Origin of the sequence: Microbacterium esteraromaticum (assembly GCF_900163815.1) — a bacterium.
Taxonomy (GTDB): domain Bacteria; phylum Actinomycetota; class Actinomycetes; order Actinomycetales; family Microbacteriaceae; genus Microbacterium; species Microbacterium esteraromaticum_B.
Genome location: NZ_FUKO01000020.1, coordinates 1 through 114772 on the forward strand (window position 1 = coordinate 1; position 114772 = coordinate 114772).

Consider the following 114772-nt stretch of genomic DNA (forward strand, 5'->3'; position numbering starts at 1 on the left):
ATGACGACCTCCATTCACCTGGTAGGTACGTCGGTCAAACCCGACACGTCGACAAGACGACGACGATGTCTGCGTTGCGGCGGGCGTGGGAGAAACGCCACGGCAGCGGTTCTGTGATCGGTCTGGCACCGTCTGCGGCTGCCGCTGATGTCCTGGCCGGGGATTTGGGGATCTCGACGGAGAACACGGCGAAGTGGCTCCACGAACACCGCCGCGGCAACTGGAACCTCACACCCGGGCAACTCGTCATCATCGATGAAGCCTCCCTCGCAGGAACCCTCGCGCTCGACACCATCGCCACCCACGCCGCCGAGGCCGGCGCGAAGGTACTTCTTGTCGGCGACTGGGCGCAGCTCGCGGCCGTGGATGCGGGTGGGGCGTTCGGAATGGTCGTCCGCGACCGGGACGATGCCCCGGAGCTGACGGATGTGCGCCGCTTCCGCAATGAGTGGGAGAAACACGCCTCCCTCGGCCTGCGCATCGGCGATACCGATGTCATCGACACCTACCTCGACCACGACCGCATCACCCCAGGCGGCTACGAGGACATCCTCGAGCAGGCATACCAGGCATGGCGTGCCGACCTGGCTGCGGGGAAGGCATCGGTGTTGATAGCCGAGACCCTAGACACTGTTTCCGAGCTCAACACCCGCGCCCGCACCGACCGGATCCTCGCAGGCGACGTCGCCCTCGACGGCGTCCGGCTCCATGACGGGAACGAGGCCTCCCGCGGCGACCTCATCATCACAAGACAGAACGACCGCCGACTCGCGCTGGGACGGGGGTGGTTGAAGAACGGCGACCGGTGGACCGTCACCCGCGCCAACGATGACGGATCCCTCACCGTCCGCCGCGCACACTCCAAATGGCGCACCACAATCACTCTCCCTGCCGCGTACGTCACCGAGCACGTCGAGCTGGGGTAGCCGAGGTGCCCCAAACACACTCACCTGTGATCCTGCGCGTGTGCGCAGTTTTAGTCTACTGGCGACTCACGGACATGCCGCCTAAGCGCCGGTGATGCGTTGACCGCACGGAGGTCGCTGGCCTCTCTCCCGGGCGGTCAGCGCACAATGGGAGACTGGGAGAAGACACGTAACCGGAGATTGGAGCATGGCTTGGCGGTTCCGCAGTCCAAGGCTGAGTTGCTGTACGCCGTCGAGGACGGATACGGCAAGCTTGCCCGCGATCTTGTCCGGGTGCCCGAGACGCGGGCGCGTGAGATGTCATTGCCAGGGCACAAAGCCGAAACGATGATGAGCCCGGCTGATCTGGTGGCGTATCTGATCGGCTGGAACGAAACGGTGCTGTCCTGGCACGAGCTGCGGAGCCGTGGGATTGAACCCGAGTTTCCAGCTCCGGGGCTCACGTGGAATCAGCTCGGTGACCTTGCTCAACGCTTCTACCGCGACTACGCCGACCTGTCGTGGCCCGAGTTGCTTGAGCGTTTCGAGCAAGCGAAGTCCGGCATTGTCTCCCTCATTACCGGACTCAGTGACGAGGAACTGTATGGAGAGCCCTGGTACGGCAAGTACACGGCAGGCAGGATGATCCAGTTCAACACTTCTTCGCCATACGCCAACGCGCGCCGCCGTATCAGGGCCTGGCTTCGAGAGCAGTCCACGACCGCGTAGCGCATCAGAGTCCGCGCCCCGGTCCTTCCCGTCGCGAATTGCTGGGGTGAGAGTCTCGCTCGAACGGCTCTTGGAGTTGTCGCGCCCGCCTTGCTGCCTGCTGCCGCTTCTGCTCCTGTTCGGCGCGGTTAGCCTCGATGCGCCGGGCGGCGGCGTTGACGGGAAGGCTGCGGAGTTCGTCGGCCTCGGCGCGGTTCAGGGCGGCTCTCGTGCGGGCGTTCTGGGCGTTACGGTGCGGGTTGGTGGTGCGCATTCCGAACTGGTCGCGGCGGGCTTCGTCGGCTCCGAGTTCGATGAACAGCAATGCCATACGCTCCTGGCGGTGTCGCTGCTGAGTCATCCTGCGTTCGGCGTGCGCTGCTTCGACAGCACGGACGGCATCGCTCACGCGGGGGTCATCCTCGGCTTTCCGTGCCGCTGCCTGCGCCGCCCATGTGTGGAGCCCCAGGCGAGTACGGGGCGGTTCATCGCCCCAGCCGTCGCGTACCCACTCCCACTGAGCCTGCGCCTGCTCCTTGGCGGCCTGGTGCTCGGCGCGGACTTTGCGCTTGCCGAATCTGCCGACAGTCGAGGCTCGAGCACTGGTGGTGGCTTCGTTCTCCACGGCATCGAGGTAGGCCGTGCCGTCCTGCTTTGCTTGTTGAACGAGCGGTCCCGTGAGCTCGGCGCGCACCTGCTCGGCCGCGACCTCGGCCACGTGGATCGCGGCGGCGTCTTGCTCATCTTCGGCGCGATGCGCGTCGCGTTGGGCATCAAGGCGTGCGGTGATCCGCTCCCACCTTTCCGCCTGACTCTGGGCGCGCACGGCCTCCCGGTCGAGGCGAGCCAGTTCTTCGGTAACGAGCTTGACTGGGCCATCGGTGATGAGGCTTCGCACCGCTTCGACGGCTTGGGCGGTGGCGTGATCGAGACCCCGGTCAGCGGGGTCGCGTTCCATCGCCTCAATGAACCGCGCCCGGGCGTCTGAGATGTTATCAGCGACGACGTGCAGCCGGTTGGTTTCGCGGCCTCTGGTCATGCCGACGTAGACGCCTGCCGCGCTCGTGGCCTCCGACAAGAAGGTGTGGGAGGTGGTGACGGTTGCGCCCTGGACACCGTACGCGGTCGCCGCGTAGGACAGGTGCGCATGCTCTGCCACATACTCGGATGGGAGGGTGACAGTGCGGGGGTTCTTGCGGCCACTGCCGACCTCGCGGGCGTAAACGGTGCCGTCATCGGTGACCTGCTGCACGACCCATTGCTGCCGGTTCGCGACTCCAAGCGCGGTGTCGTTCCTCCGGGTCTGGATCGCATCGCCTCGACCGATGGGGAGGCCATCACTGCCGGTCACCGTCACCGCGTCATCAACCTCGCCACCCTCGATGCGCCCAGCGCGGATGCGCTCGTTCAACTCGGCGGCTTCATCGTTGGTGGCGACGGTGATGGCTTCGCCGTCGTGGGCATGCTCGGCGATGTGCTCGCGGGCATGCTCGTCATCAGCGTGCAACATCACCAGCCCCATCGCGGCGAGCTGGTCGAACACCTTGCCGGGGATGTCGCGGTCACGCATCGACAACGTCAACGCCGCGTACTCGGCATCGGTGAAGCGGTGCAGCTCGGTCATGTCATAGGTGCGGCCCCCGATCTGCGCGGCCATGTCGAGCACCCCACCACGGCCCACAGCAGGCAACTGTGCGCGGTCGCCGACGAGCGCGACCGTCGCCCCCACCTCAGCCGTCACAGTCAGGAGGGCGCGGGCGGTGTCTTGGTCGAGCATCCCGGCCTCGTCGACGAGCACTCGCTCCCCCCGCGACAGTCGCGCGTGCCTCGGCGGGCCGGTGTAGTTCCGTCCGCTGTCAGGGTCGCTGTCGCCGGGGTTGAGGCGTGTCCATACGCCGTCAGCGTTCCATCGCCATCCGTGCGCGTACACGAGCGCCGCAACCGACGTTGCAGGAACTCCAAGTTCTTCCTCAGCCACCTGCGCGGCCTTCTTCGTCGGCGCAACCACCCGCGACACTCGGCCGTGCTGAGCGGCCACTTCGATGGCGGTGCGCAGCATCGTCGTCTTCCCGCTACCCGCCGCTCCTTCCACGATCACCAGCGGATCGGCCGAAGCAACCGCCGCTGCTGCGACCGCCTGCCCTTCATCCAGCCCAGCCGCTTGCGCGGCCTCGGTTATATCCGGGGGTTCCGGCTCCCGTTGCGGTGTCGCGGCGGTGAGTTGGTCGCGTAGTGCGGTCTCGGCAGCGACCACGCTGAGGCTGGTCAGGTGCGCGACATGCTCCGGCGCCGCCGCGTCTGGCGGGAGGACGGAGAAGCAATCCGAGACGGCAAGCCCGGTCGCCATAGTGATGAACTCCCGCAACTCAGCGGACGTCGCCTGCACGCCGTGCTCGGTGATGATCCGAGTGACGTGCTCCTGGATAACGTGCCGTGTCCACGTCGAGGATGCGGCGGCGGTACGGTCCAGTGCCCGCGATGCAACCTCCCGCACGGTCAGGTCATCCACCGACACCACCGGTAGCACCGTACGGCGTTCAAGGCCTGCGGGGTCGTATCCGGCGTCGCGGAGTTCCTGCATCCACCATCGCTCGTTCTTCAGGTCAGCGGGCCTCTTGCCGGGCCGCTGGTGCGTCCACGCGATGCCCTGCAACCGCGCCGTCATCACCGGGCCAAGCGCCTCGCCCGGATGCTGGGCTTCCCATTCGGCTTCGAGCCGGTCGAGATTCCGTCTGATCTGCGCCGACCGCTTCGACATCACCGCGTTGAACGGCTCCAACTCGGTCACCTCACCGCTGGCCGGATTCAGAGTCAGGCCGTGCTCGGCGAGCGTGCGCGCGAGCTGTGGGTGCGCGGCAATCACCGCCGCACCCAACGCGCGGATCGCGCCCTGCTGCTTGAACAACGCGGCAGTATCCAGCGCCCGCCACTTTCCAGCCGCCCACACCCGCGTGCCGATCTGCATGTGGATATGCCGGTGCGGATCACCCGCACGCGAGGTCTTGTGCCGGATGCCGACGACCTGCATGCTCTCGATGGGCACGACCTCTCGCGCCTGACGAGAGCCGACCCTGGTCACGGAGTGCTGGCCGAGCCACCGCCGTATCTCTGAGAGAGCGTCCTGCTGGGCGGCGTCCAGCGCTGCCGACACGTCGGGGTGGAGGGCGGCGGCTACCGACAAGCTCTTGGGGGCGTTGATCGTCATCTCCGCGAACAACGGCGACCCCTTCGCGCCCTCGGTGGCCGTGCGTGGGGTGCCCATCAACTCCTCGGTGACGGGGTTGGTCCAGTCCACCCATCCCTCGTACTCGTCCGCCGCGAGCGATCGGGTGGCGGTGACCTCGCCTCTGCCGTCGAGCACCGCATACTCAGCCACCGCGTTGTCAGCGCCGAGGTAGTACTCGTCAGCGCGGGAGCGGTCGGCCTCGACATAGCGGCGCGCGGCAGCACCGCTGCCGCGGAACAGGATCACCCCGCCCTTCACCCTGGCCTCCCTCATGAGTCGTCTCATGAGGAAGGTGCGCACCACGGCCCCGCCGTGGCATACGTGCATTCATTCATTCGGGAGAGAAGGGTGTCGCTGCAAAGTGGTTGGGGGCTCGCCTGTTCGGGTGATGCTCAGGCGAGGATCTGGGCGAGTTGCCTGATTCCTTGGGTGATTTGGGCGGGGGTGGCTGCGCCGTAGGAGAAGCGGAGGAATGGAGCCGGGGGTTCGTTGACGAAGAAGTGTCGCCCGTCTCCGACGAGTACTCCTGCGGTGTAGGCATCCGCGCTGATCTGTCGAGTGTTGGCACCGTGCGGCAGCCGGGCCCAGAGGTGAATGCCTCCGCTTGGCACGCCCTGGATGCGAACACTTGGCAGGGTCTGGCGGATCGTAGCGGTGAGGACATCACGGCGTTCGGCGAGCTCGGCGCTCAGGTGTTTCAAATGCCGTGGCCAGATGTTCGAGGTCAACAGGCTCAAAGCGATTTCCTGCACCATCGGTGCGACGCAGAGATCGTCGGCAGTGCGGGAGGCGCGGAGTCGGTCACCGGCGGGGCCGCGCGCGATCACAGCACCGAGCCGGAGTCCCGGCGAGGCGGGCTTCGAGAGCGTGGTGACGGTGACAACGTGGCCGTTGGGGTCTTCGGCGATGAGCGGCGGCGGGGTGCGTCCGTCGATGCCGAGGTTCCTGGCCCAGTCGTCTTCGATGATGAATGCCCCGTGCTGTGCTGCGAGGTCGAGTACCTGTGTGCGGCGCTCCGGACTGAGCACCGCGCCGGTCGGGTTCGCGTAACTAGGCTGGAGGTAGATCACGCGGGCTCGGGTACGTTCGAGTTCGTCGGCGAGGCGCTCGACTATGACCCCGTCGTTATCGGCGGGCACGGATGCGATGGTGAGGCCCGCGCTTTGCGCGGCAAGGATCGCGCCGGGATAGCTCGGGCTCTCAGTGATCACGGTCGAGCCCGGTTCTGCGAGGGTACGCATCGTGAACACAAGGCCCTGCTGTCCGCCGGAGACGATGAGCACATCGCCTGGGTCGGCCCGATACTCGGCGGCGAGTACGCGCCGCAGTTCAGGCGACCCCGCAGGCGGGGTCATCATCCAGGCCCGATTGTTCTTGGCGGCGCGAGAGCCGATGCGGTGGAACTCCTCGGTTGGCAGGAGTTCGGGCGCGAGGTAGCCCCAGGAGAGCGGGATGTGGTCAGGGGTCCCGTATCCGCCGAGGCGTGAGGCGCGGTCGGCGTCAACACGGGCGGGGCCGAGGGCCTGTGACTGCCAGGCAAAGTCTGGCTCGGCAAGCTGCCTGCGCTCGGCGACGAACGTGCCTCTGCCGGGCTCGGGTCGCACTATCCCCAGCGCGCTGAGTTCCGAGAGGGCGGCGGAGACCGTGGCGGCGCTCGCCTGGAACTCTTTCGAAAGCTCCCGCACTCCGGGCAGCTTCTCTCCAGCGGGTGACGCCGCGACCCGTTGGTGCAGTCGAGTCGCAATCTCGGACGCTCTGTTATCATTGAACATGAAGCTAGTAGATAACGTTACTCGCTATTTGGCAAGTCCGTTACGCCCTTGCTCGGTTCTAGTTGCCGAGGCATCGCGGGTATGAGCCGGGTAGCTGTTGTTCTGCGAGACGTATCCGTCTCTGCCGTGGTTGCCGGGTTCCTCTCCGCGCTCATCAACTTTGCCGGGCCTTTCCTGATCGTGCTCGAAGCGACCCGAGCGGCGGGCCTCGACGAAGCACAGACTGCTTCCTGGGTGTGGGCGCTGTCGATCGGCAACGGCCTATGCAGCATCGTGCTCAGCCTCTTCACCCGCATCCCGGTCATCGTGGCGTGGTCGACCCCGGGAGCCGCGCTGCTCATTGCCTCCTTGGGCGGCTTCTCGTTCGCCGAGGCGGTGGGGGCATTTCTCGTGGCGTCGGTCGCAGCGGCGATTGTGGGGTTCACGGGCTGGTTCGGATGGTTGCTCTCCAAGGTGCCCGGCCCGGTGTTACAGGCGCTGCTTGCTGGCATCCTGCTTCCCTTTGTCGTGGCCGCAGCGGGAGCGTTCGCAAGTGCTCCGCTGATCGCGGGCAGCATCGTGGTCACCTTCTTTCTCGGTAAGCGCTTCTTCGACCGTTTCGCGGTGCTGGCCGCTCTCATTGCGGGCTTGGCAATGACCTGGGCCACCGGATCGTTCCACGAGGTGCCCCCTTCGCTCACGCTGGGTGGCCCGGTGTTCACGATGCCCACCTTCACGCCTGCTGCGCTGGTGAGTGTCGCGCTGCCGCTGTTCATCGTCACGATGGCGTCGCAGAACGCGCCCGGCCTCGCGCTGCTGCACTCCCAGGGCTACAAGCCAAATGACCGCCTGCTCGTGGGCACGATTTCCGCAGTGTCGGCAGCCTTGGCACCGTTCGGTGCACACGGCATCAACCTCGGCGCGATCACCGCGGCAATCGCGCTCGGGCCGGAATCTCACCCCGACCGGGCCAAACGCTACATCGCCGGCCTCTCGGGTGGCCTCACCTATCTAGTGATCGGCTCTTTCGGAGGCGTCCTAGTCGCAGGCTTCCAGGCGATCCCTAGCGAAACCGTTGCTGTCGTTGCCGCCGTTGCGCTGTTGGGTTCCGCACTCACAGCGCTCACCGGCGCGATGAGCGGGGACGCCCGCACGGGCCTCGCCGCGATCACGACCCTCGCAGTCACCATGTCGGGAGTCGTCATCCTCAGCGTGGGCGCGGCCTTCTGGGGCCTGCTGGCAGGCAGCGCCGTCTACCTCGTGCTCACCCCACGTCGGGAGCGCGCCCGACAGCCCAACGAGGGAGAGGAGGCCGCTGTGACCCGATAAGCGAGCATCCACCATTCCACTTCGAGGAGTAGGCGCACACCACAGAATTCCCCCGCAGGACGCGGAAGCGCCGGCTCTCCATCTCAAGCATTCAAGGACACATCAATGACTACCAAGATCGCACCGACCATTCGCTTTCTCACACCCACTGATGAGAATCAGTGGCGCGTCCTCTTCCGCGCCTACCGGGAGTTCTACAAGCTCGAAGAATCCGAAGAGGTCGTCTCCCGCGCGTGGGGATGGTTCATGGATCCGACCCACGAGTGCAAGGCACTCGTAGCCGAAGCCGACGGAGAAATCCTGGGCTTCGCGCACCATCACCGTTTCTCGTCACCCTACACCGGCACGAGTCACATCTTCCTCGATGACCTCTTCACCGTGCCCGTAGCTCGTGGTCGCGGTGTCGGGCGGGCGCTCATCGGACGTCTCACAGACATGGCCGCTGCTGAGGGGCGCGCTGGGGTGCAGTGGATGACGGCAGAAGATAACCACCAGGCGCAGGCTCTTTACAACACCCTGGCCGCACGAACCGCCTGGGTGACCTACGAGGCCGAGCCGACATCCGAATGATGACCCTGTGCTCAGCAGGCGCGCCAGTCACCCGAGGCGTTGCAGATAACGACTCCATCAACGCCCGGTTCCCTTGCAGATGAAACCGCGGCAGAACGATGGCAGCGAGCGCAATCCACGCAGTCACAAGCAGCCGTAACGCCGGGAGGCTCCTACGACTGCGTGAGATTATTGCTCGTCCGCAACGGCTCACTGACCCTCGATGCCAGCCGCGCCAGCACCAGCTTCGCTAAGCCCAGCGACGCGGTGCTGGTCGCGGCTGGCGCACCCGCTTATTCTTCATATGCCAGGCGCGATACCCGCTTTCCGTCGTACGAACATGCCGCACGCGTCGCGTATCCCACGGTGAAGACCGTTCTCTTCCATTCGCGACGGTGCTCGACGACAAGGCCCTGACGAAAGTTCGATGCACCTGTAGCTGGAGTATCGCAGCGCGCCGCTGAATGCCAGATACGGGGTTGATATCAGCGGAACACTCTCCCCACACAAGCAGGGTCGTCGCATTATGCCGCCCACATAGTCCGACAACCGCATCGGACGGGTCTCTGGCTCCACATCGCGAATACGACGAAGTGACGACGTACCGCAAGTGGCGTTACGGCAGTGAGTCCGTGTACTGCGCCAAGGCAGACGGTTCGCTCACAGGTGGGGCAGCGGTTGTAAGGGCGCACTGGCGTGTTCCGGTTTGGGTGCTGGTGGCGCACCTCCCTTTTGGGAGGCGCTACCGTGACCGAACACACCCCGCCCGCCGCGAACGACGATGTTGCGGCCTCAACGGGTTCGGCGTGCCACGGACTCGAGTACCCCGAACGACTACGCGCCCTACTCATTCGGTTACACGAGGCCGGACCCGGTGCCTGGCGGGGTGATCGTGAAGCGGCGGAGCTCATGCGCTACACCGCGTCCAGATACCGGCCACTCGCTCGCAAGCATGGGCTGGACGCCTGGGAGATAGCGTCTGCGGCGTTCGAGGTGATGCTTGCGCCCTCGACGCGCAACGCAGGGAACCCGTGGGCAGTGGTCACCAGTGCGGTGCAGATCACCTGTCACGCTGAGGCTCGTGCCGCTGGGATGCTGACTTCTGTCAGCAAGGTGCGCCATACGGCTCGGATCGCCGGGTTCCACGATGCTGTGCGGTTCGCCGAGCGAGAGCGCCTGGCCGACTACCATCCCGCGCTCATACACCACGACGACGACCCGGACGAGAGTGAGCGTGAGACACGAGTGGCCGCGCTGCTGTCTGCCACGGTCGCGCTATTCGAGTCTGCGGGCTGGGATACTGCGCTCGTCGCCGAGTGCGTGGAGCATGTGGCCTACCGGCTCGCCGATCTCTCCTCCCGGCAGCGAGGAGTTGAGGTGCTGCGCCGTGACCGCACGATCCCGTTGCTGCTCGGGCTGCCGCCCCGGTCGTGGTCTGCGCTGTTGCGGATTGTGCTCGGGCATCCCGACCCGAAGCACGCGGGCACGCCGATAGGTGATGGTGTGCTGCTGCGATTACTGAGCGGCGAAACGCCGGACGCTCTGCGCGACGACGAGACGCTGATGGACGCGATTCGCGCCGCCAACCCCGACAAGCACGCCGCGCCTTGATTTGGGGGTAGGGCTCCGCACCTAACGGTATGAGCACCCGCACCGACATCCCCGCTACCGCCTCCACTGCCCCTGCCCCGTCGCCTGTCGCCACGCTCGGCGCGCGGCTCGCTGCCGCATCCCGCCGGGCGCAGGGCTTCACCACTGTGGTGGACGATCCTGCTGTGCTGGCCGAGCTGCGCGGACTCTGCACCGCCCCTCGGCCCACGAGCCTGTCGTTCGCCGAGAAACGCGACGGCCCCGCACCCTGATCTGCCTTGGCAGCCAGGGCGCGGGGCCGATCACATCATCTGAGTTATGCGCGCCAGACGAACTCGACCCGATGCGCAAGGACTTCGGCGCGGTACGCGGCACGGCGCTCATGGAACGCTTCGACGGTCTCGTTGCGGCGACGGGCCGGAGTCGCCCCGTTCATACCCTCCGGGAGAGCGTGAACGAGTACGGCTTGCAAGATCAAGCTGGCAGCTTGGTACTTCCACATCGGAGTGCGGCCCTTCCACTCGGCCGCGACGGTGGTCGCGTCGATGCTCAGCCCGGCATGCTCGGGCAGGGTGGCGGTGTATTCGCGGCGGGTGGCCTCGATCCGCTCCGCGATCCGGGCACGCTGCCGAACCCACATCGCTTTGTCGATCAGACCGTCGTAGTAGTCATCATCAAGCCGCGCCAGTCGCTCCCGGTCCGCGTCGAGCGTCGCCGTGAGTCCGACCCGCGCAAGGTCACCGTCAGACTTGCTGCGTTTCGTGGGGCTGATAGTGATCTGCTCGAACGTCGCCAGCACCGCCTCTTCCACGAGCCTCTCGATTTCAGCCGAGCGGATCGAGCGGTGGCACCCGCCCCGCGTGGGCTGGATGCACTGGTACACGCCGCCACGGTGAATCATCGCCGTCCCGCACTTCGAGCAGCGGATGAGCCCTGAGAACGGGTACAGGCGCTTCGCCGCGCCCGTACCGGGTTGGTGGAAGTTCCGAGCCTTCTTCCTCGCGTCGAGCACGGCGGAGACCTGCTGCCATGTGTCCTCGTCTACCAGTGCAGGCCACGCCGCCTGCACCTGCATCTTCGAGGTCTTTGCGCGGCTCCCGTCCGGCATGATGGGCCGATACTCGCGTACACCCTTATTGGAGGGATTTCGGAGCATCAGTTTCAGCGTCCGATCCGACCACGCGCACCCGTGAGTGGTGACGACGCCGCGCTCGTTCCAGTCCTTCCGAATGCGATACAGCGAGTCACCGGCCAGCACCCGCTGATACGCCTCGACCGCGAGCGGCCCCGTCACCGGATCGACAATGAGCACACCGTTCTCGGCGCGGTAGCCGAACGGCACCCTGCCCCCATGCCAAGCCCCCTCGACGGCCTGCTGCTTCGCCGCCCGCACCACACGGCGGGCGGTGTCAGCGGAGGACTTGTTCGCCATCGCCACCAGCACCCGCGTCATCGCCACGTCAGAGTCCGTGTCCAACCTGAGCGAGCCGGTCACGGAGCGGACGGCGAACCCGCCGAGCACCTTCGCATCGATGAGGTCTTCCAAATCTCGCGGGTCGCGCACCGCCCGATCCAGGTCGTACGCGATCATCACCTGCGCCTGGCCGTCGGTGAGGTGTTTCAGCATGGCGCGGAACTGCGGGCGGACCACCCGCCGCACCCGCTCACCCGACGGCAGTGTGATCGTGCGCTGCTTGAACGCCGACGTGTCATTCTCACGGAACACCGCTGCGACTTCCCAGCTGTGGGCTGTGGCGTAGGCGCGGCAATCGGCCTCCTGCCGATCCACCCCGCGCTCGGTGCCCTCGGGGTCGTCGCTGATCCTGACGTACATCACCGCCCGCAACGGTGCTTGTGTGTTCTGTTGCTGCTGGTCGTGGCCCATGCTCCGGCCCCACCTTCCTACTCGTGTGAGAGGTAGGTGCGTTTACAGAACCTCGGCTACGCGATCACGGCTCACCGGGCGCAGGGCTCCACTGTCGATACTGCGCATGCGATCGTGCACTCACCCGAGATGACCCGGGAATCCCTTTACGTCGCGATGACCCGCGGCCGGGAATCCAACCGCGCCTACATCGCGACCGATGAACATCACCTTGAAGATCACCAGCACCGGGACGACCTGCAGATGACCGCCCGGTCCGTGCTCTACGGCATCTTGCAGCATGTCGGTGCGGAGCATTCCGCCCACGAGACCATCACGACTGAGCAGGACATGTGGGGGTCGCTGGCCCAGCTTGCTGCCGAGTACGACACCATCGCCCAAGAAGCGCAGCAGGACCGGTGGGTCACCCTCCTCGAACACGGCGGCCTCACCCCACAGGCGATCGATGAGCTGGTGGAGACGGACTCGTTCGGGATCCTCACCACCGAACTGCGCCGACTCGAAGCCGACGGGCACGACATCAACGACCTCCTCCCACGCATCACCCGCGCCGGAGGCCTCGATGGGGTGGAGGATCTCGGGTCGTTGCTGCGCTACCGGGTCCAGAAAGTCGCCGCCACCTACCAGCCGTCAGCGCGCCGGGTGTCGCTGATCGCCGGCCTCGTCCCGCGTGCGACTGGCATCACCGACCCAGCCATGCGGCAGGCGCTCCAGGAGCGGGAGCAGCTCATGCAGCAACGCCTCGACGCCCTCACCACCACGGCCATCGAACGGCCCGAGCCGTGGATGAGCATCGTCGACGGCCTGGACCCCGACGCACGGGCGACGGCGGTGCGGGTGGTGGCCGCGTATCGGGACCGGTGGGGCATCACCTCCACCAGCCCCCTCGGACCCGTCCCCGACGATGACGCAAAGAGGATCGACTACGAACGCGCCCGAGGGCTCCTCGCCAGCCATCAGCCAGACCAGCAGGACGCATCGCCCGGGGCTCAGCAACGGCGCAGCCGCACCCTGTGAGCACCAACGACCGCCCGGCAAGGGATTGCTCTTCCTTTGCTGCAGGGCCGCCGGTATCCTGATGGTGGCAGGAGCAACCACACGCCGAGCCCCCGGACATTGTTCAGGGGTGACGCAGACCGTTCGAGCAGCATCTCGGGCACTCAACCACTCAGGACCAGCCACACCGCAATAGTCCTGCGTGCGAAAGTGAGGCCCACACCATGCTCCTGAACCGGCTCTGGAACGCCAGCATCCACACCCGCATCTTCCTGCGCCGATGGATGCCCACCAACATCCTCCTCGACCGACTCCGCACCCGTCGCTGCCTGCGGTGGGGTGTTCCAGCGATGCTCCTCGGCGTCGTCTACATCCTGATCGCCGCCACCTGCACCGAGCTCATCGACCAGGGCTGGAGCGAATGGCTCTACCTGGCCTTCTTCTGGGCACTATGGAACGGCCTGAAGTTCCTCCTCTTCGGGCCGTGGAGCCTCATCCTCCTGGCGCAGGTGCGAACGCGGGAAGCGATCGCACGTCGGCGGCAGCATCGACATGCTGCACGCTCCGAACACGCTCCGGTGTGACACGCGCCCATGGCGCGTGGTCGGTCATCGTTCCTGCTCGGCATCGCGCCAGGCCTTGAGACATTGTTAGTCGGCGGACGGCACGTCCTCTTGGGGATCTCGTTCAGATGGCCGGTGTTGATAACGTACTCGTGCATGTCGCGGGTCTCATGAAAGGTCACCAATACCGCTTCCCGATGCGGGAGTGTCTCGTAGATCTCGTGTTGGGCCCGCCAGGGGTGTACCTCGGACGCGCGAATCCGCGCCCGTCGAAAGCTCAGTCACGCCTATCTAGATTGGATGGTTCCTCAAGATCGGTCATAGCGCGGCGTTGGGTGAACGCGACCGCATCGTCACGCATCCTCTGCAGCACGTCCCAGTTGTGGAGCATGTCATCTGCGTCGTGATCGAAGCTCGGCACGAGTTCGCGCATACGGGTGAGGACATCGGTATCGGGCAGCGATTCCAGCCAGGCCCGCACGTCCGCGAATGTTGGAGCGTCGGGCATGTCGGCGATGGTGCCCGTCATGTCCGCTCGTACCGTCGCCGCACTCAGCCGGTCGCGGTTGCGGTCATACGCAGGGACCCGACTCCCTTCGGAGAGCGCCACCCGCAGATCCGGGTGGCCCTGCGATATCTCATGCCACGCCGGGATCTCGGGCTGGGGAGGATCCGTTCCGGTGATGAGCCTCGGGATGGCCTGCGTCCGCACCCAGGCAGCGATCTCGCCCAGCTCGTTCATCAACACCGGCCAGCGAGCGGTTTCCGGCAGGTTGATCCCGACGGTGGGGAACAGCGTCACCGGCACCACCTGGCCCGTGGGAGCCGAGAAGATGACCTCGCCCGGCACGAGCGGTTCCTCAGGCCGCTTCGGTATGTCGCGCGGATGCCGCGGTGTCACGTCTTCGCGAGACACAACAGGGATTCGAACGGCCGTGACCGCCGGGGTGCGGTGCTTCGCGTGATTCGTGTAAGCCACCAGCCGTGCTAACGGATGCGCCTCGGGATCGGTGTACCGGTGAAGTGGCTGGAGATCGTAGATGCGCCGGTTCAGATCCGCACCGCTGCGAAGCGCCGACGGCCCGTTCTTCGCCCGTTTCTGGGTCCACTCCACGAACTTGTCGTAGCTCGACGCAGCAGGCATCTCCACGAGCTTCGCCGCTCTCTCGCTGAGTTCGGCTCCCGCGTCGGCCTCGGCCTCGATGTAGATCGTGTGCTCGATCGCCGCCCGAAGCGCGTTGAGAGCATCAGCGGCCAGCAACGGGATCTTCTGCGGGATCGGCGCCACACTGTCAACCACTAGATGCCGAAGCTGCCCGTCGAGCACTTCTCGGAGGCGAACGACGTCCGAGGACTGGGCCTGGTAGTCAAAGAGCATCTCGCCGACTCTTCCGATCAGCTCGTCGACATGAGCAAGCGTCGCAGCAACCCCGAGGTGCCTATCGGGAAGCCAATGAGCAACCATCACCGCACACCTCCCGACTCTCTCGCTTTTGCTCAATCCTCCCAGAACGCCCTGACATCCCCGATCAAGCCGCTCGGTTCCGCAACCCGCGCCGGAGATGCTCCAAGAACCGTAGGGATGGCGTTCACTGCTTCGAGAGCTTGCGTCCGACGCGACGAGTATTGGGCCTGGACTCGACTTCCGCCCGCTTCAACGCCCGCCACACCATCGAGTGCCCTATACCGAGCTCCCGTGCGATCTCACGCGTCGTCAGCCCCGACTCATAGCCGCGAACCGCGTGCGCAACTTGCTCATCGTCCAACCCCTGACGACGGATCCTGACACCAGCATCCACGAGCAGATCCCGCACCGTTTCCTTACCCAAACGATGCTCACGTGCGATCGAGATCAGCGACGCCCTGGACTCGTACGCCGCGACCATCGCCTGCAACGTCTCGGGGGCGACCGGGGTTCCAGCCGTCTCAATCGGCGTCACCACCGGCCCACGAACATCACTTCGAGGCACAGCTAGACTGGAAACCGACACGCCCTGACCTTCGGAAGATCCGCGTGAAATCAACGATTTCAAGGTGACGAACGAGGATACAGTTTTCTCCCGGTTGGGGCACCAGATGAACGATTCCGTCTCGACAGCCTGATCAGATCGGCTGCGGGATGCTGCCTCGCCGCGCTCTATTCGGAATCGCGCGGTTGCCGGCGGCACGCGCTCACGCTCGCCCGCCCCTGGCACCTCCTGACGCATGACTCCTAGCTGAGTTCGGCGCGCCAGAAATGGCAGATCTGAGTTGCGGAATGCGCGACAACGGTTGCTAGAGTATTGAACTACGCCTCACCAAACAATGGTGTTCAAGTAGTCATAAAGGATTTTCATGCGCATCCGCTCCCAGGCTTTCGCCGCGCTCGCCCTCACCGCCACGGCCGCCCTCGCTCTCACCGGGTGCGTCGCCTCCGCGCAGTCTGCCGACGGAGAATCCGGCGGCAGCAGCTCGTCGGACAAACCCGTCGTCCTGACGACGTTCACGGTGCTCGCAGACATCGCGCAGAATGTGGCCGGAGAGCACCTGACGGTCGAGTCGATCACCAAGATCGGCGCTGAGATCCACGGATACGAGCCGACGCCGCGCGATATCGCCAAGGCGTCAGACGCAGACCTGATCCTCGACAACGGCCTTCACCTCGAGCTGTGGTTCGAGAAGTTCGTCGAGTCGGTGGAGGTGCCGCACGCCGTGCTCTCCGACGGCATCGATGTGCTCGACATCACCGAAGACGCCTACGCCGGAAAGCCGAACCCGCACGCCTGGATGAGCCCGGTGAACGTGCAGATCTACGTCGACAACATCGTCACCGCATTCGCCGACCTCGACCCCACCCATGCCGACGACTTCCGCGCGAACGGCGACGCCTACAAGATCGAGCTCCAAGAAGTGCAGGATGAGCTCGTCGACGAGCTCTCAACGCTCCCGTCGAGCCAGCGCGCACTGGTGTCGTGCGAAGGCGCATTCTCGTACCTCGCCCGAGACGCAGGTCTGACCGAGCGGTACATCTGGGCCGTGAACGCCGAATCGCAGGCCACGCCGAAGCAGATCGCCGGCACGATCGAGTTCGTGAAGAGCAACCAGGTGCCCGCCGTCTTCTGCGAATCCACCGTTTCGGACAAGCCGATGCAACAGGTCGTCGGTGCCACCGAGGCCGTGTTCGGCGGCACGCTCTACGTCGACTCTCTCTCCGAGGCCGACGGCCCTGTGCCCACCTATCTGGATCTGATCCGCTACGACGCGGCGACGATCATCGACGCGCTGAAGGGATCGGGCAAATGACCGCCGTCATCGATGTGCAGGACGTCGTCGTGCGCTACGGCGAGGTGCTCGCCCTGGATGGCGTGAGCCTGCAGGTCGACCGCGGCAAGGTCATCGGGCTGATCGGGATGAACGGGTCGGGCAAGTCGACCCTGTTCAAATCGATCATGGGCATGGTTCGGCCCGACCGCGGCCGCGTGCTGATCGATGGCTCCGACCCGACCGAGGCGCGCAAGCGCGGACTGATCGGATACGTGCCGCAGAGCGAAGATGTCGACTGGGCGTTCCCGGTATCGGTGCGCGACGTGGTGATGATGGGCCGCTACGGACACCAGGGGCTCACCCGCAGGCCACGGCCGGCCGATCACGCCGCGGTCGCCGAGGCGCTGGATCGGGTCGAGCTCACCGAATACGCCGACCGCCAGATCGGTCAGCTGTCCGGCGGGCAGAAGAAGCGTGCATTCGTCGCCCGCGGCATCGCCCAGGGCAGCAGCCTCATGCTGCTCGACGAGCCTTTCGCCGGCGTCGACAAGCGCTCCGAGGCGACGATCGTGCGTCTGCTGCGTGAGCTCGCCGACGACGGCCGCATGATCCTCGTCTCGACCCACGACCTGCACGCGCTTCCGCAACTCGCCGACGAGGCCATCCTGCTGCTGCGCAAGGTGCTCTTCCACGGCCCCGTGGCCGAAGCCCTCAGGCCGGAGAGCCTCGCACTGACATTCGGCGTCGATCTGCTCGGCACGGTGAGCGCAGCATGAGCCTCATCGACCTCATCCTCGAACCGCTGCAGTACGACTTCATGATCCGCGCGCTCGTCACCACGGTGATGGCCGCGATCATCTGCGCGCTGCTCTCGTGCTGGCTGGTGCTGGTCGGGTGGTCGCTCATGGGCGATGCCGTCTCGCACGCGGTCCTCCCCGGGGTCGTCATCGCCTACATCGTCGGAGCGCCTTTCGCTATCGGCGCCCTCATCTTCGGATTCCTCGCCGTCGCCCTGATCGGCGCCATCCGGGAGACGAGTCGGGTGAAAGAGGATGCTGCGATCGGCATCGTCTTCACCACGCTGTTCGCCATCGGGCTCGTGCTGATCTCGGTCACGCCGAGCCACACCGACCTCAACCACATCATCTTCGGCAACATCCTGGGCGTCTCGACCGCAGATCTCGTGCAGATCGGCATCCTCGCCGCGCTCGCCTTCGTGATCCTGATCATCAAGCGCCGGGACCTGACGCTGTACGCCTTCGACCCCACCCACGCGCATGCGATCGGGCTCAACCCGCGATTCCTCAGTGCGCTGCTCCTCGGGCTTCTCGCCCTCACTGCTGTCGTCGCGCTTCAGGTCGTCGGCGTGATCCTGGTGGTGGCCATGCTGATCATCCCGGGAGCGACCGCGTATCTGCTCACGGATCGCTTCAGCCGGATGCTGATCATCGCCCCGGTGATGTCAGTGGCGTCATCGGTGTTCGGCATCTACCTGAGCTACTGGATCGACGCCTCTTCGGGCGGACTCGTCGTCGTCGTGCAGGGTGCCGTCTTCGCGCTCGTCTACCTGTTCAGCCCGAGCCATGGGCTCCTGGGCAAGCGCCGCACCGCCCGCAGAGCGGCGCGGACCCCGGTCGCCGCCTGAAGTCGCCGCCTGACGTCGCCGCCCGAGTGCGGCGGCCTCAGTCGAGCGCACGCACCCAGACAGCATCCGTCGCGGCGCGGCCGAGCGGAAGCGTCGCGTCGAGCCCGTCGACGGCAACCTCGATCGTCTCGGAGTAGGGAGCCGCGGCGCGGGCTTCCAGCACTGTGCCGAATCGGATGCGGTGATCGGCGAAGAACTGCAGCAGCTCGGAATCGTCATCCGAGATGCGCTCTACGCTGGCACGGCTGCCGGCCGCGAGCGCGGTGAGAAGGATCGCGTCGGGCCTGCTGACCACACCGTCACGAGTCGGGATCGGATCGCCGTGCGGATCGCGCTCAGGGTGATCCAGGTGCTGGTCGATGCGATCGATCATGAAGTCGGAAACGGCGTGCTCCAGCGTCTCGGCCTCGTCGTGCACCTGATCCCAGCGATAGCCGAGCACCTCGACAAGGAAGGTCTCGATCAGGCGGTGCCGACGAACCATCGCCACCGCGTGTCGGCGCCCTTCTTCGGTCAGAGCGATCGATCCGTAGGGAGCGTGGTCGACCAGGCCCTGGTCAGCGAGCTTGCGCACCGCGTCCGATGCCGTCGATAGCTTCACACCGGCGCGCTCGGCGACGGTCGAGGCGGTCACTGGCACATCGGACCACTCTCCCAGGCTCCAGATCGCCTTGAGATAGTTCTGGGTGCTAGTGGAGAGATTCGAGACGGTCACTCGATAATTTTACCAAACATCCAACTTCGGGCCACCAAAGAGTGGTTCTCCGGCACTTACTGCATGCGGCGGCACGCCAGAGGTGAGACCACCCTGGGAAGTCACCCTATTGATAGCTGACCGAGGGCCGCGCAGATAGAATCAGAGCGATACGCGCGCTGACCTTGAGGGACTGTCGCGCTCCGCGTACTGCATCCATCGAACGACGGGAACTCCCCCTTGCTTCAGTCCCTGATTCAGGCTCCTACCTCGCTGATCCCGTGGCTCGACCCCGCGAACATCATCGAGGGCGCTGGCGCCTGGGCTCTGCTGGTCGTCTGCTTCATCGTCTTCGCCGAGACCGGTCTGCTGATCGGTTTTCTGCTCCCCGGTGACACGCTGCTGGTGATCTCCGGTCTGCTGACCCACACCAACGACATCTTCGGCTTGAATATCTGGTTCGTCGCGCTGCTGATCGGCCTGTGCGCATTCATCGGCGGCGAAGTCGGCTACTTCATCGGCCACAAGGGCGGCCCAGCCATCTTCGAGCGCAAGGAATCCGGGCTGTTCAGCCGAAAGAACGTCGAGCGCACGAATGCGTTCTTCGAGCGCTTCGGCGGCATCACCATCATCCTCGCCCGCTTCGTCCCGGTCGTGCGCACCTTTGCGCCGGTCGCCGCCGGTGTCGGCCACATGCCGTGGAAGCGCTACTCGCTGTACAACCTCATCGGCGCCGTGCTGTGGGGCTTCGGGCTGACGATGTTCGGCTACGGGATCGCGTACATTCCGTGGATCCGCGATCTGGTCGTCGACTACATCGACATCATCCTGCTGCTCGCCGTCGGCGGTAGCGCGCTCCTCACGCTCGTGCACTATCTGCTCGAGCGGCACAAGGCGAAGAAGGCGGCCGCGCTCGGCGAAGACGTGGTGACGGATGCTGCCGAGGCGCAGTCGCTCACGCTTGACGCCGAGGTCTTCAACCGCGCTCCCGACCTGGACGGCGACGGCGCCCGATAGGGATGCCGATCAGCCGGCATCCTTCTTCTTGCGGTCCTTCTTCGTCCGCTCGACACTCGCGCGCAGCGCCTCCATGAGGTCGATGACCTCACCACCCTTTGTCTCACCCTCCTCGGTGAACGTCGCCGATACGTCGAAGCCCTCACCGGCCTCGATCTTCGCGTCGATGAGCGTGCGCAGCTCTTTCTGATACTCGTCGACGAACGATTCCGGTTCGAAGTCGCCGGAGTAGCTCTTCACGAGCGCGGCCGACAGCTCCATCTCCTTGGCACTGATCTTCACGTCTTCGTCGAGCGACGGGAAGGCGGCCTCGCGCACCTCATCCGCCCACAGCAGCGTCTGCAGCACCAGCACGTCACCCCGCACCCGCAACGCCGCCAGGCGCGTCTTCTGCCGCAGCGTGAACCGCACGATCGCGGTGCGATCGGTCTTCTCAAGCGTCTTGCGCAGCAGCACGTACGCCTTGGGCGACTTCGAGTCAGGCTCCAGGTAGTACGCCTTGTCGAGGGTGAGCAGATCGACCTGGTCGCTCGGCACGAACTCGACCACGTCGATCTCGCGGTTCTTCTCTGCCGGCAGAGATGCGAGATCTTCCTTGGTGAGCACGATCGTCTGCCCGTCGTCGGTATATGCGCGGTCGATGTCGGCGTACGCGATCGTCTTTCCACAGACTTCACAGGTGCGCTGGTAACGGATGCGTCCGCCGTCCTCATCATGAACCTGGTGCAGCGGCACGTCATGGTCCTCCGTCGCCGAATACACCTTCACGGGCACGTTGACGAGCCCGAAGGTCAGCGCGCCCTTCCAGATGCTTCTCATTCCCCCAGTATCGCCAGTCACCACGCGTGCGGCTACCCCGGCGACAACATGCAGCAGGCGGCCCGCGGCGGCCATTACTCTGGCGGCATGGCTTCCGCTGCGGGAAAGACCGAGCAGATCGTGCAGATCGATGGGCGACGCCTGCGCCTGACCAACCTCGACAAGGTCGTCTATCCCGAGACCGGCACGACCAAGGGCGAGATCATCGCCTACTGGTCGCAGGTGGCGCACGTCGCACTGCCGCACCTGCGCGGCCGCCCGGTGACCCGCAAGAGGTGGGTGGACGGCGTCGGCCCGGCCGATGCTCCGCGCGACGGGTTCTTCGCCAAGCAGCTCGAACAGGGGGCACCCGGGTGGGTGCGGCGGATGCCGATCGAGCACTCGGCGGAGTCAAAGGACTATCCTCTCGCCGACGATGTGGCCACTCTGGTCTGGTTCGCGCAGCTCGCGGCGCTCGAGCTCCACGTGCCGCAGTGGAGATTCACCCACGCCGGCGGTCGCGCACGCCCCGATCGTCTGGTCCTCGATCTCGATCCCGGTCCCGGCGCCGACCTCGCGCAGTGCGCCGAGGTGGCGCGCATCGCCCGCGGCATCCTCACCGGCATGGGTCTGGAGCCGATGCCGGTGACCAGCGGCAGCAAGGGCATCCACCTGTACGCGCGGCTTCCGACAGCCGACGACGGCACGGGGCTGCAGAGCAGCGACGATGTATCCGCCGTGGCGAAAGAACTGGCCCGGCTCATCGAGGCCGACCATCCTGATCTCGCCACGCACGTCATGGCGAAGTCGGTCCGCGACGGCCGCGTCTTCATCGACTGGAGTCAGAACAACGGGTCGAAGACGACGATCGCCCCGTACTCGCTGCGCGGTCGCGCGCGCCCCTGGGTGGCGGCTCCCCGCACCTGGGACGAACTCGAAGATCCGCAGTTGCGGCAGCTGGATTTCGGTGAGGTGCTCGAGCGGGTGGATGCCGGGATCGACCCGCTGGCGACACTCGCTCCTCCGGCCCCCGCCCTTGCCTCGTACCTCGCCAAGCGGGACGCGACGAAGACCCCGGAGCCGATGCCGCGCGCCGCGATCGCTGCGGCATCGGATCACGTGCGCTTCGTGATCCAGGAGCACCATGCGAGTCGGCTGCACTACGACCTGCGCATCGAGCGCGACGGTGTGCTCATCAGCTGGGCGGTGCCGAAGGGCGTCCCGGAGTCCGCAGATCGCAACCACCTCGCGGTGATGACCGAACCGCATCCGCTGGAGTATCTGAGCTTCGAGGGCGAGATCCCGCGCGGCGAATACGGCGCCGGTTCGATGACGATCTGGGATACGGGCACGGTGGAGCTGGAGAAATGGCGCGACGACGAGGTGATCGGGGTCTTCACCGGCCAGCCCGGTGGCCGCCTCGGCTCGGCGAGGCTCGCACTCATCCGCACGGCCGGTGACGGCGAGAAGTCGCAGTGGCTGCTGCACCGCATGCAGGCGGGAGCGCCGCACAGTTCGGGGGCTGAATGCACAGCTGTCGGACGCTCCCCCGCTTCTGGTCCGACTAGTGGCGTGTCGGCCCCCAGAGTGTCGGCAGCAGCCGAACCGACCCCATCGGCATCGAACGTGTCGCAGCAGATCAAGCCGATGCTCGCCGAGAACGGGACGGCGGGGCTCGCACGCGCGCTGAGCGACCCGGCCTGGGCGGAGATCAAGTGGGATGGCATCCGCGCGGTCGGCACCTGGCGCGACGGCCGGCTGACGCTGCATGCGCGCAGCGGCACCGACATCACCGCTCGCTACCCCGAGCTCACCGCCGCCGGCGTGCTCGACCTGCCGAGCTCCGATGCCGTCGTCGATGGTGAGATCGTCACGTTTGATGCCGAAGGGCGCCCGAGCTTCGCGCGCCTGCAGAATCGGATGCATCTGACCCGGGCGCGCGAGATCGAGCGGGAGGTCGTGCGCACGCCGATCGTCTACATGCTCTTCGACGTCATGCGCCTCGATGGTCACGACCTGACCGGCGTTCCACTGCGGCAGCGGCGTGAACTGCTCGAGCAGCTCGCCGATGATCTCGACGCGCCCGTGCAGGTGCCGCCGGTGTTCGAAGACCTTGATGCGGCACTCGAGGTCAGCGGCCAGTTCGGGCTCGAAGGCGTGGTCGCGAAAGATCCGGATTCCGGCTATCGTCCCGGCATCCGCTCATCATCATGGCTGAAGCTGAAGCACCTGCACGCGCAGGAGGTGGTGATCGTCGGCATCCGCCCCGGCCACGGCAATCGGCAGGATTCCATCGGGTCGCTGCTGCTCGCCGTGCCGGATGCCGACGGACAGCTTTGGTACGTCGGCCGGGTCGGCACCGGCTTCACGGATCGGATGCTGCGCGATCTCACCGCGCGGCTCGAACCACTGCGCACAGACGAACCGCCCCTGGAGGGCGTCCCGAAGGCCGACGCACGCGACGCGCTCTGGGTGCGCCCCGAAATCGTCGGCGAAGTCGAGTTCGCGAACTGGTCTCCGGGCGGCATCCTGCGCCATTCTCGCTGGCGCGGACTCCGCCCCGACAAGACACCCGCAGACGTGCACCGCGAGGATTGACGGCGCGCTGCGAGCGTCACGCGTGGGTGGCCTCGCACTCGTCATGGCCGGCGGGCTCGAGTTGGAAAGTCGAATGCTCGACATCGAAGTGCTCTGCCAGACACGCCTGCAGATCCTGCAGCAGCGCGGCGGAACGGCCTTCGGCGAACACCGACGGGTCGACCGAGACGTGTGCGGTGAATACAGGAGCGCCGCGGGTGAGCTGCCAGACGTGCACATCGTGCACCCCGACGACTCCGGTGTAGCCCTCGAGATGTGCGCGGATCTCGCTGACGGCGGTGCCTTCCGGTGCCGACTCGGCGAGCACGGAGAACACTTCGCGCAGCAGCGAAACCGCGCGCGGCAGGATCATCACCGCGATCAGCAGTGACGCGATGGCATCTGCGGGCATCCATCCGGTCGTCACGATCACCACGGCCGCGATGATCACCAGGGCGGAGCCGATGAGATCGCCCATCACCTCGAGATAGGCGCCGCGGACATTGATGCTCGTCTTCTGCGCCGAGCTGAGCAGCCACAGTGAGATGGCATTCGCGATCATTCCGACGACGGCGACGATGAGCATGAGCGGGCCGGCGACTTCGACCTCGCCTGGTTCGAACAGACGCTGCAGGCCCTGGACTCCGACGACCACCATCAGCACGCTCAGGATGATCGCGTTGATGAGTGCGCCGAAGACCTCGGCTCGCTGATACCCGAACGTGCGCCGGTCATCGGCGGGCCTCGCCGCGACCGCGCTCGCGATGATGGCGATGACCAGCGCCGACGAGTCGGTGAACATGTGCGCAGCATCGGCGAGCAGTGCCAGCGAGCCGGAGAGGACTGCGCCGATGATCTGCACCACCATGACGGTGGCGGTCAGCGCGAGCGAGATGGTGAGCAGCCGGCGGCTACCGGAACCACGGATTCCGGTCGGGGCATGGGCATGTTCGTGCATGTCTCCAGGCTAGGCCGGAATTCAGTCGGTCCCGCTGGATTCGGCGCAGTCGGGAACGGTAACTGTTCTCAGTAGCGCGGCCGCACTATGGTTTCGCCGATCTCAGAGCGTCGCCAGCAGCGGCACGAGTGCGGCGAAGGCGCGCGCCCGGTGCGACTGGGTCTGCTTCTCGCCGTCATCGAACTGACCGACCGTGCGCTCGGATGCGGCATTCTGGCCGTCCGGAATGAAGATCGGGTCGTACCCGAAGCCGCCATCTCCCAAGGCCTCGTGCGCTACGCGCCCCGGCCAGATGCCCTGCACGATATGTTCGGTCCCGGCGGCGGTGACCAGCGCGATCGTGGAGCGGAACTGGGCTGCGCGATGCGGGTCGGCGATGTCCTGCAGCTGGTCGAGGAGCAGCTCGAGGTTGGCTGCGGCATCTTTCTTCTGTCCCGCCCAGTACGCGGAGAACACGCCGGGAGATCCGCCGAGCACATCGACGCAGATGCCGGAATCATCGGCCACCGCGGCGAGCCCCGTGTGCGCGGCTGCGGCGCGTGCCTTGATGAGTGCGTTGTCGGCGAAGGTCACGCCGTCTTCGACGGGCTCGGGACCGTCATAGGCGACGACTTCCAGGTCAGGGCGGGTAGCCGCCACGATCTGCTGGAACTCTGCGACCTTGTGTGGATTGTGGGTCGCGAGCACGACTCTCACGAAGAGGTCTCCAGCGCCGCCAGCTGCAGGCCCTTAAGCGTGTCGCAGCCGTTCACGCCGAGTTCCAGCAGCGCGTCCAGCTCACGCTTGTCGAACGGTGCTCCTTCGGCCGTGCCCTGCACTTCGACGAACAGGCCGCGACCGGTGACGACGACGTTCATGTCGGTCTCGGCGCGCACGTCCTCGACATATGCCAGATCGAGCATGGGCTCGCCGTCGATGATGCCGACCGACACGGCGGCGACGGTGTCGATAAGCGGTGTGGAGTTCTTTCCGATGAACTTCCTGTCGCGCCCCCACTCGATGGCGTCGGCGAGAGCGACGTAGGCGCCGGTGATCGCGGCGGTGCGCGTGCCGCCATCCGCCTGCAGCACATCGCAGTCGATGACGATGGTGTTCTCGCCCAGAGCCTTCGTATCGACGACAGCACGCAGTGCGCGCCCGATCAGGCGGGAGATCTCGTGCGTGCGACCGCCGATGCGCCCCTTCACGCTCTCCCTGTCGTTGCGCGAATTCGTGGCGCGCGGCAGCATCGCGTACTCGGCCGTCACCCACCCCTTGCCCTTGCCGGTCAGCCAGCGCGGCACCCCGTTGGTGAACGATGCGGTGCACAGCACCTTCGTGCCGCCGAAGCTGATCAATGCCGATCCTTCCGCGTGCGCGCTCCACCCGCGTTCGATCGTGATCTCACGCAGCTGGTCGATGGAGCGGCCGTCGGCACGGACGATATCTGACATGGGGTCCTCTCAGGTGGTTTCAGGCCTGTTCGGCCTGCGTGAAGTCGTCGTCAAGAAGGTACGGCAGGTCGATGACACCGGTCTGCACGAGCTGCACATCGCGCACCTCGTGTCCCATCAGACGGTTCGCCAGCGCGGTGAAGTCATCGGCAGAGCGGCCGGTCGCTTCGTAGACGTAGGTGGCGACAGCGTCTCCTGAGGCGAGCAGATCGTCGCGGACGAGGTGCCGGTAGACATCGGCTGCGGTCTCGTCATCGCTGGAGACCAGTGAGACGCCGTCGCCCATGACATAGCTGATGGCACCTCGCAGGAACGGGTAGTGCGTGCAGCCGAGAACGAGGGTGTCGACCCCGGCGTCGCGCAGCGGAGCGAGGTATTCCTCAGCGGTTGCGAGCACCTCGGGGGTGCCGGTGATGCCGGCCTCGACGAACTCCACGAAGCGGGGGCAGGCCGCGGTGAAGACCTGCAGGTGCTCGTTGACTTCCAGCATGTCCTGGTAGGCGCGCGAGCCGATCGTGCCGACGGTGCCGATCACGCCGATCCGGCCGTTCCGGCTGGTCGACACGGCTCGCCGCACCGCGGGGCCGATGACTTCGACGACGGGGACGTCGTAGCGCTCGCGAGCGTCGCGGAGCATCGCGGCGGATGCCGTGTTGCAGGCAATCACGAGCATCTTCACGCCCTGATCGACGAGCGTGTCGAGCACCTCGAGACTGTACCGCCGCACGTCGGCGATCGGCTTCGGACCGTATGGCGAATGCGCGGTGTCGCCGATGTAGACGAGCGATTCCTGCGGCAGCTGCGCACGGATCGCTCTGGCTACCGTGAGGCCGCCGACTCCGGAGTCGAAGATGCCAATGGGCGCGTCTTTCATGATGTCCCCAGCCTACTGGGCGCTCTGCGTGCCCCCGGCAGCGGCGAGGGCCTGGCGCAAGTTGCCGTCTGCGGCTTCCAGCGCGTGCCGCGCCGTCTCAGCATCCGCTCCCGTCTCCACGATGGCGATCGCGAGTTTCACGGAGCCTGCGGCGTCGGCGAGTGCCCGCGCGGCGGCGTCTGGCGCGCATCCTGTCGCATGCATCACCGTGCGCTCCGCTCGGGCCCGCAGCTTCTCGTTGGTGGACTGCACATCGACCATCAGATTGCCGTAGACCTTGCCCGATTGCACCATGGCCAGGGTGGAGATGGTGTTGAGCACGAGTTTCTGCGCCGTTCCGGCCTTCAGCCTCGTCGATCCGGCGACCGCTTCTGGGCCCACGACAACCTCGATCGCCACATCGACGCCAACCGAGATCTCGGCATTCCGATTGCAGGCGAGGCTCACGGTGAAGGCACCGCGAGCGCGGGCCGCGCGCAGCGCTCCGACGACATAGGGCGTGCGACCGGATGCCGAGATGCCCACGATCGCGTCGTCCGGGCCCAGCGCACCTCCGACCTGCTCCCCCGCCTCGACGTCGTCTTCGGCATTCTCGACAGCGTTGCGCAGTGCGATCTCGCCGCCGGCGATGTGCCCGACGACCAGTGACGGGTCGGTGCCGAAGGTGGGCGGGATCTCGCTCGCGTCGAGCACGCCCATTCGTCCGGCTGTGCCGGCCCCGACGTATACGAGACGGCCGCCTCGCCGCATTCGCTCGACGATCCCGTCGACCGCACCCGAGATGCTCTCGGCCTCGGCTTCGACCGCCTGTGCGGCGACGAGGCCCTGCGCTGCCATCAGCGCCACCTGATCACTGGTCGAGAGCAGATCCAGCTCGGCGAATTCGGGGGCGACGCGCTCAGTGGCGAGCGTCTCCAGGTTCGCACGCAGATCTTCACGGTCAGTCATGTCAGTTCTCCCTCACTGCGGGTTGGTTCTTCGGAGCGGCGACGAGCGCGCGGCGGGCGGCACGCGCCGCCAAGAGACTCGCCGCGGCGGATGTGATGACGGGACCGTCCGGCGCGTCTGCCGGCAGGCCCACGTTCACCGTGACAGTGCCGCGAGCATCAGATCGGATGCGGTCGAGCACGCCACGCTGCAGCGCATCGGCGTCGAGCCGATCGACGAGGAGAAGGGTCTGTCCGGCGGTCGCGGCGCGGATGGCGGCGTCGAGCTCGTCGTCTGTTGTCGTGTCGGGATCGAATCGGATGATCTCTCCGCCAGCGGCAAGCGCCTGCGCGACGTGCGACGCGGCGCTGTCGACCGCGAGGCTCGATGGACGACGCAGGTCGATCACCGTCGTCGGCGCGTCACTGAAGTGCGGGAGATCGCCGGAGACCAGCAGCGCGCGGTCGGCGATCCGGTCACCGTCGAAGGGCACATCGGCGACCGCAGTGCGCGAGCGCACGGCATCCGCCATCGCCGCCACTCGACGCGAGGCCTCCTCCACCCGTGCGCGCGGCAGCTTACCCGCGGCCACTGCCGCTACGACTGCGTCTCGCACGGCGAGATAGTCCCGCTCGTCTTGATCCGGGAGCATTCCGGCGCCGGGGTTGGTCGGGTTTCCGATGCACAGCAGGTCAGCGCCGGCCGCGAGGGCTCGCACGGCCCCGCCGCCGAGTCCGACGGTTTCGCGGATGGCGGCCATGTCCAGGGCATCCGTGATGATGACTCCGTCGAATCCGCTGGCGCGCAGACGGGCCAGCATTCCGGGGTTGAGAGTGGCCGGCTCGTCACCCCAGGCGGGGACGCAGATGTGAGCGGTCATGATGGCGCGCACCCCGGCATCCGCTGCGGCGGCGAACGGCGGCAGGTGCACCGCCTCGATCTCGCCCTGTTCCAGGGTGAGCCTGGGCAGATCGTCGTGCGAGTCGGTATGCGTATCGCCGTGGCCCGGGTAGTGCTTGGCGCACGCGGCCATTCCGGTCTGCTGGATTCCGCGCACGAGGGCGGCAGCATGACGCGAGACGAGGTCGCTGGTGGCGCCGAACGCGCGCACGCCGATGACGGGGTTGCGGGGGTCGGTGTTGACGTCGGCGACCGGCGCGATGACGACGTCGGCGCCGATCCGGTCGACTCGCCGAGCGATTTCATGCCCGGTCGCCATGGTCGCGTCGAGATCGTCGAGGATGCCCAGCTGCGCGGCGCCCGGGATCGTCGACCCGGTGGGGGTCTCGAGGCGGGTGACGCTGCCGCCCTCTTCGTCGATCCCGATCAGGGCGCTCGGGGCGATCGCATGGATCTGTGCGCTCAGCGCGGCCGTGTCGCCGCCGAGGTTCTGTGCGAAGTAGACGACTCCGGCGAGGTTCCGTTCCAGCTCGGTCTCCAACCAGGCCGGCACAACGTGCCCGAGAAAGCCTGGCCACAGTACGCCGTTGACCAGTCGAATCAGCTCATCGGCGTGTGCCGTCATCGGCTCCTCCGGGGAATGTCGTCGGGTGACCGGGGCGCCCCGGTTCGCTGATCAGTATTCCTGATCTGCGGGCTGGATACACTGTGCGGATGAGCTCCGCGTTCCTCACTGACCGGTACGAACTGACCATGCTTGCCGCTTCGCTTCGCGATGGCACGTCTTCGCGGCCCAGCGTCTTCGAGCTGTTTTCCCGGCGTCTGTCCGGCGGACGCCGGTTCGGCGTCGTCGCGGGAACCGGACGCCTGCTGACGCTGCTGCGAGAGTTCCACTTCGGCGAGGGAGAGCTTCGGTACCTGCGTGATCATGACGTGGTGGATGCTGACGCACTCCGCTACCTGGAGAACTACCGGTTCACCGGAACGATCCGCGGCTATCGAGAGGGTGAGCTGTATTTCCCCGGCTCGCCGATTCTCACTGTCGAGGGCTCCTTCGCGGATGCCGTGGTGCTGGAGACTCTCGCGCTGAGCGTGCTGAATCACGACTCCGCCGTCGCGACGGCGGCCTCACGGATGAGCATCGCCGCCGGCGAGCGTCCACTGGCCGAGATGGGTTCGCGTCGCGCCGGCGAGCGCTCCGCGGTCGCGGCCGCGCGCGCCGCCTATATCGCTGGATTCGTCGCCACGAGCAACCTCGAGGCAGGTCGGCAGTGGGGCATCCCGACGATGGGCACGGCCGCGCACTCGTGGACCCTGCTGCATGACAGCGAAGAAGACGCGTTCCGCGCGCAGGTCGACAGCCTCGGTACCGACACCACACTGCTCGTCGACACCTACGACATCCGCGCCGGCGTCGACCTGGCCATCCGCGTCGCCGGAACCGAACTGGGTGGCGTGCGTCTGGATTCCGGTGACCTGCCGATCGTGGCCGGTGAGGTGCGCACGCAGCTCGATGAGCTGGGAGCGACGAACACGAAGATCACCGTGACCAGCGACCTCGATGAGTATGCGATCGCGGCTCTCGCCGCCTCCCCCGTCGATTCCTATGGTGTCGGCACCTCGGTCGTCACCGGTTCCGGATACCCGACCGCCGGCATGGTCTACAAGCTCGTCGCCCGGCAGGACTCCGCGGGCGGATGGGTCGCGGTGGCGAAGGCCTCGACGGACAAGGCTTCGAAGGGCGGCCGCAAGGCGGCGTTCCGCACTCTTGACGATGGCGTCGCCATCGCCGAGACGATCGCGGTTTCGGATGGTTTCGAGAAAGTGGACACGGCCGCCGAGCACCCGGATGCACGCGGACTGCAAGTCGTTCTCGTCGACAATGGCGAGATCGATTCCTCTCATGAAGGCGTCGCCGGGACGGCATCCGCGCGGGAGCATCACCTGCGCGTGCGTGAGCAGCTTCCGGTCCGGGCCCTCGCGCTCAGCAAGTCTGACCCTGCGATTCCGACGAGGTTCGTCGACGTCGTCTGAGCTCCGCCGGCGTGGCTACCGCTGAGGCTGCGCATCGCGTCAGACGGTCAGCGGATCATGCTCTCGTAGATGTCTTTGCACGTCGGGCAGATGGGGAACTTCTCGGGGTCGCGCCCCGGGGTCCACTTCTTGCCGCACAGCGCGCGCACCGGCTTGCCGGTCATCGCCGACTCGAGGATCTTGTCCTTCTTCACATAATGCGAGAAACGCTCGTGGTCGCCGGGCTCGAGGTTCTCTTCGCGGAGAAGTTCTTCGAGCTCGCGATCAAGTGTTGCCACGCCACCCTGATCGGGGCTGTCCAGCGGAGTGCTCATTCCGTGAGTCTAGCGTCCGCACGGGCGCCCGGCGCCGGTGCTTCCGACTCCGAGGCGCTCGGTTCAGGTCGTCTCCGCGAACTCCATGAGCCGCTCGCCGCTGCGCTCGAAGATGGCGCCGCCGATCGCGGCACCGCCGAACAGCACGAGGATGCCGGTGACGACGCCCGTCCAGAACGTGGCCGGCGCATGCTGATCGCCTTCGACGATCGTGAGCACGAACAGCCAGATCGTCGGAGCGCTGAAGAGCAGCGCGCCGAAGAACGTTCCGGCTGCGCCGAAGGAGCCGTGTGCGGATGAGCGCTGCGGCTGCTGGAAGGGGCTGTCTCCGGGGCGCGAGACCGCATAGGGCGCGACGACCGAGGCGATGCTGGACATGCCCAGCCCCGTGCCCAGCAGCACAGCGGCGACGGCGATGAACGGCAGGAGCAGATGCCAGTCGGCGATGTAGGAGAGCGTCACCGATACTGCGATCGCGAGCACAGGGATCGACACGAGCATGATCGGCACCAGTCGGCCGAGACGGTCGGGCAGACCGCGCACGCCACTGGCGATGTGGATCCACAGCGCTGTGGAGTCGTAGGCGACGTCGTTGTGCGGCAGCCAGCCGAAGAACAGCGCCATGACCGGAACCGGAATCAGCGCCGCGGCCCACAGCGGCACGCCGGCGATCATCAGCGGGAATACCGTGAGGACTCCGGCGATCGGCACGACGATGATGTTCACGATGTAGCGGCGATCGCGCAGCCAGTAGACGAGGCTGCGTGCGGCAACAGCGCCGAAGGCATTCGCGGGCAGCGCGCCGAACCAGCCGAGACCGGAGCGCTCGCGGGCCGCGAAAGGCCGTTCGGTAGTGGTGAGCAGGCGACGCACCAGATATACCCACAACGCGATCAGCAGCGCGATGGAAACCAGCGCGACCAGACCGCTCGCCCAGGCGGCACCGACTTCGCCCGCGGCGAGATGGAAGAGGAATGCCTGCGGTGCAGCCAACGGAGAGAAGCCCACGACGGAGGTGGCCGCATCGACGGCGGGCGGCACGTTCCCGTCCCAGTTCAGTGACGCGAAGTAGGCGGCGACCGGGAAGGCGATCACGATCACCGGGATCGTGAACAGCACGGTGAGTTCGCGCGAGCGCCGCTCCGGAAGCATGATCGCGCTGATCGCCATGCCGATGCGTGCGACGAGCGCGATGGAGAGCACGCCGACGATGCCCCCGAGCACGGCAGCAGGCCAGGCGACGCCGGCAGCGATCGTGACGATGACGATGCACACGGTGACAGCGATCAGCGCGAAGCTGGGCACGCTGATCAGAGCCGCGAGAATCAGTGCCCACGGCAGCTGGCGCAGGTCGACGCCGAACGGCGCGAACCGGCGTGGATCGAGCTGATCCGGCGTGCCGGTGAGCATCGGGCCGAGGAAGAAGGCCAGGAAACTGGCGGCTGCGCCCAGCACGATCACGGTGCGTGCGGTCGACAGCGGTGCGCTGCCGAGTCCGAGCACGGCGATGCAGACGGCGACGGTGACGGCCGCAGCGGCAGCGAGTGCGAGCACTGTGCGCCAGAGGTGTTCGCCCCGCAGAACTCCCGCCAGCAGCGTGAGCCTCAGGCGGAGAACGTGTGCAGCCACTCCAGCCCCTCTACTTCGCCGGCGCTGCCGGAGAGCTCGACGAAACGCGCCGCGAGCGTCTGCCCCGCGCGCACATCGTCGATCGTGCCTTCGGCGAGTACTTCTCCGCCGACGATGACTGCGACGCGCGAGCAGACCCGCTCGACGAGATCCATGCCGTGGCTGGAGAGGATCACGGTGCCGCCGTGCGAGACGTATGACCGGAGGATGTCGAGGATCACCCCAGACGACACCGGGTCGACGGCTTCGAAGGGCTCATCGAGCACGAGCACTCGCGGCGAGTGAATCAGCGCACCGGCGAGCATGAGCTTCTTGGTCATGCCCGCGGAGTAGTCGGAGACGACCCGGCTGAGCGCTTCGGTGAGGTCGAATGCACGGGCCAGGTCGGCGGTGCGCTTCTCGATGACCGATCGGTCCAGACCGCGGAGCTGTCCGTAGTAGTGCAGCAGTTGGCGCCCGGTCAGCCGATCGAAGGTGCGCAGCCGGTCGGGCAGCACGCCCATGGCCTTCTTCGCCGCCAGGGGGTTGGCGCGCTGATCGATGCCGGCGATGTGCACGGTGCCGGCATCTGGCCGCAGCAGACCGGCGATGATCGACAGCGTGGTGGTCTTACCTGCGCCGTTCGGGCCGACGAGCCCGTAGAACGAGCCGACCGGAACGGTCAGATCGATGTCGGCGACGGCGGTGGAGTCGCCGAATCGCTTGACGAGCCCGCGGATGCGGATGGCGTCGGAATCTGTCGCCGCCGAGTCCGTCGCCGCCGAGTCCGTAACGGCTTCATCAGCGGCAGCTGAGTCGACGTCGAGGGACGCAGAGTCTTCGAGCGATGAGTCTGCGTCGGGCGCGCTCGGTGAGGTCACCTCGGCATCGATCGGAGGCTTCGTGATGCTCGGGGTCTCGGGGCCGTCCGCAATGTGTGCGGCCGCGGCACTATCGCGAGGCGCGTGCGCCTCGGTGACCTCGGAAGCGCTGTTGGACGCCGCGATCCGTGGCAGGTCCGTTTCCAGACGCTCAGGCTTTTGAACGGCGGCCTTGGACGCGCCCGGCTCTGCTGCATCTGCCTTCGGCTGAGAGGCGGCTGGCTTCGATGCCGCAGTCTTCGGCACGGGAGTCTTTGTCACCGCTGTCTTGGGTCTGGCAGCAGCCGTCTTCTTCGGGGCTGGCTTCGCGACGCCGATGTCTGCCGTCGCAGCGGGCCCGCTCGCAGCTGGCTCGGTTGCAACTGGCTCACTCGCGGCTTCGGTGACCGCGCTCGCGCCCGTAACGCCCTTCGCGGTCGATTTCGCAGCGGTGACCTTCGCAGCGGACGACTTCGCACTCGAGGCTTCGCTCGCGGTTGTCTTCGCAGTCGCCGCCTTCGCAGTAGCCGCCTTCGCAGTAGCCGCCTTCGTTGTCTTCGCAGTCGCAGCCTTCGTTGTCTTCGCCGTCTTCGCGGTCGTCGTCTTCGAGGCAGTCGAGGTGGCCGGCGTCGACTTCTTCGCGGTGCCGGCGTTCTTCTTACCTGCCGCAGTCGTGGCCGCCGCACCGCTCTTCGCGGCTTCAGTCTTCTTCACGGCAGCGGTCTTGGTTGCCGCAGTCTTCGCCGCCGTCGCCTTCGTCGTCTGCTTGGCTGCCGCAGTCGCCGCGGTGGCTTTCTTTACTGCCGCGGTCTTCGCCGCCGTCTCGCTTGCCTTGCGGTCGGCGGCGGTGCTCTTCGCCGCGGCCGATCTCGCAGCCGCCTTCTTCGCCGCTGCGGTACCCGCCGCAGTCGTCGTCGCTGCAGTACTCTTCGCCGCTGTGGTCTTGGCACCGGAAGCCTTCGCCACCGGCTTCTTCACGGCGGGGCTCTTCGCCGCAGCGCTCTTTGTTGCCGGGCTCTTCGCCGCAGCGCTCTTCGCGGCTGTGGCCTTCGTCGTGCCGGTCTTGGATCCACCGCTTTTCGCCGCCGTGCTTTTCGCCGCCGTCGCGCGCGGCTTCGCGGCTACGGGCTTGTCCTCAGCCGCCTCACCGACCGACTCCCGCGTGGATTCTGCAGCCAGAGGCGGCTTCTGCTCTGACGCGGGCACGCCAGCAGCATCCGCCTTCTCGGTCTGAGAATTATCGATGCGGTCGTTCTCGGAGTCGAGAGAAGCTGTCACGGCACTACGCTATCAAGACGGACTGACAGTCCCCCGGTGCAGATGACCGACTATTGCGCTTCTTTCTTGTCGCACAAGGCTGAAAGACTCGTGTGCAACGGGTTACGAAACGGCAACGTCGACGTACTCGCGCCCTGCGTTCTCAGGTGCCTTCGCTAGCATTGTCACGGCACGAAGAGGTGTCCTGTCGATGTATCGGCAGTGAACACCAGATCTTTTTAGGAGAAATCGTGACTCTTCACACTGTCATCCTGGCCGCAGGAATGGGCTCGCGCCTCGGACGCGCGCTGCCGAAGCCGCTCACCGAGTTGAGCGATGGTCGCTCGATCATGCAGCAGCAGCACGACAACATCCGGGCGGTCTTCGGCACCGACGCGCGCATCACCGCCGTTGTCGGCTACCGCGCTGAAACCATCATCGAGGCCTTCCCGTCGGCGAAGTACGTCCACAACGAGCGCTACGACGTCACCAACACGTCCAAGAGCCTGCTGCGCGCACTGAGCGTCTCCGGCAAGGGCGGCGTGCTCTGGATGAACGGCGATGTGGTCTTCGATCCGCGCATCCTCGGCCGCGCGATCGAGTTCATCGAGCGCGACCAGTCGTTCGTGACCGTCAACACCTCCAAGGTGAGCGACGAAGAGGTCAAGTACACCGTCACCACCGAGGGATTCATCAAGGAGCTCTCGAAGACGGTCAAGGGCGGCCTCGGTGAGGCTGTCGGCATCAACTACATCTCCTCGGCAGACAAGAAGGCGTTCATGCGTCAGTTGCAGCGAGTCGAGGATCAGGACTATTTCGAGCGCGGTCTCGAACTCGCCATCGCCGAAGATGCACTTCTTCTCGAGCCGATGGATGTCTCCGACCTGTATGCGGTCGAGGTCGATTTCGCTGAGGACCTGGAGCGCGCGAACCTCTTCGTCTGAGTACGCGCATCACAGCGAAAGCCGCTTCCCTCTGGGAGGCGGCTTTCGGCGTTTCTTCGGATGCCGCGCATAAGATCGCGTCATGAGCGAGAAGATCCACAAGATCCACTCGCTCCCGGATGATTCCCCGTGGGACAGCACTGTTCCTCCGGTCGGATCGCGGGAGCATCCTCTCACCGTGCGCGGATTGGACCGGGTTCTCGCGGTGCAGCGCCCGCTGGTGGTCGCACACATCCGCAGCATCCGCCTGCGCAACCCCGGGGCCATGCCGGAGCAGATCATCCGGATGCTGGAAGTGCGGTATCTGGCCGCGGTGACCACCGGTGGTGCCGCGGTGGGTGCGACAGCAGTGATCCCCGGAGTCGGCACAGGCGTCACCCTTGCGCTGTCTGGTGTGGAGACCGTCGGCTTCATGGAATCCACGGCACTGTTCGCGCAGTCGGTCGCCGAGGTCCACGGCATCGCGATAGAGAGTCCCGAGCGAGCGCGCGCACTGGTGATGACGCTCATGCTCGGCAAAGAGGGCGTCGATCTCGTCTCGCAGCTGGCGAAGCAGGCTGCGGGCAAGGGCGGCACGCGTTCGTCGTACTGGGGCGAGCTCGTGACGAAGTCGCTCCCCCGCGCCGCCGTCGGCCCGATCGTCGATCGGCTGAAGACCGCGTTCATCCATCAGTTCGCCTCACGCGGCAGCGTCTCATTCATCGGCAAGGCGTTGCCGTTCGGCGTCGGCGCCGTTGTCGGCGGAGCGGGAAATCACCTGCTCGGGCGCCGCGTGCTCACCACCTCACGACGCGCGTTCCCACTGGCGCCTGCGACACTGCCTGTGGAACTGGAACCGCTGCCCGGCAGCGAGCGTCTCGAGCGACGGATGCTGCACAGCGCCCGCTACCTCGGCGGCGGCGTCGCGGGCATGGCCGGCAGCGTCGGACGCGGAATCGGAGCCGCCGGGCGCGGCATCGGCGCGGCGGGGCGGGGGGTCGGCGCGGCGGGGCGCGACGTGGGGCGCCGACTGCGGCGCGAGCCGAAAGCGCTCGGAGCGGGCGCGGATGCAGCGGGTGACGATGCGGGGGCCGCAGAAGCCGGTGCGGATACGGCCGCCGACAGCGCGGAGGTGGCAGGTGGCCGTTCGACCTCCACAAGCGGCAATTGAGCGCGGTTCTTCACCGGTCGCGTGAGGGTCAGCGGGTCCTGAGGTCGGCGCTGGTTCTCAGTCCGACGCACGAGTCATCAATCCCCTGGCAGCCCCAGCACCGTCTCCAGGAACAGCTCGGCGACGGCATCCACGTCGATGCCGAGCGCGACATCCACGGCCACCGCACCACCAGCCACGCCGTGCAGCACGTCCTCGCCCGCGTACGTGCGACGATCGACCACGGTCTGCCCCCTGCTGAGGCCTTGAAGCTCCACGCGCACGGGGCGACGCTCGAAGCTCACCAGGTCCGGCGCGACGAGCGAGCAGACGGCCCCCGCATCCCCGATCAGACCGGTGTACGTCAGCGAGTCGTCTTCACTCAGCGCCACCCGGTGACTCAGCAGTTCGCCCACCACCCGCGCGGCACGATGGTCGCCTGCGGCCATAGCATCCGCACGATCTTGGGCAACCGCGACGATGTTGAAGACATCGAGGCCGTACATCGTCGCCTGCACACCGGCATCCAGGACGATCGCCGCCGCTTCCGGATCGTGCCACACGTTGAACTCCGCGACCGGGGTCGCGTTGCCGACGCTCGCCGAACCGCCCATGAACACGATCCGCTCGATGCGCTCCGCGACCTCGGGATGGGTGCGCAGCAGCAGCGCCAGATTCGTCTGTGGAGCGAGCGCGATCAGCGTCACCGGCTCCGGATGCTGCATGATCAGCCGGCGCATCAGCTCTACGGCGGACTCATCGACCTGAGTCCGCGATGTCGTCGGCAGCGCGATGCCGCCCAGGCCATCGGCGCCATGCACGTGCGACGCCGACCGAGCCGGTTCGATCAGCGGACGCACCGCACCGGCTGCCACCGGGATATCGGCCACACCTGCGAGATCCAGGATGCGCAGAGTGTTGTCGACGACCTGCGGCAGGCTCGCGTTTCCCGCCACGCAGGTGACCCCGAGCAGATCGATCTGCGGATGCGAAACGGCGAACAGAAGGGCGAGGGCGTCGTCAATGCCGGTATCGACATCCATGATCACGGGAATGGGCATGAACACGAGCCTATGACCAAAGGATCCGCCGCTGTGTTGTGCCGAGCATCCAGCGCCCGGACACGCCCCGGCGCTAGGGTTGAATCCGTGACGGACACCCCTGACCTCTCGACCACAGCCGCCAAGATCGCGGATCTCCGCGCTCGCTTCACGGACGCCGTCGTCGAGCCAGAGAAGATCGCCCAGCAGAAGCAGCATGCCAAGGGCAAGATGACCGCGCGCGAGCGCATCGAGCTTCTTGTCGACAACGGCAGCTTCGTCGAGTTCGACGAGTACGTGCGCCACCGCACGACGTCCTTCGGCATGGATCGCAATCGGCCGTACGGCGACTCGGTCGTCACGGGCGTGGCGACCATCCACGGGCGCACTGTCGCGGTCTACTCGCAGGACTTCACCACCTTCGGCGGCTCTCTCGGCGAGGTCGCCGGCGACAAGATCATCAAGGTCATGGAGTACGCGCTGCAGGGCGGGATGCCGATCATCGGCATCCTCGATTCCGGCGGCGCCCGCATTCAGGAGGGTGTGCTCGCCCTCAGCAAGTACGGCGAGATCTTCCGATGCAACACCCGCTCATCCGGCGTCATCCCGCAGATTTCGATCATCATGGGCCCGGCCGCGGGCGGCGCCGTCTACGGTCCAGCCCTCACCGATTTCGTCATCATGGTCGACAAGACCAGCCAGATGTTCGTCACCGGACCAGACGTCATCAAGACCGTCACCGGTGAAGACGTCGGCATGGAAGAACTCGGCGGCGCGTACACGCACAACACCCGCTCCGGCGTCGCGCACTATCTCGCCGATGACGAAGACGACGCGCTCGACTATGCGCGCACGCTGCTGAGCTATCTCCCCGACAACAACATGGCGGAACTGCCGGCATACGACTCGGCTTTCGAGTTCGAGACGACCGACGCCGATCGGATGCTGGATACGCTCATCCCCGACTCCGCCAACCAGCCCTATGACATGAAGACCGCCATCGAGCACATCGTCGACGACGGCGACTTCCTCGAGGTGCAGCCGCTGTTCGCTCCGAACATCCTCATCGGCTTCGGCCGCGTCGAAGGACGCTCGGTCGGCATCATCGCCAACCAGCCCTCGCAGATGGCCGGCACGCTCAACATCGAAGCCGGCGAGAAGGCCAGCCGTTTCGTGCGCTTCTGCGACGCGTTCTCGATCCCGATCGTGACTCTGGTAGATGTCCCCGGCTACCTGCCCGGCACCGACCAGGAGTGGACCGGCGTCATCCGGCGCGGCGCGAAGCTCATCTACGCGTACGCAGAGGCCACCGTGCCGCTGGTGACGGTGATTCTGCGCAAGGCCTACGGCGGCGCATACATCGTGATGGGCTCCAAGCAGCTCGGCGCCGATGTGAATCTGGCGTGGCCGACGGCTGAGATCGCTGTGATGGGCGGTCAGGGCGCCGTCAACATTCTGTACCGCAACGAGATCAAGCGCGCCGAAGAGGCCGGCGAAGACGTCGCCGCCGTGCGCACTCGCCTCGCGAACGAGTACACCTACAGCGTGACCTCGCCGTTCCTCGCCGCCGAGCGCGGTGAGATCGATGGCATCATCGAGCCGGCGGCCAGCCGTGTCGCGATCGCGAAGGCTCTGCGATCGCTGCGCGGCAAGCGCAGCGAGCTGCCGCCCAAGAAGCACGGGAACATCCCGCTGTGAGCACGCCTTCCTCGCATGTGTCAGCAGGTGACGCGGACTCGGCCGCCGAGGTGGCCAAGATCGATGTCGTACGCGGCACTCCGACCGAAGAAGAGGTCGCGGCGCTGATCGCCGCCGTCAGCGATGCCTACATGCACGAAACCAGCGAGGCGGTGGCCGAAGAGCCGCACGTCTCCGCTTGGCGGCAGACGCAGCGCGGGCTCCGGCGTCCTCTCCGCCGAGACATCCCCTGGGGCCGTTACTTCGGCTGAGGGTTGCTTGTCCCCCGAAATACCTACAGACAGACCCTTGCCCGGTCGAGAGACTTAGAGGGACGCTTCGCGTTAAGCGGATGCTCTGTCCCAGGGTAGACAGACGCAGTCCCGCTCCCGCGGACAGTTTTCGGGTAACTGCTCCGCACTGGCGAGGGGTGGGCGGCTTCGCCGCCCCTCGCCCACTCTCACAACAATTCGGAAAATTCGCTCACTCGGCGACGCGGCGGATCTCGTGCCAGAGATCGACGGCGTCGTCATCGTGGGAACCGCCCGCTGCGCGTCCGACGACGGTCACGGCGACGACATCGTCACGTCCGGCACGGATGATGACCCGATTGGAGCGCGCATCAGCGAGCACGCTGGCGAGCTCATCGCGAATCTCGTTCAGCCGGGACTCATCGAGCCCGTCCAGGCCGCCCTCGTCGAAGACCGTCACCCTTGTACCGCGAAGGCGCGCATCGGTTATCGCCTGCCGAACGGCGTCGCTCATCAGACTCGGGCCGCGCAGTTCATCACGCAGCGTTCCCTCAGAGATCCGCGCCTCGAGCTTCTCGTGCTCGGTCAGAGCTCCGTTCGCGGCCACTGTGCGGGTGAGTACAGGCCCGGCGATGGCCAGTGCACGCTGCGCCCGCACCCGGCGCTCGCGCTGACGGACGAGCTGGGTCGCGTGCCAGGCCGAGACCGCACGCTGGATATCGGCGAGTCGCTCTGTGTCGCGCACTGCGCGGTGCCAGAAGATAACCAGAAGCTGCGCGACCACGACCCAGGTGATCGAGCCGACCAGGCCAAGGGTGAATGCCCTGCCGACTCCCATGTAGAAGCAGGCCGAGATCGTCAGCACGGTCAGCGTCGCCCAGCCGAACAGCGGTCGACGCCGCACGATGCAGACCACGGCCAACAGACCCGTTGCCCCGATGTACCAGGTGGCGAACGGCGCACTGCGCACAGGCGGCGCCAGCGAAACACTCACCAGGATCGGCACGGCGATGCTCGTGAACAGCGCCAGCAGGGCCGGCACCAGCGGCATCCGCACGCTGTCGGAGGCGCCCGCGAGTACGGCGGTGAGAGTCGCGGCCAGATACAGGGCGATCGCCGCGACCATCAGCCACGGCGCCGTGGGCTGCACGATCCACCAGATCGCGCGTGCCGCGAAGTACACCGCGAAGCCGAGGGCGAGCGCGGTGGTCAGGCTGCGCACCGTGCGTCTCATGGCTGCTCCCAGCTGAGTTCGATCGTGGTGCCCGCGGGATCCGTTGCGATATGCGATCTTCCCGCAACAGCAGCCATCCTCGCGACGATCGAGGCACGGATGCCGAGACGGTCTTCACCGATCGCATCTGGATCGAAACCAGGTCCGGCGTCCAGCACCGTCAGCGTGAGCCCATCCGCGCGGGTCGACTCGGCGATGATGTGCAGTCCTCTGCCACCCGCGTGCTCAAGTGCGTTGTTCACAGCCTGCCTGGCTGCCAGCACCATCGCCCGGGCCACGCGCCCCGGCACGGCCGACGGCACTCCGCGCTCCTCAACGACGGCATCGGCCCCGTGCTCCGACAGCGTGCGCCGCAGCTCAGCCACGATCTGAGCACGGCTGACGGGCTCGTCATTGCCCTCCTGGGCGATCGACGCCTCGGTGTTGGCCAATCGGGTCAGTGCCTCCCGCGCCATCGCCACAGCCAGGGTGCGCTCGCGGTCACTGGCGGCGCGCTCAGCTGCGATAAGTGCGGCCAGCACGCTGTCGTGCATGAGCGCCGACATCGCGACGCGCTCTTCCTCTGCGGCCGACGCCGCCGCCGCGGTCGCGTAGGTTTCGACGGCTCGAGAGCGGGCGTCATCGACGCCTGCGGCCACCTGGCGGAACATCCAGCCCAGCGAGACGATCACCATGCCGAGGATCAGGGTGAACGACACGTCGAAGGCAGTGGTGATCCAGAAGCTCTGCGAGAAGTCGCCCTGCACGAGTCGCACGTAGCCGTAGACGAAGGGCAGCCCGAGCGCCCAGGCGAACTGCAGCCTTGGCTTGAACGCGAGCATCGCCGCGATGACGGCGATGTTCACCAGGAAGAAGATCCACGGCTGATCACCGGCCTCATCGGTGTTGCGAACGACGATGACCGGCCACAACAGCAGTGCCAGCACGTAGCTGACAGCGAAGGTGCCACACGCCCGAGTGACCCAGCGATCGCTGACGCAGGCGACGATCATCCACAGCAGAGGCCCGAACACGAGGATCATCAACGCAAGGTGGCGTCCGTCCATGTGGTCCATGCGAGTGAGCGCACCCAGCATCGCCTGTGCGCCCAGCACTGCTGAACCGAGCGCCGCGACGATCGCGAGAATCCGCTCCATCCGCTGCCCGGTGAAGCGTTCGAGCCCGACCCCGATGTCGCCGGGAGAGGGAATGCTCGTCCACGCCTCGCTGATGCTGCGCGTGTCAGCCGCCACTCGGTGCCCCGTCGGGTGCGACGATCCCGTCTTCCATGGCACGGCGAAGCAGATCGACCTTCGTCGGCGCCGGACGCCCCACCTCGACGTATTTGACGCGAATGCGGGTGACGTTCTCCTTGGCTGTCGAGTACGCCACTCCCATACGATCGGCGACAGCCTTCAGCGGCAGCCCAGCCGCATACAGGCGCAGCACCTCGCGCTCACGGGAGGACAGCTGTGCATCGGCGAATTCACGGTCTCCGTCGACGGCGCTCGCCCACTCGACGTTGTTCAGCGCTTCACCGCGCGCCACGGTGCGGATGGCGTCGAGCACGTCGTCCAGAGCGGAGGATTTACTGACGACGCCCGCGGCACCGGCGACCAGCGCCTCGCGGACAGCGGCAGGCCGATCGGCGACGCTGTGGATGACAACGCTGGACCCGGCGGCCACGAGAGTGGCGACGTTCTCGGTGACCGTCGTCCCGTCGCCGAGAGTGAGGTCCAGGACGGCCACGTCGGCCGGCGGCGCGCTTGCCTCAGTACGCCATGCCAGGTACTCCTTCACGGTGCCGCCTGAGAAGACGACCTGCTGCTCACCATCGCGAAGACAGGCGGCTTCCAGCCCGAGACGAACCGACTCGTGGTCGTCGATAAGGGCGACAGTGCTCATGGGATCAGCTTACCCGCGCGCCCCTCGCGATCACCGCGTGAGAAGCGCCACCGCTTCGAAGTGATGCGAATGCGGGAACAGGTCGAAGGCGCGAAGAGATGTCACATCCCAGCCCAGTTTCTGGAACGTCCCCAGATCACGCGACAGCGCAACCGGATCGCAGGCGACATAGACGACCGCTTCCGGCTTCAGCTCATGGATCGCTTCGACGACCCGGCGCCCCGCTCCCGCACGGGGCGGGTCGAGCACCACTGCACCAGCGCGCGTGCCCTCCGGCATCCGAGCGAGGAAGCGATCGACGCGGTCGGTCACGGCTTTCGCCGAATACACCGCGAGGTTGGCGCGGGCATGCTCGGTCGCACGGCGGTCGGATTCGACGGTGACGATCTCGGTGGCGCCGCGCTGACCCAGCGTCGATGCGAACAGCCCGACCCCGCCGTAAAGGTCGAAGTGCGTGGCATCCGGGTCCACACGACCCTCAAGTGCGTCGCCGACAGCGGAGTGCAGCATCGCGGCGGCGCGCGGATGCACCTGCCAGAAGCCGCTGGCATCCACGCGGTACTTCGTGCCGCCGATTCGCTCGAACACCGTCTCGGGCTTGCCGCGCCGCGAGCCCTCCGGGCGCGGCAGCACGCGCACGCGGCCGTCCCCCGGCTCGACCAGGTCGACCCTTCCCGGCTGCTGGTCGCGCAGCAGGAGAGCCTGCTCGGAAACGGCGGGACGCGCCAGTGGATGCGAGGCGACCTCGATCACGCGATGGCTGCGAGCGGCGAACGGCCCGATGCGGCCATCATCATCGACGTGCAGCGAGATGCGCGTGCGCCACCCGGTGCCGTCCGAGTCGTCGACGGCCTCCACGTCGGGAGCGGTGAGCCCCGCACCGGCGAACTTGTCGAGCGCCTCCTGCAGCACCTGCCGCTTGAGCACGCGCTGCTCGTCCAGCGCGATGTGGCCGAGGTCGGCACCGCCGACGCGGTTCTCCGGTGCGCGAGAGATGTCGGCTTCGGCCCAGACGTGTTCACGCCGGTGCGGCGAAGCGTGGAGCACTTCGATCGTCTCGGCACGCCAGAAACTGCGACTGTCGCCCTCTTCGCCCGCCGTCGGATCGGAGATTCGTGCGCGCACCCGCTCACGCGGGATCGCGTCTGCGACGAACACCACGCGCCCTTCGTGACGGGCGATGAAGGTTCCGCCGTGGGCGATGCCGGTGATATCGAGGTCGAGCAGAAGCTCCGAGGCGGTCATCCCTCCAGGATCCCACACCGGCTAGCGTGGAGATATGCGCGTCTGCCTGGCATCCACCTCTCCCGCCCGCCTGATGCTGCTGCGGCAGGCAGGCATCGAGCCGCTGATCATCTCGCCCGAGGTCGATGAGGATGCCGTTGCCGCCGATGCGGAGGCCGAGCACGGTTCGGCGCTGGCACCCGACGAGCTCGTGCTGCTCCTGGCCCGGGCCAAGGCCGCGGACGTCGCCGGTCGGCTGCCGGTCGAGCATCCGCGCTTCGATGGCATCGTGATCGGGGGCGATTCCATGTTCGCCCTCGATGGCCACGTCTACGGCAAGCCGCACACGCCCGAAGTCGCACGTGCTCGCTGGCAGCAGATGCGCGGAGCCACCGGCATCCTGCACTCCGGCCACTCCGTCTTCCGGGTGAGCCCAGATGCCGCCCCGGCCGAGGCTGCCGCCGTTGCCGAAGCCGCGGTCTCTTTCGCCGATGACGTGACGGAGGCTGAGCTCGACGCGTACATCGCCAGTGGCGAGCCGCTGCATGTCGCCGGTGCGTTCACGGTCGACAGCCTGGGCGGCGCGTTCATCACCCGCGTGGAGGGAGATCCCTCCACTGTCGTGGGGATGTCGCTGTCGACGGTGCGCCGCCTCGCGGCCGATCTCGGCGTGACCTGGACCGACCTGTGGAGAACCGCCACACAGATTTCCTGATTTATTGTCGGGATCGGTCAAAAACATCGCGCTGGCACTCGCTAGGCTGACACTCATGCCTGATATCGCCAAGGTCCTCATCGCGAACCGCGGCGAGATCGCCGTACGCATCATTCGCGCCGCCCAGGACTCCGGAATCACCTCCGTCGCCGTGTACGCCGATCAAGATCGCGACGCCATGCACGCGCGACTCGCTGACGAGGCGTACGCCCTCAACGGGTCCACCAGCGCTGACACTTACCTGCAGATCGATAAGATCCTCTCCATCGCGCGCCGCGCCGGTGCCGATTCCGTGCACCCCGGCTATGGCTTCCTCGCAGAGAACGCCGAGTTCGCCCGTGCGGTCATCGGTGCGGGAATGACCTGGATCGGACCCTCGCCCGAAGCCATCGAGTCGCTGGGTGACAAGGTGACGGCGCGTCACGTAGCCGAGAAGGTCGGCGCTCCGCTGGCACCAGGCACCCCAGGGCCGGTGGAGAGCGCCGATGAGGTCGTCGCATTCGCGAAGGAGTTCGGCCTGCCGATCGCCATCAAGGCGGCGTACGGCGGTGGCGGTCGCGGCCTCAAGGTCGCACGCGAACTCGACGAGGTCGCCGAGATGTTCGCCTCCGCCACGCGCGAGGCTGTGGCGGCGTTCGGTCGCGGTGAGTGCTTCGTAGAGAAGTACCTGGACAAGCCGCGCCACGTCGAGACCCAGTGTCTGGCGGATGCCGCGGGCAACGTCGTCGTGATCTCGACCCGCGACTGCTCGCTGCAGCGCCGCCACCAGAAGCTCGTGGAAGAGGCACCGGCTCCCTTCCTCACCGACGAGCAGAACAGCCTGTTGTACTCCGCGTCGAAGGCCATCCTCAAGGAGGTCGGCTACGTCGGCGCCGGAACCTGCGAGTTCCTCATCGGCGCCGATGGCACGGTCTCATTCCTCGAGGTGAACACGCGACTGCAGGTCGAGCATCCGGTCTCCGAAGAGGTCACCGGCATCGACCTCGTGCGCGAGCAGTTCCGCATCGCCGCAGGCGGCACGATCGACTACGACGACCCCAAGCCTGTCGGACACTCCTTCGAGTTCCGCATCAACGGCGAGGACCCGGGCCGTGGCTTCCTGCCGCAGCCGGGGCCGATCACCACATTCAAGACTTTCGGCGGACCCGGTGTGCGGCTGGACTCCGGGGTCACCGCGGGCGATGCCGTCTCGGGCGCCTTCGACTCGCTGCTGGCGAAGATCATCGTCACCGGGCGCGACCGCGCCGAAGCACTCGAGCGCTCGCGACGCGCACTGGACGAGTTCGAGGTCGCCGGCATGCCGACGGTGCTGCCCTTCCACCGCAAGGTGGTGCGCGACCCGGCATTCGTCGCGGAGAACGGCGCCTTCGGCGTGTTCACCCGCTGGATCGAGACCGAGTTCGACAACGACATCCCGGCGTGGGACGGTGAACTCGATGAGCCCGTTCCCGCTCCCGGACGACACACTGTGGTCGTCGAGGTCTCGGGCAAGCGGCTCGAGGTCAGCCTGCCTGACCGCGTCACCGCATCCGTGGCGGGCACAGCCGGCCGTCCGGCAGCTGTGCCGCCATCCCGTCGCAGTCATTCCGGTTCGGTCGCCTCCGGAGCATCCGGCGATGCCGTCAAGTCGCCCATGCAGGCGACGATCGTGAAGATCGCCGTCGAGGAAGGCCAGCAGGTCGTCAAGGGCGACCTCGTCGTGGTGCTCGAGGCGATGAAGATGGAGCAGCCGCTGGCTGCGCACAAAGACGGCGTGATCGGCAACATCAGTGCTGCTGCGGGTGCGACGGTGGCCGCGGGACATCAGCTGCTGACCATCAGCTGATCTGAGAAGCATGCGAAAGGCGCGCCCCCGACCGGGGGGCGCGCCTTTCGACTAGGACACGTCTCCCATTAGCATCGCCAGGTAAATGCGGTGTGGAGGGTGGCAGCGCGGTAGGTGATGGCGAGTTTCGCGTAGCGGGCGGCGATGGACGCGCCATTGCTGGAGCATCGCGAAAGAGCGCTCGACGGCGTTGCAGCTCTTGCGCGGTTCAATGTGTGTGGGTGCTTGCCACCTGTGGTTCGCCTGGATGTAGACGCTAGTCGATCCGCACGAATTCGAATGTCAAGGTCTCGGAGTAGTCGCTGTCGACCGCTCGCGCCAAGCCGCATGCGACGGGAACGAGATTGCCTCGCTTCTCGTAGGTAGGCGGGCCCGACAGCGTGTAGCCTCGCGGGGGTGTAAGGGTTGCGTTCGCCCAACCCCTGAAACTGGCTGGGCCCTCAGAGCAGGAAACTGCTCGGTTGTTCTTGAGCACCTTGACATTGTCTTTTTGGACAGTCGGAGCCGACCAATGTGTGTAGGGGCTCAACCGGTAGAGCATCGTCTGCAGTCGGAGCCGTCCTGCAGGGATATCACACGTGATCACAGCCTGAACGTTGATCGTGCCCTTGACGTGCTCCGACCCGTGAGGATTCTGCACGTTTAGGTCGCAGGTCATGGTCTGAGCCATCGGGGCCGCCGCAGACCGCAACTGAGCGTCGGACTCCTGAGGTTCTTCGACCACGACAGACAGGTTTCCGTAAGTGAAACGCTGAGAATCAGCTGCTTCAGTGAAATCTGTGGTGGATGCCGTTGCAGCGGGGGCCGTGAGTAGGCCCAGGACTGCGATTGCCAGAACTGCGATACAACGATTCGTCTTCATCTGATCCCTTGCTCAGTTTGAGGCGCGAGCGCCTATCGTTGACCTCATGAAAGCAGAAGCGACGCTCGACGTCCACACATTAGGACAAGACGACGCAGCTCGGTTCAGGGTGCATTTTTGGTCACGGCCGAAGCCAGGGGTTGCATGGAATCTGGACGCGTGGATACTGGACAACGTCTCGAGCGTCCGTGATGCACTCAGCTGGGCGGACGCCAATAGTCGCGGACGCCCCTATGAGCTGTTCGTCGAAACGACCGGTAATCTCAGCGATGCGTACCTGGTTCGGGTAGCAGGAGCGAACCCGAACTAGGCGACTTCTCCCAATAGTGTCGCCCAGGTGAGAGCAGCGTGGAGGACGGCGGCGGCGCGGTAGGTGATGGCGAGTTTGTCGTAGCGTGTGGCGATGCCGCGCCACTGCTTGATCAGCGCGAAGGAGCGTTCGACGACGTTGCGGTCTTTGTAAGCGTCCTCGTCGAACTTCGATGGCCTGCCACCGTTTTGGCCTTTGCGTTTGCGGGCCGCGGTCTGGTCGCTCTTTTCCGGGATCACGCAGCGGATACCGCGTGAGCGCAGCATCTGACGGTTGATGCGACTGCCGTAGGCCTTGTCTGCCAGGACAGCATCGGGCGTCGTGCGAGGCCGGCCGCCGCCTGGCCGGGGGACGCGGATATCGTTCAAGACCGCTTCGAGCATCGCTCCGTCGTTACGCTGCCCGCCGGTGACCACGATCGCCAACGGAAGCCCGTTGCCGTCGACAACCTGGTGGATCTTCGTCGTCAACCCGCCACGGGATCGCCCGATGCCGTGACCGTCGGGTTCCGCCTCAGCGAAGCTGAGATTCTTGTGATTCGAGAACGCCCCCTGTGGGCTGATCAGGGCGGCGGGTGTTCGTCGCATGCTGATGCGCGCGAGCGATCGTGGCATCCACCGACACATCCCAATCGACCAGGCCAGCGGTGTCCGCCTGAGAAAGCAGTGCCTGCAGGACGCGATCCCACGTGCCATCCCCGGCATAGCGGCGGTGACGCTTCCAAATCGTCTGCCACGGACCGAACTCACCACGCGGCAGATCCCGCCACGCCACACCCGCACGGAACCGATAGATGATCCCATCCACCACGCGCCGGTCATCACGGAACGGATGACCACGCCGCCCCTGGTTCGAGGGCAGCAACGGACCGATCAGCGCCCACTGAGAATCCGTCAAACGCCGCGTACGGGTATCAACAGCAGTAGCCACTCAGCCACTATCGCGCGTCAATCACCACACATATGGGAGACACGCCCTAGCTCAAGAGATGTTCACCGCGTGCATGGCCCGGCTGGCGTCGGTGATGCTCGTCGACAGCGAGGGGTACGCGGCGAATACGCGCGAGACCTGATCGACGTTGAGTCGGCGCTCGACGGCCATCGCCAGCGGGTAGATGAGCTCTGAGGCCTTCGGCGCCACGATCACGCCGCCGATGACCGTGCCGGACCCCTTGCGGGCGATGATCTTCACGAAGCCATCCTTGATGCCCATCATCTTCGCGCGCGGGTTCGCGGCCAGCGGCAGCTTGTACGCGCTGCCAGCCACGACCCCGTTCTCGACGTCGCTCTCCGAGAAGCCGACCGTCGCGATCTCCGGAGCCGTGAAGATGTTCGCGGTGATCCTGCGGTGCTCGAGCGGAATGACGATGTCGCCGAGCGCATGGAAGACCGCAGTGCGCCCCTGCATGGAGGCGACGGATGCCAGAGGCATGAAGTTCGTGCAGTCGCCGACGGCGTAGACGTTGGGCACCGACGTGCGCGCCACCCGGTTGACCCGCACGTGGCCGGAGTCATCGAGCTCGATGCCCGCCTCTTCGAGTCCGATGCCGGTGGTATTCGGGACTGACCCGACCGCCATCAGACAGTGGCTGCCCTCGACGGTGCGCCCATCTGCGAGCGTCACCAGGACGCCGTCTTCGGTGCGTTCGACCTTCGATGCGCGCGACTTCGACAGCACCTGCATGCCACCGCGCTTGAACACCGCCTCGAGCACCTTCGCGGCATCGACGTCTTCGCCCGGCAGCACCTGTTCGCGGCTGGACACGAGCGTGACCTTCGCACCGAGATTCATGTACGCGGAGGCGAATTCTGCGCCGGTGACGCCCGAGCCCACGACGATCAGGTGTTCAGGAAGGGCCTTCATGCCGTACAGCTGCGTCCAGGTGAGGATGCGCGTGCCGTCGGGCTTGGCCGAATCGAGCTCGCGTGGCGATGCGCCCACCGAAACGATCACGGTGTCGGCCTCGACGCGGTCGAAGTCGGTGCCCCCGGGCCCGGTCGCGACGATGATCGCATTCGGTCCTTCCAAGCGGCCGTGGCCGGAGAGAATCCGCACGCCCGCCTCCAGCAGCGTCGCGCGCATGTCTTCGGACTGCTGGCCCGCCAGCGCGAGCAGTCGCTTGTTGACAGCGGCCAGGTTGATGGCGATCTCGGGCTTCAACGGCTTGCCGTTGCCGCCCTTCGCATAGAACTGCACACCGAGGTCAGTGGCTTCGGCGATCGCGACGGCAGCATCCGCCGTGGCGATCAGGCTCTTCGAGGGCACGACATCCGTCAGCACGGCGGAACCGCCCACTCCGACGCGCTCCACAAGGGTCACATCCGCCCCGAGCTGGGCGGCGGCGAGAGCTGCCTCATAACCACCGGGGCCGCCGCCGAGGACGGCCACACTCTGTCTATTGGCAAAGGAAGTCTGAGACATGATGACCATTCTCCCGCAATCCTGGCTCCGGAGCCTGCACCTTCCTAGAGTGGAGTCATGCTTGACACTGCAAACCATCCTCTGGACGACCCGAACGCGGATCCCGTCGCCATCGCTGCGCTGGCCGCTGCGGACATCGCCCGTCTCACCGGGGTCGATCACCACGACATCGCCGTCACGCTCGGCTCGGGCTGGGGCAAGGCCGCGGAGATCATCGGCGAGACCGTTGCGACCGTCCCCGCCACCGAGGTCACCGGCTTTTCCAAGCCCGCTCTCGAGGGCCATGTCGGCACGCTGCGCAGCATCCGCACCCCCGGCGGCAAGAACGTGCTCGTCATCGGCGCCCGGACGCACTATTACGAGAACCACGGCGTCCGCCGAGTCGTGCACAGCGTGCGCACCGCGGCGGCGACGGGAGCCAAGATCATGGTGCTCACCAACGGCGCCGGCGGCATCCGCGAGAGCTGGAAGCCCGGCCAGCCCGTGCTGATCAGTGACCACATCAACCTCACCGCCGATTCACCGCTGGAGGGCGCGACCTTCGTCGATCTGACCGACCTGTACTCGACCCGGCTGCGTGACATCGCGCGCACTGTCGACGCGACGCTCGACGACGGCGTGTACACGCAGTTCCGCGGTCCGCACTACGAGACGCCGGCCGAGGTGCAGATGACCAAGCGCATGGGCGGCGACATCGTCGGAATGTCGACCGCACTGGAGGCCATCGCCGCTCGAGAGGCCGGCATGGAGATCCTCGGCTTCTCGCTCATCACGAATCTCGCCGCCGGCATCCAGCAGACCCCGCTCAGTCACGCGGAGGTCATCGAGGCCGGCCGCGAGGCGGAGCCGGTCATCTCGGCTCTGCTCGCTCGCGTGATCGAGGCGCTGTGAGCGAGCGGCTCGCGCAGGCGCGCGCGTGGCTGAGGCAGGATCCCGACGCGGAGACCCGCGACGAACTGGCGGGAATCATCACTCTCGCCGCCAGCGGAGACACCGCGGCGATGCGGGACCTCGACGATCGCTTCGGCAGCCGTCTCGCCTTCGGCACGGCGGGTCTGCGCGGAGAGCTGGGCGCAGGCAGCAACCGGATGAACCGCGTGCTCGTCACGCAGGCGGCCGCCGGATTCGCCGGGCACCTGCTGCAGCGCGTGAAGGGCACCCCGACTGTCGTCATCGGCTATGACGGACGCCGCAACTCCCGCCGCTTCGCACTCGACTCCGCCGAGATCTTCGCCGGGGCGGGACTGCGGGCGATTCTGCTTCCGCGCCTGCTTCCGACGCCGGTGCTCGCGTTCGCCGTGCGTCACTTCGGCGCGGACGCCGGCGTCATGGTCACGGCCAGCCACAACCCTCCCAACGACAACGGCTACAAGGTGTACCTGGGCGGTGACGACGGCGGATCGCAGATCGTCGCCCCGCAGGATGCCGAGATCGCTGCCCACATCGCACGCGTGGCCGACTCGGGCGACATCGGGATGCTGCCTCGCTCGCAGAAGTACGAAGTGGCAGATGCCACCGTCGTCGACGCCTACGTCGCAGCGACTGCCGCTGTCTCGCCCGCACCCTACGGCGTACAGGAGATGCGCTGGGTGTACACCGCAATGCACGGTGTCGGATGGGAGACGTTCTCGCGCGTCGTGAAGACCGCAGGCTACCCGGCACCGCGCGTCGTCGAGGAGCAGCGCGACCCGGATTCGACGTTCCGCACGGTCTCGTTCCCCAACCCGGAGGAGCCGGGCGCGATGGACCTGTCCTTCGCCCGGGCGCGCGCTGTGGATGCCGAATTCGTGATCGCGAACGACCCCGACGCGGATCGCTTGGCCCTCGGAATTCCGGATGCCGCTGCCGAAGGCGGCTGGCGCCGGCTCACCGGCAACGAGATCGGCCTGCTTCTGGGCTGGCGCGCCGCGAAGGCCGCGCAGGGCGCTGCCGGCGCATCGCTGGCGTGCTCACTGGTCTCCTCCCCCGGCCTGGGTGCGATCGCCCAAGCCTACGGACTCGATTTCCATGAGACGCTGACCGGGTTCAAATGGATCTCCCGCGCCCCGGGCATGGTCTTCGGCTACGAAGAGGCTCTCGGCTACCTGGTGAATCCGGAGACCGTGCGCGACAAGGACGGCATCTCGGCGGCGATCGCGATGCTGGGTCTCGCCGCCGACGCGCGTGTGCAGGGCACGACCATCGCCGGCCTGCTGGAGCAGCTCGGCGCCGAGATCGGCCATTTCGCCTCCGGGCAGGTATCGATCCGCGTGGATGACCTGTCGGTGATCTCCCGCCTGATGGCTGCACTGCGCGGGCAGCAGCCGTCGGCCTTCGGCACGAGGGCGGTGGCGTCCGCGGAGGACCTGGCCGCTGGCGTCAGCGGCATGCCCGCAGGGGATGTGCTGCGCTACCGCCTCGATGATGGATCACGCGTCGTCGTCCGCCCCAGCGGCACCGAGCCGAAGCTGAAGGCGTACATCGATGCGCGAGCGGACTCTGCGGAGCAGGCGACGACTGCGGTGGCCGAACTGGAGGCCGCGGTACGCGAGCTGCTCGCGGCACGCTCATGAGCAGGCTCCGTCGGCGGGTGACCGTCGACATCGACGAAGGCGTGCACGCGCGGCCGGTGGCAGAGCTCGTGCGGCTCGCGCAGGCGCACGGGATGCCAGTGCTGCTGTCGACGGATGCCGGAGCCACAGCCGATCTGACCAGCGTGCTCGCGGTGATGGATCTCGCGATCGCTTCCGGAGACGAGGTGACCCTCGAGGTCGCCGACTCTCCGGAGGCACCCGCGCTGCTGGATGCGCTCGCATCCGTGCTGACGCGGCGCTGACCGCGCGCATCGGGGCACGGCCGTTCAGCCGTCGATCACCGCGACGAGCTCGTCGAGGAACGCATCGAAGCTGATCGATCGTCGCACGATTCGCTGCACGCTGTCGCGTTCACTGAACACCTCGACGAACTGCTCGAACACCGTCTGGAAGGCGTCCCGATCGCCCTCGCTGAACGCGGCGAGCGCGACCACCTGCACTCGTCCGCTCCCCCATGCAACCGACCCGTCGGCGATGCCGATGGCGATGGCCGTGCGCTGCGCGGTCATCTGCAGTGCGTGCGGCACCGCCAGTGCGTCGGTGAACGCAGTCGATGACATCCGCTCGCGGGCGATGGTGTTCTCGATGTAGTCCTCGGCGATGAGCCCGGATGCTGCCAGCATCCCACCGAGATGCCGAATGATCTCCACTTCACCCGCATCCGGAAGCGGCACGACGAAGGCATCGGCGGAGAAGTAGCGCTGCAGCTCGGCGCGCAGCCGCTGCAGTCGCCTGGTGCGCCGAATGCGGGCGGCAGCCTGCTGCACCCGTTCGATGTCGGCTTCGGCGAGGAAGGGCTGGATGCGCACGATCCTCTCGTCAGAACCAGCTACGGGGATGGTGCTGAGCACGAGGTCGGTATCGAGTTCCTCCCAGTCGGGATCGACGCTGGTGTCCACCCGGACGACCTCGATGAGCCGTCCCAGCGAACGCGCGACGCTGGAGCGCAGCAGCTCCTGCAGCTCTTGATACCCGGGGCAGACGATCGTCGCGGTGAGGATCGCATCGGCAGCGCGGCTGCGCTCGAGCCGCCCGCCCACGTGCATGGCGATGTACGCGATCTCGTCTTCCTGCAGCGGCACGCCGAGACGGTCGTGCAGGCCGCTGGCGATCGACACGGCGACCTCGAAGATCATCGGATACGACGATTTCAGCGAGCGGGTGAGGGGGTTGCGGGTCCACGCCTGCTCCTGCGCGCGTCGCAGGAGGTTCTGCACGTGCAGCGTCAGCCGCAGGATGAAGGCGTCATCGACGAGGTCGACCTGGTAGTCGCGAGCGGCCTGCACGATCTCAGCGCGCACGGCCTGCTCGACCTCCGGATCGGCACTGCGCGGCATCCGCTGCCGTGCGTGCTCGCCCGGTGTCACGACCCTGGTCAGCACGAGGTTCGCCAGGTGCTCCTGGTCTCCCTGCCCCAGCGCCACCCCGAAATGCTCGTTCACGAGTGAAGCGATCATCCGGCCCACCGCTGGCGCGGCGTCATCGTCGCCCATGGTGCGGCCATCCAGCGCTCGCCCGACGGCCACGCGCTCGGCGGCGATGGTGATGTGCAGAAGCACATCACTGATCGCGAGCTCGTTGACGAAGTAGCCGAGCGCGCCCAGCTCCCCCACCAGCGCCGCCTTGAACGGACCGATGGCGCGAAGGGGAACGGCTTCCGGCGCGAGCGCGCGCTGCAGGGCGTCGGCCCGCAGCGGTCCGGCATCCATCTCGTCCTGTGCCAGCCTGCTGAGCAGCCTTCGCAGCGACTGCTCATCGCCGCGCAGACGCACACGGTCCCGATCGCGTTCCAGGCGCGCCTGGCCGCCGTCGAGCAGCCCGCGCACCCGCACCAGGTCGTTCTCCAGAGTCGTTTCGCTGACGTGCAGTTCCAGGGCGATCTCATACACATCGACCCCGTCCGGCTCGTCGATGAGGGTGCGCATGAGCTGATGCAGGCGCGCCCGTGGAGTGCCGACGGCGTCGCCGGCGCTGCGCGCAGCGGCGACTCCGGGGCCGGCGAGATAGCCGAGCGGGCCGGACTCCACGGCATCCCCGTCAGCGGTGCGGGCGTTGAGCGCGACGACGTAGGAGCGGATGCTTCGCGGCGTGACCCCGAGCAGATCGGCGAGGCTCGCGGCGGTGGCCCAGGAGTCCTGACGCAGGAGCGCGGCGAGAAGCTGATCCTGACGCTGACGCGACATCAGTCTGCTCCCGTCCTGTTCGATTGCCCGTGCGCCTCCATGATGCCAGCCGCCCGACCCCTGTGGGCGGAAACCCGCGTTCCGCAGGGCAGGAAAGAAGGTTGCTGGAAGAACGCTGAGTGTCCTGTGCAGACTGGTGTCTCCGAGTGGGAAAAGGGACATCGATGAAGATCCTCGTGGTGTGCGGAGCAGGCGCGTCGAGCACTTTCGTGGCGCAGCGGCTCGCCCGTGGCGCGGCGTCCGCCGGACTCGCGTGGACCGTCGAGGCGGGCACCGAGCACACCGCACTGGCGTCCACCGGCATAGATGTCGTATTGGTCGGCCCGCACATCGCCGATCGCGCGGAAGGCATCCGCTCGGCGCTCTCCGGCCGCTCGCACGTGCTCCCCCTCCCTGACGACGCTTTCCGAGATTTCGACGGCAGCCGCACCCTGCGCCTCGTCCGCGATGCGATCACCGCGTCGCCCGATCAGAAGGAATCACCATGACCGCCTCTTCCCGCACCGTCCGCGTCGGCTCCTCGCACGGACTGCATGCGCGCCCCGCGAAGCTGTTCGCGCAGGCGGCCAAGGCCTCCGGCATCGCGGTGACCATCGCGAAGGATGCCGGCACGCCGGTGAACGCCGCCAGCATCCTCAGCGTCATCGCACTCGGCATCGACTTCGGCGACCACGTCGTCATCGCCGCCGACGGCGACAATGCCGAGAGCGTGCTGGACGATCTCACCGAGTTGCTCACCACCGACCATGATGAGGGCGCATGAGCACCCTGCGCGGTGTCGGCATCGGCCAGGGTGTCGCGACCGGTCCGGTCGTGCGCATGGGCGAAGCGCTGCCGGCCCCCGAGAAGCAGACCAGCACGATCGGCGCCGATGCGGAGCGCATCCGCGCCCGCGATGCAGTGGCCGACGTCGCCTCCGAGCTGCAGGAGCGTGCAGATGCTGCCGGTGGCGCCGCACAGGATGTCCTCGAGGCGCAGGCGATGATCGCCGAAGACCCCTCGCTGCAGGACGAGATCGATGCGCGGCTCGATGAGGGCAGCACCGCCGAATGGGCCGTGCACGATGCCTTCGCCGGGTTCCGCACGACGCTCGAGGCCGTCGGCGGATACCTCGGCGAGCGCGCCGCGGATCTCGATGACATCGCCCAGCGCGTGCTCGCGCGGCTGCAGGGCGTGTCCGCCCCCGGTGTCCCCGATCCCGGGCATCCGTTCGTCCTGGTCGCCCGCGGCCTCGCACCGGCCGATACCGCGCTGCTGAACCTCGACCAGGTGCTCGCGCTGATCACCTCCGATGGCGGGCCCACCTCGCACACGGCGATCCTGGCGCGCGCGAAGGGCATCGTCGCGATCGTGGGAGTGGTCGACGCGGCATCTCTCGCCGATGGTCAGACGGTGATCGTCGATGCCGCCGCAGGCAGTGTGAATGATGCACCGACAGCCGCAGAGGTCCAAGGCGTCGCCGAGCGTCTCGCCGCTCGTGAAGCCGAGGATGCGGCCCCGCCCGAGCCCGGCGCGCTCGCCGACGGCACCGCGGTCAATCTTCTCGCCAACCTCGGCAAGCCCGGCGATGCAGCGGATGCCGTCGCCCGCGGCGCGGAGGGTGTGGGTCTGTTCCGCACCGAGTTCCTGTTCCTGTCCTCCGCACAGGCGCCGACGATCGAGCAGCAGCGCGCCGCGTACATCGAGCTGCTCGCGGCTTTCGAAGGCAAGAAGGTCGTCGTGCGGCTGCTCGATGCCGGTGCCGACAAGCCGCTCGCCTTCCTCAACGATGCGCACGAGGAGAACCCCGCTCTGGGCCTGCGCGGCCTGCGAGCCCTGCGCGCCAGCGAGGACATCCTGCGCGAGCAGCTCACGGCGCTCGCCGAGGCGGATGCCGCCACGGCCGCCGACCTCTGGGTGATGGCGCCGATGGTGACCACCGTCGAGGAGACCGAGTACTTCACCACCCTGGCGAAGGATTACGGGCTGAAGACCACCGGCGTCATGGTCGAGGTGCCGGCGAGCGCGCTGCTTGCCGACCAGGTGCTGCTGCACGCCGACTTCGCCTCTATCGGCACGAACGACCTCACCCAGTACACGATGGCGGCCGACCGACTGCTCGGGTCTGTGGCGTCGTTCCAGGATCCGTGGCATCCGGCCGTGCTCCGCCTGGTTCGCGAGGTCGGCGAGGCCGGCGCACGCCGTGGCAAGCCCGTCGGCATCTGCGGGGAAGCCGCCGCCGACCCGCTGCTGGCGGTCGTGCTCATCGGCCTCGGTGCGACGAGCCTCTCCATGGCTCCGGCCGCCCTGGCCGATGTGCGCCGGATGATCGCGACCCACACGCTCGACGATGCGAAGCGCATCGCCGCCGCCGCACTGGACACCTCTGACGCTGACGCCGCACGCGAGGCCGCGCGCAGCGCTGCTCAGCGCTGACGATCCGACATGCACCCACCCCGCACCACGACCACTCACGCACACCCGACGAGAAAGAGAAAATCATGACGACGACGTCATCGCCCGGATCCGGGCTGAGCAAGGCCCGACTGGGCGTTCAGCGCTTCGGCACCTTCCTCTCCGGCATGATCATGCCGAACATCGCAGCCTTCATCGCCTGGGGCTTCATCACGATGCTGTTCATCTCCGCCGGCTGGCTCGGTGGCTGGTATCCTGTCGCGGATCTGCTCGGCGGTTTCGGCGACGCCGCCCAGATCAACTGGCCGGGCGCCATGACGGCACTCGCTCAGGATGCCGACGGGGCGACGTTCTCGCAGTACGTCGGTCTGGTCGGACCGATGATCACCTACCTGCTCCCGCTGCTCATCGCCAACACTGCCGGTCGGATGATCCACGGCGAGCGCGGCGGCGTGGTCGCGACCATCGCCACGATGGGCGTCATCGTCGGCACCAGCATCCCGATGTTCCTCGGCGCGATGATCATGGGACCGTTCGCTGCTCTGATGACCAAGTGGATGGACCGACTCTGGGAGGGCAAGATCAAGCCCGGCTTCGAGATGCTGGTCAACAACTTCTCGGCCGGCATCCTCGGCATGCTGCTGTCGATTCTCGGGTTCTTCGTCTTCGGCCCGGTCATCATCGGCGTCAGCAATGTGCTCGGCGGCGCCGTCGCCTGGCTGGTCTCGCTGCATCTGCTCCCGCTCGCGTCGATCATCGTCGAGCCCGCGAAGGTGCTGTTCCTGAACAACGCCATCAACCACGGCGTGTTCACTCCGCTCGGACTCGAGCAGGTGACAGAAGCCGGCAAGTCGATCCTGTTCCTGATCGAGGCCAACCCCGGCCCCGGTGCGGGCCTGCTGCTCGCCTTCTCCTTCTTCGGCGTGGGGCTGGCGAAATCGTCCGCACCGGGCGCGCTGGTGATCCAGTTCCTCGGCGGCATCCACGAGATCTACTTCCCCTACGCACTGGCCAAGCCGATGACCATCCTGGCGCTGATCGCCGGCGGTGCCACCGGTGTCGCCACGAACATGGTGCTCGGCGGAGGCCTGGCATTCCCCGCCGCGCCCGGCAGCATCATCGCGGTCACCGCGGCAGCATCCGGCCCCGCCGCGGGCGGTATCGGCAACCTGCTGGTCGTCTACCTGTCGGTGGTTCTCGCCGCGGCCGTCACCTTCCTCATCACCGCGGTCATTCTGCGCGCATCGCACAAGCGCGACCTCGCCGCAGAGGGCGCCGGCGCCGATTCGTTCGGTGCGGCCATCTCGCAGACCACCGCGAACAAGGGCAAGGAGTCGAGCGTGCTCGGCACCCTGGGCGCCCCGGCCGCTGCCGCGACGGCCAGCGCGACGACGCCGATCCGCACCGTCGTCTTCGCCTGCGATGCCGGCATGGGCTCGTCCGCCATGGGCGCCAGCGTGCTGCGCAATAAGATCAAGAAGGCGGGCATCGAGGGCGTCACCGTCACCAACCAGGCCATCGCGAATCTCGACGGCACGGCTGATCTGGTGATCACCCAGCAGCAGCTGACCGATCGCGCCACGGCGAAGTCGCCGAATTCGATCCATGTGTCTGTCGACAATTTCATGAACTCGCCGAAGTACGACGAGGTCGTCGAGATGGTCCGAAACCAGGAGGAGAAATGAGCGTTCTGACTCTCGATCGGGTCCGCATCCACGCGGGTTCCGCCACGCGTGACGAGGCTCTGCAGGAGGCGGCGGATGCCCTCGTCGCCGCGGGAGCCGTCACCGGCGACTATCTCGCCGCGATGCATGCCCGTGAAGAGACCGTCTCGACCTTCATGGGCAACGGTCTGGCGATTCCGCACGGCACCAACGACGCGAAGGACGCCGTGCTGGGCTCGGCTCTCAGCGTCGTCCGCTATGATGGTGGAGTCGACTGGGCCGGCGAGCAGGCGACCTTCGTGATCGGCATCGCGGGGAAAGACGGTGAGCACCTGGAGATCCTGTCCCAGATCGCCATCCTGTTCTCCGATGATGATGACGTGGCGCGACTGAACGCCGCGTCCACCCCGGAGGAGCTCTTCGAGCTTCTCTCCGCCGTGAACGAGTCTTAAGGGGCCGGAGAGATGAAAGCCGTCCACTTCGGCGCCGGAAACATCGGGCGCGGCTTCGTCGGTCTGCTGCTGCACGAGGGCGGATACGAGCTGGTGTTCTCCGACGTCGCCGGGGCTCTGGTCGATGCCATCAACGACGCCGACAGCTATACGGTGCACGAGGCGGGTGCGGGCGGCGTCGACACAGTGGTGACCGGGTTCCGGGCGATCAACAGCGCCGCGGACCCGGAATCTCTGATCGCCGAGATCGCGGATGCCGATGTCATCACCACCGCTGTCGGCCCGACCGTGCTGCGGTTCGTGGCCGCTCCCATCATCGACGGCCTGCGGCAGCGCGAGGCAGGGGCGCCGCCGGTGCAGATCATGGCCTGCGAGAACGCGATCGGCGCGACGGATCTGCTGAAAGAGGAGATCATCGCCCGTGCGGGCGATGACTGGGAAGGTCTCGCCGGTCGAGCGGTGTTCGCGAACACCGCCGTCGACCGCATCGTGCCGGGGCATCCGGCCGGCGAGGGCATCGATGTCACCGTGGAGCCGTTCTTCGAGTGGGCGATCGAACGAGGCCCCTTCGGCGACAACCCGCCGAACATCCCCCGGGCGCACTTCGTCGATGACCTCGCCCCCTACATCGAGCGCAAGCTCTTCACGGTGAACACCGGGCACGCGACGACGGCGTATCTCGGCGCTCAGGCCGGTATCGAGCAAATCTCCGATGCCCTCGCCGACGAGTCCATCGCCGCCCGGGTGACCGCGACCCTCGAGGAGACCTCGGCGCTGCTGGTCGCCAAGCACGAGTTCGATCCGGGAGAGATCGCCGAGTATCGGACGACGATCCTGCATCGCTTCGCGAACCCGGCGCTCGCAGACACGGTCTGGCGGGTCGGACGTCAGCCGCTGCGCAAGCTCTCGCGGCACGATCGGTTCATCGGTCCCGCAGCTGAGGCCGCCGAGCGCGGACTCAGCGTCACGGCGCTGCTGGATGCCATCCGCGCGGCGCTCGCCTTCGAGGACCCCGCGGACGAGCAGTCGGTTCAGCTGCAGCAGATGCTGCGCACGCAGGATGCCACCGAGCTCGCCATGGAGATCACCGGCCTCGATGCGCAGCATCCGCTCTTCCCCGCCGTGCGCGAGGTGTTCACCGCTCGCGCAGCGGAGGTCGCAGGCCGCTGAGGGCAGCGGTGGGCAGGCCGGCGAACCGGCTACGCTCGGGATCGATGCTCCTGCTCACCGCTCTGGCGACCATCGTCGCCGCCATCATCCAGCGCGTCACCGGTCTGGCCTTCGTCCTCGTGCTGATCGGGCCGATCGTGCTCGTCTACGGCCCCGTCGAGGGCGTCACCGTCGCCGTGCTCCTGGCCGTCGTCGCATCGCTCACCGCCCTTCCGAGCGCCTGGCCAGACATCGACTGGCGCCGCTCCCTCTGGCTTCTCGGTGCCGGGTTGCTTGCCGCGCCGTTCGGTGCGCTCACCGCCACGCTCTTGCCCGAAACAGCGCTGCTGTTCATGATCGGAGGGATGGGCGTGTTGGCGCTCAGCGCGCAGCACCTCGGTCCCATCGCCCGCCAGGTCAACGGCAGGCGTGGCGCGATCGGAGCGGGAGCAGTCGCTGGTTTCATGCACGCCTCCAGCGGTCTGTCCGGGCCCGCCCTGGCCTCCTTCGCGCTCGGCGACGGCTGGTCGCAGCGCCCGTTCGCGGCAAGTGCTCAGGTCATCTTCCTCGGCTACGGCACGGCGTCGGTCGCGCTGCGAGGCCTGCCGACGACAACCGCGCCGACAGATCTCCTCGTCCTCGCCGCCTGCACCGCGGGTGGGATGCTCCTCGGGGCATTCGCTGCGCGCCGTGTGCCGTTGGCGCTGGCGCGGCGGGTGATGCTGCTCTGCGCCTGGGCCGGCACGCTCGTGCTGCTGGCGCGCGCGGTCATCGCGCTGTTCATCTGAGCTGATCAGCCGGTACGATCGGGGCATTGCGCGAACCCGATCGCGCGATCTCAGCGCATGACCCTGATTGCACGGAGCGGTGCAGGAGCGACATGAACAGATATGCCGTGATCGGTGCTGGCCCCTCCGGACTGGCCGCCGCCCGCGCTCTGCAGCAGCAGGGCATCGCCGTCGAAGGCTACGAGGCTTCTGCAGGCGTCGGCGGACTGTGGGACATCGACAACCCGCGCAGCACGATGTACTCCTCCGCGCACCTGATCTCGTCGCGCACGACGACCGAGTTCCGCGAGTTCCCGATGGCATCCGACGTCGACTACCCCGGCCATCGGGTGCTGAAGAGCTACTTCGACGCCTATGCCGATGAGTTCGGCCTGCGCGCCCTCTTCCGCTTTCACACGAAGGTCACCCAGCTCGACCGGCTCACCGGTCCCGAGGGCGGCTGGATGCTGCACGCCGAGGGCGCACCCGCACGGCGCTACGACGGCGTCATTCTCGCCAACGGCACCCTCGCGACGCCGAATGCACCGAGCTTCCCCGGATCGTTCTCCGGCGAGATCACGCACACCAGCGGGTACAAGCGCCCCGAGCAACTCGGCGGCCGCCGCGTGCTCATCATCGGCGCGGGCAACTCCGGATGCGATATCGCTGTCGACGCGGTGCATCATGCGGCCTCCGTCGACATGAGCGTGCGCCGCGGCTACTACTTCGTTCCCCGCTACGTGTTCGGCCGGCCCAGCGACACCCTCAACCAGGGCCGCCCGCTGCCTGCCCGACTCAAACAGCTCATCGATACGAGGGTGCTGCGCGCATTCACCGGGGATCCCGTCCGCTTCGGCTTCCCAAAGCCCGACTACCGCATCTACGAGTCGCATCCGATCGTGAACACCATGATCCTGAACCACCTCGGCCAGGGCGACCTGCGCATCAGGCCCGATATCGAACGCTTCGACGGCGACACCGTGCATTTCCGCGACGGATCCTCCGGCGAGTACGACCTGATCCTGCTCGCCACCGGCTACAGCCTCGATTACCCGTTCGTGGCTCGCGAGCATCTGCACTGGGAGGGGGCATCCCCCCGACTCTTCCTGAACATCTTCCCGCCGTCATTCAACGGCCTGTACGTCGTAGGCATGATCGAGGCCTCCGGCATCGGCTGGCAGGGCCGGTACGAGCAGGCAGAGCTGCTCGCCGCCTATCTGGCTGCCGTCGAGCATGCGCCGAAGGCAGCCGAAGCGTTCCGTGCGCGGGTCACCGGTCGCCCCTGGCCGGACACCACCGGCGGATACCGCTATCTGGGCCTGGACCGGATGTCCTACTACGTCAACAAAGACGCCTACCGCTCCGCGGTGCGCACCGCGATCCGCAGCCTGGAGGCATGATGGACTTCGATGACCTGGTGCTGAACTTCACCCCCGGCACCCTGCTGATCCTCAACGCGGTCCTGGGACTGATCATGTTCGGCATCGCGCTGGACACCAGACCTGCAGACTTCCGCGTCGTGCTGCGCCACCCGAAGCCCTTCGCGATCGCGATCCTCACCCAGTTGCTGGTGCTTCCCGCCGTCACCTTCGGCCTGACCCTGATTCTTCCGGTGACGGCGTCGATGGCGCTGGGCATGATCGTCGTCGCCTGCTGCCCGCCGGGGAACATCTCGCAGGTGCTCACGCATCGCTCGGGTGGCAACGTCGCCCTGTCGGTGTCGATGACCGCCGTCGGAAATCTCCTCTATATCGGCGCGATGCCGCTCAGCATCGCGTTCTGGGGGTCGATGCACCCCACCGGCCGCGAGCTGCTGCACGCCGTCGCGTTGAACCCTTGGCAGATGCTGCTGGAGATCGTGCTGATCATCGGCGTGCCGTTCGCCCTCGGACTGGCGCTGCGGGCATGGCTGCCCGCCTTCTCGCAGCGGGTGCAGCCGTTCGTGCGGTGGTTCAGCCTGATCGCCCTGGTGGGCTTCATCATCGGAGCCCTCGCCGGCAACTGGGCGATCTTCCTCAGCGTGATCGGCACGGTGCTGATCGTCGTCGCCGTGCACGACGCCGTGGCGCTCGCGCTCGGCTATGGCACGGCAGTGCTGGGCGGGCTCGGCACCCGCGAGCGCAAGGCGATGACGTTCGAAGTCGGCATCCGCAACGCCGGTCTCGGGCTGGGACTGATCTTCGCGTTCTTCGGCGGCCTCGGCGGCATGGCGGTCGTGGCGGGCTGGTGGGGCATCTGGGACATCATCGCCGGACTCGTCGTCGCAGCTCTCTGGGCTCGGCACACCCGGCGCCGCACAGGTTCGGCGAAGGGCGATGCGTCGGGGCGAGGACCCGCAGCGGATGCCGAGATCGCGCCATCCGCGAAGGATGCGCGATGACGCGGGTGCTGGTGACGGGCGGGGCGGGGTTCCTGGGCTCGCACGTCACGCGGCTGCTCACTCAGCATCCGTCGGTTACCGCCGTCGTCAGCGGCGACCTGCGCGCGTCGGAGGTGCCGGGGGTCATCTCGGAGACTCTCGACGTGACGGATGCCGCCCCACTTGTTTCGCTGCTTCAGAAGCACCGCATCGACACCGTCATGCACCTCGCGGCCATCGTGAATCCGGGACGAGACGTGGCGCTGGAGCACCGCGTGGATGTCGAGGGCACGCAGCACGTGCTCACTGCGTGCATCGACGCCGGAGTGACTCGGATCGTGGTATCGAGCTCGGGGGCCGCCTACGGCTACCACCCCGACAGTCCGGAGTGGATCGATGAGGCTGTCGCAGTGCGGGGCAACGATGAGTTCCCCTATTCGAAGCACAAGCGTCTGATCGAGGAGATGCTCGCCGATGCGCGCCGCACGAACCCGCAGCTCACGCAGGTGATCTTCCGGATCGGAACGATTCTCGGACCCACCGTGCGCAATCAGATCACCGCGCTCTGGGACGGCCGACGCGTCCTGCGCATCGCCGGGTCCGACTCGCCGTTCGTCTTCATCTGGGTCGACGATGTCGCGGCGGCCATGGTGCGCGCGGCCACCGACGGCCCGGCCGGAATCTTCAACATCGCCGGTGACGGCCGCCTGTCCGTGCCTGAGATCGCGGAGCGTCTCGGCAAGCGGATGCTGACCATCCCTGCCTGGGCCCTTGCCGCAGCACTGCGGGTAGGCCGTGCGCTGCGCCTCACCGAACACGGCCCGGAGAAGGTGGTGTTCCTGCGCTATCGCCCGGTGCTCGCCAACCGGCGCCTGAAGGAGGAGTTCGGATACACCCCGAAGCGAACCTCACGCGAGGCGTTCGAGGAGTATCTGCGGACTCACCCCGGCGTCGCGCGACGCGACGCCGGGCACTGAGCTCTCAGCGCTCGAAGCCCTCGGCGATCATCTCGACCAGTTCTTCGCGCTCTTCGACCGGCAGGAACGCCGCCGAGGCGGCGTTGAACTGGAACGCTTCGAGATCGTCGAGGTCGTAGCCGAACGTGTCGACGAGCAACGCCAGTTCGCGGGTGAGGGAGGTACCGCTCATGGTGCGATTGTCGACGTTCACGGTGACGGCGAAGCCCAGCTGGTAGAGCAGGTCGAACGGATGGTCGGCGAGTTCATCGCCCCAGACGGCGCTGGCACCGGTGTGCAGGTTCGACGACGGCGACAGCTCGAGCGGGATCTCGCGGTCGCGCACCCAGCGCGCCAGATCCCCGAACTGCACCTGCACCTCGTCGCCTTCGCGCTCGATGATCTGCAGGTCTTCGGCGATGCGCACGCCGTGCCCCAGGCGCAGCGCGCGCCCGTCGATCAGAGCCGAGCGGATGGATGCGGGCCCCGCGGCCTCGCCTGCGTGCACGGTGACCGGAAGGAACTCGGCCGCCAGGTAGTCGAATGCCGCGCGGTGATCCGACGCGGGGAAGCCGTCTTCGGGACCGGCGATGTCGAAGCCGACGACGCCGCGCTCACGATACGCGACCGCGAGCTCGGCGATCTCCTTGGACCGGTCGGCCTGCCGCATGGCGGAGAGGATCTGACCGACGCGGATGTTCTGCCCGGCCGCATCCGCTGCGTCTTCGCCCTCTTCGATGCCGCGCTGCACCGCGCGCACGGCCTGGTCGAGGCTCAGCCCGCCAGCCACGTGCTGCTCCGGCGCCCAGCGCACCTCGCCGTAGATGACACCGTCTTCCGCGAGGTCGGCGACGAACTCGCGCGCGACGCGCGTCAGCGCCTGCTCGGTCTGCAGCACAGCGGTCACCAGGTCGAACGACTTCAGATACTCGACCAGCGAGCCGGAATCGGCCTGCTGATCCAGCCAGCCGCGCAGCGCACCCGCATCCTTCGCGGGTGTCGGCAGATTCGCCTCCGCAGCCAGCTCGAGAATCGTGGCCGGGCGCACACCGCCGTCGAGGTGATCGTGCAGCGATACCTTCGGCAGCCCCCGCAGCGAGACGCCCTGCACCTTCATGTCGCCGTGCTGATCGATGTTCATCAGGTTGTCTCCTCTGGAAGTGGGTGTGTAGTCGCGCTGCTCACGCGGTGATGCGCTCGCGGACGATCGGGCCGACCACGGGTGCCGTGTCGCCGATCTCATAGGCGCCGTCGAGCGCTTCCAGAGCCCGTCCGAATCGGGACTCGTCGTCAGCGGAAAGTGTGAACAGCGTCTGCCCTGCCGTGACGCGATCGCCCGGCTTGACGACGAGGTCGATGCCCGCGGCGTGGATCACCGGGTCCTGGGCGCGAGCGCGCCCCGCGCCCAGGCGCCAGGCGGAGACGCCGAACGGGAGAGCGTCCATCCGGGTGATCACGCCATCGCGCTCGGCGACGACGTCATGCGTCTCGTTCGGAGCCGGCAGAGCTGCAGCAGGATCGCCCTCCTGCGCCCGGATCATCGCGTTCCAGCGGTCCAGGGCGCGGCCATCATCGAGCGCCGCCTCGACGTCGGCATCGGGCTGTCCAGCAAGGCTGAGCATTTCACGGGCGAGCGCCACGGTGAGCGCACGCACATCGGCTGGGCCCCCGCCGGCGAGGACCTCCACCGACTCTCGGACCTCATTGGCGTTTCCGATGGCGAGCCCGAGCGGAGTGTTCATGTCGGTGAGCAGGGCGGTCGTCGCGACCCCGGAGTCGGTGCCGAGTGCGACCATGGTGCGGGCGAGCTCACGAGCACGATCGATGTCCTGCATGAAAGCGCCGTTGCCGAACTTCACATCCAGCACCAGAGCATCCGTGCCTTCGGCGATCTTCTTCGACATGATGCTGGAGGCGATCAGCGGGATCGCCTCCACGGTGCCGGTGACATCGCGCAGCGCGTAGAGCTTCTTGTCTGCGGGGGCGAGGCCGGTGCCTGCCGCGCAGATCACCGCGCCGACGTCACCCTGCATCTGTGCGAACATCTCGTCATTCGACAGGTCGGCCCGCCAGCCGGGGATCGACTCCAGCTTGTCGAGGGTGCCACCGGTGTGGCCGAGCCCCCGCCCGCTCAGCTGCGGCACGGCGACGCCGAAGACGGCGACGAGGGGTGCCAGCGGCAGCGTGATCTTGTCGCCCACGCCGCCGGTGGAGTGCTTGTCGACGGTGCGCTTGCCGAGGTCGGCGAAGCTCATCCGCTCCCCCGACGCGATCATCGCGTCGGTGAGCACCTGAATCTCGCTGCGTTCCATGCCGCGCTGGTAGATCGCCATCGCGAACGCCGCCATCTGCGCATCGGAGACATAGCCGCGCGTGTACGCGTCGACCATCCAGCGCAGCGCGGGCTCGGGCACCGCGCCGCCGTCGCGCTTGGCGCGGATGACGTCGATCGCGTCGAATGCTTCGGGGGTCATCGGGCTTCCTCCAGGTCGCGCGGCCCGAACGCATCGGGCAGCACCTCGTCGATCGTGCGGATGCCGGAAACGGTCTCCAGCAGCATCTCGGGCATCGCGTGCTCGAACAGCAGCTGACGGCAGCGTCCGCAGGGCATGATGGTCTGCCCCTCGCCGTTGACGCAGACGAAGGCCACCAGACGGCCCCCGCCTGACATGTGCAGATCGCCGACCAGCGCGCACTCCGCGCACAGGGTCACGCCGTACGAGGCGTTCTCCACGTTGCATCCGGCGACGATCCTGCCGTCGGCGACGAGGGCGGCCGCACCCACTTTGTAGCGCGAATACGGCGCGTACGCCTTGTGCATCGCGTCGGTAGCGACCTGACGCAGCTCGTCCCAGTCGATGTCCGTCATGGCACTCCTATGACTTGATGTATGGCTGACCGGTGGCGGCCGGTGCGCGCGAGCGTCCGACGAGACCGGCCACGGCGAAGATCGTCACCACGTACGGCAGCATCAGCATGAACTGGCTGGGCACCGGCGAGCCGATCACGCTGAGCACGCCCTGCAGGTTGCTCGCGAAGCCGAACAGCAGCGCCGCCAGCGTCGCTCGGATCGGATCCCACTTACCGAAGATCACCGCGGCGAGGGCGATGAAGCCGGCTCCCGCGGTCATCTCCTGGTTGAAGCGCGGAACCGAGACGAGCGTGTAGAACGCGCCGCCCATTCCGGCCACGGCGCCGGCCAGCAGCACAGCACGGTAGCGCGTCGCCGCGACCTTGATGCCGACCGTGTCCGCCGCCTGCGGGTGCTCGCCGACCGCACGCAGCCGCAGACCCCAGCGGGTGCGATAAAGCCCGAACCAGACCAGCGCGACGACGGCGTACATCAGGTACACGATGAACGACTGCTTGAACAGGATCGGTCCGATGATGGGGATCTCGCTGAGCACCGGAATCGGCAGCACGGCAAAAGTCTCGGGACTGTTCAGCGCCTCGGTGTTGGGCGCGAGCACCTGCCGGAACAGGAACGTAGTGATGCCGATGACCAGGACGTTCAGCACCACGCCGACGATGACCTGGTCGACGTAGTACGTGATCGTGAAGACCGCGAGCACGAGCGCGACGAGAACGCCGGCGCCCATCGCCGCGATAAGCCCGGCCCACGGCGAGCCTGCGAGCGAAGCGGCGACGGCCGCGGTGAATGCGCCGGCCAGCAGCTGAGCCTCGATCGCGATGTTCACCACACCTGCACGCTCGCCGATCACGCCGCCCAGTGCGCCGTAGATAAGTGGTGTCGCCAGCGCGAGAGCCCCACCGAGCAGACCGATCATCGGCAGGGTGGCACCGGCCGCAGCCCACGCCAGGAAGCCGATCAGCAGCACCGCGACGTAGAGCACGATCAGCCACAGCGGAATGTCGCGCCGCTGACGCACGTCGAAGATCGACAGTGCGGTGCACACCGCCAGCAGCACGACGGCGATCCACGCGGTGGGCGTCGACGGCAGCACCACATCGGGAATGTCGATGAACGCCTCGCCGGCGGTGAGACGGAACGTCGTTGCGCCTTCGCGCGGGACGAGCAGCGGCAGGAGCGCGAAGAGGACCGTGAAGAGCCCGAAGATGATCGGAGCCTTCCACGAGAGCACCGAGACGGTGCGCGGCTGATCGATCTGCACGTCACCGTGCGACGCGGTGATGCTCATGCCGACACCTCCTTCTTCTTGGCGGCCTTCTTGGCCGCGATCTTGCGCCGAGGCGTGCGGCCGGGCTGCGGCAGTCCGAACATGGCGCGCACCAGCGGCGGCGCGGCGATGAACAGCACGATCAGCGACTGCACGACGAGAATGATCTCGATCGGGATGCCCTGTGAGGACTGCATCGTGAAGCCGCCGGTCTTGAACGCGCCGAACAGCAGGCCGGCGGCGAGGATGCCCAGCGGCGACGAGCGCCCCAGCAGCGCGACGGTGATGGCGTCGAAGCCGATGCCGGCGTCGATTCCGCCGCTGAAGCCGCGGACCTCGGTGCCGAGCACCTGGCTGACACCCGCGATGCCGACCAGCGCACCGGCGATGAGCATCACGGTGAAGTACATCCGCCCCACGTCGATGCCCGCGACCCGCGCAGCGGCGGGGTTCTCGCCGACCGCGCGGAAGCGGAAGCCGAGCGCCGAGCGCTCCAGCAGCCACCACGTGAAGGCGACCGCGAGCAGTGCGATGAGGAATCCGGCGTGCAGCTTGTATGTCGGGCCGAGCAGCTGCGGCAGCACCGCCGATTCGGGCATGGGCGCCGTCTTCGGGTTGCTCGAACCGGGCGCCTGCAGGATTCCCTGCGTCGCCAGCATCCATGCCAGCAGATAGAAGGCGATGTGGTTGAGCATGATCGTCGTGATCACCTCGTGCGCCCCGGTGCGCGCCTTCAGATAACCGGCGATGCCGCCCCAGATCGCTGCGGCCGCCATGCCCGCGATGATCGCGGCGATGAGGTGCAGCGGAAAGGGGAAGTCGAAGGACGTCGCGACATAGCCGGCGGCAGCCGCCGCCATCAGCATCTGTCCCTGACCACCGATGTTGAACAGGCCGGCGCGGAAGGCGAGTCCCACGCCGAGGCCGGCCGCGATCAGCGGCGTGGCGAATTTCAGCGTCTCAGTGAGGGGCCGGATGCCGATGGCGAACGTGTCGGCGTTGTAGTTGTAGATCGCGCCGCGGAAAAGCGCCGCGTAGGCGCCGGAGACGGCCTGCCAGATCGCGGCGATCATATCCATCGGCTGCGCGAAGAAGTAACCGGCAGCGGCCTGCACGTCTTCGTTGGTCGCCGCGATCATGATCGATCCGACGACGACGGCGATGAGCACGGCCAGCAGCGAGATGATGCCGTTGCCGGTGACGATGGCCTGCAGCGTCACCTGCCAGCGCGACGGTGCGATCTTCGTCTCGGGCTCGGCGAGCGGGGTCTGCGTCTCTGGGGCGCTCATGCGCTCTCTCCGTTCTGCACCACGGGATTCGGATCGCCGGGGGTCTCGGCCGCGGCAGGTACTGCCTCGGACATGCCAGCCATCATCAGCCCCAGCGTCTCACGCGGGGTGTCACCCGGGACGATCCCCACGATCCGTCCGCGATACATCACCAGGATGCGATCGGCAAGAGCGGTGACCTCGTCCAGCTCCGTGGAGATCAGGATGACGGGCACACCGGCATCCCGCGTCTCGACGATGCGCTTGTGGATGAACTCGATCGATCCGACGTCGACGCCGCGGGTGGGCTGGGCTGCGACGAAGAGCGAGAGCTCACGGCTGAGCTCGCGAGCGAGCACCACCTTCTGCTGGTTTCCGCCCGAGAGACGGCCCGCCGCCTGGGTCGGGCCCTGCGTGCGGATGTCGAACTCGGCGATCTTGTCGTGCGCGAACTTCTCGAGCAGTCGGCGCTGCACGGTGCCCGCCACCACGAACGGCGCGCCGTATGACCGGTCGAGCATGAGATTCTCCGAGACGGAGAATTCCTTGACGAGCCCGTCGACGCTGCGGTCTTCGGGGACGAACCCGACACCGGCGTCGAGAATGTGGCGCACGGGGCGGCCGACGAGTTCCTTGCCATCGAGGCGGATGCTGCCCTGCACGTTGTGCTCGAGGCCGATGATCGCCTCGGTGAGCTCGGTCTGACCGTTGCCCTGCACACCGGCGATGGCGAGCACTTCGCCGCCGTGCACCTCGAACGAGGCACCATCGACGACCACCGTTCCGGCCTGGTCGATGACGGTGAGCTCGGAGACGGCGAGTCCGTTCTCGCGGACCACCGCCTCGCCCTTGCTGACGGTGAGCTCGACGGCGCGACCGACCATCAGCGAAGCGAGCTCTTCGTTGGACGCGGTGGGCGATGCCTCGCCGACGACCTTGCCAAGGCGGATGACGGTGATGCGGTCGGCGACCTCGCGCACCTCGCGCAGCTTGTGGGTGATGAAGACGATGGAGGTGCCCTGCTCTTTGAGCAGGCGCATCGTGGACATCAGCTCGTCGGTCTCCTGCGGCGTGAGCACGGCAGTCGGCTCATCGAACACCAGCACGCGCGCCTCGCGCGAGAGTGCCTTGATGATCTCGACCCGCTGCTGCAGCCCCACCGGGAGATCCTCGACGAGCGCGTCCGGGTCGACGTCGAATCCGAAGCGGTCGGAGATCTCGCGCACGCGCGCACGGGCGGCGGCGAGGTCGAGGCGTCCGCCGAAGGTGGTCTCCTCATGACCGAGCATGACGTTCTCGGCGACGGTGAACACCGGGATGAGCATGAAGTGCTGATGCACCATGCCGATGCCGGCGGCCATCGCATCGCCGGGGCCGGCGAAGTGCTGCTCGACATCGTCGAGGAGAATCTTGCCCTCATCGGCCTGGTAGAGGCCGTAGAGGACATTCATGAGGGTCGACTTGCCGGCGCCGTTCTCGCCGAGAAGGCAATGGATCTCAGCGGCTTCGACGGTGAGGTCGATGTGATCGTTGGCCGTCAGCGCGCCGAACCTCTTCGTAATGCCGCGCAGTTCAAGCTTCATGGTGTCGATCCTATTCAGGAGACGGGCCTGACGGGAGCGTCCCGACAGGCAGAATCGGGGAGGTCGGCGCTCGCCGACCTCCCCGATTCCGGAATATCACTTGCTCAGGTACGAGGTGACCTCGACCTTTCCGTCGATGATGTCCTGACGGAGCTGCTTGACCTCATCCTGCAGGCCGGAATCGACCTTGTCGGAGAAGTTGTGCAGGTCGGCGATGCCGACACCCTCGTTGTCGAGGGTTCCGATGTAGGCGGTCGCGTCGAACTCGCCCTCGCCACTGGCCAGCAGCGCCTGGTAGGTCGACAGGTCCATGGCCTTCAGCACCGAGGTGAGCACGACGTCAGCGGTGCTCGGGTCGGTGACGAAGAGGTCGGCGTCAGCGCCGATGAGGGCGATGTCCTTGCCGGACTCCTTGATGGCCTGCTGCGCCGACTGGTAGATCGGTCCGCCGACGGGGAGGATGACGTCGACACCCTGGTTGAGGATGTTGACTGCAACCTGCTTCGCATCCGGGTTGGCTTCGAAGCCGCCCGTGAACGAACCGGTCTTGCCGTCCCAGCCCACGACCTTGACGTCGGTGCCCTTGACCTCGTTGTAGTAGTTGACGCCCTGGAGGTAGCCGTCCATGAAGATCGTCACGGTCGGGAATTCCATGCCGCCGTAGGTGCCGACCTTGCCGGTCTTGGAGTATCCGGCCGACAGGTAGCCAGCGAGGAACGCCGCCTGAGCAGTGTCGTACAGCAGCGGCTTGACGTTCTCGGCATCCTTCTTGCCGTCGAAGTCGTTGTCGGCGGCGTCGTCGACGAGGATGAAGTCGATGTCGGGGTTGGCGTTGGCCGCCTCGACCGTGGCCGCCGACAGCGCGAAGCCCACGGCGACGATGGCGTTGCAGCCCTCGTCGACGAGGTTGGTGATGTTGGGGCCGTACTCGGTCTCAGCGTTGGACTGCACGTCCTTGAGCTTGACGCCGAGCTCGTCGGCTGCCTTCTGCGCACCCTCGAACGAGAGCTGGTTGAACGACTTGTCGTCGAACCCGCCCATGTCGGAGACGATGCACGGCAGGAAATCGGATGCAGCGGGCTTGTCGCTCGTGGTGCCGCCGGGCTTCTCGGTCGGTGCCTGACCGCATGCCGACAGAGCAAAGATCATGCCTGCGGCGACGGTTGCGCCCAAAAGCTTCTTGGTGGTGGAGATGGACACTCATGCCTCCCTGAGAGATTCCGCGGCCATCGCGGGTCGATCAAAGCTACCTACTGTTACGCGCAATGCGCACCTTTCCCTGGGCAGTGCTGGCGAAAGGTTACAAACCTGCAATGTCCCCCGGTGCGGGGCTTGGACATCCGCTACTAGAGCACGTCTCCACGACCGCTGAGCTTGAGCGATTCGACCACGCCCTTCACCCGCTGCGCGTGTTCGATCGTGGTCACCAGAAGCGCGTCCTCGGTGTCGACCACGACGATGTCGTGCACACCCACCAGGCTGATCACGCGGGAGGTCTGACTGACGAGGATGCCGCTGGCCGCGTCGCTCAGCACACGTGCCCTGGGCCCCAGCACGGCCAGGTCGTTCTTGCGGCCGTTGGTGATGAGTTTGGTGAGCGAAGCGAAGTCGCCCACATCATCCCAGTCGAAGTGGCCAGGCACGACGGCAAGGCGCCCTCTGGCGGCTGCGGGTTCGGCGACCGCGTAGTCGATGGCGATCTTCTTCAGCCTCGGCCAGATCCGGTCGACCGCCGGTCCTCGTCGCTCACGGTCGTCCCATGCCTCGGCGAGTTCGAGCAGTCCCGCGTGCAGTTCGGGCTCGCTGGCGGCGAGTTCATCGAGCAGTACGCTCGCCTTCGCGATGAACATGCCCGCGTTCCACAGGTAGCCGCGGTCGGCGAGGTACTCCTTGGCCGTCGCGAGGTCGGGCTTCTCCACGAAGCGCTCGACCAGAGCCGCTTCACGGGCGCCATCCACAACGAGCTCCTCGCCGCGCTTGATGTACCCGAAGCCGACGGCCGGCTCAGTCGGCGAGATGCCGATGGTGCAGATGTATCCCTCGCGTGCGACTTCGACAGCATCCCGCACGGCGAATTCGAAGACGCGCGTACCCCGGATCACATGGTCGGCGCTGAACGATCCGATGATGACCTCCGGATCGCGACGATGCAGGATCGCGGCGGCGAGGCCGATGGCCGCGGCGGATTCGCGCGGCTCGGATTCGAGGAAGACGTTCTCATCAGGGATGCCGGGCAGCTCCGCCTCGACTGCCGCGCGGTGCGCGCGGCCGGTGACCACGGCGATGCGGTTCTCTCCTGCCAGCGGCAGGAGCCGATCCCAGGTGTCCCGCAGCAGAGAGTGGCCGGAGCCGGTGAGGTCGTGCAGGAACTTCGGCGCATCCGCGCGCGACAGCGGCCACAGCCTGCTGCCGATGCCGCCGGCGGGAATCACTGCGTAGAAGTCTTCGATCGGCTTCGTCATGATCACAGGTTACCGGCGCCCGGCGACGCGCTAAGGGTCGCCTTCGTCGCCCACAGCGTTCTGACAGGAATAGGATGGATGAGATCGGGCGTGCCCTGACGCACGAACCCGGCATCTGATCGATCAGGGAGGACGAAGTGTCCACGAGCGCTCGCTTGACACCGTCGATATCGGAGACGACCTCAAAGGCCCCGCGCGGCACCCTTTACCGGGGCGGCGGAGGCATGTGGTCGTGGGTGCTTCATCGCATCACCGGTGTGGCGATTTTCTTCTTCCTGCTGGTGCACGTGCTCGACACCGCACTCATCAGGCTGTCACCCGCCGCTTACGACGCCGTCATCGGCACGTATAAGAACCCGATCATGGCGTTCGGTGAAGTCGTGCTGGTGGCGGGCATCGTTTTCCATGCGATGAACGGCCTGCGCATCATCCTGGTCGACTTCTGGTCGAAGGGCACGAAGTATCAGCGGCAGCTGTACTGGATCGTGATCGGCGTGTGGGTCGTCATCATGGCGGGCTTCGTGCCGCGCCACCTCACCCTCGCACTCGCAGGCTTCGGAGGAGGCAACTGATGTCCGCACAGACTGTCGCACCCCAGGCGCGTCGCCAGCGCGGGTTCAATATCGAGAAGTGGGGCTGGCTGTTCATGCGCGGCTCCGGTGTGCTGCTCATCGTGCTGATCTTCGGGCACCTCTTCGTCAACCTGATGGTCGGCGAAGGCATCCACGCCGTTGATTTCGGCTTCGTCGCCGGAAAGTACGCCACGCCGTTCTGGCAGTGGTGGGACGTCCTCATGCTGTGGCTCGCGCTGATTCATGGCAGCAACGGCATGCGCACCATCGTGAACGACTACGTCACGCACGAGGGCGCACGCAAGGCGCTGGTCTGGGCGATCGGCCTGGCCGCCGCCCTCCTCATCATCCTGGGCACCCTGGTGGTGTTCACGTTCGACCCGTGCGGCGGCGTCCTCGAAGACGGCGCGCTCTGGGAGACCTGCCTGGCGCTGGGCAAGTAGACAAGAAGGCAGACAAGAGTGACTACGCAGACCCATGACTCCGTCGTGCGCGACGGTGTGCACTATCACGAGTTCGACATCGTCATCGTCGGCGCCGGCGGCGCCGGGATGCGGGCCGCCATCGAAGCTGGCCCCGGTGCCAGGACGGCAGTGATCTCCAAGCTGTACCCGACCCGCTCGCACACCGGTGCGGCGCAGGGCGGCATGGCCGCCGCCCTCGCGAACGTCGAGGACGACAACTGGGAGTGGCACACCTACGACACCGTCAAGGGCGGCGACTACCTCGTCGACCAGGATGCGGCCGAGATCCTCGCGAAGGAGGCCATCGACGCGGTCATCGACCTCGAGAACATGGGCTTGCCCTTCAACCGCACGCCCGAAGGCAAGATCGACCAGCGCCGCTTCGGCGGGCACACCTCCGAGCACGGCAAGGCTGCGGTCCGCCGCGCCTGCTACGCCGCAGACCGCACCGGGCACATGATCCTGCAGACGCTGTTCCAGAACTGCGTCCGGCTGGGCATCAACTTCTTCAACGAGTTCTATGTGCTCGATCTGATGACGGTGAAGGATGCCGACGGAACCACGCAGGTCGCGGGCGTCGTCGCCTACGACCTCGCCACCGGCGAGCTGCACGTGTTCCACTCGAAGGCCGTCATCTTCGCGACCGGCGGCTTCGGAAAGATCTTCAAGACCACCTCCAACGCGCACACCCTCACCGGCGACGGCGTGGGAATCGTCTGGCGCAAGGGTCTGCCACTGGAAGACCTGGAGTTCTTCCAGTTCCACCCCACCGGCCTCGCCGGCCTCGGCATCCTCCTCACGGAGGGCGCCCGCGGCGAAGGCGCGATCCTGCGCAACGCCTCCGGTGAGCGGTTCATGGAGCGCTACGCGCCCACGATCAAGGACCTCGCCCCGCGCGACATCGTCGCGCGCAGCATGGTGCAGGAAGTGCAGGAAGGCCGCGGCGCCGGTCCGCACAAGGATTACGTGCTGCTGGACTGCACCCACCTGGGTGCCGAGGTGCTCGAGACCAAGCTGCCCGACATCACCGAATTCGCCCGCACGTACCTCGGCGTGGATCCGGTCGTCGAGCCGGTCCCGGTGATGCCCACGGCGCACTACGCGATGGGCGGCATCCCCACGAACAACAACGCCGAGGTTCTGCAGAGCAACACCGATGTCGTGCCGGGTCTCTACGCGGCGGGCGAGTGCGCCTGCGTGTCTGTGCATGGCTCCAACCGTCTCGGCACCAACTCGCTGCTCGACATCAATGTCTTCGGCAAGCGCGCCGGCCGCAACGCGGTCGAGTACATCAAGACCGCCGAATTCGTGCCGATGCCCGACAACCCTGCCGGGTTCGTGAAGGACATGGTCGAGGGACTGCGAACCAACCAGGGCACAGAGCGCATCGCCGTGCTGCGCAAGAAGCTGCAGGACGAGATGGACAAGGGCGCCCAGGTGTTCCGCACGCACGAGTCGCTCGAGCACGTGCTGGGCGTGATCAAGGAACTGCGCGAGCGCTACAAGAACGTCCACGTCGACGACAAGGGCAAGCGCTTCAACACCGACTTGCTAGAGGCCGTCGAGCTGGGCTTCCTGCTCGACATCGCCGAGGTCGTCGTCTACGCGGCGCAGAATCGCGAAGAGAGCCGCGGTGGTCACATGCGCGACGACTTCCCGAATCGCGATGACGAGAACTACATGAAGCACACGATGGCGTATCTGACTGGCGACCCGCATTCGTCGACGCCTGCAGACCACATCCGCCTGGACTGGAAGCCCGTGGTCTTCACTAAGCATGAGAATGGCGAGCTCAAATACCCGCCGCTGGAGAGGAAGTACTGAGCATGTCGAACGCCGTCGCCGAGGCCCCTGCGGACAACCCCGCGAACGAGTCGGGCATCCAGTCATTCCTCGTCACTTTCATCGTTCGTCGCTTCGACCCCGAGGTGGATGCTGAACCGCGCTGGGTCGACTACGACGTCGAGCTGTACGCAACCGACCGTGTGCTCGACGCGCTGCACAAGATCAAGTGGGAGGTCGACGGGTCGCTGAGCTTCCGTCGCTCCTGCGCCCACGGAATCTGCGGCTCGGATGCCATGCGCATCAACGGCCGCAACCGGCTGGCCTGCAAGACGCTGATCAAGGACCTCGACATCTCGAAGCCCATCTACGTGGAGGCCATCAAGGGTCTGCCACTGGAGAAGGACCTCATCGTCGACATGGAGCCGTTCTTCGCGTCGTACCGGGAGATCCAGCCTTTCCTGATCGCGAACTCCACACCGGAGAAGGACAAGGAGCGCGTGCAATCCATCGCCGACCGCGCGATCTACGACGACACCACCAAGTGCATCCTGTGCGCGGCGTGCACGTCGTCCTGCCCCGTGTTCTGGACCGATGGCCAGTACTTCGGCCCGGCGGCGATCGTGAACGCGCACCGCTTCATCTTCGATTCGCGCGACGACGCAGCAGATGTGCGCCTGGACATCCTCAACGACAAGGAGGGCGTGTGGCGCTGCCGCACGACTTTCAACTGCACCGAGGCGTGCCCCCGCGGTATCGAGGTCACCAAGGCCATCGCCGAGGTGAAGCAGGCAGTGCTGCGCGGCGGCCGCTGACCGCAGACGCCTGATCGTCTCGAGTGGGGACCGACGGGAGGGTGGTGACGTGTCCGAGCCGAACGACGAGACGACCGACCCCGGTCGTCTCGATGCAGCTGTCGAGCGCGCCACGGCGCTGACGAAGCGCACACTGGGACTTTTCCCGGTTCGAGTCTGGCGTCACTTTCTGCAGAACAACGGTTTCCTGCTCGCCGCCGGCGTCAGCTACCAGGCGCTGTTCGCGATCTTCGCGACGGTATATCTGGTCTTCGCCATCGCGGGCCTGTGGCTCGGCGGCAGTCCGTTCGCCATCGACGCGCTGATCGACATGATCAACGGCTACATCCCGAACCTGATCAGCGACGTCGACGGCGTCGGGCTGGCCACCCCGGATCAGGTGCGCACCATCGCGTCTAACACCAGCGGTGTCTTCGGAGTGACAGGGTTGATCGCGCTGGGCACCGTCATCTGGACGGCGATCGGCTGGGTGACGTTCACACGACGCGCTGTGCGTGACATCTTCACGCTTCCGCCTGACCGCCGCAACTACTTCATCTTGAAGTCCGGTGATCTGCTCGCCGCCCTCATCTTCGGTCTCGCACTCGTCCTGGCCTCGGTGCTGAGCTCGGGCAGCGCGGCCGTGCTGAGTTGGTTGCTCGCGCAGTTGGACTGGGACACCGGCATCGGCGGCGTGAACCTCATCCGTCTCGGCACCGTCGTCGTATCGTTCGCACTGATGTCAGCGGCACTGGCCGCGATGGTGCGCTTCCTCACCGGCACCTCGCTGAACTGGCGCACCATCTGGCCAGGAGCGCTGCTCGGCGGCGGTGCGATGACCGTGCTCCAGTTCGGTGCGGGATTCCTGCTCAGCTACACGCCGTCCAATCCGCTGCTCGCGACATTCGCCTTCTTCATCGGGCTGCTGCTCTGGTTCCGCGTCAACGGTGTGGTGATGCTGGTCGCCGCCTCATGGATCGCCGTCGCTGCGCAGGATCGCGATGTTCCACTGCTTCCGAAGACGGAAGAGCAGCGTCGCGCAGAGGAGCGGCGAGAGCGCATCGCGGCTGCTCGGCTGCGACTGCGCGAGGCGCAGCGCTCACGTGAGAATGCACCCTGGTATCGCGCCCGGTCCGCCGAACGGGATCTGCGCGAGGCGGAGTCGGAGCTCGCTCATCTTGTCGCGGACAGCGCTCCACAGCCCCGGTGAACCGCGCGTGTGCCGAATGCGCGACGTCGGCGCCCCTGGTTAGGCTGGTTGGCATGCCCCATCTGCGTATCGCCTCGGTCAATGTCAACGGGATTCGAGCGGCGGTGCGCAATGGCATGCACTCCTGGCTCGATGCCGCAGACGTCGATATCGTCACCGTGCAGGAGGTCCGCGGGCAGGACGAGCACATCGAAGCCGCATTTCCGGGATGGTCGATCGTGCACGACGTCGCCACAGCCAAAGGACGTGCCGGGGTCGCCATCGTGAGCCGCACTCCCCCGCTGGCCTCGCGCACGCAGTTCGGTGACGACGATTTCGACAGCGCCGGCCGCTGGATCGAAGCCGACTTCCTTCTCGGTGACATGCCTCTGACCGTGGTCAGCGCCTATGTACACTCCGGCGAGGCCGACACCCCCAAGCAGGAAGAGAAGTGGCGCTTCCTCGACGCGTTCGGGCCGCGGCTTTCCGCACTCGCTGAGGACGGTGCGCTGGCGGTCGTCACCGGCGACCTCAATGTCGGCCACCGAGAGCTGGACATCAAGAACTGGCGCGGCAATCGCAAGAAGTCCGGGTTCCTGCCACGTGAGCGCGCCTATTTCGATCGCTTCCTCGGCGAGGCGGGTCAGCAGATCACCGGAGTCGATGGCACGGTAGGCACCGGCCTCGGCTGGGTCGACGTGGGGCGCCGCTTCCATGGCGAGGTCGATGGTCCATACACATGGTGGTCCGCTCGCGGCCAGGCGTTCGACAACGACACCGGCTGGCGCATCGACTATCACCTGGTGAGTCCTCCGCTCGCCGAGCGCGTGCAGGCGTACCACGTCGCACGGGCTGCATCGTATGCCGAGCGGTGGAGCGACCACGCACCGGTTGTCGTCGACTACGCCTACTGAGCTTCGTCTCCGGCGCTCGGGCTCTGAACCGCGTCCCATAGGATTGAACAGTGACCAAACCACGCCTCTACTCCGGAATGCAGCCCTCCGCCGACTCCCTCCAGGCCGGCAACTACATCGGGGCGCTGCTGCAGTGGCGTGACATGCAGTCCTCTTATGACGCTTTCTTTTCGGTCGTCGATCTGCACGCCATCACCGTGGCACAGGACCCGGCGGTGCTGCGCGAGAAGACCCGACGCACCGCTGCACAGTACATCGCCGCGGGTATCGAGCCCTCCAAGTCGACGCTGTACGTGCAGTCGCACGTCCGAGCGCACGCGGAGCTGGCCTGGATCCTCAGCACCATCACCGGCTTCGGCGAGGCCAACCGGATGACGCAGTTCAAGGACAAGTCGTCCCGGTTCGGGGCGGATGCCACCTCGGTCGGCCTGTTCACGTACCCGGTTCTGATGGCAGCCGACATCCTGCTCTACCAGAGCGAACTCGTGCCCGTCGGCGACGACCAGAAGCAGCACGTCGAACTCACTCGCGACCTGGCCGAGCGGTTCAACAGCCGCTTCGGCGAGACTTTCACGGTGCCGACGCCGGTCATCCAGAAGGAGACCGCGCGCATCTACGATCTGCAGAACCCGACGTCGAAGATGTCGAAATCGGCAGAGAGCGATGCCGGTGTGCTGTGGCTGCTCGACGACCCGGCGAAGTCCGCGAAGAAGATCATGCGCGCGGTGACCGACACGGAGGGCTCCGTGCGGTTCGATCGCGAGAACAAGCCCGGGGTATCCAATCTCCTCACCATCTACGCGGCCCTGAGCGGACGCCAGATGGAGTCGATCGAAGACGAGTACGCCGGCCGCGGTTACGGCGACTTCAAAAAGGGACTCGCCGAGGTCATCGTCAGCGAATTCGGCCCGGTGCGCGATCGTGCCAATGAGCTGCTCGCCGACCCTGCAGAACTCGATCGCGTGCTCGCGACGAACGCTGCCAAGGCAGATGCCGTGGCCGATGCCACGCTCGCCGACGTCTATGACCGCGTCGGCCTGCTGCGCCGCGTCGGAACCCCCAATCGCTGATCACCCGGAGGATGACGTGACCGACCCGAACCAGCAGATGCCCCCGTACCCCGGTGCGGAGCAGCCGATGCCTCCGCCGATGTCCCCTGGCCAGCCGCCGGCCTACCCGGAGGCACCGCCTTACCCGGGTGCAGCGAGTCCGGAGTTCCCTGTGCCCGCCGCCCCACCTGGCGCGTACGGCGTGCCCGTCGGCGGTTACCAGGCTCCGGTCGGGGGCTACGCCGTTCCGCCCGCAACCCCAGCCAAGTCGCGGTCGATGGGCGCCATCGCCCTGGTCGCCTCGCTAGTCGCAGCGATCGTCGTTCCGATCATCGCCGGCGTGATCGCGTTCCAGATCGGCACTCTCGTGCCCACGTCCGATCTGATATCCACCGCCAACGACAGCAACTCCGACTTCTCGTTCCTCTCCCCCGCACGCACGCAGGTGCTGTGGGCCGAGATCACGTTCTGGGTGGGGACGGCACTGGGGATCTTCGCGCTCGTCTTCGGCATCATGGCAACCGCCAAGCGTCGTGGCCGGGGCATGGGCATCACCGCCATCGTGCTCTCGGTTCTGGGACCAGGAATCTTCTTCGTCGCCGTGTCGATCTTCATGGGCATCGGCGCGGCGGTCGCCGCCCCCGGCAGTTTCTGACCGCCAGGGCTCTCAGCCGCGCGAGTGGTGCTTCTGCTGCGCGGCGAGCAGGCCCTCTTCCACGAGCTGCTCGACGGCATCCGCGATGTCGGAGAGGAAGATCGGGAGCGTCTTCTGCTCAACCGTCCCGAACGGCGCGAGCACCCAGTCGGCAGGGTCCTGACGGCCTGTCGGACGCCCGATTCCGGCGCGAACACGCGGGAACTCCGGCGTCGACAGCGCCCGTGCGATGTCGCGGACGCCGTTGTGACCGCCGTGGCCGCCGCCGACCTTGAGGCGGATGGCGTCGAACGGGATGTCGAGCTCGTCGTGCACGACGATGACCTGCTCCGGAGGCACCGAATAGAAGCGGGCGAGCGCTGCGACCGGTGTGCCGGAGATGTTCATGAAGCAGTTGAGCTTCGCCAGCACCAGTTTGTCGCCCCCCGGACGCGTCCATGTCTCCACGACGCGCGCGCCCGCCTTGTGCTCGCGGAACTTCTCGCCGCGTCGATCCGCCAGCTCGTCCAGCACCATCTGCCCGATGTTGTGCCGGGTGGGCGCGTAGCGAGGCCCCGGATTGCCGAGGCCGACGATCAGCCAAGTGGCTGCCATGCTCTTTCCTCTCCCTGTGACGCTTCAGCGACGCGACCGCGCCGTGATGCGACCGCGCGGTGATACGACAGAGGGGACGCGATCTGCTCGCGCCCCCTCCACCGATATCGTCAGCAGATCACTCTGCAGCGGTCCCCGCTGCCGGAGCGGCGGCTTCAGCCTCTTCAGCGGCATCCTCAGCAACCTCGGCGGCCGGGACGGAGACGGCGACGAGAAGCGTCTCGGGGTCATCGAGCAGCGAAGCGCCCTTGGGCAGGACGACATCACCGGCGGTGATGTGCGCGCCCTCTTCCAGGCCCTCGACGCTGACCTCGACGTGCTCCGGAATGTGCGTGGCCTGGACCTCGAGGCGGATGGTCGCGAGGTCGACGGTCACGATCGTGCCGGAGAACGACTCGCCGGTGACGTAGACGGGCACCTCGACGGCGACCTTCTCGCCCTTCTTCACCACGAGCAGGTCGATGTGCTCGATGATCTGGCGCACCGGGTCGCGCTGCACGTCCTTGACGAGCACGAGCTGCGACTTGCCCTCGACGTCGAGGTGGAGCAGCGCGTTCGCGCGGCGGATGATGAGCGACACCTGGTGGCCGGGCAACGCGACGTGCTGCGGCTCGGTTCCGTGGCCGTAGATGACCGCGGGGATCTTGCCGTCGGCGCGCAGGCGGCGGGCGAAGCCCTTGCCGAAGTTGGTGCGCAGGTCGACGTGGACCTTGTTGTCGTCAGACATGTGGTTCTCCTTCAGGCGTACGGGATCTTCCGCACGGTGGTCGTGGATCGGCGTCTCGGACGCGGACACGAAGAGGCGAAGCCACCAGGCTCACATCACCGCGTCGATTACGGATGCTGCGCGCACGCGCGGCTTCCCTCGCCGAGGAACAGCTCTATTGTACGCGAAAGGCCGATAGGCTGGTGCCATGCTTGATGCGGCTTTCCTCTCTCACGTGTTGCTCTGGTTCATCGGCGCCATGAGCGTCGTCGGCGTCGTCACCATGACTGGTGCGCTGATCCTGATGGGCCGCACCGGCTACCGCAAGGACTGAGCTCGTCACACGGGTCGATGAAGCGACGCGTGAGGGTACGCTGATTCCGTCCCTTCCGTTGCCATCGAGGAGCTTATAGTGCCCGAAGCGTCAGCCAATATCGGAGTCGTCGGACTCGCCGTCATGGGGTCGAACCTCGCCCGCAACCTCGCCAGCCGCGAGGGCAACACAGTGGCGATCTTCAACCGCAGTCACGCGAAGACCGAAGCGCTTCTCGCAGAGCACCCCGAGGCCGGCTTCGTGCCCACCGCGTCGTACGCGGAGTTCGCCGCTTCTCTGCAGAAGCCGCGCACCGCGATCATCATGGTCAAGGCCGGCGTCCCCACTGATGCGGTCATCCAGTCACTGGTCGATGTCTTCGAACCGGGCGACATCATCGTCGATGGCGGCAACGCGTATTTCCCCGACACGATCCGTCGTGAGAAGGCTGTTCGCGAGACCGGCATCAACTTCGTCGGCGCCGGGATCTCCGGCGGTGAAGAGGGCGCGCTGCTGGGGCCCAGCATCATGCCCGGCGGCTCGGACGAGTCGTGGGTCACTCTCGGCCCGATTCTGCGTTCGATCGCCGCGATCGCCGAAGGCGAGCCGTGCGTCACCCATGTAGGCCACGACGGCGCCGGCCACTTCGTGAAGATGGTGCACAACGGCATCGAGTACGCCGACATGCAGCTCATCGCCGAAGCGTACGACCTCATCCGCCGTGGCACCGGCAAGACCCCGGCCGAGATCGCGGACATCTTCGCGGAGTGGAACCGGGGCGAGCTGGAGTCCTACCTGATCGAGATCACCGCAGAGGTGCTCCGACAGATCGATGCCGAGACCGGGCAGCCGCTCGTCGACATCATCGTCGACCAAGCCGGCGCGAAGGGCACCGGAGCATGGACCGTGCAGACGGCGCTGGCGCTCGGCGTTCCCGTCTCCGGCATCGCCGAAGCCACCTTCGCCCGCTCGCTGTCCTCGCACCCCGAGCAGCGCGCCGTCGCAGCCGGGCTGCCGGGGCCCGAGGACGAGTTCGAGGTCGAAGACACCGACGCGTTCATCGAAGACGTCCGACTGGCCCTGTTCGCCTCGAAGATCGTCGCCTACTCGCAGGGCTTCGATGAGATCCGCGCCGGTGCCGCCGAATACGACTGGCAGATCGACCTCGGGGCGATCTCGAAGATCTGGCGCGGCGGATGCATCATCCGCGCCCAATTCCTCAACCGCATCGCCGACGCCTACGCCGCCGAGCCCGAGTTGCCAGCCCTGCTGACGGCACCGTACTTCGCGGATGCGCTCTCGCGTGGTCAGGCCGCGTGGCGCCGCGTGGTCATCGCCGCAGCACAGGCCGGCATCCCGGCACCGGCGTTCTCGTCTTCACTGTCGTACTACGACGGCATCCGCGCCGAGCGTCTGCCGGCCGCCCTCGTGCAGGGCCAGCGCGACTTCTTCGGAGCGCACACGTACAAGCGCATCGACAAGGAAGGCACCTTCCACACGCTGTGGTCGGGCGATCGCACCGAGATCGAAGCCGAAGACACGCACTGAGACGTCGGTGCGCGGCGCACTCCGCCGCGCACTGCCGGGCGGCTCACAGACTGCTCATTGTCAACGACAAGGTTGCGCATCGACAATAGAGACATGAGCCACGATCACCCGGACCTGCGCCGTCCCGACGGAACGCCCCTGCGCATCGTCGTCGTCGATGACGAGCCCATGCTCACCGACCTGCTCGCGATGGCTCTGCGCATGGAGGGCTGGGAGGTGCGCACGGCAGCATCCGGCCTTGAGGCCCTGCAGGTCGCCCGCGATTTCGAGCCCGACGCGATGGTGCTTGATGTGATGATGCCGGATCTCGACGGCATGAGCGTGCTGCGCCGCCTGCGCGAAGCGGGAAATCTGGTGCCGGTCGTCTTCCTCACCGCGAAGGATGCCGTTGCCGACCGAATCGCCGGCCTCACCGCCGGCGGCGACGACTACGTCACCAAGCCGTTCAGCCTGGAAGAGGTGATCGCGCGGCTTCGTGCGGTGATCCGCCGCTCCGGCCCGGTGCGCACCGACGACGAGCAGGCGATCCTGCGCGTGGCGGATCTGTCGCTCAATGAGGACAGCCATGAGGTCATCCGCGACGGCGAGGAGATCGAGCTGACCGCCACCGAATTCGAACTGCTGCGCTTTCTGATGCGCAACGACCGACGCGTGCTGTCGAAGGCGCAGATCCTCGACCGGGTGTGGAGCTACGACTTCGGCGGCAAGTCCTCGGTCGTGGAGCTCTACATCTCGTACCTGCGCAAGAAGATCGACGTCGGCCGCACTCCCCTGCTGCACACCGTGCGGGGCGTCGGCTACATGATCAAGTCACCGCAGTAGGACCAGTCGTGCGCTCGCATCCGCTGAGTCTGCAGGCACGGCTGATGGCCGCCGTTATCGGGTTCGTCTCTCTCATCCTGGTCATCGTCGCCATCATCACCAGCGCCACTCTCGGCAGCACCCTGGAGCAGCGACTGCAGGAGCAGGTGGACGGCGTCGCTGTGGAGACGACGACGCTGGTGAATCAGCGGGCAGACGCCGCCACATTCCTCGGGCAGCCGCTGACCGCCGAGTACGCGATGTCGGATCGCCAGGTGCAGGGCATCAGCCTGCTGCTGCTCATCGCCCCGCCCGGTCAGAAGCCATCTGGAATGATCATCACGCCCGAGAAGCGGTCGGTGCTGTCAAGCGCCGATCTGGCGACGGTCACCTCAGCGCTGCAGCATTCGACCGACGCGACCGTGAATCTGACGGACTTCGGGTCCTACCGAGTCAAGATCCGGCAGACCGACAATGGTGTCGTCGTCGTCACAGGTCTGTCCCGCGCCGAAGTGCAGCACACGATGACGTCCCTGTTCACCGTGATCGCACTGGCCACGCTCGGCGGGCTCATCCTGCTCGCACTCACCACGGCGCTCACCATCAGCATGGGCCTTCGCCCGCTGCGGGCGGTCGCCGCCACCGCGACGCGGGTCGCCGGCCAGCCGCTCGACCGCGGTGAGGTGAACATCACCGAGCGCGTGCCCGACTACGAAGCCGACCCGCGCACGGAGGTGGGGCGCGTCGGCGTCGCACTCAACACGCTCCTCGACCACGTCGATACATCCCTGTCGGCTCGTCAGCGCAACGAGGAGCGGATGCGACGCTTCGTGGCGGATGCCAGCCATGAGCTGCGCACGCCGCTGGCATCCATCCGCGGCTACTCCGAGCTCTCGCTGCGCGCACTGAAGCAGGGGCAGAGTGCGGAGACCGTGCAGAACACCACCTCGGCGCTCGAGCGCATCCAGGCGCAGTCGCTGCGCATGACGCGCCTCGTCGAGGATCTGCTGCTGCTGGCGCGCCTCGACGAGGGCCAGGAGCTCGTGCACGGCACGGTCGACCTCACCCGGCTCGCCGTGGAGGCTCTCGCCGACGCGCAGCCGACAGCGCCCGGACATATCTGGAAGCTGGAACTGCCGGAGGAGCCGGTGACGATGACCGGCGACACCGGGCGCCTGCATCAGGTGCTCGCCAACCTCCTCGCCAACGCACGCACGCACACTCCCGACGGAACGACGATCACGCTGTCGCTCACGTCAGCGGATGGCGCCGCCGAGCTGCGCGTGCACGATGACGGCCCCGGGATCGATCCGCAGGTGCGCGATGAGCTGTTCGCACGCTTCGCGCGCGGCGACATCTCCCGCGCGCGCAAGAGCGGCGGCACGGGCCTCGGACTCGCCATCGCGAAGGCCATAGTGGAGGGCCATGGCGGCACCGTCTCCGTCACCAGCGACCCCGGTGACACGACCTTCATCGTGCGGCTGCCGGCAGCGCCTCCCGTCGGGCCTGCCGCCCCCGTCGATGATCCCAGTACTGCTCAGTAGCCGGTACTGCTCAGTAGCCGGCGAAGGCGTCGGTGGTGAGACCGCGGGCCTTCTGCAGCGCCGGAGCCAGGTCGGCGATGAGTCGCGGCGGTCCGGAGATGAACGCATGTCTGCGACCGAGGTCGCCCACGACGCGCTCCAGGCCCTCTGCGTCCAGCCGGATGCCGCGCGCCCATGTCCAGTGCTCGGGCAGGTCTGCCGGTTCATCCCGCGTGAAGACGACCGTCCGCACGCCTGTCGCTTCGAGCTCTGCGCGGAAGGCGAGCTCTGCCGCCTCCGCGGCCACGTAGACGAGCACCGCATCGCGCGCAGCGCCGGTGGCCTGCAGCTGTCGCAGCTGTGACACGAACGGGGTCACGCCGATGCCGGCGGCGACCATGAGCACCGGCGCACCGGCGCGAGGCAGCACGAAGTCGCCCCACGTGCCCGTGACCGCGAGTACTGCACCTGGCTCGGCCGCCTTGAGCGCTCGCTTATAGCTGGAGGGATGCTTCTGATCGCCGTCCTTGTAGGCGATGCGCAGCGTCGGCAGGTCGGCGGGCGCCGAGACGATGCTGAATTCGCGGCGCGTGCCACGGGCATCCGGGTTGCGGTGCGGCACCTCGAGCTCGAGGTACTGGCCGGCGACGAACCGCAGCCGCCCCTTCGTGCGGAAGGTGAGCTCCTGCGCGGTGGGTGTGACGAATTGGCGCTTCTCCAGCACGAGTCGCACCGACCCGCGCAGCGCGAACGCGAATGCCAGCAGGTTGCCGATCAGCAGCGCGCGCTCCTGCCCGAGAGTGAAAGCGCCCGCGATGCTGATCGGCCAGCCGGCCAGCACACCGACGAGACCGGCGACGCTGAACTGCTGCCAGCGGCGCGGGGGCAGGGTCAGCGGCTCGGAGAGCATGAAGATGCCGAGGAACAGGTATGGCGATTGCGACAGGGCGGCGAGCACAGCATCCGGCATCGCGAAGGCCAACCCGGCCGCCTGTGCCTGCATCGACTGGCGCACCACAGACACGCCCGTCACGACGAGCAGAAAGACGAGGACCACGCGCACTTTCTCGGTGCGCCACAGCACGATCAGCCCCAGCACCGCGACCGGCACGGACATCGCGGGCGTACCGACCCACCAGGAAGCGAACGAACCGAGCCCCGCCACGGTGACCACGGCCGCGCCGAAGGCGGCGGGGTTGAGAACGTGGCGTCCCTGCCAGGCGAGAAGGTACTTCGACCCGCTGGCGAGCGCACCGGCGAGCGCGTTGCCCGCGAGGCCCTCGACCGTGAGCGTCGGCTGCATCACGAACAGCAGGATCAAGGCAGTGACGAGCGAGGATTCGATGCGCCACGGCAGCCGGAGGATGCGCTGTGCGACGGCATCCACCGTCGAGATCACGACGGCGAGCACCCCGAACGAGGCGAGGATCTCCGTCGCCGAGGGCCCCACCAATCCGACGAACGAGAACCCGATGGCGGCCACCGCCAGCGCGAGAAGAGCGAACAGGACGAGCCGGTACATCGAGATGGCACCGAGCACAGCGAGCACGCGCTGGCGAAGGGCCGTGAAAGTGGTGATCACACCCTCTACTCTTCCGCATTTTCGAACACGTCGGCCGCGCGAACCGACATCACAGGAACAGCTCGCCGGGGAATCCGCGTGATCGCTCCGCACGTCCGTCCGTACTCATCCGCAGCCACTGCACTCCCCAATCATCGGCGAGCACGGCGCCCCCATCGAAGAAGAGCGCGGTGGCGATGGCATCCGCGATCATCGCCTCATCGGCGATCGCCCAGGTCGCAGCGCAGGTGCGAACCGGCTCCCCCGAGCGTGCGTCGAGCACGTGGTGCAGCCCGTCGCCCCACGCGCGCCGGTTGATCGCGGAGGCGCAGAGCGCCTGGTCTGCGATCTCGACGACCCCGATGGCCGAGGTGGCATCGTACGGATGCTCAAGCGCCACCCGGGTCGCACCCCGACGCACTCGCAGGTCGCCGCTGGCATCGACGACGATGCGGCCGGGAATCTCACCCAGCTCATTCATGACCAAATCCACCAGGCGGCCCTTGCCGAGAGCGCCGACGTCGATCACGGCGGGTTCGAGCAGGGTGAGTTCGGATGCTGTCCAGCGCAGCATCCGCTCCCATTCGGCAGGCGCCTCTCGCTGTGTCGTCGCGTGCAGTGACAGCGCGGCGTCGTAGCCGAGTGCTTCCAGGCCCGCGCCTACCAGCGGGTTCACCGCGCCTCCGGTGGCGTCGCTGAGCGCACGGTAGACGTCGAGCATGGCGCTTGCATCGGCCGGCGCGCTGACTGCTCCGCCCGCGGTCCGCAGCGCGGATACGACCGAATCCGGGCGAAAACGCGACCACTCGCTATCGAAGCGATCGATGGTGTTCGTCACCGCGGCTGCGGCGTCGTCAGAAAGCGGCTGCGCCGTCTCGATCTCCCAGCGGGTGCCGATCGCGTCGAACCGCCATACCATCACGCGACAGTCACCTCAATCGGCGACTGCGCCGTCCTCGAGAACGGCCTGGTCTTTGATGACGGCCTGGTCCTCGAGAACGGCCTGGTCTTTGACGACGGCCTGGTCTTTGATGCCGACGACCGCCTGATTGAAGCCGCCACTGGTCAGCGACGAGCCGGCGACGCGATCCACGTCCAGCTCGTCGAGCTTCTTGCCGACCACGATGTCGGAGACACCGGCGATGAACTGCCCCTGGTAGCGGGTCGTCTCCGGCGCGATCGGGTCGCCGATGATCTCGACGCCGGTGACCGTGTCGTCGGCGAGTGTGAGAGTCACCGAGATCTTCTCGATCGTCTCGGGAGTCTGATAGGCACCCTCAGCCGTGTAGGTGCCGTCGGCGTAGGGCGCGGTGGCGTCTGTCGATGTCGGCGACGGATCGGCCTTCGCTGTGCCCGCCTCCGCAGAGCCGGAGCACCCGGCGAGGAGCACGGCCCCCGCCACGCCGACGAAGGCGATGCCGGTGCGGCCGGCGGTGTTCGAGGTCATGCGTCCAGCATGCGATATCCGGCTATGACGGTCCCGCATGCGGGTCTGGGGCGTCAGGCGTCTCCGCCGAACATGCTGGTGACCGAGCCGTCCTCGAAGACCTGCTTGATCGCCGCCGCGAGCAGCGGTGCAATCGGCAGGATGGTGAGCCCATCCCAGCGTCGTGACTCGGTGAGCGGAATCGTATCGGTGATGACGACCTGGTCGATCGACTCGTCTTGCAGTCGCTCGGATGCCGGATCGCTGAAGATGGCATGGGTCGCGGCGACGATGACCTTGCGAGCGCCGTTCGCCTTCAGGGCTTGCGCCGCCTTGACGATGGTGCCGCCGGTGTCGATCATGTCATCGACGAGCAGACACGTGCGGCCGTCGACGGCGCCGACGATCTCGTGCACCGAGACCTGGTTCGCGACCTTCGGGTCACGGCGCTTGTGGATGATCGCCAGGGGCGCCCCCAGGCTGTCCGACCATGTGTCCGCGACGCGGACGCGCCCCATATCGGGCGACACGATGGTCAGCGTCTCGCGGTCTTCGGCCGTCATCGTGCCGACGAAGTGCTCGAGCAGCACGGGCTTGGCGAACAGATGGTCGACGGGCCCGTCGAAGAAGCCCTGGATCTGCGCAGCGTGCAGATCAACGCTCATGATCCGGTCAGCGCCGGCGACCTTGAGCATGTCGGCGATGAGGCGCGCGGAGATCGGCTCTCGGCCCCGACCCTTCTTGTCCTGACGCGAATACGGGTAGTACGGGGCGACGAGGGTGACGCGCTTGGCCGACGCGCGCTTGGCGGCGTCGAGCATGATGAGCGTCTCCATGAGCCACTCGTTCACCGGCTCGCCGAACGACTGCACGATGAACAGGTCGCAGCCACGGATCGAGACCTCGAAGCGGGCGTAGATCTCACCCGATGCGAACGTGCGGTGCTCGACCGGCGCAATCTCCTGGCCCAGCGCCGCAGCCACCGCGGCGGTCAACTCAGGGTGCGAGCGCCCGCCCGCGACGACGAGACGCTTCTTGGTCTTCGCGGTGAGCCCGGGGGCGACCCCGTTCTCCCGATCCAGTGCAGCCTTCTTCTTCTTCTGACCCATGCGACTCGCCTATTCCGCCGATCGTTCTCTGGCAGCAGCATCGGCTGCTCCCGTGCCTGCTCTGTTCTTCTCAACCCACCCGACGATGTTCCGCTGAGGGGCGACGCTCATGGCCAGCGCGCCAGCGGGTACGTCCTTGCGGACGACGGCGCCAGCACCGGTCTTCGCACCTGCTCCCAGCTTAACGGGAGCGACGAGCACCGTGTGCGATCCGGTGTGCGCTTCGTCTCCGATCTCGGTGCGGTGCTTATGCACATCGTCGTAGTTCGCGGTGATCGTGCTCGCGCCCAGGTTGACGTTGCGGCCAATTGTGGCATCCCCCACATACGACAGATGCGGCACCTTGCTGCCCTCGCCGATCTGCGTGTTCTTCGTCTCGACGTAGGCGCCGATCTTGCCGCCCGCGCCGAGCACGGTGCCCGGACGCAGGAAGGAGAACGGTCCGACAGTGGCGTTCGCGCCGATCACGGCGAGATTCGCGTCGCTGCGACGCACCACGGCATCTGCACCGACCTCGCAGTCGACCAGGGTCGTGTCGGGTCCGACGGTGGCACCCGCGGCGATGACCGTGGCGCGCAGGATCTGCGTGTTGGGCAGGATCGTGACGTCCGGCGCGAGCTTCGCGTCATCGTCGATCCAGGTCGTGGCGGGGTCGATGATCGTGACGCCCTCGCGCTGCCAGTGGCGCACGATGCGCTGGTTGAGCACACGTCCGGCCTCGGCGAGCTGGGCGCGGTCGTTGACGCCGAAGGTGGATGCCACGTCGTTCGCGAGTTCGGCTGCGACCGGCTCTGCCGCGCCGCGGAGCAGCCCGATGACATCGGTGAGGTACATCTCGCCCTGCGCGTTGTGCTGGTCGACCCGGGCGAGGAAGACCCGCAGCGGGGCGGCGCGGAACACATAGACGCCGGCATTGATCTCGGTGACCGCGGCCTCGTCGGCCGTGGCATCCTTCTGCTCGACGATGCGCTCCACGATGCCGTCCGCACCGCGGATCACGCGGCCGTAGCCGGTCGGATCGTCGACGTGGGCGCTGAGCACGGTGGCTGCGGCGGATGCTGCGCGGTGCCCGGCGATCAGCGCTTCGAGCGTGTCGCTCTGCAGCAGCGGCACATCGCCGGACAGCACCAGCACGTCGCCGTCGAAGTCGGCGGGGAGGGCGTCGAGTGCGACCTGAACGGCGCGGCCGGTGCCGGGGATCTCGTCCTGGTCGACGACGACAGCATCCGGATACTGGTCTACGAGCGCCGCGATCACCTGGTCGCGTTCGTGCCGGACGACGACCTCGATGTGCTGGGCGCCCAGCGCACGCGCGGTGGCGAGCACGTGGCCGACGAGCGGCCGCCCGCCGATCTCATGCAGCACCTTCGGCAGGCGGGACTTCATGCGAGTGCCCTGCCCTGCGGCGAGGACGATGATGGCGAGCGCGTTCTCCGACATGCTCCGCCGCCAGGACTCGAACCTGGACTTAACAGCTCCAAAGGCTGTCGTGCTGCCATTACACTACGGCGGACCGAGCAGCACTTGGTGCCGCCACCAGATAAGTCTGCCATGTCTCGGCTGGCAGACTTCGCGCGAGAACGCTGGCGCGGGATAATGAATGCATGAGCGAGGCGGATGAGGTCGACAGGATCGTCGGCGCCTGGAACACCCAGCGCCCCGATCTGGACTTCTCACCCCTCGAGGTGCTGTCGCGGATGGATCGTCTTTCGCGCCACCTCGATCGCGCCCGTCGGGAGGTCTTCCACCGCAGCGACATCGAGCCGTGGGAGTGGGATGTGCTCTCGGCCCTGCGCCGGGCGGGGGCGCCGTTCCGGCTCTCGCCGAAGCAGCTCCTGCAGCAGACGCTGGTCTCCAGCGGCACGATGACCAATCGAATCGATCGGCTCGTCGGGCGCCGTTTCGTGCGCCGAGAAGCCGATCCCGGTGATGGCCGCAGCGTGCAGGTGATCCTCACCGATGACGGGCAGATCCGCGTGGATGCCGCGATCACCCGACTCGTCGACGCGGAGGCCGAGCTGCTTCAGGCGCTCCCCCGTGCGGACCGCGACCGTCTGGCCGGTCTGCTGCGCAAACTGAGCCTGAGCTTCGATTCATGATGGGCGCGGGCATCTGATGGCGATGGCTTTCTGATGGCGATGATCTCTCCGCTGCCCGTGCGCGACGGTGTCGGCGCGACGCGACTGCATCTGCCGATGACCGGGCCGTGGGCGACTGTCGGCGACTATATGGCCGAGCGCTTCTTCCACCTGAGCCCGGAACTGCTCTTCGCGCGCTTCGACCGCAGCGAGATCATCGCGCTCGACGGCACGGCGCTGACCCGCGAGACCCCGCTGGGGGCGCACGAGTTCATCTGGTACTACCGCGAGCCGGCGGTGGAGCGGGAGATCCCCTTCGACGTGCAGGTGCTGTACCAGGATCGGGATCTCGTGGTGGCCGACAAGCCGCACTTCCTGCCGACGACGCCCGGCGGCAAGTACCTGCAGAACTCCGCCCTGGTGCGGCTGCGCAGACAGCTCGATCTCCCCGAGCTCGCGCCGATCCATCGCCTGGATCGCGCGACAGCAGGCCTGGTGATGTTCACGGTGCGACCTGAGGTCCGCGGCGCGTACCAGTTACTCTTCGAGCGTCGCGAGGTCGAGAAGGTGTACGAGGCCGTCTCACCGCTGCCGGACGAGTGGGATGCGGCATCCCCCGCCCTGGCTGGCGAACCGTTTCCGATCGTCTACCGCAACCACATCGAGAAGCTGCGTGGAAACGTATGCGTGCGAGCGGATGCCGAACGCGAGCCCAATTCCGAGACGCTCGTCGAGCTGATCGATGCCGACGACCGTGTGATGCACACGCTGCTACGTCCACATTCCGGCAAGATGCACCAGCTGCGCGTGCACCTCGCGGCCCTCGGCGCCGGAATCCTCAACGACAGCTTCTACCCCGAGCTGCTGCCCGAGGCGCCGGACAACTTCGGGAAACCACTGCAGCTGCTGGCACGGGAACTGAGGTTCATCGACCCGCTGAGCGGTGCGCCGAGAGACTTCGCGACGCACCGCACGCTGCAGGAGGCTCCTGCTAGCGCCGCATGATCACGCGGGCGAGCTTGGTGCCCAGCAGCTGGATGAGGTGCACGAACACGACGATCAGGATGATGGCCGCCCACATCACGACAGGCTCGAACTTGCGGAAGCCGTAGATCTGCGCAAACGCGCCCAGTCCGCCGCCGCCGACCACACCGGCCATCGCTGTCATATCGATCAGTGCGACCACGATGAAGGTGTAGCCGAGGATAAGAGGCCCCAGCGACTCGGGGATCGCGACCGTGAAGAGAATGCGCCATGGTCCTGCACCCATGGACCGGGCAGCCTCGATAACGCCGGGTGAGACCGAGACCAGGTGCTGCTCGACGATGCGGCCGATAGCGAAGGCCGCGGCGATGCCGATCGCGAAAGCGCCGGCGGTGGTGCCGATTCCAATCCCGACCACCTCGCGGGTGACTGGCTGAAGCACGAAGATGAAGATCACGAACGGGATTGGACGGAAGAAGTTCACCAGCAGCTCGAGCAGCCCGTTCACCGCACGGTTGTGCAGCAGACTGCCGGGGCGGGTCACGTACAGGCCGACACCGATGACCGTGCCCAGAATGCCGCCGAGCACCAGGGCGAACGACGTCATGTACAGCGTCTCGAGGGCGGCCCGCCAGAACTCGGGCCACAGCTCATTGAGGCGATCCATCAGCGGGTTCCCTCCTGGTCGATGCTCGTGTCGAGACCGAGCTCGGTGACCGTCGTGTGGGCGCCGATCTGCTGCAGGACCGCGTCTACCGCGGCATCCGTCCCTCGGATCGCGAGCGTGAGGTGACCGAAGGCGCGGCCGCGGATGTCGTTGATGCCGCCGAAGACGAGCTCGAACTGCACGCCCGCCTGGGCGAGATCGAGGAGGACCTGCGCCTGGGACGAGTCGCCGTCGCGGAATGAGAACGTGGCCAGGCGGCCATCGTGCCGCGCGCGCAGCGCGGCACTCTCGGCGGGCGAGGGGACGCCCTTGATGATCGTGCCGACGAAGCGTTGAGAGGCCGGATGCTGCGGATTGGAGAAGACGTCGAAGACGTCGCCCCGCTCGATCACCCGGCCGTTCTCCATCACGGCGACCGTGGTGGCGATGGTCTGGATGACGTCCATCTCGTGCGTGATCACGATGATCGTCACGCCCTGCTCTTCATTGACTCGCTTGAGCAGTGCGAGCACTTCGTGCGTGGTCTGAGGGTCGAGGGCGCTGGTCGCCTCGTCGGCGAGCAGAATGGCGGGGCGGGGTGCGAGTGCGCGTGCGATTCCGACGCGCTGCTTCTGACCGCCGGAGAGCTGCTCCGGATATGCCTTCGCCTTGTCAGCGAGCCCCACGAAGGCCAGCAGTTCGGCGACGCGCTCATCGATCTCGGCTTTCGACCAGCCGGCGAGCTTGAGCGGGTAGGCGATGTTGGCCTTGACCGTCTTCGAGGCGAACAGGTTGAACTGCTGGAAGATCATCCCGATGCCGCCGCGCACTCCGCGCAGCTCGCGCTCCGAAAGCTTCGTGATGTCGACGCCGTCGACGAGGATGGAACCTCCCGTAGCGGGCTCCAGCGCGTTGATGAGCCGGACGAGGGTCGATTTGCCGGCACCGGAGTAGCCGATGATGCCGAAGACATCTCCGCGCTCGACCTCCAGCGACACGGTGTCGACCGCGGTCACGGAACTGGCTCCCTTGGCAGTCGGCGGGTACGTCTTCGTGACGTCGGTGAGGGCCACGATGGGCATGGTGTATCTCTCTGTGGGCGTCGGAATCGGGCGGCGCGGAAGGCGCAGCGCCCGATTCACCTCGCAATCTGCTGCGCGGGCTATCAGCCCTGCGCTTCGGTGTCCTTCTCGACCTTCTTCAACGAGGCCTCCAGGTCGGCAACCGGCGTCTTCAGCGAGACGATCGTGTTGCCGGATGCCTCGGCGAGCCCCTTCTGCACGGCGTCGTCGTTCTGGAAGATGTCGACGAGCGTGAGGTAGGTCTCGTTGTCCTTGTCGGAGGCCCGCGCGGCGAAGATGTTCACGTACGGCAGCGCGTTCGCGTCGGAAGGGTCATCCTGCGCGATGGCGTCTTCGAACTTCAGCCCCGCCTGGGTGACGAAGTCGTTGTTGATGATCGCGGCAGCCGCATCGGGCAGCGAATTGGGGATCAGCGCTGCCTCGAGCGCGGTGACCTTGACCTTGGATTTCGCCTCGTCGATATCGGCGAGGTCGGAGAAGATCGTGCCGCCGCTCTTCAGCTCGATGAGCCCGGCGGACTGCAGCACGAGCAGCGCGCGCGCCTGGTTGGAGGCATCATCAGGAACGAGAACGGTCTCGCCCTTCTTGATGTCCTTGACGTCGTCGACCTTCTGCGAGTACAGGCCCAGAGGGTAGATGCCGGTGGAGCCGATCGGCACGAGGTCCTCACCCGAGGCGACGTTGTAGCCGGCCAGGTAGACGATGTGCTGGAACTGATTGAGGTCCAGCTCCGCTTCCGTGAGGGCGGGGTTGGGCTGCTCGTAAGAGGCGAAGTCGATCAGCTCGACGGTGATGCCCTCCTCCTTGGCCGCCTCGACGAAGGCGGGCCACTGCGGGTCGCTCTTTCCGACGACACCGATGCGGACGACAGGGTTCTCATTCTCGTCACCGCCGGCGGACACGGCGGGTGAAGACGCGCAGCCGGCGAGGGCGATGAGAAGCGGCACCGCGGCAAGCGCGGCGAGGAGGGAGGCAGTACGGCGTGACATTGCAGATCTTTCTTTCAGAAGGGGACTCCGCAACGGTAAGCGGGCCGCTCTGGGCGCGACCAATCAGGCGTCACACAAGGTCACAGCACGAGGGCGCTACGCACTCAGCGAGAGAACGATCTTTCCCCGCGCGCGTCGCGTCTGCACCTTCGCCAGCGCCCGATCAGCTTCGGCGAACGGGTAGACTTGCTCGATCTTGAGCGTGATCCTGTCGGTCATGATGTCGTCCATGAGCGCGTCCAGTTCAGAGCGCACGTCCGCACCGTAGGCGAGGCCGGTGACGTGCACGCCGCCTGCAGACTCGACCTGGTCTGCCGAGACCGTGACGACAGCACCGCCGCTCTTCACGACGCGCATGCTGCTCGCTGTCGTGTTCGGCTGAATCGCGATCGCACCGTCGACGCCGTCGGTGCTCCAGCGCAGCACGTCCTCGGACCAATCGGCCTCGTGATAATCGACAGCGAGGCGTGCGCCGAGTTCGATCAGGTAGTCATGATTCCTCGGCGACGCGGATGCTGCGACCGCCCACCCCCGCTGGTTCGCCAGTTGCACGGCGAACGTGCCCACCGCACCCGATGCGCCCGCGATGAAGAGACTGCCGTCGTCGGGGAGGTCGGTCAGCGCTCGCAGCGCACGCAGCGCGGTGTTCCCCGCCACCGGGACGGCCGCCGCCTGCTCGAACGTCATGGCGTCGGGCATCGGCAGGATCAGCGAATCGACCGAGATGACGGCATATTCCGCCCAGACGCCACCCTTGGGCTGCATCATGCTCACGAATGCGATGCGATCAGAGACCTTGTGCGAATCGACTCCGGCGCCGATCGCCTCCACGATGCCCGCCGCCTCGATTCCGATCGGAAAGGGAAATGCCATACCGCCGGGCAGAAAGTAGGAGTCGTGGATCCCCACCCCTACGGCCATGATCCGTACGAGGAGCTCACGCTCGCCGACCTGCGGCACCGCCACGCTCGCGAACTCCGGAGCGTGTGCTCCCGAACTCGCGAGCACGAAGGCATTCATCCGTTGCATGAGACTCTCGCTTTCGACCTCGTCAGTCCTTGGCTGCGCTGTCCGTCGCGGGCTGCGGCTGCATGCTCACCGTAGTGCGCAATGCCGTCTCCCGCGCGAACAGCACGGCGACGACGGCGATGACCGAGACCACCGCGGAGATGAGGAAGATGATTCCGAAGCCGTCGGCGTAGGCGTTGTGGATCACTTCCTGGATCGGCGTCGGCAGCGCCGACAGATCCAGACTGCTACCGCCGTCGAACTCTGCGGACGATCCCCCCGGCCCGCCCAGCTTCGCCAGCCGCTCCTTGATCTCGGTGGCGACCTGGCTTGTCAGAATCGCACCGAGGGCCGCGACGCCGACCGCTCCGCCGAGCGAGCGGAAGAACGCGATCGTGGCGGATGCGGAACCGATGTCGGCGACATCGACAGTGTTCTGCACGGCGAGAACAATGTTCTGAATGAACGTGCCGACTCCAGCGCCGGTGAGCGCCATGGACACAGCCACCCACACGTATCCCGTCGAGTGATCAACCATGCCCAGGCCCGCGAGACCTGCGATCATCAGGATGCCGCCCACGATCATGATCGGCTTCCATCGGCCGGTACGGGTCACGATGATTCCGCCGACCGTCGATGACAGCGTCTGGAAGATGACCATCGGGAGGATCACCAGTCCGGCATCGGTCGCCGAGAATCCCTTTCCGAGTTGGAAGTACTGGGTGAGGAAGACCGCCGGGCCGAACATGGCAACACCGACCGCAAGGCTCGCCACGATCATCAGCGCGGCAGTGTTGTTGCGCAGCAGTCGGATCGGCACGATGGGCTCCGGCACACGGAGTTCCACGAACACGGCGAGTGCTGCGACCACGATGAAGCCCCCGACGAACGCTGCGGATTCCCAGGAGACCCAGTCGTACATGTCTCCGGCGAACGTCAGCCACAGCATCGGCAGCGCGGCAGTGAGGGCGATCAGGACAGCACCGACGTAATCGATCGAGATCTTGCGGGGCGGGTTGGCGGGGAGCCGCAGCTTGAGTTGGATGACGACCAGTGCGACCAGCGCAAGCGGGATGCAGATGAAGTAGGTCCAGCGCCACCCCAGCGTGTCGGTGATGACACCGCCCAGAAGCGGGCCGGATACGGTCGCGATCCCCATCACGCCGCCCATGTATCCGGCATAGCGGCCGCGTTCCCGCGGAGAGATGATCGTTCCCATGATGGACTGCACCAGCGCCATCAGACCACCCATGGAGATGCCCTGGATGACTCGTGCGCCGAGCATCATCGGGATGGAGTTGGTGAACCCGGCGATCAGCGAACCGATGATGAACAGCACGATGGTGAGCTGCACCATCAGCTTCTTGTCGAAGAGGTCAGAGAGCTTGCCCCAGATCGGAGTGCTCACGGTCATCATGAGCAGGCTGGCCGTGATCACCCACGTGTACGCGCGCTGGCTGCCGTCCAGGTCGGCCATGATCGTCGGCAGCGCCGTCGAGACGATCGTGGTCGACAGCAGCGCGGTGAAGAGCGCCACCAGCAGGCCGGTCATCACCTGCATGACTTCCTTGCGTGGAAGTGCCTGCGGGTCTTTCGTGATGGTGTCAGTCATGCGCTGTGATTATCCCTCTCGTCGGATACGAGTACTTCGGTGAGCTGATCGAGGTTGGTATTGAGCCGCTGCAGAATGCGCAGTGCATCTTCCTTCTCCGCGGGAGTCCAGTCCTGCAGACCCGTCGCGAATCGCTCGGAGACGTATTGATAGCGCTGGGCGAGGTCTGCTCTCCCCTTCTCGGTGAGAGATATCACCGACGCTCGCCCGTCGGCCTGGTCGCTTCGACGCCGCACCAGTCCATCGTGCTCCAGCGTCTCCACGGCCCGCGAGACCACGGAAGTCGACATCACGAGCTGCTTCGCGATGTCGCTCACACGGGCATCGTCGCGGGTGAGACAGTGCAGAACGCCGACCTGCGTACCCGCGATCGCGTGACGACCCTGGTGCTGACCGGCGACGCGGAAGGCGCGCAGGGTATGCACCACTTCGAGCAGGATCATGCCCGCGTCTTTGGGCCCCACGGAGGCTTCGGCGAGTGTGCCGTCGTCGTTATAGTTGCTTGCCACAAGCAACTTGCTTATCGGAGTCCGACAGAAAGTCAACCGGTCGACGTGAGCAGCCGGTCGGCGTCAGCAGACGGTTCGAGGAAAGCTCAGCCCAGTTCTTCGCTCAGTTCGAACCAGCGCAGCTCGAGCCCTTCGACCTCATCCTGCTGCGCCTGAATCTTCTGCATCCGCTCCCCCAGGCCGGCGTAGTCGGCCTGATCGTGATCAGCGAGCGCGCGTTTTGCGCTGTCGATCTTCTGATTCAGCTTCTGCATCTTGCGCTCCAGCGCGGCGAGCTCCTTCTCGACCGCGCGACGCGCGGCACCGTCCAGCCCGGGCGTCGCGTCCGGCGCCGCAGCGGCGCTCGTCGTGCCGGCATGCGCGGCCGACTGCCCCCCTGCCTGCTCCAACGCTCGCAGTCGCAGGTACTCGTCGATACCGCCCGGGAGATGCCGAAGCCTGCCGCCCATCACCGCGTACTGCTGGTCGGTGACGCGCTCGACGAAGTAGCGATCGTGGCTCACGATGAGGAGCGTGCCCGGCCAGGAGTCCAGCAGATCTTCGATGGCCGCGAGCATATCCGTGTCCATGTCGTTGGTCGGCTCATCGAGGATCAGCACGTTCGGCTGATCCAGCAGCACGAGCAGCAGTTGCAGCCGACGCTGCTGACCACCCGAGAGCTCTTTGACCCGTGTCGACAGCTGCACCGAGGTGAACCCCAGCTGCTCGAGCAGCTGCCCGGGTGTGAGCTCCTGCGCCTTCGAGCCGGCGCCGAATGTGTAGGACGTGCGCAAACCGTTGATCACTGTGCGCACCGGGTCGTTCCAGTGCTGCTCCAGCTCATCGATTCGCTGAGTAAGCGTGCGCACCTGCACTGTCTTGCCGCGCTTGACTCGACCGCTGGTCGGCTCGACCGTGCCGGCGACGAGGCCGAGAAGCGTCGACTTGCCCGCTCCGTTGACGCCGAGGATGCCGGTGCGCTCACCCGGGGCGATCCGCCATTCGATGTCACGAAGCACGGCGCGCTCCGCGGTGGCTTCGGTGGCCGGGTAGGTGACACCGGCATCGAGCAGATCGACGACGTCCTTGCCCAGGCGGGAGACGGCGAGAGACTGCAGCGAGACCGTGTCGCGGATCGGCGGCACATCTTCGATCAGCGCGTTCGCCGCATCGATGCGGAACTTCGGCTTCGCTGTGCGAGCAGGGGCTCCGCGGCGCAGCCAGGCGAGCTCCTTGCGCGCCAGGTTCTGCCGCTTGGCTTCGGAGGCGGCCGCCATCCGGTCGCGCTCCACTCGCTGGAGGATGTATGCGGCGTACCCGCCTTCGAACGGCTCTACGGTGCGGTCGTGCACCTCCCAGGTGGCCGTGCAGATCTCATCGAGGAACCAGCGGTCGTGTGTGACGACGAGCAGCGCACCGGAGTTCTTGGCCCAGCGGGTCTTCAGGTGCCCGGCGAGCCAGGTGATCGCCTCGACATCCAGGTGGTTCGTCGGCTCGTCGAGCGCGATGATATCCCAGTCGCCGGTGAGCAGCTTCGCCAGCGCCACCCGCCGGCGCTGACCGCCGCTGAGGGATGACACAGAGGCTTCCCACTCCAGATCGGATACGAGCCCGGCGATGACATCTCGCACTTTCGCGTCGCCCGCCCACACGTACTCGGGGGTATCACCGACGACGGCGCTGGCCACAGTCAGAGAGTCATCGAGCGTATCGGCTTGGTCGAGGACGCCGATCGTCGTGCCCGAGCGCTTCGTGACGCGGCCGCCATCGGCTTCGCGAAGACCGGCGAGCATGCCCAGCAGACTGGATTTGCCGTCGCCGTTGCGGCCGACGATACCGATGCGATCGCCCTCCTCGACGCCGATCGTGACCGAGTTGAAGACGACCTTGGTGGGGTATTCGAGATGGAGGCCTTCGGCCCCGAGAAGATGTGCCATGTCCTACCCAGGCTAGCCGTATCGTGAGCTGGCAGTAGACTGGCTGTGACCAGCGGGTTTTCTGCATTTCCGCGGCAGATGCACGCTCGAGTGAGGGACTCCACTCGTCCACCAGCACCGGGCGTATGGCGACAGGACAGGCCATGAGCCCCTCATCAAGAGCCTCTTTGACTCTCACGGCCGGGATCATCCTGTGCGCCGGGATTCTCGGGGCGACGTTCACCACGACTGAAACCGAATGGTGGCGGCTGTACTTCAGCCAGCTCGGCACGACCGACGATCTGGCCAGCGCTCTGTTCAATGGCGGTCTGATCGTCGCCGGGGGAGTGATCGTTGCATCCGCCGTCACCATGCGGATCCGGCTGCTCAGTTTGTCAACGCTCCCCGAGGCGTCGCTCCGGGGCGCCGCTCACGTGACGCCCTTCTTCGTCACAACCCTTGGGATCAGCCTGGCGGCGATCGGCGTGTTCCCGCTCTCGGTAGACAAGACCGCACACGACAACGCCTCGATGACGATGCTCGGCTCGTTCGCCTGTCTGCTGGTCACGCACCGCGTGTTTCTGCGCTCGCTTTCGCGCATGCTCAGCATCCTCGCTGTGGTGTCGTGCATCGTGATGCTTGCGAGCATCGGCGCGATGACGCTGGGGCTGATCAACCTGACACTGTTCGAAGCGATCGGATTCACCGTCATCCTGACGTGGGTGCACCTCTTGGAGACACAGCTGAAAACGCTCTGCTCCGCGCCGATTCGCAAACACTCAGCAAAGTCTCAGCGATTTCTCGTGTCCCCCATATGGGGGACACGCCCGCGGGGCACTAGTGTCGATTCAGTAGCTGGGGCTACGAAGCTGAGCATCTGGGGTGCTCAGTCAAATTCCGTAGGTCAGAGCAGTCATTTTTCTCGTGGTTGCTTGCCCCTCTTGAGCACCGGTTGGGGAACCGGAAGGCTCGAGGGGGGCTGTCTGGCCGGGTGGGCGCCCCCGCGCGTGACGAACCTTCACAGCATGAGTTGCGCTCCGTGCACCGGCCCGTGCACATGCAGCGCCTCACGCCCCGTTGCGCGCAGCTCCTGCTGCAGCGCACGCGCGGCCTCCGGGTCGGCGCATAGAAATGCGATGGTCGGACCTGAGCCCGACACGATTCCGCTCAGAGCGCCGAGACGCACCCCGTCAGCGAGAGCCAGCTCGAGGTCGGGACGATCGAGCACAGCAGCGCGTTCGAGGTCGTTGTGCATGACGGGGGCGAGCTCGTGCGCGTCGCCTGCACGCAGCGCTTGCAGCACGCCGACGGGCACATCAAGTGAGAGCGGCGGATCCTCCGCCACAGCATCTCCGAAACCCCGCAGGCGATCCAGGCTCCGATAGATCTCCGGCGTTGACAGCCCCTGATCGCTGGTGACCAGCACCCAATCGAACCGCCCGCGAGCGAGTGCCGGTGTGAGCTCGTCACCCCGTCCTGCGCCGATGGCGGTGCCGCCATGCAGTGTGAACGGCACGTCGGCCCCCAGCCTGGCTGCCAGCTCGTGCAGCCCTCGAGAGCCGACGTCTGTGCCCCAGAGCGCATCGCAGGCGACGAGAGCCGCCGCAGCATCCGCCGAGCCGCCACCCATGCCACCCGCCACCGGAACGCCCTTGCGGATCACCAGGTGCACGCCCGCGTCGACGCCCGTCGCCTGCGCGAGCATCTTGGCAGCGCGCATGGCGAGGTTGCGGTCGTCGGTCGGCACGTCAGACACGTCGACGTCGCCGGTGACTTCCAGCGAGAAATCGTCTGAGGGATAGGCGTAGACGTCCTCGAACAGCGACACGGCCTGGAAGACGGTCGCCAGCGAATGATATCCGTCGTCGTGCGGGTGACCGACGCCCAGGTAGACGTTGATCTTGCCCGGGGCACGCACGTGCACGGCATCCGATCGGTACGCCATGCTCATGCGCCGCTCACAGATCCGACGAGACGGCCCACAGGTTCACATCGATGCCGTGCGAGAGCGCATCGATCGCCGTGAGCTCCTCTTCTGTGAACTCCGGTCCGTTCACTGCCGCGATGTTCTCATCGAGCTGCTCAGGACGAGAGGCGCCGATCAGCGCCGACGCGACCACCGGGTCACGCAGAGTCCACTGCAGCGCCAGCTGGGCGAGCGACTGTCCGCGCTCCGCCGCGATGTCGTTGAGACCGCGCAGCGTCTCCAGCCCTTCTTCCGATACCGGCCGATCAGGCAGCGACCCACGCTTCTGGGCGCGCTGCGCGGTGCCGTCGCCGAGGTACTTGTCGGTCAGCAGCCCCTGCGCGAGCGGCGTGAAGGCGATGGCTCCCATGCCGTCGCTGCGCAGCACGTCGGTGAGCCCGTCCTCGACCCAGCGGTTGAGGATCGAGTACGACGGCTGGTGGATCACCAGCGGTGTTCCGAGGTCCCGCGCGACCGCGAGCGCCGCCTCGGTGCGCTCGGCACTGTACGACGAGATTCCGACGTAGAGTGCCTTGCCCTGGCGGACGAGAGTGTCCAGCGCCCCGATGGTCTCCTCGATGGGGGTGACCGCATCGACGCGGTGCGAGTAGAAGAGGTCGACGTAGTCGAGCCCCATGCGGGTGAGCGACTGCTCGGCACTGGCCAAGATGTACTTGCGGCTGCCGAGGTCTCCGTACGGGCCGGGCCACATGTCCCAGCCGGCCTTCGATGAGATGATCAGCTCGTCGCGGTAGGGCGCGAAGTCCTCGGCGAAGATGCGCCCGAAGTTCTTCTCGGCCGAGCCATACGGCGGGCCGTAGTTGTTCGCCAGGTCGAAGTGGGTGATGCCGTTGTCGAAAGCGTGCCGCAGCAGCTCGCGCTGGTTATCGAGGGGAATGTTGTCGCCGAAGTTCCACCACAGCCCCAGCGAGATCGGCGGCAGATAAAGCCCGGATGTCCCCACCTGTCGGTAGGCGAACCGCTGGTAGCGGTCGGCGGCTGCCGCATAGGGGCGGTGGATCTCGGGAACGTCGGGGTTGAAGCGCGCATCAGTCACGATGCCAGGCTAGCTCAGGGCGCGACGAGCGCGATGCGGTGGTAATCGTCGACCGTGAGATCCTCGCCGCGTGCGGTGGGGGCGACGCCGGCTGACTCGAGCACTTCGGATGCCGCCGAAGAACTGCCGAAGATGCCGGAAAGCGCCTGACGAAGCATCTTGCGGCGTTGGTTGAACGCGGCATCCACGATCTGGAACGTGCGACGGCGCTCGTCTTCGCTCCCCCGCGGCTCGGCGTCGCGCACGAAACCGACCAGCAGGCTGTCGACGTTCGGCACCGGCCAGAACACCTGCCGTGAAACCGTCCCGCACAGTCGCCACGGGCCGTACCAGGCGGCTTTCACACTGGGGGTGCCGTAGATCTTCGACCCGGGCTTCGCCGCGATCCGCTCGGCGACCTCGGCCTGCACCATCACGACGCCGCGCTGCAGGGTCGGGAAGGTCTCCAGAAAGTGCAGCAGCACGGGAACCGAGACGTTGTAGGGCAGGTTCGCGACCAGAATCGTCGGGTCACCGGGCAGCTCGGTGACGCGCAGCGCATCCGCGTCGACGATCGTGAGCGCCCCCTCGGGCACGCCGTGCTCTGCCGCGGTCTGCGGCAGCCGCGCGGCAAGTCGATGATCGATCTCGACGGCGGTCACCGCGGCCCCCGTCTCGAGGATCGCCAGCGTCAGCGACCCGAGTCCGGGCCCGATCTCCACGACCCGTTCCCCCGGTTGCACGGCGGCCGCGTGCACGATTTTGCGCACCGTGTTCGCGTCGACGACGAAGTTCTGCCCCAGCTTCTTGGTGGGGGTGACGTCGAGCTCGGCGGCGAGTCGGCGGATCTCGGTGGCGCCGAGCAAAGTGACAGTCATTCGTCCATTCTCCCGCATGTCGGCGCGGGCTTAGGATCCACAGCTGGCGGAACGGCCCCGCTGGCGCTGACAGGCCAGCCGAACGAGACTCAGCCGAACGAGCCGTAGACCGCGAGCGTGTTCGCGGCGAGTTGCGTGCACAGCTCATCGACCTCGAGCCCGAGCTCGGCGGCCATGAACCGCACGGTGATCGGCACGAGATACGGGGCGTTAGGCCGTCCGCGCAGCGGCACCGGCGTCAGGAACGGCGCATCGGTCTCGACGAGGATGCGGTCGAGCGGGGTGACCTGCAGGGCGTCGCGCAGGTTCTGCGCGTTCTTGAACGTGACGTTGCCCGCGAAGGAGAGGTAGTACCCGGCATCCGCTGCGGTGCGGGCCATCGCGTCATCACCCGAGAAGCAGTGGAAGACCGTCGTGTCCGGGGCGCCGACGCGCACCAGCGTCTCGAGGACGTCGTCGTGCGCCTCGCGGTCGTGGATCTGCATCGCGATGCCGTGCTTCTTCGCCAGCGCGATGTGCGCCTCGAAGGATTCGTGCTGCGCGGGGCGGCCGGGCTCGTCGGTGCGGAAGTAGTCGAGGCCCGTCTCGCCGATCGCCCGGGTGCGCGGATGAGCGGCGAGCTCGTCGATGACGGCGATCGCGTCGTCGAGGCGGCCGTCTGCTTTGTAGATCGGCGCATCGTTGGGATGGATCGCGACAGCGGCGAGCACCCGGGCGTCGGATGCTGCGGCATCCACCGCCCATCGCGAGGACTCGATATCTCCCGAAGCCTGCACGACCCCCGCGATGCCGACCGCCTGCGCACGGTCAAGCTGTTCGGTCAGCGACAGCGGATCATCGCCGTCGGTGATCTCGAGGTGCGCATGGTTGTCGTACACCGGGATCGTGAGCGGCTCGGGCGCCGCCGGGTAGCGGACGTTCTTGCGCCCTTCGGTCGAGCGTTCGCGCACGTAGGTGTCAGCCATCACACGGGCCTCAGGCGGTCTGCTCCACCCGCGGGAACAGCGGAGCGAGCGTCGACACGTGTGTTCCGGGGCTGAGAGCACCCCAGGTGCCGGCATCGCGGATCGGCTGGGAAGCCAGCGCGCCGAGGGACTCCTCGACGCCGAGTGCGCTCCACAGCTTCGCGGTCGACTGCGGCATCACCGGCGAGAGCAGCACGGCGAGCGCGCGAAGCCCCTCGGCACATGTGTACAGAACCGTGCTCAGGCGTGCGCGCTGATTCTCGTCGCGGGCGAGCGCCCACGGCTCGTTCTCGGTGATGTAGTGGTTCAGCCGGTCGACGATCGTCCAGATCGCGTCGATGGCTTCGTCGAGTCGGAAGTGCTCGACCGCAGCATCCGCTGCCGTGGCGGCATCCGCGACGATCTTCTGCACCTCGAGATCCTGCTCGGTGTACTCCGACGCCTCGGGGACGACACCGTCGAAGTACTTCTCGATCATGGCGATCGTGCGCGAGGCGAGGTTTCCGAAGCCGTTGGCGAGCTCGGACTGGTAGCGGGCGGCGAAGTCCTCCCACGAGAACGAGCCGTCCTGACCGAACGCGATCGCCGACAGGAAGTAGTAGCGATAGGCGTCCGAGCCGAACACGTCGGTGAGTTCGGTCGGCGCGATGCCGGTGAGCTTCGACTTCGACATCTTCTCGCCGCCGACGAGCAGCCAGCCGTGGGCGAAGACGCCCTTGGGCACGTCGAGCCCCGCAGCCATCAGCAGTGCGGGCCAGATCACGGCGTGGAAGCGCAGGATGTCCTTGCCGACCACGTGGTACGCCGGCCAGCGCTGCTGGAAGGTGTCCTCGTCCGAGCCGTAGCCGACCGCCGTGGCATAGTTCAGCAGCGCATCGACCCACACGTAGATGACGTGCGACTCGTCCCACGGCAGCGGGATGCCCCAGTCGAAGGTCGAGCGGGAGATGGAGAGGTCCTTCAGACCCTGTGACACGAAGGAGATGACCTCGTTGCGCGCCGAATCCGGGCGCACGAAGTCGGGTTGCGTCTTGTACAGCTCGAGCAGCCGATCCTGGAACTCGCTCAGCTTGAAGAAGTAGTTCTTCTCCTGCAGCAGCTCCAGAGGCTTGGAATGGATCGCGCAGACCTTCAGTCCCTCGAAGGGGCCAGTGCCGTCCACGATCTCGGAGTCGGGCTTGAACTCCTCGCAGCCCACGCAGTACAGCGCCTCGTACTCGCCGGCGTAGATGTAGCCGCGGTCGTAGAGGCGCTGGAAGAACACCTGCACGTTCTTCTCGTGGCGCTCCTGAGTGGTGCGGATGAAGTCGTCGTTCGCGACATCGAGAGTCTCCAGCAGCGGGAACCAGGCCTCGCCGACCAGCTTGTCGACCCACTCCTGCGGGGTGACGCCGTTCGCAGCGGCCGCACGCAGCATCTTCTGGCCGTGCTCATCGGTGCCGGTGAGCATCCAGGTGTCATCGCCCGCCTGTCGGTGCCAGCGCGACAGCGTGTCGACGGCCACCGTCGTGTACCCGTGGCCGATATGCGGGACATCGGACGGGTAGTAGATGGGCGTGGTGATGTAGAAAGATTCGCCAGCGGGCATGCTGTCGATTCTAGGCCGGAAGCGGATGGCGGGTTGCCCCGTGACTGGTGCTGCGTCTTCGCCGCGGGAGCTTGTCGAGTGCACGGGATCTCGTCGAGCGCACGGGATGCGCGCGCGAACTAGCCGTGCACTCGACGGGAAGCCGTGCACTCAGCGACGAGTGGCGGCGAGCGCGGGGTTTGGAAGAGACGTCGTGGGATGCTCTGTGCATGGATGCCAGTGACGAGCCCGACTGGGTGATCGATCTGGCTTCTCCTCCCGTTCGACCTACGGTCGAGCAGGCGGCGCTGCTGGCGGAGCTTGAACGTACGCTCGCGAGATTCGGATCACGGCCCGCCGATCCTCATGTGATTGCCGGTGTGGTCGCTCCTCTGGTGCACGGTCTGCATGCGTCAGGCATGACGGCGAACAGCATTGCCGCGCACAGCCGGATCCGCCCCGAAGGCGTCGACCGCATCCTGGCCGAAGACTTCAGCGACGAATAGGGTCGCAGTACGTCTCGAGGGCCCGCGCGTCATAGGCAGCGCCGATGCGAACGTCCTTCACGCCACCCCCATTCGCCGAGTGCACCGGTTGCTGCCGAGTGCACGGGCTGTTCGCATCGAGTTCCCGTGCACTCGGCGGGAGGGACGGGCATCAGCGGGCATCAACGGGCGGCGAGCGCGGCCTGGTAGAGATCGCGGGAGCTGAGGCCGGTGGCGGATGCGACCTCGGCGCAGGCGTCTTTCAGACGCGTGCCGGATGCCACGAGAGCCTGCACCTGTGCGAGTGCATCGTCGGCGGAGACCGCGAGAGGAGCCGCGCCTTCGACCACGACGACGATCTCGCCCTTGACTCCGGCCTCAGCCCAGGCCACGAGTTCGGCAGCCGTGCCGCGACGCACCTCTTCGTAGAGCTTGGTGAGTTCACGGCACACCGCAATGCGGCGATCGTCACCGAAAGCAGCACCCATATCGGCAAGAGACGCGGCGAGACGCGAGGGAGACTCGAAGAAGATCATCGTGCGCGGTTCGGATGCCAGCATCCGCAGCGTCTGGCTCCGCTCCCCTGACTTGCGCGGCAAGAAGCCCTCGAAGGTGAAGCGATCGGTGGGCATACCGGAGATCGCCAGCGCCATCAGCACGGCGCTCGGGCCGGGAATCGCTGTGACTGTCGCACCGGCGTCGACCGCGGCGGCGACCAGGCCGTAGCCGGGATCGCTCACGGCCGGCATTCCGGCGTCGCTCACGACCACGATGTCCTGATCGACGGCGAGGGCGGCGAGCTCGGCTGCCTTGTGCTTCTCGTTGTGGTCGTGCAGGGCGATCAACCGCGGACGGTTCTCGATGTTCAACGCGCGCAGCAGCCGCTGGGTGGTGCGGGTGTCTTCAGCCGCGACCACTTCGGCGTTCTCGAGCACTTCGATGAGCCTGCGCGATGCGTCGCCCAGATTACCGATCGGGGTTGCCGCGAGGATGATCATTCGACCAGCTTAGGCGGCGCGATTCAGGTGAGCACCCGGGGTGATTGCCTAGGCTGGGCTGGTGAGCCTGCCCCCTGCCCCGCTGCCGCCGCTGGATGCGCGCATGACGCTGTGGGAGCGGTTGCGAGACCGGGTGATGGCAAGTGGCTCGAGAGCGCGGATGCTGGCGTGGCTCGCCCCTGTGGCCATCACGATGCTGGCGATGGTTCTCCGGCTGGTGAACCTCGGGCATCCGCACGAGATCATGTTCGACGAGACGTACTACGTCAAAGACTCGTGGTCACTGTGGAACTTCGGCTACGAGGCCAAATGGGGCGATGGGGCCGATGCCGCGCTGCCCGACGGCGGTGTCTCAGCACTGCAGACGACGGCCTCGTACGTGGTGCATCCGCCGTTGGGAAAGTGGATCATCGGACTCGGCATGGTCTTGATGGGTCCGGGATCGAGCTTCGGCTGGCGCTTCACGACCGCGGTCCTCGGTTCGCTCACCGTGCTGCTGGTCTACCTCATCACGCTGCAGCTCACGCGCTCGCGCACGGTCAGCACGATCGCCGGTGGCCTGCTCGCCATTGACGGCCTCGGGATCGTGATGAGCCGCATCGCTCTTCTCGATGGCATCCTCACCTTCTTCATCGCGCTGGGATTCCTGTTCGCACTGCTGGACCGAAACCGCACGATCCCGAAAATCGACGCGGTGCTGGCCGATACGATGTCGGCGGATGCTGGCAGGGCCGACGACGAGCCCCCGAACCTGCGGATCACCGGCCCCGTGCTCTGGGCGAGACCGTGGCTGATCGCGGCGGGGGTGGCCCTCGGCGCCGCATCGGCTGTGAAGTGGTCGGGCTTGTACGCGCTGGCCGTGTTCGGCTTGTACGTCGTCGTCACCGATGCGCTGGCCCGGCGGCGGGCCCGCATTCTGCTCTGGCCGACGGATGCTGCGTTTCGCCAGGGCCCGGCGTCGTTCCTGCTGCTGGTGGGCCCCGCTTTTCTCACCTATCTCATCTCCTGGACGGGCTGGCTGGTGACGGCCGGAGGCTACGACCGGCAGTCGGATGCGAACCCGCTGATCGCCCTGTGGAACTACCATTCCTCGATGCTGGGCTTCCACGTCGGACTCGACAGTCCGCACCCCTATGCCAGTCCGGCGTGGCAGTGGCCGCTGCTGCTGCGTCCGACTGCTATCTGGGTGGGCGATGATCCGACGCCGTGCGGTACGGACCACTGCATCGCCGTGATCTCGTCGGTGCCGAACCCGCTGATCTGGTACGGGGGCGTCGCGGCGTGCGTGTATCTGCTGTACCGGTTCATTCGCGGGCTGATCGAGCGTCAGTCTGTCGGCGCCACGTACACCTTCGCACTGGTGGGCCTGCTGGCCACCTACGTGCCGTGGCTGCTGTTCCCCGAGCGGACGATCTTCCAGTTCTACACGATCGCAATGATGCCTTTCGTCGTGATCGCGCTGGCCGTCGCCCTCCGCGAGCTCGCGGGCCGATCGACAGAGCCGCTGCATCGCAGACAAGCCGGTCAGCGGACCGTCGCCGTCTACCTGATCGTCACCGTCCTGATCTCGGTGTTCTTCTATCCGGTCTGGACGGGCGTGAGCGTGCCATACAACTTCTGGCTCATCCATACCTGGCTGCCCGGCTGGATCTGAGCGGCGCGCGTCGCCCCGTTGGTCGCCAGCGACGCTCGCGGTCCCACCATCCGGGTCCTCGGATCTCTGGCGTCCCGTGTCGCATGCGGACCTGCCAGGCAGACAGATGCAGCGTGCGGTGGTGATGCCAGCAGAGCGCGACGCCATTGTCGGTGTGGGTCGGCCCGCCGCGGGCATGGTCTTCGACATGGTGGATTTCGCACCAGGTCGCGGGAATCGTGCAGCCGGGAACGATGCAGCCGCCATCGCGGGCGATGATGGCACGCCGTTGCAGAGAATTGAAGATGCGGGCCGAGATCCCCAGGCCGACGATGCGTCCGCGATCGTCGAACAGCACCCGCTGGATGCCGCCCGCACAGCCGACCTGCGCCGCGACACGCATCGGCACGGGAGCATCGGCCCCATCGACGTGCGCCCAGCCGCTGCCTACGGCGTAGTCGGATGCTGAGACCGTGACGAGCAGCGTCGGTGCCGCTCCTCCGAGGTCGGGCAGCTCACCGCCACGGGCTGCGGCCATCAAGATCGTCGCGAACGTGTCGTGCATCTTCTGCGGGCGGGTGCGGTCGTCGATGGGTGCGAGAGACTCCTCGCCCTGAGCGTCAGCCGAGTCCACGAAGTGCACGCCATCAGGCGTTGCCACCGGGCCGACGCGCGGATTCAGCAGGCTGTCCAGAAGACGATTGAGCTGCGCAGCAACCTCAGGCAGCAGTTCGCCGCGCAGCGGTACGCGGCCATGACGCACCGCGCCCATCCAGAGACCGCGCTCGTGGCTTGCGGCACCGTCTGAAGGTTCTGCGCCGTCAGGGTCGAGGTATGCCACGAGTACATGGGAAAGTTGCGCAAGCTCATCCGGAGTCGGCGCGGGCGCAACGCGGGCACCTGCCTCAGCATCCGCCTCGCCGTGGTCTCCGCGGGCGAATGCCGCGAGCTGCCGGTCTGCCTCGACGCGTGTCTCGTGCGCGATGCGTCCGCGACTGTTCTCGAGCGGGCCGGTCGCCGCAAGAAAGCCGTCGATGCCGATCGCCCCCTCGTTCAGGGCGAGACGCAGCTGCTCGAAACGGGCCGGCAGGAACGCACCATCGGTGATCCCGCGAGTCCGCGCGCCGCACCCGGCGGCCTTCACCAGGCGACGCGCCCGCGACCGGTCGATGCGCAGCACCATGGCCAACAGGTCGGCGGGGGTGCTGCATCCGTAGGTCGACGTCAGACGCTCCGCGCGAAGACCCTCTGACCGTTCACGCACCTGCGCGGTCGCCTCGACCTGTGCGGCATCGATCGTGCGTTGCACGCCGCCCGTCACGTCGAGCAGGCGCATCACCTCGTCGTCTGGCAGGTCGGCGATCTCTTCACACGCGAACGCCTCGCCGAGCACGGCGGCGAATTCCGCCTGCAGATACTCGAGCCGATCGACAACGCTGTTCATACCTACTATTCAACTGAAGGCCACCGACATTCGAACGAAGATTCGGGCCAAAGCTTAAACCCCAGGTTGAATCAACTTTCGCCACCCCGCAAACCCCCACCGACAATAGACAGATGCCTTCTCCCAACGGCTTCGAGCACATCGTCCGCGGCGACGATGTGCTGATCATGCACCACGGCACCCGTGCAGCCACACTCCGCGGCGCGAAGGCCGCTGACTTCCTCGCGCGCGTCGACTCCGAAGATCCGCAACTGCTGATGGCACGCCTGACCGGAAACTACCGGCGCGGCAACGAACGCACCGCCCGTCAGCATCCGCGAAATCACGACTGAGCGAGTTGCTCACCCCACGCGGCGCGCACGGCGCCCAGCGCTTCTTCCAAGCTAAGCCCCGCAGACGCCCCGACGAAAGCCTGCGCTGCGTCGCGCACCGCATCCGGGATCGCATTGCCGCCACGCACACGAGTGCCGTGTGCACGGCTGCTCTCGATGAGGCCGTCGTCCTCCAACGCCGCGTATGCCTTGGCCACCGTTCCCGCCGCGACACGCAAGTCAGCGGCGAGCTGACGGATTGAAGGAAGTCGTTGCCGATCGCTCAGAATTCCGGATCGGATGCTATCGGCGATCTGCGACCGGATCTGCTCGAAGGGTGCGACGGCACTGGTGGGATCGACGGTAATCATGGCGTCGCACCGAATGTCTCGGATGCAAATGGTGTCATGCGCGCCCCGATTCCGGCTGCGGTGAGCCCAGCCACTGTCACGCTGACTGCGCTGGCCAACAGCGCCACGACGCCCAGCGTCACCAGGCCATAACCCGCCACTAGCCACAACGCCGAGGTCTCATCGAGCACGGAGCGGAGGATGGCAGAACCCGCGATGCAGGCTATGCCGCCGAGCGTGAAGAGAATGGCACCGGTGGACAGCCCGAGGATCGTCTCCCCCGTCCGGCGCCGCCATTGCGCGTCGATATGCGCATCGTCCGCAGAGGGGAACGCGGGCGTCGAGCTGATCCGGTGCAGCGCCGCTGCCGTCGCGATGATGAGCACGACAAGCGAGATCAGCGCGGGGATGCCGTAGAACCAGCCCGGATACGGCGATGCCATGTGACTTGCGTGGGGCGACTCGAATCGGATCACCCGAGACCAGCCGCCATTGTCATCATCTGCCGCCGTGAGGCCACCGAACACGACCACCAGCAGGAACAGCACAGCAGTCGCGCCGAACATCAGCATCCGCCGACGGGGAACGACCGAGCGCAACGAGCGCGGAATCAACGTGGCGGCACGAACCTCGCCCTCAGCCACCGGGACGATGCGCGGCGGCATGGCGGAATAGACGGCGATGCCGGCGGCCGCCGCAACCAAAGAGGCGACGTTGAACACCTGGCCAAGCGCAGACCACCTGAGCCCGGCGACCGACAGTGAGACAAGCACCGCGATCGCGACCAGAACAGCGATGACTGCCCGCCGCCGTGCCGCTTCGATCATCGGCACCACTCGCGGGGACACCGCAATTCCGCGGCGACGACGGCGTGTCGCAACCCAGACGATGACCACCGCGACCACGATGGGTAGAACGGACAAGATTGCAGCGATTCCCGACATGACGCCTCCCTGGTGTACCAACAAGACGGTACACGGCGGCAGGCGCGTGTGTCAACGAGTTAGTACAGCGTTCCGCCGATGCCCCTCATCGAAGTTCGGGCGCTTGCCCAGCATCCGCCCGATCGCGAGCACGATGCCGACGACGATGAGGCCCACGAGCATCCCCACCACCGCCGAGACGGCAGTGTCGCCGAGCCAGACGACGAAGCCGCCGAGCGACGCCAATAGCTCCGCGACACCGTGCAGCAGATCGGAAAGCACCGGCCAGCCGACCTCACCCAGGTTG

At 66.7% G+C, this 114772-nt stretch carries 107 protein-coding genes, 1 tRNA gene and 1 pseudogene (1 of these 109 cut by a window edge); 52 read left to right on the plus strand and 57 right to left on the minus strand.

Annotated features, from left to right (window positions below; all coding sequences use genetic code 11):
* Positions 1-926, plus strand: a 926-nt coding sequence (locus tag FM104_RS08350; protein ID WP_179206730.1) for an AAA family ATPase, incomplete at its 5' end; no start/stop codon positions are given.
* A gap of 192 nt (positions 927-1118) precedes the next feature.
* Complete coding sequence (locus FM104_RS08355) at positions 1119-1634, plus strand: ClbS/DfsB family four-helix bundle protein (protein ID WP_041650241.1); 516 nt, start codon at positions 1119-1121, stop codon at positions 1632-1634.
* A 4-nt stretch (positions 1635-1638) separates the two neighbouring features.
* On the opposite strand, the gene mobF is transcribed toward FM104_RS08355, so the two are convergent.
* Positions 1639-5112, minus strand: a complete 3474-nt coding sequence (gene mobF, locus FM104_RS08360; protein WP_087015916.1) for a MobF family relaxase — start codon at positions 5110-5112, stop codon at positions 1639-1641.
* 119 nt (positions 5113-5231) lie between these two features.
* Positions 5232-6611, minus strand: a complete 1380-nt coding sequence (locus FM104_RS08365) for an aminotransferase-like domain-containing protein (protein ID WP_087131237.1) — start codon at positions 6609-6611, stop codon at positions 5232-5234.
* Between the two features lie 81 nt (positions 6612-6692).
* On the opposite strand from FM104_RS08365, the gene FM104_RS08370 reads away from it, so the two are divergent.
* The 4 genes from FM104_RS08370 (at position 6693) to FM104_RS08385 (ending at position 10330) form a co-directional block, all read left to right on the plus strand.
* Entirely contained in the window at positions 6693-7919 is a 1227-nt protein-coding gene (locus FM104_RS08370) for a benzoate/H(+) symporter BenE family transporter (protein WP_087131240.1), read from the plus strand.
* Positions 7920-8024: 105 nt separating this feature from the next.
* A complete protein-coding gene (locus FM104_RS08375; protein ID WP_087131242.1) occupies positions 8025-8489 on the plus strand; it encodes a GNAT family N-acetyltransferase in 465 nt (154 codons plus the stop codon).
* A gap of 726 nt (positions 8490-9215) precedes the next feature.
* Entirely contained in the window at positions 9216-10079 is an 864-nt protein-coding gene (locus FM104_RS08380; RefSeq protein ID WP_087131245.1) for an exopolyphosphatase, read from the plus strand.
* 29 nt (positions 10080-10108) lie between these two features.
* Complete coding sequence (locus tag FM104_RS08385; RefSeq protein ID WP_087131248.1) at positions 10109-10330, plus strand: hypothetical protein; 222 nt, start codon at positions 10109-10111, stop codon at positions 10328-10330.
* Between the two features lie 44 nt (positions 10331-10374).
* On the opposite strand, the gene FM104_RS08390 is transcribed toward FM104_RS08385, so the two are convergent.
* On the minus strand, positions 10375-11943 hold the full coding sequence (locus FM104_RS08390) for a recombinase family protein (protein WP_087131251.1): 1569 nt from the start codon (positions 11941-11943) through the stop codon (positions 10375-10377).
* Between the two features lie 36 nt (positions 11944-11979).
* Here FM104_RS08390 and FM104_RS08395 point away from each other — a divergent pair, with 36 nt between their 5' ends.
* Together FM104_RS08395 and FM104_RS08400 are read left to right on the plus strand one after the other, a co-directional pair.
* Entirely contained in the window at positions 11980-12960 is a 981-nt protein-coding gene (locus tag FM104_RS08395; protein WP_143738296.1) for a C-terminal helicase domain-containing protein, read from the plus strand.
* A 203-nt stretch (positions 12961-13163) separates the two neighbouring features.
* On the plus strand, positions 13164-13523 hold the full coding sequence (locus FM104_RS08400; protein ID WP_086992932.1) for a hypothetical protein: 360 nt from the start codon (positions 13164-13166) through the stop codon (positions 13521-13523).
* A gap of 256 nt (positions 13524-13779) precedes the next feature.
* Here the strand turns inward: FM104_RS08400 and FM104_RS08405 are convergent, their stop codons facing one another.
* Entirely contained in the window at positions 13780-14967 is a 1188-nt protein-coding gene (locus tag FM104_RS08405; protein WP_086993036.1) for a hypothetical protein, read from the minus strand.
* A 124-nt stretch (positions 14968-15091) separates the two neighbouring features.
* Positions 15092-15709, minus strand: a complete 618-nt coding sequence (locus FM104_RS08410) for a helix-turn-helix domain-containing protein (protein ID WP_087131254.1) — start codon at positions 15707-15709, stop codon at positions 15092-15094.
* Between the two features lie 127 nt (positions 15710-15836).
* Here FM104_RS08410 and FM104_RS08415 point away from each other — a divergent pair, with 127 nt between their 5' ends.
* The 3 genes from FM104_RS08415 to FM104_RS08425 are packed head-to-tail and all read left to right on the plus strand — an operon-like array spanning position 15837 to position 18390.
* Entirely contained in the window at positions 15837-16784 is a 948-nt protein-coding gene (locus tag FM104_RS08415) for a metal ABC transporter substrate-binding protein (protein WP_087131257.1), read from the plus strand.
* Positions 16781-17521 carry a metal ABC transporter ATP-binding protein gene (locus FM104_RS08420; protein WP_087131260.1) on the plus strand — a complete coding sequence of 247 codons (741 nt, stop codon included), beginning with the start codon at positions 16781-16783 and terminating at the stop codon, positions 17519-17521. The genes FM104_RS08415 and FM104_RS08420 overlap by 4 nt, the downstream gene beginning before the upstream one ends.
* Positions 17518-18390, plus strand: a complete 873-nt coding sequence (locus tag FM104_RS08425; protein WP_087131263.1) for a metal ABC transporter permease — start codon at positions 17518-17520, stop codon at positions 18388-18390. Before FM104_RS08420 ends, FM104_RS08425 begins: the two co-directional genes overlap by 4 nt.
* Before the next feature lie 37 nt (positions 18391-18427).
* Here the strand turns inward: FM104_RS08425 and FM104_RS08430 are convergent, their stop codons facing one another.
* Positions 18428-19105: a metal-dependent transcriptional regulator gene (locus FM104_RS08430; protein WP_087131266.1), complete on the minus strand. Its 678-nt coding sequence runs from the start codon at positions 19103-19105 to the stop codon at positions 18428-18430.
* Positions 19106-19324: 219 nt separating this feature from the next.
* Between FM104_RS08430 and FM104_RS08435 the strand changes: the two genes are divergently transcribed.
* The gene (locus FM104_RS08435; RefSeq protein ID WP_179206731.1) at positions 19325-20101 is read left to right on the plus strand and encodes a DedA family protein; all 777 of its coding nucleotides are present in this window, start codon (positions 19325-19327) and stop codon (positions 20099-20101) included.
* Positions 20102-20110: 9 nt separating this feature from the next.
* On the opposite strand, the gene ku is transcribed toward FM104_RS08435, so the two are convergent.
* A complete protein-coding gene (ku, locus tag FM104_RS08440) occupies positions 20111-20920 on the minus strand; it encodes a non-homologous end joining protein Ku (protein WP_087131593.1) in 810 nt (269 codons plus the stop codon).
* Positions 20921-21007: 87 nt separating this feature from the next.
* Here ku and FM104_RS08445 point away from each other — a divergent pair, with 87 nt between their 5' ends.
* Positions 21008-23497, plus strand: a complete 2490-nt coding sequence (locus tag FM104_RS08445) for an ATP-dependent DNA ligase (protein ID WP_087131267.1) — start codon at positions 21008-21010, stop codon at positions 23495-23497.
* Between the two features lie 16 nt (positions 23498-23513).
* Here FM104_RS08445 and FM104_RS08450 read toward each other — a convergent pair whose 3' ends face one another.
* The 6 genes from FM104_RS08450 to FM104_RS08475 all read right to left on the minus strand — a co-directional run bounded on the left by FM104_RS08450 (position 23514) and on the right by FM104_RS08475 (position 29193).
* The gene (locus FM104_RS08450; protein WP_087131270.1) at positions 23514-24434 is read right to left on the minus strand and encodes a cation diffusion facilitator family transporter; all 921 of its coding nucleotides are present in this window, start codon (positions 24432-24434) and stop codon (positions 23514-23516) included.
* Positions 24435-24536: 102 nt separating this feature from the next.
* Positions 24537-25130 carry an RdgB/HAM1 family non-canonical purine NTP pyrophosphatase gene (gene rdgB / locus FM104_RS08455; protein WP_087131272.1) on the minus strand — a complete coding sequence of 198 codons (594 nt, stop codon included), beginning with the start codon at positions 25128-25130 and terminating at the stop codon, positions 24537-24539.
* The gene (rph, locus tag FM104_RS08460; RefSeq protein WP_087131275.1) at positions 25127-25867 is read right to left on the minus strand and encodes a ribonuclease PH; all 741 of its coding nucleotides are present in this window, start codon (positions 25865-25867) and stop codon (positions 25127-25129) included. Before rph ends, rdgB begins: the two co-directional genes overlap by 4 nt.
* 19 nt (positions 25868-25886) lie before the next feature.
* Positions 25887-26741, minus strand: coding sequence for a glutamate racemase (gene murI / locus FM104_RS08465; protein WP_087131278.1), 855 nt, complete (start codon positions 26739-26741; stop codon positions 25887-25889).
* 12 nt (positions 26742-26753) lie between these two features.
* Entirely contained in the window at positions 26754-27689 is a 936-nt protein-coding gene (gene murQ / locus FM104_RS08470) for an N-acetylmuramic acid 6-phosphate etherase (protein ID WP_087131282.1), read from the minus strand.
* A 1-nt stretch (position 27690) separates the two neighbouring features.
* Positions 27691-29193 carry a glycoside hydrolase family 3 N-terminal domain-containing protein gene (locus tag FM104_RS08475; protein WP_087131284.1) on the minus strand — a complete coding sequence of 501 codons (1503 nt, stop codon included), beginning with the start codon at positions 29191-29193 and terminating at the stop codon, positions 27691-27693.
* 89 nt (positions 29194-29282) lie between these two features.
* Between FM104_RS08475 and FM104_RS08480 the strand changes: the two genes are divergently transcribed.
* The gene (locus FM104_RS08480) at positions 29283-30602 is read left to right on the plus strand and encodes a nicotinate phosphoribosyltransferase (protein WP_373407842.1); all 1320 of its coding nucleotides are present in this window, start codon (positions 29283-29285) and stop codon (positions 30600-30602) included.
* A 47-nt stretch (positions 30603-30649) separates the two neighbouring features.
* On the opposite strand, the gene FM104_RS08485 is transcribed toward FM104_RS08480, so the two are convergent.
* The 3 genes from FM104_RS08485 to FM104_RS08495 all read right to left on the minus strand — a co-directional run bounded on the left by FM104_RS08485 (position 30650) and on the right by FM104_RS08495 (position 33651).
* Complete coding sequence (locus FM104_RS08485) at positions 30650-30916, minus strand: DUF3039 domain-containing protein (protein ID WP_087131290.1); 267 nt, start codon at positions 30914-30916, stop codon at positions 30650-30652.
* A 63-nt stretch (positions 30917-30979) separates the two neighbouring features.
* Positions 30980-32545: a hypothetical protein gene (locus FM104_RS08490; RefSeq protein ID WP_087131293.1), complete on the minus strand. Its 1566-nt coding sequence runs from the start codon at positions 32543-32545 to the stop codon at positions 30980-30982.
* On the minus strand, positions 32521-33651 hold the full coding sequence (locus tag FM104_RS08495) for an ABC transporter ATP-binding protein (RefSeq protein ID WP_256971579.1): 1131 nt from the start codon (positions 33649-33651) through the stop codon (positions 32521-32523). The genes FM104_RS08490 and FM104_RS08495 overlap by 25 nt, the downstream gene beginning before the upstream one ends.
* 70 nt (positions 33652-33721) lie before the next feature.
* Between FM104_RS08495 and FM104_RS08500 the strand changes: the two genes are divergently transcribed.
* From FM104_RS08500 to FM104_RS08510, 3 genes are all read left to right on the plus strand, one after another.
* Positions 33722-34618: a hypothetical protein gene (locus FM104_RS08500; RefSeq protein WP_143738298.1), complete on the plus strand. Its 897-nt coding sequence runs from the start codon at positions 33722-33724 to the stop codon at positions 34616-34618.
* A gap of 274 nt (positions 34619-34892) precedes the next feature.
* On the plus strand, positions 34893-35585 hold the full coding sequence (locus FM104_RS08505; RefSeq protein ID WP_087131299.1) for a phosphocholine cytidylyltransferase family protein: 693 nt from the start codon (positions 34893-34895) through the stop codon (positions 35583-35585).
* An 82-nt stretch (positions 35586-35667) separates the two neighbouring features.
* The gene (locus tag FM104_RS08510; RefSeq protein WP_256971580.1) at positions 35668-36735 is read left to right on the plus strand and encodes a hypothetical protein; all 1068 of its coding nucleotides are present in this window, start codon (positions 35668-35670) and stop codon (positions 36733-36735) included.
* A 77-nt stretch (positions 36736-36812) separates the two neighbouring features.
* On the opposite strand, the gene FM104_RS08520 is transcribed toward FM104_RS08510, so the two are convergent.
* Complete coding sequence (locus tag FM104_RS08520; RefSeq protein ID WP_087131302.1) at positions 36813-37775, minus strand: nucleoside hydrolase; 963 nt, start codon at positions 37773-37775, stop codon at positions 36813-36815.
* A gap of 87 nt (positions 37776-37862) precedes the next feature.
* On the opposite strand from FM104_RS08520, the gene FM104_RS08525 reads away from it, so the two are divergent.
* Complete coding sequence (locus tag FM104_RS08525; protein ID WP_256971581.1) at positions 37863-39452, plus strand: acyl-CoA carboxylase subunit beta; 1590 nt, start codon at positions 37863-37865, stop codon at positions 39450-39452.
* Entirely contained in the window at positions 39449-39703 is a 255-nt protein-coding gene (locus tag FM104_RS08530) for an acyl-CoA carboxylase subunit epsilon (protein WP_256971582.1), read from the plus strand. The genes FM104_RS08525 and FM104_RS08530 overlap by 4 nt, the downstream gene beginning before the upstream one ends.
* A 211-nt stretch (positions 39704-39914) precedes the next feature.
* On the opposite strand, the gene FM104_RS08535 is transcribed toward FM104_RS08530, so the two are convergent.
* From FM104_RS08535 to FM104_RS08550, 4 genes are read right to left on the minus strand one after another with little or no spacing between them, the layout of a single operon-like run.
* Positions 39915-40916 carry a hypothetical protein gene (locus tag FM104_RS08535; RefSeq protein WP_087131308.1) on the minus strand — a complete coding sequence of 334 codons (1002 nt, stop codon included), beginning with the start codon at positions 40914-40916 and terminating at the stop codon, positions 39915-39917.
* On the minus strand, positions 40913-42148 hold the full coding sequence (locus tag FM104_RS08540) for a sensor histidine kinase (RefSeq protein ID WP_087131312.1): 1236 nt from the start codon (positions 42146-42148) through the stop codon (positions 40913-40915). Before FM104_RS08540 ends, FM104_RS08535 begins: the two co-directional genes overlap by 4 nt.
* Positions 42138-42800, minus strand: a complete 663-nt coding sequence (locus FM104_RS08545; RefSeq protein ID WP_087131315.1) for a response regulator transcription factor — start codon at positions 42798-42800, stop codon at positions 42138-42140. Before FM104_RS08545 ends, FM104_RS08540 begins: the two co-directional genes overlap by 11 nt.
* A gap of 30 nt (positions 42801-42830) precedes the next feature.
* The gene (locus FM104_RS08550) at positions 42831-44045 is read right to left on the minus strand and encodes a class I SAM-dependent RNA methyltransferase (protein WP_087131317.1); all 1215 of its coding nucleotides are present in this window, start codon (positions 44043-44045) and stop codon (positions 42831-42833) included.
* Between the two features lie 34 nt (positions 44046-44079).
* Here FM104_RS08550 and FM104_RS08555 point away from each other — a divergent pair, with 34 nt between their 5' ends.
* Positions 44080-44739: a Maf family protein gene (locus FM104_RS08555; protein ID WP_087131319.1), complete on the plus strand. Its 660-nt coding sequence runs from the start codon at positions 44080-44082 to the stop codon at positions 44737-44739.
* Positions 44740-44794: 55 nt separating this feature from the next.
* Positions 44795-46564, plus strand: coding sequence for an ATP-binding protein (locus FM104_RS08560; protein ID WP_087131322.1), 1770 nt, complete (start codon positions 44795-44797; stop codon positions 46562-46564).
* Positions 46565-47732: 1168 nt separating this feature from the next.
* Here the strand turns inward: FM104_RS08560 and FM104_RS08570 are convergent.
* Positions 47733-48666 (minus strand): IS5 family transposase gene (locus tag FM104_RS08570; protein ID WP_143738301.1). Its coding sequence is split into 2 segments (ribosomal slippage): positions 47733-48287 and positions 48289-48666, totalling 933 coding nucleotides; the frame shifts between segments, so codons are not numbered across the junction.
* 51 nt (positions 48667-48717) lie between these two features.
* A complete protein-coding gene (locus FM104_RS08575; protein WP_087131328.1) occupies positions 48718-50166 on the minus strand; it encodes an NAD(P)H-quinone dehydrogenase in 1449 nt (482 codons plus the stop codon).
* Positions 50167-50214: 48 nt separating this feature from the next.
* Here FM104_RS08575 and FM104_RS08580 point away from each other — a divergent pair, with 48 nt between their 5' ends.
* From FM104_RS08580 to FM104_RS08590, 3 genes are read left to right on the plus strand one after another with little or no spacing between them, the layout of a single operon-like run.
* Positions 50215-51048, plus strand: a complete 834-nt coding sequence (locus FM104_RS08580) for a purine-nucleoside phosphorylase (RefSeq protein ID WP_087131331.1) — start codon at positions 50215-50217, stop codon at positions 51046-51048.
* Entirely contained in the window at positions 51045-52709 is a 1665-nt protein-coding gene (locus tag FM104_RS08585; RefSeq protein WP_087131334.1) for a phospho-sugar mutase, read from the plus strand. The genes FM104_RS08580 and FM104_RS08585 overlap by 4 nt, the downstream gene beginning before the upstream one ends.
* A complete protein-coding gene (locus FM104_RS08590) occupies positions 52706-52972 on the plus strand; it encodes an HPr family phosphocarrier protein (protein WP_087131337.1) in 267 nt (88 codons plus the stop codon). Before FM104_RS08585 ends, FM104_RS08590 begins: the two co-directional genes overlap by 4 nt.
* 24 nt (positions 52973-52996) lie before the next feature.
* Here the strand turns inward: FM104_RS08590 and FM104_RS08595 are convergent, their stop codons facing one another.
* On the minus strand, positions 52997-54913 hold the full coding sequence (locus FM104_RS08595) for a BglG family transcription antiterminator (protein ID WP_087131340.1): 1917 nt from the start codon (positions 54911-54913) through the stop codon (positions 52997-52999).
* Positions 54914-55077: 164 nt separating this feature from the next.
* Between FM104_RS08595 and FM104_RS08600 the strand changes: the two genes are divergently transcribed.
* The 10 genes from FM104_RS08600 (at position 55078) to FM104_RS08645 (ending at position 64675) form a co-directional block, all read left to right on the plus strand.
* Entirely contained in the window at positions 55078-55401 is a 324-nt protein-coding gene (locus FM104_RS08600; RefSeq protein WP_087131343.1) for a PTS sugar transporter subunit IIB, read from the plus strand.
* On the plus strand, positions 55398-55676 hold the full coding sequence (locus FM104_RS08605; RefSeq protein ID WP_087131346.1) for an HPr family phosphocarrier protein: 279 nt from the start codon (positions 55398-55400) through the stop codon (positions 55674-55676). Before FM104_RS08600 ends, FM104_RS08605 begins: the two co-directional genes overlap by 4 nt.
* Positions 55673-57328: a phosphoenolpyruvate--protein phosphotransferase gene (gene ptsP, locus FM104_RS08610; protein ID WP_087131348.1), complete on the plus strand. Its 1656-nt coding sequence runs from the start codon at positions 55673-55675 to the stop codon at positions 57326-57328. Before FM104_RS08605 ends, ptsP begins: the two co-directional genes overlap by 4 nt.
* Positions 57329-57393: 65 nt before the next feature.
* Complete coding sequence (locus FM104_RS08615; RefSeq protein ID WP_087131351.1) at positions 57394-58992, plus strand: PTS mannitol transporter subunit IICB; 1599 nt, start codon at positions 57394-57396, stop codon at positions 58990-58992.
* A complete protein-coding gene (locus tag FM104_RS08620) occupies positions 58989-59423 on the plus strand; it encodes a PTS sugar transporter subunit IIA (protein ID WP_087131354.1) in 435 nt (144 codons plus the stop codon). Before FM104_RS08615 ends, FM104_RS08620 begins: the two co-directional genes overlap by 4 nt.
* A 12-nt stretch (positions 59424-59435) precedes the next feature.
* Positions 59436-60593, plus strand: a complete 1158-nt coding sequence (locus FM104_RS08625) for a mannitol-1-phosphate 5-dehydrogenase (RefSeq protein WP_087131356.1) — start codon at positions 59436-59438, stop codon at positions 60591-60593.
* Between the two features lie 44 nt (positions 60594-60637).
* A complete protein-coding gene (locus FM104_RS08630) occupies positions 60638-61360 on the plus strand; it encodes a TSUP family transporter (protein WP_087131359.1) in 723 nt (240 codons plus the stop codon).
* 92 nt (positions 61361-61452) lie between these two features.
* On the plus strand, positions 61453-62739 hold the full coding sequence (locus FM104_RS08635) for a flavin-containing monooxygenase (RefSeq protein WP_087131361.1): 1287 nt from the start codon (positions 61453-61455) through the stop codon (positions 62737-62739).
* Complete coding sequence (locus tag FM104_RS08640; protein ID WP_256971583.1) at positions 62736-63719, plus strand: bile acid:sodium symporter family protein; 984 nt, start codon at positions 62736-62738, stop codon at positions 63717-63719. Before FM104_RS08635 ends, FM104_RS08640 begins: the two co-directional genes overlap by 4 nt.
* On the plus strand, positions 63716-64675 hold the full coding sequence (locus tag FM104_RS08645; RefSeq protein ID WP_087131366.1) for an SDR family oxidoreductase: 960 nt from the start codon (positions 63716-63718) through the stop codon (positions 64673-64675). The genes FM104_RS08640 and FM104_RS08645 overlap by 4 nt, the downstream gene beginning before the upstream one ends.
* Before the next feature lie 4 nt (positions 64676-64679).
* Here FM104_RS08645 and FM104_RS08650 read toward each other — a convergent pair whose 3' ends face one another.
* The 8 genes from FM104_RS08650 to FM104_RS08685 form a co-directional block, all read right to left on the minus strand.
* Positions 64680-65795: an adenosine deaminase gene (locus FM104_RS08650; protein WP_087131369.1), complete on the minus strand. Its 1116-nt coding sequence runs from the start codon at positions 65793-65795 to the stop codon at positions 64680-64682.
* 40 nt (positions 65796-65835) lie between these two features.
* Positions 65836-67128, minus strand: coding sequence for a thymidine phosphorylase (locus FM104_RS08655; RefSeq protein ID WP_087131372.1), 1293 nt, complete (start codon positions 67126-67128; stop codon positions 65836-65838).
* Entirely contained in the window at positions 67125-67523 is a 399-nt protein-coding gene (locus FM104_RS08660) for a cytidine deaminase (protein ID WP_087131375.1), read from the minus strand. Before FM104_RS08660 ends, FM104_RS08655 begins: the two co-directional genes overlap by 4 nt.
* A 7-nt stretch (positions 67524-67530) precedes the next feature.
* Entirely contained in the window at positions 67531-68814 is a 1284-nt protein-coding gene (locus FM104_RS08665; protein ID WP_087131378.1) for an ABC transporter permease, read from the minus strand.
* Positions 68811-70082 carry an ABC transporter permease gene (locus FM104_RS08670; protein ID WP_179206732.1) on the minus strand — a complete coding sequence of 424 codons (1272 nt, stop codon included), beginning with the start codon at positions 70080-70082 and terminating at the stop codon, positions 68811-68813. Before FM104_RS08670 ends, FM104_RS08665 begins: the two co-directional genes overlap by 4 nt.
* A complete protein-coding gene (locus FM104_RS08675; RefSeq protein ID WP_087131380.1) occupies positions 70079-71644 on the minus strand; it encodes an ABC transporter ATP-binding protein in 1566 nt (521 codons plus the stop codon). The genes FM104_RS08670 and FM104_RS08675 overlap by 4 nt, the downstream gene beginning before the upstream one ends.
* A gap of 96 nt (positions 71645-71740) precedes the next feature.
* On the minus strand, positions 71741-72844 hold the full coding sequence (locus FM104_RS08680) for a BMP family lipoprotein (protein WP_256971584.1): 1104 nt from the start codon (positions 72842-72844) through the stop codon (positions 71741-71743).
* 146 nt (positions 72845-72990) lie between these two features.
* Positions 72991-74106 (minus strand): mannose-1-phosphate guanylyltransferase, encoded by a 1116-nt coding sequence (locus tag FM104_RS08685; RefSeq protein WP_087131608.1) that lies wholly within the window; start codon positions 74104-74106, stop codon positions 72991-72993.
* Positions 74107-74243: 137 nt separating this feature from the next.
* Here FM104_RS08685 and sdhC point away from each other — a divergent pair, with 137 nt between their 5' ends.
* From sdhC to FM104_RS08725, 8 genes are read left to right on the plus strand one after another with little or no spacing between them, the layout of a single operon-like run.
* A complete protein-coding gene (sdhC, locus tag FM104_RS08690) occupies positions 74244-74678 on the plus strand; it encodes a succinate dehydrogenase, cytochrome b556 subunit (protein WP_087131383.1) in 435 nt (144 codons plus the stop codon).
* Positions 74678-75121 carry a succinate dehydrogenase hydrophobic membrane anchor subunit gene (locus tag FM104_RS08695; protein ID WP_087131386.1) on the plus strand — a complete coding sequence of 148 codons (444 nt, stop codon included), beginning with the start codon at positions 74678-74680 and terminating at the stop codon, positions 75119-75121. The genes sdhC and FM104_RS08695 overlap by 1 nt, the downstream gene beginning before the upstream one ends.
* A gap of 18 nt (positions 75122-75139) precedes the next feature.
* Complete coding sequence (sdhA, locus tag FM104_RS08700; RefSeq protein ID WP_087131389.1) at positions 75140-76966, plus strand: succinate dehydrogenase flavoprotein subunit; 1827 nt, start codon at positions 75140-75142, stop codon at positions 76964-76966.
* A 2-nt stretch (positions 76967-76968) separates the two neighbouring features.
* Complete coding sequence (locus FM104_RS08705; RefSeq protein WP_087131392.1) at positions 76969-77739, plus strand: succinate dehydrogenase iron-sulfur subunit; 771 nt, start codon at positions 76969-76971, stop codon at positions 77737-77739.
* 49 nt (positions 77740-77788) lie between these two features.
* Positions 77789-78928, plus strand: coding sequence for a YihY/virulence factor BrkB family protein (locus tag FM104_RS08710; RefSeq protein ID WP_087131395.1), 1140 nt, complete (start codon positions 77789-77791; stop codon positions 78926-78928).
* A gap of 53 nt (positions 78929-78981) precedes the next feature.
* Positions 78982-79821 carry an exodeoxyribonuclease III gene (locus FM104_RS08715; protein ID WP_087131398.1) on the plus strand — a complete coding sequence of 280 codons (840 nt, stop codon included), beginning with the start codon at positions 78982-78984 and terminating at the stop codon, positions 79819-79821.
* Between the two features lie 50 nt (positions 79822-79871).
* Positions 79872-80891 (plus strand): tryptophan--tRNA ligase, encoded by a 1020-nt coding sequence (gene trpS / locus FM104_RS08720; protein WP_087131400.1) that lies wholly within the window; start codon positions 79872-79874, stop codon positions 80889-80891.
* 16 nt (positions 80892-80907) lie between these two features.
* A complete protein-coding gene (locus tag FM104_RS08725) occupies positions 80908-81525 on the plus strand; it encodes a hypothetical protein (protein WP_256971585.1) in 618 nt (205 codons plus the stop codon).
* Positions 81526-81537: 12 nt separating this feature from the next.
* Here FM104_RS08725 and pth read toward each other — a convergent pair whose 3' ends face one another.
* A complete protein-coding gene (gene pth / locus FM104_RS08730) occupies positions 81538-82119 on the minus strand; it encodes an aminoacyl-tRNA hydrolase (RefSeq protein WP_087131402.1) in 582 nt (193 codons plus the stop codon).
* 118 nt (positions 82120-82237) lie between these two features.
* On the minus strand, positions 82238-82846 hold the full coding sequence (locus tag FM104_RS08735; RefSeq protein ID WP_087131613.1) for a 50S ribosomal protein L25/general stress protein Ctc: 609 nt from the start codon (positions 82844-82846) through the stop codon (positions 82238-82240).
* Positions 82847-83033: 187 nt separating this feature from the next.
* Here FM104_RS08735 and FM104_RS16745 point away from each other — a divergent pair, with 187 nt between their 5' ends.
* The 4 genes from FM104_RS16745 to FM104_RS08750 all read left to right on the plus strand — a co-directional run bounded on the left by FM104_RS16745 (position 83034) and on the right by FM104_RS08750 (position 87031).
* Positions 83034-83159, plus strand: a complete 126-nt coding sequence (locus tag FM104_RS16745; RefSeq protein WP_256971586.1) for a hypothetical protein — start codon at positions 83034-83036, stop codon at positions 83157-83159.
* Between the two features lie 78 nt (positions 83160-83237).
* Positions 83238-84686, plus strand: coding sequence for an NADP-dependent phosphogluconate dehydrogenase (gene gndA, locus FM104_RS08740; RefSeq protein WP_087131405.1), 1449 nt, complete (start codon positions 83238-83240; stop codon positions 84684-84686).
* 93 nt (positions 84687-84779) lie between these two features.
* Positions 84780-85508 (plus strand): response regulator transcription factor, encoded by a 729-nt coding sequence (locus FM104_RS08745; RefSeq protein ID WP_087131408.1) that lies wholly within the window; start codon positions 84780-84782, stop codon positions 85506-85508.
* A 44-nt stretch (positions 85509-85552) separates the two neighbouring features.
* Positions 85553-87031: an ATP-binding protein gene (locus FM104_RS08750; RefSeq protein ID WP_087131410.1), complete on the plus strand. Its 1479-nt coding sequence runs from the start codon at positions 85553-85555 to the stop codon at positions 87029-87031.
* 10 nt (positions 87032-87041) lie between these two features.
* Here FM104_RS08750 and FM104_RS08755 read toward each other — a convergent pair whose 3' ends face one another.
* The 6 genes from FM104_RS08755 to FM104_RS08780 form a co-directional block, all read right to left on the minus strand.
* Positions 87042-88592 carry an FAD-dependent oxidoreductase gene (locus tag FM104_RS08755; protein ID WP_087131412.1) on the minus strand — a complete coding sequence of 517 codons (1551 nt, stop codon included), beginning with the start codon at positions 88590-88592 and terminating at the stop codon, positions 87042-87044.
* A gap of 49 nt (positions 88593-88641) precedes the next feature.
* Positions 88642-89490 carry an FAD:protein FMN transferase gene (locus FM104_RS08760; protein ID WP_087131415.1) on the minus strand — a complete coding sequence of 283 codons (849 nt, stop codon included), beginning with the start codon at positions 89488-89490 and terminating at the stop codon, positions 88642-88644.
* A 15-nt stretch (positions 89491-89505) separates the two neighbouring features.
* Complete coding sequence (locus FM104_RS08765) at positions 89506-90018, minus strand: FMN-binding protein (RefSeq protein WP_143738304.1); 513 nt, start codon at positions 90016-90018, stop codon at positions 89506-89508.
* A 53-nt stretch (positions 90019-90071) separates the two neighbouring features.
* Positions 90072-91106, minus strand: a complete 1035-nt coding sequence (locus tag FM104_RS08770; RefSeq protein ID WP_087131418.1) for a ribose-phosphate diphosphokinase — start codon at positions 91104-91106, stop codon at positions 90072-90074.
* Between the two features lie 9 nt (positions 91107-91115).
* Entirely contained in the window at positions 91116-92546 is a 1431-nt protein-coding gene (gene glmU / locus FM104_RS08775) for a bifunctional UDP-N-acetylglucosamine diphosphorylase/glucosamine-1-phosphate N-acetyltransferase GlmU (protein ID WP_087131421.1), read from the minus strand.
* Between the two features lies 1 nt (position 92547).
* A tRNA-Gln gene (locus FM104_RS08780) sits at positions 92548-92619 on the minus strand.
* A 91-nt stretch (positions 92620-92710) separates the two neighbouring features.
* Here FM104_RS08780 and FM104_RS08785 point away from each other — a divergent pair.
* Both FM104_RS08785 and FM104_RS08790 read left to right on the plus strand, forming a co-directional pair.
* Positions 92711-93205 (plus strand): MarR family winged helix-turn-helix transcriptional regulator, encoded by a 495-nt coding sequence (locus tag FM104_RS08785; RefSeq protein ID WP_087131424.1) that lies wholly within the window; start codon positions 92711-92713, stop codon positions 93203-93205.
* A 39-nt stretch (positions 93206-93244) separates the two neighbouring features.
* Complete coding sequence (locus FM104_RS08790; protein WP_218778567.1) at positions 93245-94189, plus strand: pseudouridine synthase; 945 nt, start codon at positions 93245-93247, stop codon at positions 94187-94189.
* On the opposite strand, the gene FM104_RS08795 is transcribed toward FM104_RS08790, so the two are convergent.
* From FM104_RS08795 to FM104_RS08825, 7 genes are all read right to left on the minus strand, one after another.
* The gene (locus tag FM104_RS08795; protein ID WP_087131429.1) at positions 94176-94835 is read right to left on the minus strand and encodes a methionine ABC transporter permease; all 660 of its coding nucleotides are present in this window, start codon (positions 94833-94835) and stop codon (positions 94176-94178) included. The genes FM104_RS08790 and FM104_RS08795 overlap by 14 nt on opposite strands.
* On the minus strand, positions 94835-95896 hold the full coding sequence (locus FM104_RS08800) for a methionine ABC transporter ATP-binding protein (RefSeq protein WP_087131431.1): 1062 nt from the start codon (positions 95894-95896) through the stop codon (positions 94835-94837). Before FM104_RS08800 ends, FM104_RS08795 begins: the two co-directional genes overlap by 1 nt.
* A gap of 83 nt (positions 95897-95979) precedes the next feature.
* A complete protein-coding gene (locus FM104_RS08805) occupies positions 95980-96885 on the minus strand; it encodes a MetQ/NlpA family ABC transporter substrate-binding protein (RefSeq protein WP_087131434.1) in 906 nt (301 codons plus the stop codon).
* A 96-nt stretch (positions 96886-96981) separates the two neighbouring features.
* Complete coding sequence (locus FM104_RS08810) at positions 96982-97905, minus strand: quinone oxidoreductase family protein (protein WP_218778565.1); 924 nt, start codon at positions 97903-97905, stop codon at positions 96982-96984.
* A 31-nt stretch (positions 97906-97936) separates the two neighbouring features.
* Entirely contained in the window at positions 97937-99505 is a 1569-nt protein-coding gene (locus FM104_RS08815; RefSeq protein ID WP_087131439.1) for an MDR family MFS transporter, read from the minus strand.
* On the minus strand, positions 99502-100014 hold the full coding sequence (locus FM104_RS08820) for a MarR family winged helix-turn-helix transcriptional regulator (RefSeq protein WP_087131443.1): 513 nt from the start codon (positions 100012-100014) through the stop codon (positions 99502-99504). The genes FM104_RS08815 and FM104_RS08820 overlap by 4 nt, the downstream gene beginning before the upstream one ends.
* Positions 100015-100100: 86 nt before the next feature.
* On the minus strand, positions 100101-101930 hold the full coding sequence (locus FM104_RS08825; protein ID WP_087131446.1) for an ABC-F family ATP-binding cassette domain-containing protein: 1830 nt from the start codon (positions 101928-101930) through the stop codon (positions 100101-100103).
* Between the two features lie 143 nt (positions 101931-102073).
* Between FM104_RS08825 and FM104_RS16890 the strand changes: the two are divergent.
* A pseudogene (locus FM104_RS16890) lies at positions 102074-102583 on the plus strand (DUF998 domain-containing protein); the annotation flags it as partial.
* Between the two features lie 344 nt (positions 102584-102927).
* Here FM104_RS16890 and FM104_RS08835 read toward each other — a convergent pair.
* From FM104_RS08835 to metG, 5 genes are all read right to left on the minus strand, one after another.
* Positions 102928-103860, minus strand: a complete 933-nt coding sequence (locus tag FM104_RS08835) for a 4-(cytidine 5'-diphospho)-2-C-methyl-D-erythritol kinase (RefSeq protein WP_087131449.1) — start codon at positions 103858-103860, stop codon at positions 102928-102930.
* Between the two features lie 7 nt (positions 103861-103867).
* Complete coding sequence (gene mgrA, locus FM104_RS08840) at positions 103868-104932, minus strand: L-glyceraldehyde 3-phosphate reductase (RefSeq protein WP_087131452.1); 1065 nt, start codon at positions 104930-104932, stop codon at positions 103868-103870.
* Positions 104933-104946: 14 nt separating this feature from the next.
* The gene (gene rsmA, locus FM104_RS08845; RefSeq protein ID WP_087131455.1) at positions 104947-105789 is read right to left on the minus strand and encodes a 16S rRNA (adenine(1518)-N(6)/adenine(1519)-N(6))-dimethyltransferase RsmA; all 843 of its coding nucleotides are present in this window, start codon (positions 105787-105789) and stop codon (positions 104947-104949) included.
* A gap of 89 nt (positions 105790-105878) precedes the next feature.
* The gene (locus tag FM104_RS08850) at positions 105879-106754 is read right to left on the minus strand and encodes a TatD family hydrolase (protein ID WP_087131458.1); all 876 of its coding nucleotides are present in this window, start codon (positions 106752-106754) and stop codon (positions 105879-105881) included.
* Positions 106755-106764: 10 nt separating this feature from the next.
* The gene (gene metG, locus FM104_RS08855; protein WP_087131460.1) at positions 106765-108342 is read right to left on the minus strand and encodes a methionine--tRNA ligase; all 1578 of its coding nucleotides are present in this window, start codon (positions 108340-108342) and stop codon (positions 106765-106767) included.
* Positions 108343-108551: 209 nt separating this feature from the next.
* Here metG and FM104_RS08860 point away from each other — a divergent pair, with 209 nt between their 5' ends.
* Positions 108552-108827 carry a hypothetical protein gene (locus FM104_RS08860; protein WP_087131463.1) on the plus strand — a complete coding sequence of 92 codons (276 nt, stop codon included), beginning with the start codon at positions 108552-108554 and terminating at the stop codon, positions 108825-108827.
* 161 nt (positions 108828-108988) lie between these two features.
* Here FM104_RS08860 and rsmI read toward each other — a convergent pair whose 3' ends face one another.
* Positions 108989-109804: a 16S rRNA (cytidine(1402)-2'-O)-methyltransferase gene (rsmI, locus tag FM104_RS08865; RefSeq protein WP_087131466.1), complete on the minus strand. Its 816-nt coding sequence runs from the start codon at positions 109802-109804 to the stop codon at positions 108989-108991.
* Positions 109805-109865: 61 nt separating this feature from the next.
* Here rsmI and FM104_RS08870 point away from each other — a divergent pair, with 61 nt between their 5' ends.
* Positions 109866-111458, plus strand: a complete 1593-nt coding sequence (locus tag FM104_RS08870) for a dolichyl-phosphate-mannose--protein mannosyltransferase (protein ID WP_256971588.1) — start codon at positions 109866-109868, stop codon at positions 111456-111458.
* Here the strand turns inward: FM104_RS08870 and FM104_RS08875 are convergent.
* Positions 111427-112881 (minus strand): HNH endonuclease signature motif containing protein, encoded by a 1455-nt coding sequence (locus tag FM104_RS08875; RefSeq protein ID WP_087131470.1) that lies wholly within the window; start codon positions 112879-112881, stop codon positions 111427-111429. The genes FM104_RS08870 and FM104_RS08875 overlap by 32 nt on opposite strands.
* Positions 112882-112994: 113 nt before the next feature.
* Here FM104_RS08875 and FM104_RS08880 point away from each other — a divergent pair, with 113 nt between their 5' ends.
* Positions 112995-113213 carry a hypothetical protein gene (locus FM104_RS08880; RefSeq protein ID WP_087131473.1) on the plus strand — a complete coding sequence of 73 codons (219 nt, stop codon included), beginning with the start codon at positions 112995-112997 and terminating at the stop codon, positions 113211-113213.
* Here FM104_RS08880 and FM104_RS08885 read toward each other — a convergent pair.
* The 3 genes in view from FM104_RS08885 to FM104_RS08895 are tightly spaced (at most 51 nt apart) and all read right to left on the minus strand, a layout consistent with a single transcriptional unit that may run on beyond the window.
* Positions 113204-113563 (minus strand): GntR family transcriptional regulator, encoded by a 360-nt coding sequence (locus FM104_RS08885; RefSeq protein ID WP_087131475.1) that lies wholly within the window; start codon positions 113561-113563, stop codon positions 113204-113206. The genes FM104_RS08880 and FM104_RS08885 overlap by 10 nt on opposite strands.
* Positions 113560-114486, minus strand: a complete 927-nt coding sequence (locus tag FM104_RS08890; RefSeq protein WP_087131478.1) for a hypothetical protein — start codon at positions 114484-114486, stop codon at positions 113560-113562. The genes FM104_RS08885 and FM104_RS08890 overlap by 4 nt, the downstream gene beginning before the upstream one ends.
* 51 nt (positions 114487-114537) lie before the next feature.
* A protein-coding gene (locus tag FM104_RS08895; protein WP_087131481.1) for a DUF808 family protein crosses the window boundary here: on the minus strand, positions 114538-114772 show its end. Its footprint extends 683 nt past the window's final position; the window shows 235 of its 918 coding nt (coding positions 684-918); its start codon lies beyond the right edge, outside the window; its stop codon occupies positions 114538-114540.

Coding starts and splice junctions, on each gene's coding strand:
- FM104_RS08485 (WP_087131290.1), bottom strand. CDS start 30,916: ATGAGCACTCCGCTGGACAGCCCCGATCAGGGTGGCGTGGCAACACTT.
- FM104_RS08625 (WP_087131356.1), top strand. CDS start 59,436: ATGAAAGCCGTCCACTTCGGCGCCGGAAACATCGGGCGCGGCTTCGTC.
- FM104_RS08655 (WP_087131372.1), bottom strand. CDS start 67,128: ATGACCCCCGAAGCATTCGACGCGATCGACGTCATCCGCGCCAAGCGC.
- FM104_RS08545 (WP_087131315.1), bottom strand. CDS start 42,800: ATGAGCACTGTCGCCCTTATCGACGACCACGAGTCGGTTCGTCTCGGG.
- FM104_RS08595 (WP_087131340.1), bottom strand. CDS start 54,913: ATGTCGCGTCAGCGTCAGGATCAGCTTCTCGCCGCGCTCCTGCGTCAG.
- FM104_RS16745 (WP_256971586.1), top strand. CDS start 83,034: ATGCTTGATGCGGCTTTCCTCTCTCACGTGTTGCTCTGGTTCATCGGC.
- FM104_RS08825 (WP_087131446.1), bottom strand. CDS start 101,930: ATGGCACATCTTCTCGGGGCCGAAGGCCTCCATCTCGAATACCCCACC.
- FM104_RS08475 (WP_087131284.1), bottom strand. CDS start 29,193: ATGACGGCACACGCCGATGAGCTGATTCGACTGGTCAACGGCGTACTG.
- FM104_RS08510 (WP_256971580.1), top strand. CDS start 35,668: ATGAGCGAGAAGATCCACAAGATCCACTCGCTCCCGGATGATTCCCCG.
- FM104_RS08835 (WP_087131449.1), bottom strand. CDS start 103,860: ATGAGCATGGCGTACCGATCGGATGCCGTGCACGTGCGTGCCCCGGGC.
- FM104_RS08415 (WP_087131257.1), top strand. CDS start 15,837: ATGCGCATCCGCTCCCAGGCTTTCGCCGCGCTCGCCCTCACCGCCACG.
- FM104_RS08885 (WP_087131475.1), bottom strand. CDS start 113,563: ATGATTACCGTCGATCCCACCAGTGCCGTCGCACCCTTCGAGCAGATC.
- FM104_RS08760 (WP_087131415.1), bottom strand. CDS start 89,490: ATGGTATGGCGGTTCGACGCGATCGGCACCCGCTGGGAGATCGAGACG.
- FM104_RS08605 (WP_087131346.1), top strand. CDS start 55,398: ATGACCGCCTCTTCCCGCACCGTCCGCGTCGGCTCCTCGCACGGACTG.
- FM104_RS08890 (WP_087131478.1), bottom strand. CDS start 114,486: ATGTCGGGAATCGCTGCAATCTTGTCCGTTCTACCCATCGTGGTCGCG.
- FM104_RS08370 (WP_087131240.1), top strand. CDS start 6,693: ATGAGCCGGGTAGCTGTTGTTCTGCGAGACGTATCCGTCTCTGCCGTG.
- rph (WP_087131275.1), bottom strand. CDS start 25,867: ATGTCAGATATCGTCCGTGCCGACGGCCGCTCCATCGACCAGCTGCGT.
- rsmA (WP_087131455.1), bottom strand. CDS start 105,789: ATGACTGTCACTTTGCTCGGCGCCACCGAGATCCGCCGACTCGCCGCC.
- mobF (WP_087015916.1), bottom strand. CDS start 5,112: ATGAGGGAGGCCAGGGTGAAGGGCGGGGTGATCCTGTTCCGCGGCAGC.
- FM104_RS08670 (WP_179206732.1), bottom strand. CDS start 70,082: ATGAGCGCCCCAGAGACGCAGACCCCGCTCGCCGAGCCCGAGACGAAG.
- FM104_RS08420 (WP_087131260.1), top strand. CDS start 16,781: ATGACCGCCGTCATCGATGTGCAGGACGTCGTCGTGCGCTACGGCGAG.
- FM104_RS08560 (WP_087131322.1), top strand. CDS start 44,795: ATGCCTGATATCGCCAAGGTCCTCATCGCGAACCGCGGCGAGATCGCC.
- ptsP (WP_087131348.1), top strand. CDS start 55,673: ATGAGCACCCTGCGCGGTGTCGGCATCGGCCAGGGTGTCGCGACCGGT.
- FM104_RS08615 (WP_087131351.1), top strand. CDS start 57,394: ATGACGACGACGTCATCGCCCGGATCCGGGCTGAGCAAGGCCCGACTG.
- FM104_RS08555 (WP_087131319.1), top strand. CDS start 44,080: ATGCGCGTCTGCCTGGCATCCACCTCTCCCGCCCGCCTGATGCTGCTG.
- FM104_RS08640 (WP_256971583.1), top strand. CDS start 62,736: ATGATGGACTTCGATGACCTGGTGCTGAACTTCACCCCCGGCACCCTG.
- FM104_RS08695 (WP_087131386.1), top strand. CDS start 74,678: ATGTCCGCACAGACTGTCGCACCCCAGGCGCGTCGCCAGCGCGGGTTC.
- ku (WP_087131593.1), bottom strand. CDS start 20,920: ATGAGAAGCATCTGGAAGGGCGCGCTGACCTTCGGGCTCGTCAACGTG.
- FM104_RS08620 (WP_087131354.1), top strand. CDS start 58,989: ATGAGCGTTCTGACTCTCGATCGGGTCCGCATCCACGCGGGTTCCGCC.
- FM104_RS08875 (WP_087131470.1), bottom strand. CDS start 112,881: ATGAACAGCGTTGTCGATCGGCTCGAGTATCTGCAGGCGGAATTCGCC.
- FM104_RS08790 (WP_218778567.1), top strand. CDS start 93,245: ATGATCTCTCCGCTGCCCGTGCGCGACGGTGTCGGCGCGACGCGACTG.
- FM104_RS08635 (WP_087131361.1), top strand. CDS start 61,453: ATGAACAGATATGCCGTGATCGGTGCTGGCCCCTCCGGACTGGCCGCC.
- FM104_RS08550 (WP_087131317.1), bottom strand. CDS start 44,045: ATGACCGCCTCGGAGCTTCTGCTCGACCTCGATATCACCGGCATCGCC.
- FM104_RS08685 (WP_087131608.1), bottom strand. CDS start 74,106: ATGACGAAGCCGATCGAAGACTTCTACGCAGTGATTCCCGCCGGCGGC.
- FM104_RS08880 (WP_087131473.1), top strand. CDS start 112,995: ATGCCTTCTCCCAACGGCTTCGAGCACATCGTCCGCGGCGACGATGTG.
- FM104_RS08800 (WP_087131431.1), bottom strand. CDS start 95,896: ATGCCCATCGTGGCCCTCACCGACGTCACGAAGACGTACCCGCCGACT.
- FM104_RS08765 (WP_143738304.1), bottom strand. CDS start 90,018: ATGACCTCGAACACCGCCGGCCGCACCGGCATCGCCTTCGTCGGCGTG.
- FM104_RS08535 (WP_087131308.1), bottom strand. CDS start 40,916: ATGAGACGCACGGTGCGCAGCCTGACCACCGCGCTCGCCCTCGGCTTC.
- FM104_RS08405 (WP_086993036.1), bottom strand. CDS start 14,967: ATGGTTGCTCATTGGCTTCCCGATAGGCACCTCGGGGTTGCTGCGACG.
- murQ (WP_087131282.1), bottom strand. CDS start 27,689: ATGACTGACCGTGAAGATCTGCGTGCGAACCTGGAGACGCTCGCCACT.
- FM104_RS08745 (WP_087131408.1), top strand. CDS start 84,780: ATGAGCCACGATCACCCGGACCTGCGCCGTCCCGACGGAACGCCCCTG.
- glmU (WP_087131421.1), bottom strand. CDS start 92,546: ATGTCGGAGAACGCGCTCGCCATCATCGTCCTCGCCGCAGGGCAGGGC.
- FM104_RS08665 (WP_087131378.1), bottom strand. CDS start 68,814: ATGAGCATCACCGCGTCGCACGGTGACGTGCAGATCGATCAGCCGCGC.
- FM104_RS08600 (WP_087131343.1), top strand. CDS start 55,078: ATGAAGATCCTCGTGGTGTGCGGAGCAGGCGCGTCGAGCACTTTCGTG.
- FM104_RS08815 (WP_087131439.1), bottom strand. CDS start 99,505: ATGACTGACACCATCACGAAAGACCCGCAGGCACTTCCACGCAAGGAA.
- FM104_RS08810 (WP_218778565.1), bottom strand. CDS start 97,905: ATGAATGCCTTCGTGCTCGCGAGTTCGGGAGCACACGCTCCGGAGTTC.
- FM104_RS08410 (WP_087131254.1), bottom strand. CDS start 15,709: ATGCGTCAGGAGGTGCCAGGGGCGGGCGAGCGTGAGCGCGTGCCGCCG.
- FM104_RS08675 (WP_087131380.1), bottom strand. CDS start 71,644: ATGAAGCTTGAACTGCGCGGCATTACGAAGAGGTTCGGCGCGCTGACG.
- FM104_RS08770 (WP_087131418.1), bottom strand. CDS start 91,106: ATGGGTCAGAAGAAGAAGAAGGCTGCACTGGATCGGGAGAACGGGGTC.
- FM104_RS08425 (WP_087131263.1), top strand. CDS start 17,518: ATGAGCCTCATCGACCTCATCCTCGAACCGCTGCAGTACGACTTCATG.
- FM104_RS08805 (WP_087131434.1), bottom strand. CDS start 96,885: ATGTCACGCCGTACTGCCTCCCTCCTCGCCGCGCTTGCCGCGGTGCCG.
- FM104_RS08500 (WP_143738298.1), top strand. CDS start 33,722: ATGTCTGCCGTCGCAGCGGGCCCGCTCGCAGCTGGCTCGGTTGCAACT.
- FM104_RS08480 (WP_373407842.1), top strand. CDS start 29,283: ATGAGCTCCGCGTTCCTCACTGACCGGTACGAACTGACCATGCTTGCC.
- FM104_RS08590 (WP_087131337.1), top strand. CDS start 52,706: ATGAGCAGGCTCCGTCGGCGGGTGACCGTCGACATCGACGAAGGCGTG.
- FM104_RS08860 (WP_087131463.1), top strand. CDS start 108,552: ATGGATGCCAGTGACGAGCCCGACTGGGTGATCGATCTGGCTTCTCCT.
- FM104_RS08715 (WP_087131398.1), top strand. CDS start 78,982: ATGCCCCATCTGCGTATCGCCTCGGTCAATGTCAACGGGATTCGAGCG.
- FM104_RS08575 (WP_087131328.1), bottom strand. CDS start 50,166: ATGGTCATCATGTCTCAGACTTCCTTTGCCAATAGACAGAGTGTGGCC.
- FM104_RS08400 (WP_086992932.1), top strand. CDS start 13,164: ATGCTCCTGAACCGGCTCTGGAACGCCAGCATCCACACCCGCATCTTC.
- FM104_RS08580 (WP_087131331.1), top strand. CDS start 50,215: ATGCTTGACACTGCAAACCATCCTCTGGACGACCCGAACGCGGATCCC.
- FM104_RS08750 (WP_087131410.1), top strand. CDS start 85,553: ATGGCCGCCGTTATCGGGTTCGTCTCTCTCATCCTGGTCATCGTCGCC.
- FM104_RS08735 (WP_087131613.1), bottom strand. CDS start 82,846: ATGTCTGACGACAACAAGGTCCACGTCGACCTGCGCACCAACTTCGGC.
- FM104_RS08445 (WP_087131267.1), top strand. CDS start 21,008: ATGGCTTCCGCTGCGGGAAAGACCGAGCAGATCGTGCAGATCGATGGG.
- FM104_RS08645 (WP_087131366.1), top strand. CDS start 63,716: ATGACGCGGGTGCTGGTGACGGGCGGGGCGGGGTTCCTGGGCTCGCAC.
- FM104_RS08795 (WP_087131429.1), bottom strand. CDS start 94,835: ATGGATCGCCTCAATGAGCTGTGGCCCGAGTTCTGGCGGGCCGCCCTC.
- FM104_RS08520 (WP_087131302.1), bottom strand. CDS start 37,775: ATGCCCATTCCCGTGATCATGGATGTCGATACCGGCATTGACGACGCC.
- FM104_RS08365 (WP_087131237.1), bottom strand. CDS start 6,611: ATGTTCAATGATAACAGAGCGTCCGAGATTGCGACTCGACTGCACCAA.
- rsmI (WP_087131466.1), bottom strand. CDS start 109,804: ATGATCATCCTCGCGGCAACCCCGATCGGTAATCTGGGCGACGCATCG.
- FM104_RS08705 (WP_087131392.1), top strand. CDS start 76,969: ATGTCGAACGCCGTCGCCGAGGCCCCTGCGGACAACCCCGCGAACGAG.
- FM104_RS08650 (WP_087131369.1), bottom strand. CDS start 65,795: ATGAACATCGATCAGCACGGCGACATGAAGGTGCAGGGCGTCTCGCTG.
- murI (WP_087131278.1), bottom strand. CDS start 26,741: ATGAAAGACGCGCCCATTGGCATCTTCGACTCCGGAGTCGGCGGCCTC.
- FM104_RS08630 (WP_087131359.1), top strand. CDS start 60,638: ATGCTCCTGCTCACCGCTCTGGCGACCATCGTCGCCGCCATCATCCAG.
- FM104_RS08385 (WP_087131248.1), top strand. CDS start 10,109: ATGAGCACCCGCACCGACATCCCCGCTACCGCCTCCACTGCCCCTGCC.
- FM104_RS08660 (WP_087131375.1), bottom strand. CDS start 67,523: ATGACGGACATCGACTGGGACGAGCTGCGTCAGGTCGCTACCGACGCG.
- FM104_RS08375 (WP_087131242.1), top strand. CDS start 8,025: ATGACTACCAAGATCGCACCGACCATTCGCTTTCTCACACCCACTGAT.
- FM104_RS08450 (WP_087131270.1), bottom strand. CDS start 24,434: ATGCACGAACATGCCCATGCCCCGACCGGAATCCGTGGTTCCGGTAGC.
- FM104_RS08850 (WP_087131458.1), bottom strand. CDS start 106,754: ATGGCTGACACCTACGTGCGCGAACGCTCGACCGAAGGGCGCAAGAAC.
- FM104_RS08785 (WP_087131424.1), top strand. CDS start 92,711: ATGAGCGAGGCGGATGAGGTCGACAGGATCGTCGGCGCCTGGAACACC.
- FM104_RS08390 (WP_087131251.1), bottom strand. CDS start 11,943: ATGGGCCACGACCAGCAGCAACAGAACACACAAGCACCGTTGCGGGCG.
- pth (WP_087131402.1), bottom strand. CDS start 82,119: ATGGCAGCCACTTGGCTGATCGTCGGCCTCGGCAATCCGGGGCCTCGC.
- metG (WP_087131460.1), bottom strand. CDS start 108,342: ATGCCCGCTGGCGAATCTTTCTACATCACCACGCCCATCTACTACCCG.